Consider the following 112,356-nt stretch of genomic DNA (forward strand, 5'->3'; position numbering starts at 1 on the left):
CGAGGTCGACTCCGCCCACCTCGGGGGAGGGGCCACCTTGCGAGGTCGGTCGACGCTCGGCGCTGCGCAACGGTGCCACCGGAGAGGGGCGCTCGGTCGCGGCCTCCACCTTCGGGGTGGGTACGACGTCGGCCACGTCCTCGGCTTCGGTCTCGGCCCGGTCCTGGGCTCCGGCTCCGGCCTCGGCTTCGGCTTCGGCTTCGGCTTCGGGAGCATGCTCGCGTGTGGGCTCGAACCCGGGCCCTCCAGATCGAGCACCGGAGCCGGCCGCGACGTCGCGAGACAGCCGCTGGGTGAAGTCCACCCGGCCCAGCCGCGTGTCCGGCGTGGCGGAGAGGATGTCGTCGAGCGACGGCGGCGGCGCGATGTCAGAGGGTCGTCGGTCCATCACTGCCCCACCAGTTCATCGGCTGTGGTCGGGTCGACGTCCAACGTCGCGGATCCCCGGGTGTACCCGTCGGGCACCTGGACCAGGACGTACCGCGAGGTCGTCTTGACCGGCACGAGAATCGGGTCTTCGCCGTCGGCGGCCGCGGCATACAGCTGGCTGAGCAGGTCCTGGTCGCTGTTGGTGGCGATCAACATGAAGTCGACACAGCCGTCCGGCTTCTCTGCACAGTCCAGCCACGGTCCGTCCGACCGGTCCACCCGGTCGAAGAAAAGAGCAGGGTTGCCGCTGAACAGCATCGGTCCGTAGGTCTGGGCGTCGTCGGTGAGGATCGAATTCTCGTCGCTGATGTTCGCTCGGATCCAGTCGCCCATCTCCTTCTCGGAGTCGTAGCCGATCACCGAGCCGTCCCTGGTCAGGGCACCCTCTTGGGAGTTGCCGGTGGAGACGGCGTTCGCGAAGGAGGCCTCGAGGTTCTGGTGCGGGAACGTCTTCATCGCCTGGAAGGTGAACGGGATGCTGATCAAAAGACCCACGACGGTCAGGCCAGCCACGAGAGTGGCGTCGGTGCCAGCCGATCGAGCCAACCACAGGGCGCCCACCACGGCGAGCATCAGGATCGGCAACGCGTTGCGCATCAGCATCGGCGAGTCCGTCAGGTTCAGCAGCACCGAGACGCCCGGCGTCAGGATGGCCACTGAGAGGAGTAGCCCCAACCAGAGCGCGAATCCGTTGCGGCGTACGACCCCGGCGAACAAGAGGGCCGGCAGAATCACGATTGCCAAAGGGGCGCCGTACAGCACGAGCTGTCCGGTGGCGGTGGCCAGATCGGCGAAGGAGAAGACCTCGACGTCACCTGTTCCTGCCCGGTCGCTCGCGGCGGTGAACCAGTTGAACGGGCGTAGCACCAGAATCAGGTTGAGCGCCGTCCACAGGGCCACGACGTAGATCGTCGGGGCGGCGAACCCCACCGTGGTCCCTTCGATCTCCTCGCCGTCCGCGCCGAGGCGGGCCAAGATGGCGCCGATCATGACGGCGCTGACCAGGAACCACAGCAGGCTGTTGTAACCGGCCAGGGCCGCCACCGCGTAGGCGAGGCCCGCGACCATCACGAACCGGATGTCGGCGGTGACGTACCAGGCGAAGAGTGCGCCGATGGCGGCGATGGCGAAGGAAAGCCAGATGAAGTGACGCGAACCGGTCGTGGCGTACAGCACCACGAGCGGGTTGAACCCCAGAGCAAGAAGCATCACGATCCGCATCGGGGGGATCAACTGCGCCCGACGCATCATCGTGTTGATGGTCATCATGGTCAGACCCGCGAAGATCGCCGAGCCCAGGGGGATAATCCACAGATTGCGGGCCAGCCCGGAGATGACGGTCAACGGGGAGATCAGCAAGACCGCCAGCGGCGGATAGTCGAAGCCGACCGCGGCGAGTTTGGTCGGATCGTTGTGCCAGATCATCAGCGCTCGGTTGAACCGGTCGAGAGTCTCGAAGCCGACCACGTGCAGCGTGTTGATCAGGTAGTACCCGATCCACGCGTAGGCCACGGTGAAGCCACCGAAGACCAGCGCGCTCTCCCACCGGCGTCGCTCGATGTCCACGGGTCGCCGGTCGACGGTCTGGACGACTCGGGAGAGACGCTCGCGGGTGGAGACGGTCTGGGTGTCAGTCATCCGACTCAGACCTCGTCCAGACCGTGCTCGGTCTTCTCCCAGTAGAAGGGGTTGGTGAAGAGCTGGATGAAGCCCTTCCACGCCGCCCAACTCATCAGGCCCCAGTACAGCGGCGACAGCAGAGCGGTTCGCGTGATGCCGAACTCACCGCGCTGCAGACTGCCCGCCACGTTGAGGTAGACGAAGACGAAGTTGCCGATGAACAGCAAGGCGCTCGCGGCGTAGAAGACCACTCCGGGGAACAGGTCGGTGATGAAACCCCACTGGGTCAGAATGTAGAGCGTGGTCAGGCCCCAGAAGATCGGGTTCATCAGCAGGACGAACGCGGTGCCCATGGTCAGGTTGAAACTGACGAAGCCGCGCAGCCCGGTCTGGGCGAGCAACTTCAACGGGTGACGCATGTGCACGAGCCAGGTCTGGAAGTAGCCCTTGTTCCACCGCGAACGCTGGCGGATCCAGTTGCGGACGTTGGAGTTGGCCTCCTCCAGCGTGGTGGAGTCGATCATCGCGGTGCGGTAGCCCTCACGGTGCAGACGGATACCGAGGTCAGCGTCCTCGGTCACATTGAACGGGTCCCAAGCACCGAGTTCACGCAGCGTCGAGGTGATGAAGTGGTTGGAGGTTCCGCCCAAGGGGATCGGAGCCTCGGCGGCGCCCATCGCGGGGAGGACCAGTTCGAACTGCATGGAGTACTCGTTGGAGAACCACGCCGTGAGGATGTTCTGGTTCTGGTTGTAGTGGTTCAACTTGGCCTGGATGCACACCACGTTGCCGGGCACCTGCTGGAAGGCCAGGACAGCCTTCTTCAACTGGTCCGGATCCGGCCGGTCCTCGGCGTCGTAGATGACGGAGTACTTGCCGATGGCGAGTTGCAGTCCGTAGTTGCACGCCTTGGGCTTCGTCTTGGGCTGGCTGTCGGGAACGACGACGGTATGGAAGTGCGGCGGCAGGGCCAGCTCGCGGATCTTGGCGATCGTCTCATCGTCGTCCTCCTCACACAGGAGCTTCACGTCAAGACGTGTCTTGGGGTAGTCCAAGGCGTTGATGTCGCGCACCAGACGCTGAACGATCCCGGCCTCCCGGTAGAGGGGCACGAGGATGGTGTAGATGGGCAGCGTCCGCTCGTCGAGAGCGGCGATCGCCTCGTCGGACACGTCCTGCTCCAGGTGCGTACCCAGCGAGTGCAGGGTCAACCGGAAACGGTAGATCGAGACGACGAGGTAGATGAAGCTGATCACCCCCACCAGTCCGATGAGCGTTCCGATCGGCCAGATCACTCCACCGATCACGATGGTGACCAGCGAGATGGCACCCACGGCCTTCTGAGCCGGGGAGACCACCACGTGGGCCGACGACTCCGGGTGCTCCTCCATCAGCGACCGGGTCGCCTGTTCGGCGTAGTGGTCCTGGTGGGTGCGCTGGATCAACTGGTCCAGGTCGGCGCGGTTGGCCAGCAACTGGCGAAACGGGGTCCCGAGGGCGTCCTCGATGTCGGCGGCGTCCTCCGAGGAGAGCGGACGGGCGACCGCCACCAACATGGCTTCCTCCGTCTCGGCGACCGGGATCGCCTGCAGACGTCGGGCCAGGCTCTGCGGTAGCCGTTGGGCGACCCCTGCATCGGGAACGAAGTCAGCCAGGCCGACGCGTTGCATCTGGTACATCTCGGAGAGGGCCGCCACCAGGACGTCCTCCGAGATGGATCCGTGGGCCACCAGGATGTCGCCGAGCGGGTCGCCGGTGCGGGAGTACTCCAACATGGCGCGCTGCAGCTCTTCGTTGGTGACCAGGCCACTGCGGGTGAGCATCTGGGCCATCTGCATGCGGGACCTGCGCGCCTCAGAGGATTCGACCTCGGCCTCGACCGGCGGATAGGTGTCGTCGATGGCCGCGACGATCTCGTTCACGGTATGCCGCACGAGTAGGACGGGCCGCTCGATGCGCTCGGAGACCACGTGCTCGGTGATGGCGTCAGCTGCGTCGGCGGCGGCGACCAACACCCGACCCTCGTGGAGGGCGTACGGCATGACCCGGAAGGTGCGGCAGATGCCTTCCGGGATGAGGTGACGCAGTTCGCCGTCGACCCCGTCGCCGAGGCGCGCGTCGTTCGGTTTGGTGGTCGTCGTCACTGAGTGCCAGCTCCGAACCCATAGGCAACTCGGCCCGGCGTGGTGGTGGTTCCGGACTGCTCAGACTTGTCCTGGCGCGGACGCAGCATGGCGAACACGAGGAACGCGGCGGTCAGAACGAGCAACGGCGCGATGACGAAACTCAGAAAGATCGTCACGAAGCCAACGAGCGTCACCACAACACCCACGGCGCCGGCTCCCGCCGACTTCACCGCTGGTCGCGACGCAGTTGTCTGCACCGACATGTCTACATCCCCCCTGATGTCTCCGGGGTCGCGCTCACTTTGGCGGTCCCCTGAGTTGTCGAACCTCATGGTAGTCATGGCGGGACCGCCTTCTACAACAACGCTGGGGTAACACTTCCTGTTAATCGGATGTGGCGCGGAACCTCGTCCCCGCAGGGGCTCTGGGCTGCTTCCAGGCCGTTTTCGAGCCCTTGGGAGGTGCGCTTCCCGCCGCCGGAGAATGAAGCCGAAATCGGGCACCAGCCGGTCAGGCGCCGCTACCTGCGCGCTCGCCCGCGTCCGGCTATCGTGGGTGGGGTGCTGGAAACTGTCTTCACCTACGCGTCCCCGGCCCTGAAGTTCGGGCCCCAGGCTTCTGCCGAGATTGGCCACGAGTTATCCACATGGGGGGTACGCCGTGTGCTCTTGATCACCGACCCGGGGGTGGCGGCCACCGGTGGGCCGGCTCGGATCGGTGAACAACTGACGGCGAGCGGCCTCGAGGTGACCACCTATGACCAGGCGCGTGTGGAGCCCACCGACGAGTCGATGCGTCACGCCATCGACTTCGGCCGGGACCAGGGCCCCTTCGACGCCATCGTGGCCGTCGGTGGCGGATCGGCCATCGACACCGCCAAGGCGGTGAACCTGCTGACCACCAACCCCGGCGACCTGATGGACTACATCAACGCCCCCGTCGGCAAGGGTCAGGCGCCCCAGAAGCCCCTGCTGCCGCTCGTGGCGGTCCCCACCACCACCGGTACCGGCAGCGAGAGCACCACCATCTGTGTCCTCGACGTCCTGTCACTGAAGGTGAAGACGGGGATCAGCCACCCGGCTCTGCGGCCCCGACTCGCCGTGGTCGATCCCACCCTGACCGCCACGCAGCCCCCCATGGTCACCGCAGCCTCGGGAATGGACATCCTGTGCCACGCCCTGGAGAGCTACACAGCCCGACCGTTCGACCGTTTCGAGGCCAAACGTCCCGAGCAGCGGGTGCCCTACTGCGGCGCCAACCCGATCGCGGACATGTGGTCGACCAAGGCACTGGAGATGCTGGCCGGCTCCTTCCGCCGGGTGGTGGGAGCGGCCGGCGACGGCCCCGCCGGAGCCGATGATGCGCAGGTGCTGGTGGACCGGGAACAGATGGCCCTGGCGGCCACCTTCGCGGGCCTGGGCTTCGGCAACGCCGGTGTCCACATCCCGCACGCCAACGCCTACCCGGTGGCGGGCCGGGTCCGCGGATTCCGCCCGAAGGGCTACCCCGAGAGCAGTGGTGCGATGGTGCCGCACGGGATGGCGGTCTCGTTGACGGCTCCGGCGGCCTTCCGCTTCACCTTCGATGCCGCCCCTGAGCGGCACCTGCACGCTGCCCGGCTGCTCGACCCCACCGGCGAGGCCGCCGGCTCGAGCCAGGGGGCCGACGTACTCCCGGCGGTTCTGACGCGTCTGATGCAGGACATCGGGCTCCCCAACGGGCTGGCCGAGATCGGCTACGGCGACGCCGACGTCGACGATCTGGTGGGCGGGGCCCTGCAGCAGCAGCGACTGCTGGCCACCGCGCCCAAGGACGTAGTCGCCGAGGACCTCGCCGGGGTGTTCCGCGCCTCCATGGACCATTGGTGACGGATCCGTGGTGACGGATCCGTGGTGACCGATCAGTGGTGACCCCTGAACCTCCGGGCCCACCGTCGACCGGTCGGATGGCGTTCGCGGGATCGGTGGTCGTCTTCGGGGTCTGCCTGGTCGTGGCTTACTTGACGCTGCCGGAACGCGTCCCGGTGCACTTCGAGACCTCCGGTGACCCCGATCGGGTCGTCGGGCGCACCGAGGCGTTGGTGACCACCGCGATCCTCGGCGCGGCGATGGCGCTGTTCTTGGGTTCGCTCGCGGCGTACTCCCACAGGATCCCGTTCACGTGGATCAACATCCCCCACAAGGAGTGGTGGCAGGCCTCCCCGGTGCGCGAGCGTCGGTTGCGGACGATGCTCGGGGCCGATCTCTACTGGATGGCCGCCGCCACGATGTTGCTGATCGCCGGCATCCTGCTGCTGATGATCTCTGCCTCCCGCGCGGAGGTGCCGAGGTTGAGCCCGTGGTCCTGGGTGCTGATCGGGGGCTACACAGCGGTGGTGCTCGGGTACGCCGGCTACGCCACGACGGTCCGCTACCGGCCCACCGAGGGCACTGAGGACTGAATCACGTTCGCCCGGATTGTCCGAACGTTGCGATACCTCGGATACTTGTAGTCCGTCCGGTACCGACCTGAAGCGGGAGCAGATGACGCAGTTGAGCGAGCGCGATCAGGCGGGGCAGGCCATCGCCCCGGGGGACCTCGTGGCCGCGCTGCGGCGACGTGGCGTCAGCGACGTGGACGACTCCACGCTGGCCCGGGCCCTCTACTCCTCGGACTCCTCGCTCTACCGAGTCGTTCCCCAGGCCGTGGCGCGGCCCCAACACGTCGACGAACTCGACGCGATCCTCGACGTCGCCCGCGAGGCCGGCGTACCGGTCACCATGCGGGGCGCCGGTACGTCGATCGCGGGCAACGCGGTCGGCCCCGGCATCGTCGTGGACACCCTGCGCCACCTCCACCGGATCGGCCCGATCGATGCGGAGGCGGGCACCGTCGAGGTCGAACCCGGAGTCGTGCACGCGAATCTCCAACGGGCGGCCGCCCCGCTGGGTTGGCGCTACGGACCCGACCCCTCGACCCACACCCGGTGCACGATCGGCGGGATGATCGGCAACAACGCCTGCGGCTCACGGGCCCTGGGCTACGGCCGCACCGCCGACACGATCGTCGACCTCGACGTGCTCCACCCCGGGTCGGGAGTGAACCATCGACTGGCGGCACTGGCCGAGGAGCACCTCGGTCACATCCGCACCTCGTTCGGGACATTCTCCCGTCAGGTCAGCGGCTACTCCCTCGAGCACCTTCTCCCCGAACGACGCTCCATCCCGCGCTTCCTCGCCGGGTCGGAGGGGACCCTCGGCATCGTTCGTCGGGCCACGGTGTCCCTCGTGCGTGAAGAACCCCGCGACCTGCTGGTGCTGGGCTACCCGACGATGCCCGAGGCCGCCGACGCGGTTGCGCCCTTGCTGGCGATGGCCGCGGCTTGGCCCGACGCGCGGATGATCGCCTGCGAGGGACTGGACTCACGGATCGTGGAACTCGTGCGAGGGCGCGGCACCCCGGTGCCCGATCTCCCGTCCGGGGCGGGGTGGCTGTTCGTAGAAACCGCAGGGGACGACCGTCAGGGACTCTCGGCGGCCCTGGCCGCCGGTGCCGCCTCGCTGGGTTGGCGTCAGGTCACCTCGGCCACGGAAGCGGCCGCGCTCTGGCGGATCCGTGAGGACGGCGCCGGTCTGGCCGCCCGGTCGCTGGCGACGCCGGCGTACTCCGGGTGGGAGGACGCCGCCGTACCCCCTGAGAAGCTCGGTCTCTGGCTGCGCGACTTCGACGACCTGCTGCGTGAGCACGGACTAGACGGCGTCCCCTACGGCCACTTCGGCGACGGTTGTGTGCACGTCCGGATCGACTTCGACTTCTCCGATGGCGGAGCCCGGTTCCGCTCCTTCCTCGAGGAGGGAGCTGACCGGTTGGCCGCCTACGGCGGATCGTTGTCCGGTGAGCACGGTGACGGGCGCGCCCGATCGGAACTGCTGCCCAAGATGTACGACGCGGAGTCGATGGCGCTGTTCGGCCGGGTCAAGCAGATCTGCGACCCCGAGAACCTGCTCAACCCCGGCGTCCTGGTCGACCCCGCCCCGTTGGACGCTGACCTGCGCCCCGCCCGACCGAGGGCCTCGATCGACCGGGCGAACGCCGGGTTGCGTCTGCTCCACGACAACGGTTCGCTCGCCGACGCGGTGCATCGCTGCACCGGGGTGGGCAAGTGCGTCGCGCCGACGACGACCGGGGTGATGTGCCCCAGCTTCATCGCCACCCGCGAGGAGAAGGACTCCACCCGGGGTCGTGCGCGGGTCCTGCAGGAGGCGATGGACGGCGAACTGGTCGGCGGGTTGGCCGATCCGGCCGTGCACGAGGCTCTCGACCTCTGCCTGTCCTGCAAGGGCTGCTCGTCCAACTGCCCCACGGGCGTGGACATCGGGTCCTACAAGGCCGAGGTGCTGCACCAGACCTACCGTGGCAAGCGGCGTCCCCGTAGCCACTACACGCTCGGCCGGCTGCCTCGCCTTGCGCGGATGGCCGCACCGATGGCCCCGCTGGTCGACAAGATGATGGCGCTTTCGCCGATGGCGACCCTGGCCAAGTCGGTAGCCGGCATCGACCAACGCCGCTCCCTGCCCGGCTTCGCCGCCAAGACCCTGCGCCGCTCGGTGCGGGGTGAGTCTGACGCTGGATCGACCGACGCACCCGACGTGTGGATCTGGGCTGACTCGTTCACCGATCACTTCGCCCCGCACACCGCCCACGCGGCGATCAAGGTGCTCGCCGCCGCGGGGCTGCGCGCCCGGGTGATCGACGAGTCCGCCTGTTGCGGACTGACCTGGATCACCACCGGACAACTGGACGCCGCCCGCAAGATCGTGGGCCGTTCGGTGGCCACCCTGGCGCCGTACGTCGCCTCGGGGGTGCCCGTGATCGGTCTGGAACCGTCGTGTCTGGCTGCGCTGCGTTCCGACGCCGTGGAGTTGACCGACGACCCCCGCGCGGTCGAGGTCGCCGCCGGGGTCCTGACCTTCGCCGAGTTGCTCAGCGACCTGCCCCGGGGCAAGACCTGGACCCCGCCGGACCTCACGGGCACCAGCGTCGTCGCGCAACCCCACTGCCACCACTCCTCGGTGATGGGGTGGGAGGCCGACGAGCGGCTGCTGCGCGACGCCGGGGCCGAGGTCGTCAAGGTCGCCGGATGCTGCGGCCTCGCCGGCAACTTCGGGATGGAGAAGGGCCACTACGAGACCTCCGTGGCCATCGCGGAGTCCTACCTCCTGCCGGCCGTGCGCGCCGCGGACCAGGACGTGGTGGTCCTGGCCGACGGCATGTCGTGCCGGGTCCAGCTCGACGATCTCGCCGACGTCCACGGCATCCACCTCGCCGAACTCTTCGCGAGTCGACTGTGAACCCGCGACATCGACGGATGATCATCTCCGCAGCGTTCTTCGGTCTGCTGCTGCTGGTCATCGTGTCGGCACTACTGAAATGAGCTGCGAATGAGTGAACCACTGCTGCGCGTGCTGACGCAGATGCGCGCACACCTGCTCGACCCGGAGGTGCTGGTCAAGGCCGTCGCCTCGGGGCGCCAGCGCGGCCAGCAGCCGAAGTTCCGACGCGTCGAGGCGCGGTACGTCGACCTCAAGGCCGGACCGCACCTGCAGATCACCTCCTACGACGACACCCAGGCCCACACCGCCAACCACGCGGCCGGTGACGCCGCCCGCGACGCGGTCGACGAGTTGCTCGACGAGCCGTTCGGCAACTGGCACATCGACACCACCACCCAGTCCCACCAGGTCCGGGTGACCAAGAAGCTCGAAGCGTTGCTGCACACCACCGATCGCGAGGAGGAGGTCGAGGTCGACCGCGGACACGACCGCGACAAGACCCGCCTCCTGGCCGCCGACGACCCCGTCTTCGCCGCCCTCGGCCTAGCCGACGAGCAGGGACGGCTCAAGGACAGTCGCCAGGCGAAGTATCGCCAGGTCGAGGAGTTCCTGCGGCATCTGGACGCCACGATCACCGACGCGATGTCTCGCGGCCGTCTGCGCCGTCCGACCGTCGAGGACCCGCTGCGGATCGCGGACCTCGGCTGCGGCAACGCCTACCTCACCTTCGCGGCACAACGCTTCCTCAGCAGTGTGCGTAACCTCCCGGTGCGCGTGGTCGGGGTCGATGTGAAGGAGCAGTCCCGCGAGCACAACTCGGAGGTGGCGCAGCGGTTGGAGATGGACGCCCACTTCGTTGTCGGCTCCATCTCGGGGGTCGAACTCGACGAGGCCCCCGACGTCGTCCTTGCCCTGCACGCCTGCGACACCGCCACCGACGAGGCCCTGGCGAGAGCGGTGAGTTGGGGTGCGGCGGTCGTGCTGGCCGCCCCGTGCTGCCACCACGACATCGCCGCGCAACTGCGCCGCGTGCCCACGCCAGCGCCGTACGCCGCCCTGACCCGGCACGGCATCCTGCGCGAGCGGTTCGCCGACACCCTGACCGACGGGCTGCGGGCGTCATTGATGCGACTGTCGGGCTACAAGGTCGAGGTGACCGAGTTCGTCGAGAGCCAACACACGCCGCGCAACACCCTGCTGCGGGCGGTCCGGTCGGGCTCGCCGGTCAAGGGCGGAGGTGTCCGCAAGGAGTACGACGACCTCGTCGGCACCTGGGGCATCACCCCGCGTCTGGCCGTTCTGCTCGAGGACCTCGAGGGCTGAGTCGTGGGCCGGCTGGCGACTCCCTGGCTGATCCTGGCGGTGCTGCTGCCCTTCGCGTTCGGGCTCAGCGTCGCGCTGGCCGATGACGAGGGTCCCGACCGGACGGTGCTGACCTTCGCCGACCCCGAGATCGTGGAGTCGAGCGGGCTGGTGGTTCGCGACGGTCTCGTGGCGACGGTCAACGACTCTGGTGACGTGGGCCGGACCTTCGTGGTGGATCTGGCCACGGGGGAGACCGTCGGTGGGGTGACCTGGGGTGAGGCGACCGACGTCGAGGCGCTGGCACCCACGCCCGACGGTGGGCTGCTGGTCGGCGACATCGGCGACAACAGCCGGTCGCGTGACTCCGTGGAACTGGTGCGGGTCGGGTTCGCCCGGGGAGAGGCGACGGGGGAGGAGGCGCGCTACCGGCTGACTTATCCCGACGGGTCGAACGACGCCGAGGCGCTGCTGGTGCACCCGGTGACCGGGGAGGTCCTCGTGGCGACGAAGGGCATCTTCTCCGGCGAGCTGTACGCCGCCCCCAAGTCGCTCGACGAGCTCCCCGAGGGTGATGCCGGGGTGTTGACTCCGGTGGCTCAGGTGGGCTCGGTGATCACCGACGGGGCGTTCTTCCCCGACGGGGAGCACCTGATCCTGCGCGACTACTCCTCCGCGACGGTCTACACCTACCCGGGACTGGCGAAGGTGGGCACCTTCGACCTCCCCGAGCAGGAGCAGGGCGAGGGGATCGCCGTCAATCCCGAGGGCGGCGTGTTCGTCAGCACCGAGGGGCAGTTCACCTCGATGCTGCGGGTGCCGCTCCCGGCCGAGGTACGCCGGGCGTTGGCGCCTGTGTACGCGTCGCCGTCGCCGTTGGTCTCGGCCGATCCGAGTGCCAGCGCGTCTGCGGAGGTTTCGCCGGGTTCGACAGCGGAACCTCTGGGCGGGACCGTCGAGCCGGAACCCGCGGTGGAGCAACCGTTATGGCTGTGGCTCGGCGGGGTACTGATCGCAGGGGTGGCACTCGTCGTACTCGTGCGGTCGCTGCGTCCCCGCTGATCTGCCCTTGACGTGTCACCGAACCCGCCCGTGAGAGGACCCGCGATGCCTCGACTGCGCCGCACATCACCGGAACAACCCGGGTGGACCCGTCGCCGCGCGGGTAGCGGCTTCGTCTACCTCGACCAGGGCGGGGAGCGCTTGCCCGCGGAAGACGCCGACCGGGTGCGGGCGTTGGTGATCCCACCCGCCTGGCGCGACGTGTGGATCACGCCGTACGCCAACGGGCATCTCCAGGCCGTGGGGACCGATGAGGCCGGACGACGGCAGTACCTCTACCACCCCGAGTGGCGCCTGCGCCGCGACGCGGAGAAGTTCGACCGGATGCTGCTGTTCGGCAAGGGTCTGGTGGCGGCCCGGGAGCGTGTCCTGATGGACCTCGGGAGGGAGGGGATGCCGCAGGAGCGTGCGTGTGCGGCCGCGGTCCGGCTGTTGGACCTGGGGTACTTCCGGATCGGCAACGACGTGTACGCCGACACCAACGGCAGCTTCGGGTTGACCACCCTGGAGCGGCGCCATGTGCGCCGCCGGCAGAACCGGCTGGTCTTCTCCTTCGTGGGCAAGTCCGGGGTCGAGCACGAGGTGGAGATCGACGACGCGACGGTCATCGAGGCGGTCGACATCATGCGCCGGCGTCGCAGCAAGCTGGACCCGCGGCTGCTGGCCTTCAAGGACGCCCGGTCCTGGCGGACGATGGTGCCGGACCTGGTCAACAGCTACGTCCGGGAGGTGACGGGCCTGGAGGCCACGGCCAAGGACTTCCGCACCTGGCACGCCACGGTGCTGGCCGCGGCTGCGTTGGCCGAGACCCCGGAGGCGGGGGAGACCAAGGCCTCCCGCAAGCGCGCGGTGGCCGGGGCGATGCGGGAGGTGTCGGAGTTCCTGGGCAACACCCCGGCCCTCGCCCGGTCGTCGTACGTCGATCCTCGGGTCATCGAGGCCTACGACCGGGGGCTGACCATCCACGGCACCACGCGGCGTACCCACGCCACCCCCGACGAACGCCAGGCCGCCCTCGAACGCGCCACCCTCAAACTCATCAAACAGGTCGCCTGAGAGATAGTCCCTGACGCTTATGCGACGACACGCCGACGAAAGTCGCACAAACGTCAGGGACTACCCCGGCGGTGTGAGGGTCAGGAGTGCTCGACGACGTAGTCGATGCAGGCGGTGAGGGCCTCGACGTCGGCGGGATCGACGGCGGGGTACATCCCGATCCGCAGTTGGTTGCGACCCAGCTTGCGGTAGGGCTCGGTGTCGACGATGCCGTTGGCTCGCAGGGTGGCCGCGATCGCGGCGGCGTCGATGGCCTCGTCGAAGTCGATGGTGCCGATCACCAGCGAGCGGTGGCTCGGGTCCGTGACGTACGGCGTGGTGTACGACGTCCGGTCGGCCCAGCCGTACAGCGCGTCGGACGACGCGGTGGTCCGCTCGACCATGCCGTCGATCCCGCCCAGGCTGTTCATCCAGTCGAGTTGCTCGGCCATCAGGAACAGGGTCGCGACCGACGGGGTGTTGTAGGTCTGGTTCTTGGCGGAGTTGTCGATCGCCGTCGGCAGGTCGAAGAACGCCGGGATGTGCCGGTCGCTGGCTCCGATCCGGGCCGCGCGGTCGAGAGCGGCGGGCGACATGATCGCGATCCACAGCCCGCCGTCGGAGGCGAAGCACTTCTGAGGGGCGAAGTAGTAGGTGTCGACCTCGGTGAGGTCGACCGGCAACCCGCCGGCCCCCGAGGTGGCGTCGATGAGGACCAGCGACTCCTCGGCGGACGTGCCGGCCGGGCGTGCGATCGGCGCCATCACCGCGGTGGAGGTCTCGTTCTGCGCCCAGGCGTAGACGTCGACGCCCTCCTCGGCGCTGGCCTCCGGGCGGGTGCCGGGGTCGGTCTTGATGATCGACGGGGCATCGAGCCACGGCGCATCGGCCGCGGCCTTGGCGAACTTCGCGGAGAACTCCCCGAACGACAGGTGCTGGCTCTTCTTCTCGATCAGACCGAAGGTGGCGACGTCCCAGAACGCGGTCGCGCCACCGTTGCCGAGCACGACCTCGTGACCCTCCGGCATACCGAACAGCGCGGCGAGGCCCTCGCGGACCCGCCCGACGGTCTGCTTGACCGGGGCCTGGCGGTGGGAGGTCCCCATCAGGGTCGAACCGGTGGCGGCCAGGGCCTCGAGGTGGCCGTTCTGGATCTTCGACGGTCCGGCGCCGAAGCGTCCGTCCGCGGGCAGGAGTTCGGCGGGGATACTCAGCAAAGTCACGCCTCCTATTCTGGCAGGCGGGCGAGGGGACGACGGATCGGAGGCCGCTGGATGGGCAGCATGCACGTGGAGCGCGTGGGCTACGGGCACCCCGACGCCGTACGCCTCATCGAACAGGTGCAGCAGGAGTACGTCGAGCGCTACGGCAGCCCGGACGAGGGGCCGATCGACCCGCTCATGTTCGACCCGCCCCACGGCAGCTTCTTCGTCGGCTACCTGGGTGGCGAGGCGGTCGCCACAGGGGCCTGGCGTCGGTCGTCGGTGGCGGCCTTCGGGCGGGCCGAGAGTGCCGAGATCAAGCGGATGTACGTCGTCGCCTCGGCTCGGGGGATCGGGGCCGCTCGCACGATGTTGGCCCGCCTCGAGGACTCGGCATGGGAGGCGGGCCTGAGGGTCGCCGTACTGGAAACCGGAACGGCCCAACCGGAGGCGATCGGTCTCTACGAGTCGGTCGGCTACACCCCGATTCCGGGCTTCGGGCACTACCGGGACTCACCCCTGTCGCGCTGCTTCGGACGAACGCTGTCGAGATAGCCGGTGGCGATGTGTGGCCCCCGTGGCAGCCGCGTCGGTTGGGCCCGATGGGGCAGATGAGGCAGATGAAGTGGGGTGTCGGGTCGGCTGGGTCGCTGATTTCTGGCACTCTTCGACCATGCTCTCGAACAACCATGGGGTGGTTTCGGAGACGCTGACTCGACTGGAGGAGCGTCTGCGCGCGCGCGACGTCGAAGGCGCTGTCGCGTGCTTCATGCCCAACGGCGCCATCTACGGCAAGGACGTCGGCGAGCAGGCCCACGGGGCCGCCGAGCTCCGGGCCCTCTTCGGCGGCCTCGTGGCCTGCGAGGAGACGATCGGCTGGGACCTCGCTGAGACCCATGTGCGGAGCAGCGCCGGTTCGGTGTGGTTCGTGGCCGACGCGTCCCTGGTCGTCCGGGGGCCCAACGGCGTCGAGCCGCAGCAGCACCCGTTCTGGATGTCGGGGATCCTGCGCGGCCATCACGGTTTCTGGCGCTTCGAACTGTTCAACGGCACGATGCCCCTGATCGGTTCCCGCCCCGAATCATCGCCATCGCCATCGCCATCGCCGGCTCCGGCTCCGGTTCTGCGCCTGGTCACGAGCGAGAACATCGAGTCAGGCGCCCGCGTTTCCTGACGCGTTCTCGAGACGGACCGCCCCGTCCCGGGTGAGACTTCTGGGGTGTTTCTCCCCGCCTCCCCCCACCGCGGGCGACCCGCGCGCCGCCGCTTCGGCCTGTCGCTGATCGTCCTGTCCCTGCTCGCCTCCACCTTACTGGGCGTCCCCATCGTCGGCGCCAGCGCCGCCGCCGCACCCGAGCCCATCGAGGACTACGCCTCGTGGCAGCCGGTCAAGCGGTGCACGCCGAAGGCGAAGCCCGGCACGGTGACCCTGAGCCGCTGGATCGTGAAGAAGTACGGCGGCGGGAAGGGCTACATCTCGCGGTCGTGCGGCTCGACCTCGGAGCACACCGAGGGTCGGGCCTTCGACTGGCCGCTGAACGCCGATCGGCGGGCGGACCGACAACGGGCGAACAAGTTCCTTCGCCGGATCCTGCGCACCGACAACCGGGGCAACGAGCACGCCTGGGCGCGCCGGATGGGCGTGATGTACGTGATCTGGAAGGACCGGATCTACTCGGCCTGGAACGAGTTCGAGCCCGAGCCCTACCTCTCGTCCTCCTGCAAGAAGCGCAGTCGTTGCTCCAAGACCCTGCGACACCGCGATCACGTCCACATCTCGCTGACCCGACGCGGCGGCAAGGGCAAGACCAGCTGGTACGCCCACCGCTGGCGGTGAGTCGGCGCTTCTTGACGCCGCGAATGCCGCGAGTCGGCGCTACTTCGAAAAGTAGCGCCGACTCGGCGGTTCAGATGAAGGTGCGGTGGGTCAGTTGCCCCACTCGGGCTTCCAGCCCTCGACGGAGTCCGCGCCGCGGGAGGCGGGGCCGGTGTAGATGGCCGAGGGGCGGATCAGGCGACCGGTGCGCTTCTGCTCCAGGATGTGGGCCGACCAGCCGCCGGTGCGGGCGCAGGTGAACATCGAGGTGAACATCGGCGCCGGGACCTCGGCGAAGTCGAGCACGATCGCGGCCCAGAACTCGACGTTGGTCTCCAGGACGCGGTCGGGACGACGCTCCTTGAGCTCCTTCAGTGCCGCCTTCTCCAGGGCCTCGGCGACCTCGTAGCGAGGGGCGTCGAGCTCACGGGCGGTACGACGCAGCACCCGCGCGCGGGGGTCCTCGGCACGGTAGACGCGGTGGCCGAAGCCCATCAGGCGCTCGCCGCGGTCGAGGAGGTCCTTGACGTACTTCTCGGCGTCGCCGGACTCCTCGACGTCGGAGATCATCCCGAGCACCCGGCTCGGGGCGCCGCCGTGCAGCGGGCCGCTCATGGCGCCGATGGCGCCGGAGAACGCGGCGGCCACGTCGGCACCGGTGGAGGTGATCACCCGAGCGGTGAAGGTCGAGGCGTTCATGCCGTGCTCGGCCGCGGAGGACCAGTAGGCGTCGATGGCCTTGACGTGCTTGGGGTCGGCCTCGCCCTTCCAGCGGATCAGGAACTTCTCGGCCAGGGTGCCGCCCTCGTCGACGACCTTCTGGGAGACGACCGGCTTGTTCAGTCCGCGAGCCGACTGTGCGGCGTACGACAGGACCATGACGGCGACCCGGCTGAGGTCCTCACGGGCCTGCTCGTCGGAGATGTCGTAGGTCTGGCCGAAGCCGAAGGCCGGTGCGAGCATCGCGACGGCGGCCTGGACGTCGACGCGGACGTCGCCGGTGTGGACGGCGAGGTTGAACGGTTCGGCGGGCGGGAGGCCGGGGGAGTAGCTGCCGTCGATGAGCAGCCCCCACACGTTCTCGAACGGGACGCGCCCGACGATGTCTTCGATGTCGACGCCGCGGTACCGCAGTGCGGAACCCTCTTTGTCGGGTTCGGCGATCTCGGTCTCGAACGCTACGACGCCCTCGAGTCCGTGGTGTACCTCGGTCATGGGTGGTGACTCCTTCGTCCGGGACCCGGTGTCGGGCGTGCCGTGGGGCATTCTGCCCCACGGCCTGATCGGCCCGACCAGTTCCCCTTCGGTGGAGGTCTTGGGCGTGAACGCGGCCCGCTAGATTCGAGCGATGACTACCCCCGAATCGGCCCGGCCCGACCTCGCTTCGCTGCGCCAGGAGTACGCCGCTGGCGGGCTGGTCGAGTCGGAGTTGGCGTCAGATCCGATGACGATGTTCGACCGGTGGTTCACCGCGGTGCGCGACGGCGGCCTGCACGAACCGAACGCGATGGTGCTCTCGACCGTTTCCTCCGCAGGCGTCCCCTCGTCGCGGACCGTCCTGCTGAAGGGGCTCGAGTCGGACGGGTTCCGGTTCTTCACCAACCTCGACTCCCACAAGGGGCGGGACCTCGCGGCGAACCCGGCCTGCTCCCTGCTGTTCCCCTGGCACGCCCTGGAGCGACAGGTCAGAATCGTTGGCCAGGCGAGCCTGCTGTCGAGGGGCGACGTGGCGGCGTACTTCTCCTCACGTCCGCGGGGGTCCCAGCTCGGGGCCTGGGCCTCGGCGCAGTCGAGCGTGGTCGAGGGGCGCGAGGCGTTGGAGGCGGCGTACGACGAGGCGACTCGGCGGTTCGGCGACGGTGAGGTTCCTGTTCCTGATCACTGGGGCGGGTACGCCGTACGCCCCGAGGTCGTGGAGTTCTGGCACGGCCGCCCCAGCCGCCTGCACGACCGGCTGGTCTACCGCCGCGACGACTCTTCCCCTTCCTCTTCCTCTTCTTGGGTGGTCGAGCGACTGGCCCCCTGACCGGGGTAGTCCCTGACGTTTATGCGACGACACGCCGTGAAAGTTCGCACAAGCGTCAGGGACTACCCCGGCGGAGGGGACAGCACGACCGGTGGCGACTGCGGCCGATCAGGACGCGCGGTACCGCAAGAGACGCAGTCGCTCATCGCGACTCAGGGCACGGCGCGCTGCGACGGTGTGGGTGGGCACCCATCCGGGAGGGGGTTCGATCGTCCACGCCCGGTCACGGCCCTCGGCCTGCCTCGCACGGGAGTACGCCGCGGTCAGCCGCTCGAGGAACCGCCACCGTGGCTCGAAGGCCTCCGCGACCCGGGTGACAGATTCCAGGCCCAGGGATCGCCACAGTTCTTCTCGCCCCAGATCCCGCGCACGTTGCTTCCCGTGCAGATGGTGGCTTCCGTCGTACTCGCCCACGACCCCCGCTTCGGGGTCGAGGAGATCGGGCGTGCCGAGATGTCTGCCGCGCAGATCGAAGATCGGGGTGTTGCTCAGCAATCGTGCGCCCGAGATGTGTTCGCACCAGAGATGGCGAGTGATGGTCTCTTGAGGTGACCATGAGTTCTCGTCGGTGTGGGGGATCGCTTCGCGAGCCAGCGGGATGCCTGTCCATCCGTTCTGGTTGGCGAAGAACTCCGCTTGCTCCTCCGTCGTGACGAGGTCAGAGAAGGCGGCGCGATCGAACACTCCCACTGCGCTACCCAGGCTGCCGGCGTACCGCATCTCGAAGGAGACGGAGTAGGTCGGCAGCGTGAGCGTGAGTCCTTGCGCGGTAATGACGTGTCGAGCGCCCAGACCCTCGGCGCTGATGAGGATTCCCGGTTGCCGGCGGATGTCGTGGGTGCCCACCACGATCGTCACCGGGAGTGGGTCCCCAGCTGCGTCGAGGCCGTCGAACCACCGAGCTCCCAACCACCGAAGCGCCGCCCAGCCGGTGATTGCGCCCTGCTGGGGAACCACCGCTGCTGCCTCCCGGATCCGTTGCTCGACGACGTCACTGTCGACCCAGGAAGGGACGTAAAGACCTCGGGCGGTACGACGCCACGCATTGGTGCGGACGTCGTACGGGCTCGGACTTCCGCCGGTGCGGTTGATCCGCATCGGGGCTACGGAGTGTTTACGACGACGGAGCCGCTCGGCGTCCCCGGGACCGGCCATCCGGTTGGTGACGCGAAGGGTCCAATCGGGTGGAGTGACGTCCCGCTCAGACATGACTGGAACTCTGCCCGTGGTTGTCGATTCCCGCGACCGGCTATCCACAGGCCCGCCATGACCGAGGTAGTCCCTGACGTTTGTGCGACGACACGCCGTGAAAGTTCGCACAAACGTCAGGGACTACCCCAGCGGATGACTTGTGAGTGAGCGCTCACTCACATACAGTGACGGAGTGACGACGACGCGGGAACGAGCCCGGCCCCTGAGCCCGGAGGAACGACGTACGACGATCCTCGAGTCGGCCCTGCCGCTGGTGCTCGAGCACGGGCGGGCCACGACGACCAAGCAGATCGCCGCGGCGGCGGGGGTGGCCGAGGGCACGCTCTTCCGGGTCTTCGACTCCAAGGACGAGATCTTCGCCGCGGTCCTGGCCGCGGCCTTCGAGCCTGGCCCCTACCTCGCCGAGCTCGACGCCATCGACCTCACCCTCCCGGTCGAGGCGAAGCTGCTGGCCCTGACCGCCTCCATGCAACGCCGGTTCGTGACCATCTTCCGACTGATGATCGCTTTGGCGGTCGACAAGCCACCTCCGCCCCCGACCGGGCCCGGATCGCCGGACCACCAGCACGACGAGCACGAGGAGTGGCGACGCGAGGTGACCGCCCGGATGGTCGCCATCCTGGAACCCGACCAGAGCGACTTCCGCCTGCCGCTCGAGGACGTCGTACGGATGTTGCGCCTGCTGACCTTCTCCGGCAGCCACCCCCACGTCTCCGAGCAACAACCCCTCACCCCCGAGCAGATCGTGGACGTCGTCCTCCACGGCACGAAGAAGAAGGACGCCTGATGCTGCTTCGGATCCTGCGCTCCCACCTCGCGCCGTACCGGCGTTGGTTGACGATCATCGTCGTCCTGCAACTGACGGCCACGGTCGCGATGCTCTTCCTCCCGAGCCTCAACGCCGACATCATCGACCAGGGCATCGCCGTCGGTGACAACGACTTCATCCTGCGCACCGGCGCGATCATGCTCGCGGTCTCCCTGCTGCAGATCTCCTGCTCCGTCGGGGCTGTGTGGTTCGCCGCTCGCACCGCCATGGCCTTCGGGCGGGACCTGCGCGCCGACGTCTTCGGCCGCGTCGGCACCTTCTCCGGTCGCGAGGTCGGCCGCTTCGGGGCCCCGTCCCTGATCACCCGCACCACCAACGACGTCCAGCAGGTACAGATGCTGACCCTGATGGCCTGCACCATGGCCGTGACCGTGCCGATCATGATGGTCGGCGGCATCGCGATGGCCATGCGAGAGGACCTCGGGCTGTCCTGGTTGCTCGCGGTCGTGGTCCCCGCACTCTTCATCTCGGTCGGGTTCGTCGTGTCGAAGATGGTCCCCAACTTCCGCCTCGTCCAGAGCCGCATCGACGAGGTCAACCGGGTCCTTCGAGAGCAGATCACCGGCATCCGCGTGGTCCGAGCCTTCGTCCGCGAACCGCAGGAGACGGCGCGGTTCAAGCGCGCCAACGACGACCTCACCGACGTCTCGGTCCGAGCCGGTCGCTGGATGGCGACGATGTTCCCGCTGGTGATGCTGGTGGTCAACGTCGGCAGCGTCGCGGTCATCTGGTTCGGCGGCCAACGGGTCGACGCCGGTCAGATGGAGGTCGGGGCGCTGACCGCGTTCCTGCAGTACCTCATGCAGATTCTGATGTCGGTGATGATGGGCACCTTCATGCTCATGATGATCCCGCGGTCCGCGGTCTGCGCCGATCGGATCGCAGAGGTCCTCGACACCGACAGCACCGTGGTACCCCCCGAGGTCGGCATCACCGAACTGCAGACCCGCGGCCGACTCGAACTCGACTCGGTCGGGTTCACCTACCCCGGCGCCGATCGTCCCGTCCTCAGCGACATCTCGTTCACGGGCCGGGCAGGTCAGACCATCGCCGTGATCGGTTCCACCGGCTCCGGCAAGAGCACGCTGGTCAACCTGGTGCCGCGCCTGTTCGATGCCACCGCCGGCACGGTCCGGGTCGACGGGGTCGACGTACGCGACATCGATCCCGAGCACCTCTGGGCGCGGATGGGCCTGGTCCCGCAGAAGGCCTTCCTGTTCACCGGCACGGTCGCGACGAACCTGCGCCACGGCCGACCCGACGCCACCGACGCCGAACTGTGGCACGCCCTCGAGGTCGCCCAGGCCCGCGACTTCGTGGAGGACATGACTGAAGGTCTGGACTCACCGATCAGCCAGGGCGGCACCAACGTCTCCGGCGGCCAGCGCCAACGTCTGGCCATCGCCCGCGCGCTCGTACGCCGCCCCGAGATCTACCTGTTCGATGACGCGTTCTCCGCGCTCGACCTGGCCACCGACGCCCGGCTGCGCGCAGCGCTCAGGCCCGAGACCCGCGACGCGATGGTCCTGCTGGTCGCCCAACGCGTCTCGAGCATCCGCGACGCCGACCTCATCCTCGTCCTCGAGGACGGCCAGTTGGTCGGCAGCGGCACCCACGACGAACTCCTGGCCGACAACCCGACGTACCAAGAGATCGTCGATTCCCAACTCACCGTCGAGGCGGCGTCATGAGCGACATGAACGGACGCAGCGGCGACCTGAAGGAGACCGAGCGGATCGAGGCCCCGGCGGGCGGTCCCGGTCGCGGCCCCATGGGCGGCGGCCAGGTCGGCCAGAAGGCGATGACCTTCGTCCCGTCGGCGAAACGGATGGTCGCCCGGATGGCGCCCGAGCGAGGTCGCGCGGTCAGCGTGATCGCGCTGGCCGTGATCAGCACCTTCATGATGGCCTTCGGGCCGCGCCTGCTGGGGCGGGCGACCGACCTGGTGTTCGCCGGCTTCATCGGCCGCCAGTTCGCTCCCGGCGCCGACCCCGCCGAGCTCCCCGACGCGGTGCAGACTCTCGACGTGGTGCCCGGCCAGGGCATCGACTTCGACGCGGTCCGCAACGTGCTGCTCATCGTGCTGGCCGTGTACGCCGTTGCGTCGGTCCTCAGTTGGCTGCAGGGCTACATCCTCAACGACGTCGTGCAGAACACCGTGCGCCGGATGCGCGCCGAGGTCGAGGACAAGGTCAACAAGCTGCCTTTGGAGTACTTCGACCGGCAGTCACGCGGTGAACTGCTCAGCCGGGTCACCAACGACATCGACAACGTCAGCCAGACGCTGCAGCAGACGATGAGCCAGCTGCTGACCTCGCTGCTGACGGTGGTCGCGGTGCTGTCCATGATGTTCTGGATCAGTCCGACGCTCGCGCTCATCGCGCTGATCGCCGTACCCGCCTCCATCCTGTTGACCACCCGGATCATGAAGCACTCGCAGGGTCAGTTCATCGCGCAGTGGCGCCAGACCGGCAAGCTCAACGCCCACATCGAGGAGACCTTCTCCGGTCACGCCCTGGTCACTGTCTTCGGGCGTCGCACCGAGGTCGAGGAGACCTTCGCCGAGCAGAACGAGAAGTTGTACGACGCCTCCTTCCGCGCCCAGTTCATCAGCGGGCTGATCATGCCGATGATGATGTTCATCGGGAACCTGAACTACGTCATCATCGCCGTCGTCGGTGGGCTGCGGGTCGCCAGCGGGACCCTGACGCTGGGCGAGGTCCAGGCCTTCGTGCAGTACGCCCGCCAGTTCACGCAGCCGTTGACCACGGTGGCGTCGATGACCAACCTGTTGCAGTCCGGGGTCGCGTCGGCCGAGCGGGTCTTCGAGCTGCTCGACGCCGAGGAGCAGCGCCCCGACGCGGTCGGTCGCGACTCCGTGGACACCCGTCCCGAGTCGCCCCAGGGTGCCGGGGAGGTGCGCTTCGAGGACGTCTCGTTCGCCTACGACCCCGAGCGTCCGCTGATTGCGGACCTGTCGCTGGTGGCGCGTCCGGGTCAGACCGTGGCGATCGTGGGGCCGACCGGCGCCGGCAAGACGACGCTGGTCAACCTGGTGATGCGGTTCTATGAGTTGCACGGTGGCCGGATCACGCTGGACGGCGTCGACATCACCGCGATGCCACGGGCGCAGCTGCGTGGTCGGATCGGGATGGTCCTTCAGGACACCTGGCTGTTCGGCGGCACGATCCGGGAGAACATCGCCTACGGGCGCCCGGACGCGACCGAGGAGGAGCTGCTCGAGGCGGCGCGCGCGACCTTCGTGGACCGGTTCGTCCACTCGCTGCCCGACGGGTACGACACCGTGGTGGAGGAGGACGGCGGGAACCTGTCCGCGGGGGAGCGTCAGCTGCTCACCATCGCTCGCGCGTTCCTGGCGAACCCGGCGCTGCTGATCCTCGACGAGGCGACCTCTTCGGTGGACACCCGCACCGAGGTCCTGCTGCAGCACGCGATGTCCGCTCTGCGCAGCGACCGCACCTCGTTCGTGATCGCCCACCGGCTCTCCACGATCCGCGACGCCGACCTGATCCTGGTCATGGAGGAGGGACGGATCGTCGAGCAGGGCACCCACGAGGAGCTGCTCGCGGCCCAGGGGGCGTACGACGCGCTCTACCGCTCCCAGTTCGCGGCGGCGCTGGCCTAGCGAACCTGCGGCGTACCCGAAAAAACCTCTTGAACGTGGGTCGTGCGCGATCTATCGTCGAAGGACACGGGAAAGGAGGTGGTCCAGAGAATGCATTCTTCTAGGACGCGTGAGGTGGCTGCCCGCTAGCAGCCCAGCACCATGCGGACATCACGCTCCGCTTGGCTGTTGGCGAATCCCCAGCAGCCACCCGACCCGCAGGCGATCCGGGCAATCACGTCCCCCGGAGTGGACTCCCCGGAGTCCGCGCCTGCGGGTTGTCCCATTTCCGGTCCCTCTCACCGGGGTAGTCCCTGACGTTTGTGCGAGTTCGCTCGGCGTGTCGTCGCATAAGCGTCAGGGACTACCCCGGTGGAGTGCCCTCCCTCACAACAAGTTGCCGAATACAACTAACTGACTTAAGGTTGACGACGGCAACTAACGAAAGGGGAGTGAGGACGGGTATGACGAACACGTTGGAGCCGGAACTGGCAGAGACTCCGGAGGTCTCAGGGGCTCGGACCACCACGCCCCCCACGGGTACGACGCCCACCGGCGGACCCGACGTACCGGTCGCCATGACCCACCCCGAGGTCCTCAAGGCCCTCAGCGGACTCCTCCTCGCCATGTTCGTGGCCATGCTCTCGAGCACCGTGGTCACCAACGCCCTGCCCAGCATCGTCAGTGACCTGAACGGCAGCCAGACCGGCTACACCTGGGTCGTCGTGGCGACCCTGCTGACCATGACCGCCACCACCCCGATCTGGGGCAAGCTGGCCGACCTGTTCAGCAAGAAGATGCTCGTCCAGTCGGCGTTGATCATCTACTCACTCGGCTCCCTGATCGCCGCCTTCGCACCGTCCATGGGCGTTCTGATCGGCGCCCGCGCCATCCAGGGCCTCGGCGTCGGCGGTCTGACCGCCCTGGTGCAGGTCGTCATCGCCAGCATGGTCAGCCCCCGCGAACGCGGCCGCTACTCCGGCTACATCGGCGCCGTGTTCGCCCTCGCCACGATCAGCGGACCCCTCATCGGCGGAGTGATCGTGGACAGCCCGTTCGGCTGGCGCGGCTGCTTCTTCGTCGGACTTCCCTTCGCCGCTGCGGCCTTCGTCGTCCTCCAGCGCACCCTGCACCTGCCGGTGATCCGCCGCGACGTCCAGATCGACTACCTCGGCGCCACCCTGATCGTGGCCGGGTTCAGCATCCTGCTGGTCTGGGTGTCCCTGGCCGGCCAGTCCTTCGCCTGGGGCTCGGTCACCTCCCTCGCCCTGGTCATCGGCGGGGTCCTGACCGTCGCCGCCGCGCTGTACGTCGAGGCGCGGGTCGCCGTCGACCCCGTCATCCCGCTGCGCCTGTTCGCCGATCGCACCACCGCGCTGGCCACTGCCGCCTCACTGTTGGTCGGCCTGGCCATGTTCACCTCCACGGTCTACCTCAGCCAGTACTTCCAACTCGCCCGCGGGATGAGCCCCACCGAGGCCGGTCTGATGTCGATCCCGCAGGTCGGTGGGTTACTCGTGGCCAGCATCGGCAGTGGCCGGATCATCAGCGCGACCGGTTTCTGGAAGCGCTGGTTGGTCGGCGGTCTCAGCCTCCTGGTCGTCGGCTTCGTGCTCCTCGGACGCATCGACGAGAGCACCGGACTCTGGGAGATCGGCGCCTTCATGGTGCTGGTCGGCCTGGGTCTCGGCGCCACCATGCAGAACCTCGTCCTGGCGGTGCAGAACAACGCGGCCGCCTCCGACATCGGGGCCGCATCGTCCTTGGTTGCGTTCTCACGGTCGATGGGCGGCTCGATCGGCGTCTCGGCGATGGGGGCCGTCTTGGCCGCCCGGGTCGCCGCCAGCATGAGCGCCGGGCTGGACCGGTTGGGCGTCGCGGCCGGCCACCAGAGCCACTCGATCCCCACGTTGAGCGAACTGCCGCCGCCGATCCGCGCGCTTTATGAGGCGTCATTCGGCCAGGCCGTGGGACACATCTTCTGGATCTGCGTTCCGTTTGCGATCCTTGCCCTCATGTGTGTGATCTTCATCCGCGAGGTGCCCCTGCGCACCACCCTCGACGACCCCCGATGAGCGGCTCGTCGCGCGCGGAGTCCATCCGCAGCCTGGAGCACCAGGTCGGGGTCCTGATCCGTCGGATCAAGCGGGTGATCGGCGAACGCGCCGCCGCGGTCGACGCCTCGCTGCAGCCCTCGGCGTACCTGATCCTGGCCTACCTGGTCGAGCACGGCGCCGTGCGCGCCTCGGCGATGGTGGAGCTCTTCACCATCGACAAGGGCGCGGTCAGCCGACAGATCAGCCACCTCGAGGAACTCGGGCTCGTCGTACGCCGCCCCGACCCGGACGACGGTCGGGCCACGCTCCTCGACGCCACCGACGAGGCGGTCACCCGGATGCAGGCGGTTGCGGCGAATCGCAGGGAGTGGATGGACGAGCGCCTCGGTGACTGGTCCGACGAGCGGTTGGCGACCTTCGCCTCCGAGCTCAGCACCTACAACACGGCCCTGAACCGCCCGCCCGACTGACGGGTCAGAGAGCGTCAGGCGAAGGTGGCCGGGTCCACCGTGATCCAGATGTGGGACGCGGCGGCGACCAGCGCGGGCTGACCGTCCGCGTCGAGGTCGGTGGGGTCGTAGAGCGACACCCCGGTGCTGACCTTCCGACCCTCCTGACCGCGGGCCTCGCCGACCAGGATGTGCTGGACCCCGATCCGCGGGCGGCGTACGACGTGGGCGGTCATCGAGCCGAGCACCATCAGGCGTTCGGTCAGGTCGCCGGCCCAACCGCCGATGCAGTCCAGGGCAGCCCAGGTCGAGGGCAGGTTCGCCGAACCGGCCGCCGCAGCGTCCTCATACTCGGCCGCCGGGGTCCAGGTCGTGGCAATCCGGGTCCGGCCCGCCGGGGTGTCATCGACCTGCCCGGGGAAGATCCGCAGACCGTCGCCCTCGGCCCGGTCGGTCCCGCAGACGAAGCAGGTCGGGAACGGGTGGAAGGTGTGCCCGGGGTACCCGGCACTCGCCGCGCGGGCCACGTCGAGGCCGACCGCGGGGACGGCCTCCGGCGCAGCAGCATCGGCGCCGAGGTCGGTCGCCTCGGCCACGCGCTGATCCATCCCGTCGAGAGCGATCACCCGGCCCTCGTCGCTGGTCACCGAGATGGGCGCGTCGATCGGCGGCGGCAGCATGAGTCGTACTGCGACCGTGGACCGGTCGGAGTCGTCGACCAGAGCGGCCAGGGCCCCGGCGGCCCAGCCACCGTTGGCCGATCCGGGTGGGCCGGAGAATCGGGCGGGGATGAACAGGTCGGTCGTGACGGTCACAGGGGTGCTCACTTTCGGATCTCTTCCCACCGGGCGAGCGCTTCCTTGCGCTCGTCGGAGTGGTCGACGATGGGGTCGGGGTAGCCGGCGGCCGTGCGGTCCTCCGGGCTCGGGTCGTGCGGGTCGGCGCCGTCGGGGAGGTCGGCGAGTTCGGGCACCCACCGCCGCACGTAGGCGGCCTTCGGGTCGAACTTCTTGCCCTGGGTGGTCGGGTTGAAGACGCGGAAGAACGGCGAGGCATCGGTTCCGGAGCCGGCTACCCACTGCCACCCGTGCTGGTTCGAGGCGAGATCGCCGTCGACGAGCCACCGCATGAAGTGGGCGGCGCCGTGCTGCCACTCGATGTGCAGATCCTTGACGAGGAAGCTGGCCACGATCATCCGGACCCTGTTGTGCATCCAGCCCGTGGCGCGTAGTTGACGCATTCCGGCGTCCACGATGGGGTAACCGGTCCGCCCGTGCTGCCAAGCGGCGAGCGGTCCCTCCTCACCTGAGGCGCCCTCGGGGTCGTCGTACCGCATCCCGGCGTACTCAGGGCGGAGGTACTCCCGCGCCGTCTCTGGGCGGGCGAAGAGGACATCGGCGTAGAACTCGCGCCAGGCCAGTTCCTTGCGGTAGGTCTTGGCGCCCGCCGAGCGCAGCGGTGCGAGGTCGGCCAGCAGGGTGCGGGGGTGCACCTCGCCCCACTTGAGGTGCGGCGACATCCGGGAGGTGCCGTCGATGCCGGGGGAGTCGCGGTCGTCGTCGTAGTCTTCGACGCGGTCCAGGAAGTCCTTCCAGCGCTTGCGCGCGGCGGCCTCACCGGCTTCGGGGATGTCCATGCCGTCGGGGAGTTCCGCCTCAGGGATCTCGACGGTCTCCTTGAGGGAGAGCCAGGACGGGTTCGAGGGCGCGTCGACGGGGTCGCGCCAGCCGTGGTCGGCCCATGCCCTGGAGAAGGGTGTGTAGACCTTGTAGGGATCGCCGCTTCCCGAGGTCACCCGGCCGGGGGCGACGGCGTACGGCGAACCGGTGCGCTCCATCGCGATCCCGTGCTCGGACAGGGCCTCCTCGACCTCGGCGTCGCGGCGGTGACCGTAGGGGCCGTAGTCGGCGGCCAGGTGCACGGTCTCGGCGCCGACCTCGCGGGCCGCGAGCACCACCTGGCGCACGGGGTTGCCTCGGACGATCTGCAGCGGGATGCGTGCCGCGAGATCGCGCAGGGTGGCGGCGAGATAGGCCTGTCGTACGTCGCCGGCCGAGCCCCAGAGGGCAGGGTCCAGGACGAACAGCGGGAGGACGTCCCCGTCCTCGCAGGCGCGGAGCAGGGCGGGGTTGTCGGCCAGTCGCAGGTCGCGACGGAACCACATCACGGTGGGCATCACCCACCACTCTGCCATGCACCGTCGATGCGTAAGAATAGGCTGGTGAGCGACCTGATCGACACCACCGAGATGTACCTCCGCACGATCTTCGAACTCGTCGAGGAGGACATCGTCCCTTTGCGCGCCCGGATCGCCGAGCGGCTGCATCAGAGCGGCCCGACCGTCTCGCAGACCGTGGCCCGGATGGAGCGCGACGGCCTGCTCACCGTCGAGGGCGACCGCCACCTCGAGCTGACAGAGGAGGGCGACCGCCTGGCCACCCGGGTGATGCGCAAGCACCGGTTGGCGGAGCGGTTGCTGACCGACGTCATCGGGCTGGAGTGGGAGCTGGTCCACGACGAGGCCTGCCGCTGGGAGCACGTGATCTCCGAGTCGGTCGAGCGCCGCCTGATGGTGCTGCTCGACAACCCGACCGAGTCGCCGTACGGCAATCCGATCCCGGGCCTGGCCGAGCTCGGTCAGACCGAAGGGGCCGAGGAGTTCATGACCGGCCTCGTCTCGCTCTCCGATGCCGCGGGGGCCGAGGAGGCCCGCGTGCAGGTGCGTCGCATCTCCGAGGAGATGCAGAAGGACGAGCACCTGATGAGCGCCCTGCGCCGCGTCGGGGCCATGCCGGACAGGACCATCACCGTGGTCACCACCGACGCTGGCGTCCTGGTCGGCTCGGGCGGCGAGACCGCCGAGATCGTTCCCGAGGCTGCCGACCACATCTTCGTACGCCGCCTGTGACGCGCTGGTTGAGGTGTGAAGGCCGCTAGGCCTGAGCCTCGAAACCAAGCAACCGATCCCGGGAAACTAGCCGTGCGCGGAACCAGGTTTCGAGGCTCCTCGCTGCGCTCGTCACACCTCAACCAGCGGTGGCCAAGCGGGTCAGGAACTCCGAGACGCCCAGCTCGAGCTTGTACGCCGCCAAGTCGTCTCCACGTGTGACGCCACGGTTGACGATCACCACCAGCACCCCCGCCTTCGCGGCGCGGCGGACGAAGCGGAAACCGCTCATCACGGTCAGGCTCGAACCCGCGACCAGGAGGGCGCCGGGGCGACCGGGGTCGGCCAACCGGTCGACGGCGGCATAGGCCCGCTCGACCCGGGGCGGCGGCACGTTCTCGCCGAAGAACACCACGTCGGGTTTGAGGACACCGCCGCAGATCTCGCAATCGGGGACCACGAACGACTCGGTCTCCTCCAACGCGACGTCACCGTCGGGGCGGACCTCGACGGCGGCGTACTGCTCGTCGAAGCCCGGGTTGAGCTCCCGCATCCGCTCCTGCAGTTCCGACCTCGCCGAGGTCATCCGACAGTCCAGACAGATCACGTCCGCGATCCGACCGTGCAGCGCGACCATCGATCGGGTCCCCGCGGACTCGTGCAGGCCGTCGACGTTCTGGGTGATCAGCAGCGTCGGGTCCAGGGCCGCGACGGCCCGGTGCCCAGCGTTGGGCTCGGCGCCGCGCATCCGGCTCCAGCCGATGTGGGAGCGGGCCCAGTACCGCTGCCGCGCGGTCGGCCCGGAGATGAACTGTTGGTAGGTCATCACCCCGGGAGGGGTCACTCCGCGGGAGACATCGGCGTACCTCGACTGAGGTCCGCGGTAGTCCGGGATCCCCGAGTCGGTGGACAGCCCGGCCCCGGTGAGTACGACGAGGGGTCGGTCGCGCAGGAGGTCGAGAGTGGTGTCGAGGAGGTCGACGGCCGGGGCCCGCACCTGCGTCACGCGCCGTACCTCGCCTGGGCTCGAACCTTCGCCTTCTCGGCCTCGACCGCCCGGTCCTTGGGCGGGGCCGAGGTGACCAGGCCGTCGAGCAGATCCTGGGTCAGCCGGGCGATCTCGGCCACCGCCTGATCGAACACGTCCTGGTTGGCCGCCGACGGTTTGGCGGCGCCGCTGACCTTGCGGACGTACTGCAGGGCGGCGGCGCTCACCTCCTGCGAGGTCGCGGGCGGCTCGAAGTTGTTCAGGGGGCGGATGCTGCGGCACATGTGCCCCAGTTTACGTCGGTGGTGCGTGGGTTCGAGGCTCAACCAGCGGGGTGGTTGAGGTGTGAGGGCCGCTAGGCCCGAGCCTCGAAACCAAGCGCCCGATCTGCCCGACGTTGCCGTTGACGGGACGGGGTTTCGAGGCTCCTCGCTGGCGCTCGGCGCACCTCAACCAGCGTCAGTCGAGGTCGAAGAACTCCACCCCGGCGCCCGTCACCAGGACCACCCGGTCATCGGGCAGGGGCAGGGTGCGCAGCTTCTCGACGCGGCCAGCCGGGGCCTCGACCATCCGGTTGGTCATCTTCCCGTCGGCCAACCTCAGCACCGAGATGTAGCCGGTGTTGGCGCGGTAGTCGGCGATCACGGTCAGCACGGTTCGCTTGCCCGGCAGCCAGGTGAACTGGCGGGGGTCCTCACCGGCGCGAGCGAAGGTGCTGCGGCCGTACTCGATGACCTGCTTCTGGCGCGGATCGGTGAGGTTCTGGACGCTGAAGAGCCCGGCCTGGGCGCCGTTGCCCTTCGCGCCCATCCCCAGGATCTGGTTGGCCCCCAGCGGGTGCAGGTAGGAGGAGAACCCGGGGATCTTCAGCTCGCCGAGCATCGTCGGGGCCTTCGGGTCGGTCAGATCAATCGTGTAGAACGGATCGATCCGCCGGAAGGTCACCACGATGGCCAGCCCGTCGAACCAACGCACCGACTGGATGTCCTCGTTCTTCCCGATGCCGTCGAGTCGGCCGATCTCCTCGAGCTCCTGACCGCGACGCTCGAAGGTGACCACGGAGTTCTCGTTCTCGGTCTGGCCGGTGGGGGAGACCGCCAGCCGCAGTACGCCGTCCGCCTCGTCCATCGCCCACCGGTCCCGGATCGATCCCTTGACCTCCCCGGAGCCGACGTACGTCGTACCGCGGTCGGTCAGCTCGAAGTCGAAGACCGAGGTGATCCCCTGATCCTTGATCGCCCGATCGTCGAAGCCGCCCCGAGGGAAGAACCCGCAGTCGAAACACCCACCGAAGAACCCCGAGGGTGCCGAGGCGAGGTAGAGGTGATCGGCCGAGGCGTACGTCGTGGACGCGTCGGCCGCCACCGTGGTGACGTCCCAGTCGGTGGGAGCGTCGGCGTCGAAGCCGACCACGGTCACGGTGTCGAGGCCGAGCTCGGAGTCGGGCAGAGCCACGGACCCACAGTCGGCCAACTGCTCCGCGGAACCGTCGCCCACGGTCGCGGTGGGCAGCCAGTCGGCCAGCGTGGTCTCGCGGACCAGGGCCCGGTTGAACTGCGTCGCCTGCTCTTGGCTCTCGTCACCTCCACGTCCGCCGGGTCCGAGGAAGTCCAGGTCGGGCAGTCCGTTGGAGGTGATCAGCCGGATCGTGTCGCCGTGCTGGCGGGCAGTGACCAACGCCGCCGAGATCGTGGCCTCGTCGGTCACCTCCGGCGCATCTGGGTCGGAGACGTCGATCCGGGCAACGGCGGTGAAGGTGCGGCCGCCACCCTCGGGTCCGGTCGAGTCCCGGTCGGCGCCGCCGGACCCGATCGCAATCACGGTCTGGCCCGACAGCAGGATCTGCGCGTCGTACAACTCGGGCAGCTTCACCTCGCCGAGTTCCTCGACGGTCTCGCCGCGGACGTCGTAGGTCGTCAGCACGTTGTCGTCGACCCGGTAAACGTATTCGCCGTCGGTCTTGACCACGTCCGGTTCGTCGACCGATGCCTCCTGCACATTCGTGCCGGTGCCGCTGGACTCGGCGCGTTGGGAGAGCGGAGCGGGGGGCGCGGCCTTGCTCGAGAAGGACTGGTCCGCGACGACGCCGTCGGCGGCCCCGGTATTCAGCGGCACTGGCCTGCGCATGTCGGCGTCGGGTATGAAACCGTTGTTGAAATCGACGGTCACATTCCCGCCGTACCCCCACCCGTACGGCCCGACCAGATCGAGCCCACGCTCGATGTAGTAGTCCAGCAGTTCCTCGCAGGACCCGGCCGCGCGCAGTTCTCCGTGGTACGCCGCGAGGATCTGATCACCCGTCCCGCCACCCCCTGAACCATCCACGAGCGGGCTGCCCGGGCCGGAGACCGACGTACCGAGGAAGAACGCGCCACCCAAGGCCCCGACCGCAGCCAGCGCAGTGACCGGGCGGAACCACGGACGACGAGACGAACGCGCGGCCGCACGGCCTTCCCGAAGGATCGCGGAGACCGGCGCCGGCCCGACGGGTACGTCGTCCCAGAGGTTCTCGAGGTCGCTCATCGTGGGTCCTTCGCGTCGGTGAGGTGGGCGGGGATGTCGGTGAGGTGCCGGTTCTCGGCGAGTTGGGCCAGGGCCCGGGACAGCCGGCTCTTGACGGTGCCGGGGGCGATCCCCAGCGCGGTGGCGGTCTGCCGCTCCGAGAGCTGCGTGAAGTAGCGCAGCACCACCACGTCTCGGTTGACCTTGCTCAGGCAGGCCATCGCCCGGTGGACGCTGTCGACGGTGTCGACCTCCCCGGTCAGGTCGGCGACCCCCGCGTCGGGCAGCACGTCGCTGGGCCGCTCGCGCCACCGCTGCTTGCGGTGGGTGTCGCGTAGACAGTTGATCAGGATCCGGTAGACGTAGGCGTCGCGGTTGTCGGCTGCCGCCACCTTCGCCCACGCGGTGTAGCAGCGCACCAGGGTCGTTTGTGCCAGGTCCTCCGCGTCGGGCAGCGAGCACCCCAGGAACACCGCGGACCGCACGAGACCGCGCCAGGACGCGTCGGCGTACTCGGCGTACTCGGTCTCGTCGCGGTGGTCCATCGGATCCTCTGCTGGCGGGTGGTGCTCGTGCCTGCTGTCAGTTGTATGACGCCGACTGACCCCCCATCGGTTCCCTTCGCGGCCTTGTTACTGACCGTTGTTACTACTAGGTGACAGTTACAACGGTCCGGAACTAGTCACGACGGTCAGTAACAAGCGACATGAACCGGAGTGGGAGGATGGGGCCATGGCCGACCCCAAGACTCCCGCGAAGAAGACCGCCCCGAAGCACGCCGCGACCTCCAAGCAGTCCCGCGAGTTCGATCTCGTGATCTTCGGCGCCACCGGTTTCACCGGCGCGCTGACGGCGGAGTATCTCGCCGAGCACGGCCCGAAGGGCCTCAAGTGGGCGCTGGTGGGCCGCAACCAGGAGAAGTTGGAAGGGGTCCGGGCCCGCCTCGCGAAGATCAACGGCGCCCTGTCCGACCTACCGCTGATCATCGCCGACGCCACCGACTCCGCCTCGCTGGCCGACGTCGCGGCCCGCACCAAGGTCGTCATCACCACGGTCGGCCCTTACATGCACCACGGCGAGCCGCTGGTCGCCGCCTGCTCGGAGGCCGGCACCGACTACGTCGACCTGACCGGTGAGCCCGAGTTCGTCGACGCGATGTACGTCGCCCACCACGCCACCGCGGAGCGCACAGGTGCCCGCATCGTGCACGCCTGCGGCTTCGACTCCATCCCTCACGACCTCGGCGCGATGTACACGATCCAGCAGCTCGCGGCCGACGGGCCGGTCACCATGCGGGGCGCCGTACGCGCCTCGGGGATGTTCTCCGGCGGCACGTTCCACTCCGCGATGAACGCGATGTCTCGGCCCAAGCAGGCCAAGGAAGCGCTCAAGGCCCGCCGCCGCGTCGAGGGCAAGCCCGCCGACGGCCGCAAGTCCAAGGCGATTGCCGGCAAGCCGCACCGCGACAAGGTGCTGGGCTGGTGGTTGATCCCGATGCCGACCATCGACCCGTTCGTGATCATGCGCAGCGGGGCCGCGCTCCCGGCGTACGGCCCGGACTTCCGCTACTCGCACTTCGCCGGCGTCAAGACCCTGCGGTACGCCGCGGGTGGGGCCGCCGGGATCGGCAGCCTGGTCGTCGCCGCCCAGGTCAAGCCCCTGCGCAACCTGATCCTCGGTCGGATCAAGCAAGGCGACGGCCCCGACAAGGCCAAGCGTGAGAAGTCCTGGTTCACCGTCGACTTCGTCGCCGAGAGCAACGGCCAGACCATTCACACCCGCGTCGCCGGCGGCGACCCGGGCTACGGCGAGACCGCGAAGATGCTCGCCGAGTCCGCACTGTGCCTGGTCTTCGACGACAACCCGACCACCGCCGGCAGCGTCACCACGGCGCAGGCCATGGGCGACAACCTGCTCGCCCGTCTGCACGCCGCCGGGATCACCTTCTCGGTGGTCTGAGTCGAGCGCGGGCCCCTACTTGCGGTGGGGGTCCCGCAGCACGCGTACGCCGGCCCACGCGGCCAACGGGATGCCGACGAGGACGATGAAGAGCAGCAGCCACTGAGCGGTCGTCATGACGTCACAGTACGTCGGGCTCGATCAGTTCTCGTGACCGCACCACTGGTCGTTGGGGACCTGAGCCTTGACCTCGGCGATGTGTTCGCCGCAGCCCTCCCAGGTCGTCTTGCCACAGGTCTTGCACGGAACGGGCTTGCACACGATGTGCTCCTCAGGGGTAGTCGGTCGGATCGGGGAACTTTAGCCGGAAGGTCGTGACCGCGCTCAGCGGCCGAACAAGCGGCTCCAGAAGCCCCCGGTCGAGGGCTCCTTGGCGTGCCCGCCGCACCACTGTCCCTTGGGCACCGAGGCCTTGACGCTGGCCACGTGCTGGCCGCAGCCGGCCCAGGTGGTCTTGCCGCAGGTCTTACAGGTCACCGCTCTGCACATGTCTGCTCCTCGTCACGTTGTGTGAATGTCCGAATGTCCGTACATTAGCCGACAGTACCCAAGACAACGAACCGGAGGGCTGATGCGCACCACGATCATCGCGGTGGATCGAGAGAGCCCACTGCCGCTGTGGAACCAGGTCCAACGCGACGTCGAGCGACGCCTGCGCAACGGCGAGTTCGTCGACTCCTTTCCCGGTGAACTGGCCCTGGTCACGCAGTACTCCGTGAGTCGCCACACCGTCCGCGAGGCGCTGCGTCGCCTGCGCGAGTCAGGTCTCGTCGAGGCGGGCCGGGGCCGGTCCCCCAAGGTGGTGGACAGCGAGATCAGCCAGCCGCAGGGTGCGCTCTACAGCCTCTTCGCCTCGGTGCAGGCCTCCGGCCACCGGCAACGCAGCATCGTTCGCGCGCTGGACGCTCGCGCCGACGGCACCGTCGCCGCGCGCCTGGGGCTCGAGGAGTCGACCCCGCTGATCTACCTCGAACGGATCCGGTTCAGCGACGACGAACCGATCGCCATGGACCGGGTGTGGCTGCCGGCCCGGATCGCCGCCCCCCTGCTCGACGCCGACTTCTCCAGCACCTCGCTCTACGGCGAACTGGCCGAGCGGTGCGGGGTTCGGCTGACCGGGGGGCGCGAGCACGTGCGGGCCGTCGTACCCACCTCCGCGGAGCGTCTCCTGCTGGCCATCCCCGACAACGTCGCCGCGTTGGCCATCGACCGCACCGGTGAGGTGCGCGGCCAACCCGTCGAATGGCGCCAGACCGTCGTCCGCGGCGACCGGTTCAGCCTGGTCACCGACCTCGGCCACGCCGACCACCCCTCGATCACGGTCTCCGACCGATCCACCCCCGGGAAGGGCTCATGACACTCGTCGTACTCCTGCTGCTCGGTCTGCTGATCGGCGCCGTCCTCGGCGGACTCGGCGGCGGCGGGGCCATCCTCACCGTCCCGGCCCTGGTGTACGTCGTGGGTCAGTCGGCCTCCGATGCGACGACCAGCAGCCTGGTCATCGTCGGTGCCACCGCCGGCTTCGGCGTGCTGCCCTATCTGAAGTCCCGACGTGTCCGCTGGGGGACCGGTCTCACCTTCGGCATCGTCGGACTACCTGCCGCATGGCTGGGCACCCTGCTGAACCGGCGGGTCGACGAGAACGTGCTGCTCCTGGCCTTCTCGGTGCTGATGGTCGTCGCCGCCCTGGCCATGATCGGGGTCATCACGCCCGGTAGTGACGACGACGAAGACGACGCAGACAGCAGCGACAGCGACGATCAGGCGGGAGCACGAAAGCCCTCCCGGCTGGCCATCGCCGCGACCGCCCTGGCCGTCGGTCTGCTGACCGGGTTCTTCGGGGTCGGCGGTGGCTTCGTGGTGGTCCCCGCCCTGGTGCTCGTCCTGCGCCTGCCGATCCAACTCGCGGTCGGGACCTCGCTGGTGATCGTGGCCCTGAACTCGGCGACCTCCCTGGCTGCCCGGATCGGCGCCGCCAACTTCGACTGGGGCGTCATCGTGCCCTTCACCCTGGCGGCCATGGTTGCGACGTTCCTCGGCAAGCGGGTGGCCGACCGGCTCCCCGCAACACAGCTGAAGCAGGGCTTCGCGTTCCTGCTGATCCTGGTCGCCGCCTACACCGCCTGGCAGAGCGCGACGGGCTTGCTTTGAGCGCGGCCATCGGTACGCCACTCGATCAGGGGAGATAAATCCGCACCAGGTGCCGATTAATCTCCCCTCATCGGACTCGCCGCGTGGAACTGAGGCCGGCTGAGGGTGGCGCGTGGAGGGTCGCGCGGTCGGCGCCCCAGCCTCGTGCAGACGGCATCGGTGTCCATTGACCAGCTGACCCCCTTGAGCCAAGAACCCAGCACGGTGGGAACCTACGTGGCTGGGCCAGCCCTTGGCCCAGCGATGTCTGCAGTCATCAGGGCACGTCGACGGTGACCGTCTCTCCGCCGTACCCGTTCTCCAGATCGCGGCCCTCGATGATGACCTGGTCGACTCCGTCGGGGATCTCCAGTCCGCTCTGGCTGCGGGTAAAGGGCTGTTCAGAGGCGTGATCGTGTCCCAGTTCGTTGGTGCCGAGCTCGTTGCCGTCGGCGTCCAGGACCCGCCAGCCATCGGCGTACCGCTCGGGAGTGTCGTACTCCGAGCTCATCGTGACGCTCAGCGAGTAGCCGTCTTCGCTGTCACCGCTGAGCTCGGCCCTGAGGACGTTCGGGTACTCAGCGTCCGCGGTGGACTCGCCGCCGGCCGAGGAGGAACCGCTGGAGCTCTGGCCGCCGCCGTCCCCGGAGTCACCGGACGCCGAGTCGTCGTCTCCACAGGCGGTGAGCGCGAGGAGTGGGACGGCGAGGGCGGCGACAGCGGTACGTCGAACAGTCAGGTTCAGTTTCACAAGATGCCTTTCGTCGAAAGGGTGGGTTGGCCCTGCAATCGAGCCTAGGCATGCCCACGGTCAGGGGGTACAAGACGGTTACCGATTCTCAGGATCGGTAGGCGGCTTTCGCAGGGCTTTACTTCGTACCAAATGGTGCAAACTGACACAGGCTGTGATGGTTCAGTAGGTCGCCAAGATTCGTCGTGGCCTGCGTGAACAGCGAAAACGCCAGGTCAAACGGTCGGTGCCCCAGGCAAGAGTCGAACTTGCGACCTTTCGCTTAGGAGGCGGCTGCTCTATCCACTGAGCTACTGGGGCAGGTCGGGCTCCATCCTGCCATGTGACCTCGCTCGCCCTCGCCCCGTGTGGGCGACCGGGTGCCTTCGCTTTGCCAACGGGCCTGCACAAGGTCACAATTTGGTCTCTGCCGTAGTTTGAGGCGGTCAGAGCCTTCCACCGAAGCCCGCGAAAGTTGCCGATGCCCGACGCCGTGCCGTCCGAAACCCCGGACCAGGTTCCTGATCCGGCGCGCCCCGGACGCCGCCGAGCGCCCACCAAGGTGAAGCACACGGTGGCCAAGGTGTTGGGCTCCACCCTCTTGGCCCTGGGAATGATCGCCGGGCTCTCCTCGGTCTACCTCGCCCGGCACTTCAGCGACAACCTCACCGTCCTGGACCTCGCCGAGCAACTGAGCAACCGGCCGGAGAAGGAACTCAGCCCGCTGCCCAAGGAGCCCCTGAACATCCTCGTGATGGGGTCGGACGCCCGAGACGGCGAAGGAAACAACATCGACGGACTCACCGGTGACGGTGCCCGTTCGGACACCACGATCCTGTTCCACCTCAGCGCCGACCGGGAGAACGCCTACGGCATCTCGATCCCCCGCGACACCCTGGTCGACCGCCCTGAATGCACCACCGACGACGGGGAGACGATCCCCGGGGCCGAGGACACGATCTGGAACGGCGCGTTCGCCGAGGGCGGCCCCGCCTGCACGATCCAGCAGTTCGAGCAGACCACCGGGGTCTTCGTCGACCACTTCGTCGTCGTCGACTTCTCCGGCTTCCGGGACATGGTCGACGCCATCGACGGGGTGCAGGTCTGCGTGCCCGAGGAGATCGACGACCCCGAGCACGGCATCAACATCCCCGCCGGCACCCGCGAGATCCGGGGCAACGAGGCGCTGAACTACGTCCGCGCCCGCTACACCCTCGGCGACGGATCCGACATCGGCCGGGTCAAGCGTCAGCAGGCCTTCATCGCCGCCATGGCCGCCAAGGTCATCTCCGGAGGCACCATCGCCCGGTTCGACCGACTGGTGGGCTTCCTCGACGCCGCGACGAAGTCGCTGACCGTCGACGAGGGCCTCGGCAACGTCTTCCGCATCGGCCGCCTCGGCCTCGGCTTCAAGAACATCGGGCTCGACAACATCAAGTTCATCACCGTGCCGTTCGAGTACTCATCAGCCCAGCCCGGCCGGATCGAATGGCTCCCCGAGGCAGACGGCATCTGGGAGAAGATCGCCGCCGATGAACCCCTGAGCCAGAGTCAGCAGGACGGCGTGATCACCGCTGGCGACGACGTCAGCGGCGGTACGCCGAGCGCCTCGCCCACCGAGGAGCCGTCGGCCTCGCCCAGCGACGATCCGTCGGCCTCGCCCAGCGAGGACGCCGCGCAGTCCGACGCCGATCGTGTGGCGGCCCGGGAAGCCGCGGGTCTCTGTGCCTGAGTCACGCCCGGACCTGACCGACTGGGAGCGCAAGCGGCGCATCGCCGCGGTGTTCGGGGACGTCCTGCCCGAGACCACGAGCGACGAGCGCGAAGAGGCACAGAACGATCGGGGTGACGCGGGCGATCGAGGCGATTCCGCCACCGACCGCTGGCTCAAGGCACAGGTCCCGCCCCACCACGGCTGAGGCCACATGACGACTGCCGCCCACCCCGAGGGGATGGACGGCAGCGGCCTGAAGCTGACGGAGAACTTGCGCAACTGATGGTGCAGGGATCAGCGGGCGACCAGCGCGTCCCGGATCTCCTTCAGCAGCGTGAGCTCTTCGGGAGTGCCGGGGGCCGGGGAGGGGTAGTACTTCTCCTTGGCCTTGGTGTACGGCGTCACTACCGCGAAGTAGACGACGGCGGCGAGCACGAGGAACGCGATGACGGCGTTCATAAAGGCTCCGAAGGAGTTCTCCGTGTTCGTGAAGACATCGTCGAGGCCCGAGGGCATCTGTGCCGTCAGCCAGTTCGTGAACGTCGTGACGACGGCGCCGAACGAGGTGGCGATGATGACGGCGACCGCGAGGTCGACCAGGTTTCCGCGAAGAACGAAGTTCTTGAACCCGCTCATGGGTTTCTCCTTGTGGTGTTTCTGTGGTGGATGGGACTACTTGAGTGGGGGATCGTTGGTGAAACTAGCGGTCTGTCCAGGTGTATGTCACATAGGACGTCACCACGGCCCCGGTGATATCCGCGATCTCCACCGGCTGCGCGCCCAGGACGACTAGACGTCCAGACAGGCCGGCGGTGCCTCCCGCGAACTCCGCCTCGTCGGCTGCGGGCAGCGCCAACACCTCGACCGCGCGGGCCACCACCCGGGCCTCACCCTGCTGCGGATCGGCTGCGACCAGATCGATCAGATCGCCCACCTCGAGCAGTTCAATCGCTCCGGAGTCGGGTAGCCGCACGGGCAGCGCGACCAGACCCACACGGCCTGCGGTCAGGTCGGGTCCGATCAGTCGGACGTCGGTCAACGGCTCCCCGCGGCGTACCGACGAGGCGAGCGTCGCTCCGACCGGGTCAGCGGCCAGACCGCTGGGCGACAGCCCGTCGGGATAGGCGGACCGGGTCAAGTCTGCTGCGGTGACGACCGTGCCCGCGGGGAGATCCCGAGCGGCCACGAGAACGGAATCGGTCGGCGTGGGGGAGGGGCTCGCCGCCTGCAGTCCGGCCGCCACGGCCAGGGCGGCACACAACGCCGCCAGTGGTCGCCGTCGCCGCAGCACCGCGCGGCGGGTCCGGCGTACGACGAACGCGGCGCGCGCGGTCAGAGCAAGGGGCTGCTCAGCGGAAGAAGGCACGCCTCGACGGTAGGTGAAGCGGGCGCGCAGGAAGCCGGGCTCTCCACAGGCCTGTGGAGAAGCAGTCCGCCGCTACTTGGCGGCTACTTCGAGCCGGAGGCCGCGGGCGCCGAAGGGCTCGTGGACTTCGAGGGTGCCGCAGGCTCCGACTTCTTCGCCGGGGTCGAGCCGCTGCCGGACTCCGACGACGACCCGGACGACGCGCCCGAGGAGGAGTCCGAGGTGCTGGAGTCCGACTTCGAGGGGGCGGCGGGGTCCGACGTACTGGACGCGGAGCGGCTGTCGTTGCGGTAGAAACCGGATCCCTTGAAGACCACGCCGACGGCGTTGAAGATCTTGCGCAGGCGGCCCGTGCACTCTGGGCATTCGGTCAGGGTGTCATCGGTGAAGCTCTGCACCTGGTCGAAGGCGTGACTGCACTCGGTGCAGGCGTACTGATAGGTAGGCATGGAGCACTCCGGGATGGGGGTGAGTGACTGGCACTCTAGGCTGACGACTGCTAATCCTAGTGCACGGCACAATGTCCTTCGACATGACTTCCGACACCACATCAGACGCGGGCCCCGACGCCGCATCCGCGCCCACCGCAGCCCAACGCTTCCGCGCCCTGTCCCTGCCTGCTCGAGTGGCGACGTACGTCGGGGTCGTGGTGCTCTCGATGGTGCTGGTCTCGCTGACCACGGCGTACGTCGTGGTGCATCGGCCGCTGCCGCAGACCTCGGGGAGCCTTGACCTCGAGGGGCTCGAGTCGACGGTGCGAGTGGTCCGCGATGACGCGGGCATCCCGCAGATCTACGCCGACACCGCCGACGACCTGATGCTGGCCCAGGGCTTCGTGCACGCCCAGGACCGCTTCTTCGAGATGGACGTACGCCGCCACGCCACGGCCGGCCGCTTGGCCGAGATCTTCGGCGCCGATGCCGTGGAGAGCGACTCCTACGTGCGGACGATGGGGTGGCGACGGGTCGCCGAACGGGAGTTGCCGTTGCTGGATCCCGAGACCCGGGCTGCGCTGGACGCCTACTCGGCGGGCGTGAACGCCTATCTTGCGGACCGCAGTGCCGGCGAGATCTCGTTGGAGTACACGCTGCTGAACGTCGGTGGCCTCGACTACCTCCCCGAGCTCTGGACGCCGGTCGATTCGCTGGCCTGGCTCAAGGCGATGGCCTGGGACCTGCGCGGCAACATGGGCGACGAGATCGACCGTGCCCTGACCCTCGCGGCGGTGGGGGATACACGCACCGACGTGCTCTACCCCGGTTACGACTACGACCTCAACCGCACGATCGTCGACCAGGGGGTCGTGGTCGACGGAGTCTTCGAGCAGGACGCCACCACCGGCGGCACCCGCAACCCGCAGCGACCGCCGTTCGGGATCGACTCCTCGAAGCCGGTCGAGGCCCTGACCCGGGTCCGCGCCGGACTCGATCGCCTGCCCGCCTGGTTGGGCCGCGGAGAGGGCCTCGGCTCGAACTCCTGGGTCATCGACGGGGAGCGCTCGGCCACCGGCGAGCCGATCCTGGCCAACGATCCCCACCTCGGGATCGGGCTGCCAGGCGTGTGGACCCAGGTGGGCCTGCACTGCACCGAGGTGACCACGCAGTGCCCGTACGACGTCGCGGGGTTCAGTTTCTCCGGTGTGCCCGGGGTGATCATCGGGCACAACGCCGACATCGCCTGGGGCTTCACGAACCTCGGCCCGGACGTCACCGATCTCTACGTGGAGCAGGTCTCGGGTGACTCCGCGCTTTACGACGGCCGCGACGTGCCCCTGCGAACCCGTACCGAGACGATCGAGGTCGCAGGCGGGGACGATGTCGAGCTCACCGTCCGCTCGACCCGCCACGGACCTCTCATCTCCGACGTCAACGACCTGACCAGCGAGATCGCCGAGATCTCGCCCCAGGTCCTGGCCCAGACCGACCCGAGGGCCGACCTGACGTCGGACGCCTCGACGGAGTACGCCATCGCCCTGGAGTGGACGGCGCTCCAGCCGGGCACCACCGCCGACGCGATCCTGGCGCTGAACCGGGCCTCGGACTGGGATGAGTTCCGGGCCGCGGCCGCCGACTTCGCCGTACCGGCTCAGAACCTCGTCTACGCCGACAAGGAAGGCCACATCGGCTACCAGGCGCCGGGGCAGATCCCGATCCGCCAGTCCGGCAACGACGGACGTCTGCCCTCGCCCGGTTGGCTGCCGGAGAACGACTGGACCGGCGAGTTCGTGCCGTACGACGCCCTGCCCAGCGTGCTCGACCCCGACGAGGGGTTCGTGGTGACCGCAAACCAGGCGGTCATCGGCCGGGACTACGACTACTTCCTCACCGACGACTGGGACCGCGGCTACCGCGCCCAGCGGATCCGGGATCTGCTCGTCGACCAGGACACGCTGTCGGTCGCTGACCTGGCTGATCTCCAACTCGACGATCTGAACCCGCTGGCGCCGACGCTGACGCCGTACCTCCGGGATCAGGACCTGCCGCGCGGCTACGCCTCGGCGGGACAGAAACTGTTGGCCGACTGGGACTACACCCAGCCCGCGGAGGGTCCCAACAGTGCCGCAGCGGCGTACTTCAACGTCGTGTGGAGTGAGATCCTGGCCCGGACCTTCCACGACGAGCTGCCCGAGGAGGTCTGGCCCACCGGCGGCTCGCGGTGGTTCGCCGTCATCGCTGATCTGCTGCGCGACCCGGACGCGGACTGGTGGGACGACCTGTCCACCGAGTCCGTCACCGAGGACCGCGACGACATCCTGACCGCGGCCCTGATCGCCGCGCGTGACGAGCTCACGGTGCAGCAGTCCCCGACCGCGGACGAGTGGACCTGGGGCGGCCTGCACGAACTGGACCTGCGTTCGGCCACCCTGGGTGAGTCCGGGATCGGCATCATCGAGGGCCTGTTCAACCGGGGCCCCTGGGACATCGCCGGCAGCAGCTCGACGGTGAACGCGACGGGTTGGGACGCCACCGAGGGGTACGCCGTCACCACCTCCCCCTCCATGCGGATGGTGGTCTCGATGGCCGACCTGGACGACTCCCGCTGGATCAACCTGACCGGGGTGTCGGGTCACGCCTTCAGCGACAACTACACCGACCAGACCGACCTGTGGGCCCGCGGCGAAACCTTGCCCTGGGCCTTCTCCTCCAACGCCGTCGACGCCGCAGGCGACGACACGCTGATGCTCAACCCCGCCGGCTCAACCTCCTAGGCGCACGACCCGCGTGGGCGTGATGGCAGCGAGAACAGGTCGGTCGTGCGCCTCGACGGGCACAGCGACGCCCACCTCGTCGTCGTAGAGCAGGCAGGCGGTGGGGGTGCCGACCGGCACCCGGCCCAGGGCCCGGTCGTAGGAGCCGCCGCCGCGGCCCATCCGCATCCCCGACGACGAGACGGCCAGGCCGGGCACGAGGACGACGTCGGCGGTGGCAATCGCCTCGACACCCAGTCGCGGGCCATCGGGTTCGAGCAGACCCATCCGCGCGGGGCGCAAGGCCGCGTCGCCGGCGTACACGCCCCAGTCGAGATCTCCATCGGGCAACAGCACGGGGAGCAGCACCCGCTTCCCTGCGGCAGCCAGTCCCGCCAACAGATGCGAGGTCCCCGGCTCGTGGCCCATGGAGACGTAACAGGCAACGGTGGCGGCGCGGCGTACCTCCGGAAGGCCCAGCACGAGCCCCGACAATTCGACCGCTGACTCACCCACCTCGAGCAGGGAACGACGCCGACGCGTGGTCAGAAGCTGGTCCCGCAGGGCTGTCTTGTCCGCTGCTCCATCGCGCGCTGATTTGTCTGGGGGCTGACTCGGTTGGCCGCGGCTCACCCGACGAGCCTACGATCAACAACATGGGTAGCGCAGCATTGCAAAAGGCTCTCGCCAAGATGAGAGACGCCAAGGTGGACGAGGTCGCGATCGAGACCTTCGCCCACTACTTCCGGCTTCTCGAGCACGGTGAGACCGGGATGATTCCCGAGGACGCCATCGAACCGGTCGACATCCCGAAACTCAGCGACGCCGAGGTGGACGACGAGGTGGCCCGCGAGGCCATCCAGCACACCGTGACGATCAAGCTCAACGGTGGGCTCGGCACCTCCATGGGCATGGACCGGGCCAAGTCTCTGCTGTGCGTGGGCCGGGGCCTGTCGTTCCTGGACATCATCAGCCGCCAGGTCCGCCACCTGCGCGAGGAGTACGACGCCACCCTCCCGCTGATCTTCATGAACTCCTTCCGCACGTCGGCCGACACCATGGACGCGGTCGCGCGCTACGAGGACCTGCAGGTCGAGGGGCTGCCCCTGGAGTTCCTGCAGAACAAGGAGCCCAAGCTCCTGGCCAAGAACCTCTCCCCGGTGTCCTACCCGAAGGACCCCGACCTCGAGTGGTGCCCGCCGGGTCACGGCGACGTCTACACGGCCCTGCGGGGCAGTGGTCTGTTGGACCTGCTCATCGAGCGGGGCTTCCGGCACGTGTTCGTGTCCAACTCCGACAACCTCGGCGCCGTCCCCGACCCGCGGGTCGCTGGCTGGTTCGCGGCCAGTGGCGCGCCGTTCGCGATCGAGGCCGTGCGGCGTACAGCCTCGGACCGCAAGGGCGGCCACTTCGCTCGCCGCAAGGCCAACGGACGCCTGGTCCTGCGGGAGACCGCGCAGACTCCGCCCGAGGACGTCGAGTCGCTGGGCGACCTGGACCGACACCGCTACTGCTCGACCAACAACTTGTGGTTCGACCTGGCCGCGATGAAGTCCGCGCTGGACCAGCGGCACGGCATCCTGGGTCTGCCGATGATCAAGAACGTGAAGAGCGTCGACCCGGCCGATCCCTCCTCGGCGCAGGTGATCCAGATCGAGACCGCCATGGGTGCCGCCATCGAGACCTTCGACGGTGCGGCCCTGATCGAGGTGGGTCGCGACCGGTTCGTGCCGGTGAAGACCACCAACGACCTGCTGGTCCTGCGCTCGGACGTCTACGACCTCGGCAAGGACTTCGTCCTGGACCAACGCCAGGCGGAGGTGCCGTTCGTCGACCTCGACCCGGAGTTCTACAAGCACGTCAGCGAGTTCGACAAGCGGTTCCCCCAAGGGGCGCCGTCCCTCCAGGGAGCTCAGTCGCTGAAGGTGCTGGGGGACTGGACCTTCGGTTCCGGGGTGAAGGTCACCGGGGAGGTCGACCTCGACGCCACCTCGGCTCAGCGGGTGGCGGCCGACACGGTTCTCACTGGCGACACCGAGTGATGGCTCGGCCTCGATGAGTCAGGCGCCCATCCCGGTCGAGGAGTACCGCGACAAGATCCTTGGCAGCATCGACCCGATGCCTGCGTTCAACCATCCGTTGATGGATGCCCTCGGGCTGGTCTGCGCCGAGGACGTCACCGCGAGCATCGAGCTGCCGCGCTTCGACAACTCCGCCATGGACGGGTACGCCGTCCGCCGCCACGACATCGCGTCCGCCACCGCCGAGGCACCCATCACCATGCGGGTCACCGGCGAGATCGGTGCCGGTCAGGCCAGCGAGGGCAGCGAGACCCTCGCGCCCGGCACGGTCGCCAAGATCATGACCGGGGCGCCGGTCCCCGCGGGCGCGGACGCCGTGGTGCCTTATGAATGGACCGATCGCGGTGCGGTCGACGTACGGATCGACCAGGTGCCCGAGATCGGTCAACACATTCGGCCGGCGGGTCAGGACGTCCGCGTGGGCGACGTACTCATCGAGCGTGGCACCGTCCTGGGGCCACGCCATCTGGGCCTACTGGCTTCGGTGGGGCAGGCCTCCGTGGCGGCCCACGCGCGCCCACGGGTCGTGATCATCTCGACCGGGGCCGAGTTACGGGACCCGGGTGAGCAGTTGGGTCGGGACTCGATCTACGACGGCAACTCCTACCTGCTGGCGGCCGCGGTCACCCGGGCCGGAGCAGTCGCGCACCGCGTCGGCATCGTGGGTGACGAACCCGCCGCGTTCCTCGAGGCGCTGCACGAGCAGGTGGTGCGCGCCGACGTCATCGTCACCTCCGGTGGGGTGTCCCAGGGGGACTACGACGTGGTCAAGGCCGCCCTGCTGCCGCTGGGCACCGTGTGGTTCGGGCCGGTGGCGATGCAGCCCGGCAAACCCCAGGGGGTGGGTCGCTTCGGCGACGTCCCCATCTTCACGCTGCCCGGAAACCCCGTGTCCTCTTACATCTCCTTCGAGGTGTTCGTCCGTCCCGCGCTGCGCAAGATGATGGGGCTGACGCCGTACTCGCAGAAGCCGACCTCGGCCCGGCTGGCCACGGCGGTCACCTCGCCTCTGGGGCGACGGCAGTACCTCCGCGGTCTGCTGACCGCCGACGGAGGGGTGAGCGTGGTGGCACCGGTCGGCGGCTCCGGGTCCCACCTGGTGGGTGACCTGGCTCGGGCGAACGCCCTGATCGTGGTGCCCGACAACGCGACCTCGGTCGACGCCGGGGCGATGGTGAACGTCCTGCGTCTGGATACGGAGTACTGATGAGTGAGCCACAAGACCAGCACCGTCTGACCCACGTCGACGAGACCGGCGCGGCCCGAATGGTCGACGTGTCGGCCAAGGACGTGACGTCCAGGCAGGCCAGTGCGTCCGGCCGGGTTCTGGTGTCGCCCAGGGTGCTCGAGTTGTTGCGCGGTGAGGGTGTGCCCAAGGGGGACGCGCTCGCGGTGGCGCGGATCGCCGGGATCATGGGGGCCAAGCAGACGCCTTCGCTGATCCCGTTGTGCCACCCGTTGGCTGTTTCCGGAGTGACCGTGGATCTGACCGTGGCCGATGACGCCGTCGAGATCCTCGCGACGGTCAAGACGACTGATCGCACCGGAGTCGAGATGGAGGCCCTGACCGCCGTGTCGGTGGCCGCGTTGACCGTGATCGACATGGTCAAGGCCGTCGACAAGGCTGCGACGATCACCGACGTCCGGGTCGAGACCAAGTCCGGTGGCAAGTCCGGGGACTGGGCTCGATGACGATGTACGCCGAGGTGGTGGTGGCCTCGAACCGCGCCGCCGCCGGGGTGTACGACGACACCACCGGCCCCCTGATCGTCGACTTCCTGCAGGACCTGGGGTTCACGGTGAGCAACCCCGTCGTGGTTCCCGACGGGGAACCCGTGCGGGTCGCGATCGCGGCGGCCGCCGAGGGTGGGGCCCGGTGCGTGCTGACCACCGGCGGGACCGGCCTGACCCCCACCGATCGCACCCCGGAGATGACTCGACGGGTGATCGACTTCGAGGTGCCGGGGATCGCTGAGGCGATCCGCGCCTTCGGGAGCGCCAAGGGCGTCCCGACCGCGGCGCTGTCCCGTGGTCTCGCCGGGGTGGTGGGTACGTGTCTGGTGGTGAACCTGCCGGGTTCTCGAGGCGGGGTGAAGGACGGCTTGGAGGTCCTGCGCCCACTGTTGGTCCACGCGGTCGAGCAGGTCGTGGGGAGCGACCATTGACCTCACGCACGTCATGGGGATGGCTTCGCGGACGACGGCTCGAGCCGCGGGCGCGAGGTGGCCTGCTCGGTGAACGGCCCTGGCCGGCCAAGATGACCTCGGGGACCGCGCCGCAGGTGACGGTGCGGCCGTTGACCTACAGCGACGAGGACGCCTGGCGCAGTGCCCGGCAACGCAACGCGGCGTGGTTGGTGCAGTGGGACGCCTCGGTGCCTCCCGGCGGGGATGACCGCCCGACCACCTTCCGTGCGCTGGTGCGCAAGTTGCACGTGAACGCGCGGCGCGGGTCGACGTACCCCTTCGCGGTGGACGTCGACGGGAAGTTCGCCGGCCAGATCACGGTCAACAACATCGTGCGGGGGTCGGCCCAGTTCGGCTCGGTGGGGTACTGGTTGGACCGCGACTTCGCCGGCCAGGCCGTCATCCCGCGTGCGGTCGCCATGGTGATCGACCACTGCTTCACGGCCGCGGGGTTGCACCGGATCGAGGTCTGCATCCGGCCCGAGAACTCCAACTCCCTACGGGTGGTGGAGAAACTGGGTCTGCGGGAGGTGGGCTACGCCCCCGGCTACCTCCACATCGACGGTGAGTGGCGCGACCACCGCATCTACGCCATCACCACCGAAGAGGTCCCGCACGGATTGCTGCGCCGCTACGAACAGAGCGCCGAGTAGGACGAAGTAGCCACGCCGCTGGCTGAGGAAGGACGAAGTCCTGCCTAGAAACCCACCCAACACTCAAACCCCACGCGACACACGGCCCAGCCTCCCCGGGCCGTACGCCGCGGAACTCTAACCTCATCGTGTGGACCTGAGTGCGTTGATCTTCGTGGCCCTGGCGGTGGCCTGGGGGGCTTATTTGATCCCCAAGGCGCTGAAGCACGCCGAAGACGTCGATCGCACCACCTCGATCGACCGGTTCTCTGCCTCGCTGCGGGTGCTGGCGCGCCGCGAACCGGTCCCCGACGACCACGGTCGACTGGTCACGAGGCCTGACGCACCGTCGACCGAGTCCCGGATCGTCATCCCGGCCTCCCGCCTGTCGCGCTCGCAGTTGCAGGGCCGCCGCGAGGCAGCAGCGCTCGCCGCGAAGCGTCGGATGCGGGTGTTCTCGTTCCTGATCGTCGCCAACCTCGTTGTCGGCGGACTGGCCGTCTACCAGGTCATCGCGTGGCCCTTCGTCGTCCTTCCGGTCGCGCTCACGATCGCCTGGCTGGTGGCGTGCCGCCTGATGGTGAAGTCGGAGCGTCGTACGGTCCTGGTCACGAGTCGACTCCCGGTCGAGGTTCCGCCGGAAACCGACGAAACCGGCACGACCGGAGATCCGATCACCGAGGAGATCCTCGCTGTGCAGGCCGGCCAGACGCCGGAAGCCGAGGATGAGGGGTCCGTCGAGATCGCCGAGGCCGAAGCCGAGCAGCGCGAGCCCGGCAGCTGGGACCCGATGCCCGAGCAGCTCCCGACGTACGTCTCCAAGAGCCAGGCCCCGCGTCGTACCGTCCGCACGATCGACCTGGAGTCCACCGGCGTGTGGACGTCGGGCAACACCGACTCCGCCTCGAAGCTGGCTCGCCAGGCCGAGGCGACCGAGCGCAGCGAGAAGGCCGAGCAGGCCAAGCGCGACGCTGCGGCGGAACGCCGCGCCAGCGGTTCCTGACGCTGGTTGAGGTGCGAAGGCCGCCAGGCGCTCTCGCTGGTTGAGGTGTGAGGGCCGCCAGGCCCGAGCCTCGAAACCTGGTTCCTGGCAGGGGCGGGTTCGCGTGTGGAGCCTTGGTTTCGAGGCTCCTCGTTGGCGCTCGTCGCACCTCAACCAGCGGGGTGGCACCACCGGGGCTACCCTCACCCCCATGGCCATCCACCTCGAAGCGTCCCGCCTCATTCCGCTGCCCCAGCAGGAGGCCTACGACCTGGTCCGGGCGCGCCCGCTCCCGGACATCTTCGCCGACCGCTACCTCGCGATCCCGCCGATCAAGGAGACCCGCGACGAGCCGGCGACCTGGGACACGGTGGGTCAGTCCCGCACCATCGTCCTGGCCGATGGAGGCACCCTGCGTGAGGAACTGACCAGCGTCGAGGACGGCAAGTCCTTCGGGTACGTCATCACCGAGGTCACCGGCCCCATGAAGGCACTGGTCGCCCAGGCCAACGGCCGGTGGACCTTCACCCCCGGTGGCCCCGGCACCAAGGTCACCTGGTCGTGGGAGGTCCAGCCCAACGGCCTCGTGGGCAAGGCGGCGATGCCGGTGTTCGCGAAGATGTGGAAGGGCTCGGCGAACAAGGCCTTGGCGCGCATCGAAGCCCTGGCGACTGCCTGATTACGCCGCTCAGTCAGGCGGTGCTAACGTTTCGCTCGCGTCTTCGGGCGTGATGGGGCTATGGCGCAGTTGGTAGCGCGTCTCGTTCGCAACGAGAAGGTCAGGGGTTCGAATCCCCTTAGCTCCACCATCCACCATCCATCATCGAGCCGTAGCGCCTGTGTTCGTCCTGTGAGCGACGGCACGAGGACTGCTACCGTGCCTCATGAGCCGCTCCAAAGTGCTGCTACCCGTCATCATCGTGTGCCTGTTCGCCCTGGCCGCCTGCGGAGGGGAGAGCGAACCGACGGCAGCGCTGTCTGATTCGCCACCAGTCGAGACTCCCGTCGAAGCAGAAGCCTCGGTCACCCCGGAGGCGACGGACGTCCCGGACTCTGGGAGCGTTGTGCCGTCCGCTGAGGGTGATTGCACCACTGTGGTGACCGCCGAGGAGATCACGACGATCCTCAGCACACCCGAGGTCGAGATCACGGGCGCCGGCGAACAGTGCCGCTACACCTTTGCGGCCGACTCGGTCGGGACGGTCGGCGTGTACTCGGGGGCGAAGGCCGACCAGGCCATGGATGAGCTGCTCGCGAAGTACGACCCCAACTTCGGGGGTGTGCTCCTCGACGACGGCCGGGGGCTGGTGCAAGCGGACTTGAACGGCCGGGTGCTGGTTCGTGGAGACAGCGGACGAGTGTTCGTGTTCGCCATTCCGGACAACATCGAGACCGAGAACCTTCAGGCATCGTTGGAGGAACTGGCGGCGCTGGTACTCACCCGCTGAGCGAACCGTCTTCCCACTGCTTGAGTACGTAGGCTCAAGCGTCGCGGCGGCACCTTGCCTAGCGTGAAGGCATGTTGCTCCGACACCGCCTCTTGCTGCCGTACGTCTCCTGTTTGCTGGGGGTGCTCAGCCTGCTGTCGGTGCTGTGTTTCCACTTCCCCGAGCTGCTCACCAGTCAAGAGTTCCGAGTGGTCTACACGGCCGACTTCGCCCGGGCGCTCCTGCTCTTCGGCCTCGTCGCCACCTTCGTCCTGGGCACCTTCGCGGTGCTGCGTGACCAGAACCGTCCTGTGGCTCTGGTGGGGGTGGCTGCGGCCACGCTGGCTGTCCTGCTCGGCGGGACCGACGTGCAGGTCGACGAGGTCGGACAGACGCCGTACTCCTTGGGGCTGGACTGGTTCATCCTCTCCCTCTTCTTCTCGGCGCTCGTGTTCATCCCGCTCGAGCAGTACCTCGCCCGACGACGGCTGCCGGTCCTCCGGGCGGGGTGGCGGACGGACGTTTCCTACTTCTTCATGAGTCACGTGCTGGTGCAGTTCATCTTGATCCTCGTGACCGTGTCGACGTCCACCGTCGCTGCCTCGTTTGCGATTCCGCAGGTGAAGGGTCTCGTGGGCCTGATGCCGGGCTGGGCACAGTTCCTGCTCGCCGTGTTCGTGGCCGACCTGGCGCAGGCGACCCTGCACCGGGCCTATCACCGGGTCTCGGTCCTGTGGCGGTTCCACGCGGTGCACCACTCCAGTCGGGACCTCGACTGGCTGGCTGGGTCGAGGGTCCACTTCGTCGAGACCGTCCTGACGCGCAGCATCGTGCTCCTTCCGCTGCTCGTGCTGGGCTTCTCCACGTCGGTGGTCAACGCCTACGTGATCCTCGTCGGTCTACAGGCGGTGGTGGCGCACGCCAACATCGGCGTCCGCTTCGGCTGGCTCGAGTACGTCGTGGTGCTGCCGCGCTACCACCACTGGCACCATGCGCGACACATCGACTACTGGGACCGGAACTACGCGATCCACCTGCCGTTCGTGGACATGCTGATGGGGAGTTTCAAGTTGCCACGCGATGGCAGTTGGCCCGAGGAGTATGGCGTGTTGAAGCTCGAGACCGTGCCGTCGGGCATCGTGGCCCAGCACGTGATGCCCTTCCGCAGCAAGCGTGAGTACGCCGACCACGTGGCGTAGGGCCGTAGCGGGAACTGCTTCCAGGGACCGGATCAATCCTCGCCCGCGTAACCGGGTGGAGGCGCAAAGCCGTTGCCCTGGCCGAACCAGTCGAGCATGACGTCGTCGTCGAGCGCTGCCCCCGCCTCGGCGTACGCCGCGGTCGTCGTGAAGCCAACAGCCGGGTCGGCGGCCAGAGCGACGAGTGCGTCTGCGAGGCCGGCCAGATCGCTGTCGGGGAGGTCCGAAGGCACCTCCTCGCCGTAGTACAGAACCGCGATGACCCGGTCGTCGCGGCGGACGGTGACCGAGATGTAACCGGGATCCTCCTCAGGGGCGAACGCCTCCCAGGCCAGCCGCTGCTCGTCTCCTTCGCCGGTCGTCGAGTCCTCGCAGCCGGTCATGCTCGAGCCCTCGTCGCTGTCGCAGGAAAAGTCGTCGAAGGACCCCATGTCACGGGAGACCACGAGCCGCACATGACTGTTGTCGCCCACCTCTTCGTCCAGGGACACCTCGAGGGCGAGGGTGCTGGGGTCCACCTGCTCCGGGTGGTAGTAGTCAAGGTCCTGCGAGAACAAGGGTGCAGCCTGCTTCACAGGCCGCTCGAGATTGGCTTCGACGGCTGCGACCAGAGCGCGCGGGGAGGACTGCTCGGTGAAATCGGTACTGCTCTCGGAAGAGGCCTCCCCGGTGCCGCAGCCGGCGAGCGCAGCGGACAGGCCGAGCACGAGCCCGACCATGCGACGGTTCCTTGAAAACATCGTCGTCTCCGATCAGTCGACACCCACACGATAGTCCTGGCGGTGTTCGAGCGTGGGAGCCGAAGGCCCTGGGAGCCAGGACCTTCGGTTCTGGCAGGCGCCCCGTGGGCAGGCCTACGGTCGAATGAAAGATCGTTTCGAGTTGATGCCCACAACACCGAGAGAAGGCGCCGCCATGTACGACGATGTGGTCACCGAGCTGACAGCGGACGAGTGCTGGGAGATGTTGCGCGGGGAGGAGTTCGGGCGGCTCGCCTATCGGCTGGTCGACGAAATCCACATCACGCCGATCAACTATGCGGTCGAGGGAGGTTCGTTGCTGTTCCGGACGGCTGAGGGAAACAAGCTGCTGGCCGTCGTGATGGGATCCGAGGTCGCCTTCGAGATCGATACCTACGGGGAGGACTCGGCCCGCAGCGTCGTGGTTCGAGGAACCGCACGCCTACTCCCCGAGGACGAAGCCCATCGCTCGGAGAAGGTGGCTCTTCGGCCCTGGGTGCCGACGCTGAAGTACAACGTCGTCGAGATCACGCCGAGGGTGGTCTCCGGTCGGGCCTTCGAACTGTCTCGCCCGTGGCTGCACCTCAAACTGCACGACTGAGGCGGCGACCCTCGGCGGCGCCTGGGTCCACCTGAGGCGAGCCTTACGCCATAAGGTCGTACGTCAGAGCAGACGGGTGATCCGAACGTATGACGTTGCGGGCGGCCCCCGACCCAGCAGGAGGATTCACCGATGGCTCTCGATGCCGCATTCATCCTCGGCGGCCTCGTGCTTCTCTTCTTCGGCGGCGATCTCTTGGTGCGCGGGAGCGTGCGGTTGGCCGAGCGGATGGGCGTCTCGCCCCTGTTCGTCGGGCTCGTGCTCGTCGGATTCGGTACGTCGGCCCCCGAGCTGTTCGCCTCCATCGAGGCGGTCCGGGTCGGGGCTCCCGCCATCGCCTGGGGAAACGTGGTCGGCTCGAATGTCGCCAACACCCTGCTGATCCTCGGGGTCGCGGCGGTCGTCGCGCCCTTCCCGACCTCGAGGGGCACCCTGTGGCGGGACGGTGGATTCGGTCTGGCGGCGGCCGCGCTGCTGTTGGTCTTCGCGCCGTCCGGCGTCTCCCGGCCGATGGGGTTGGTTCTGATCGCCATCCTGGTTGCCTACCTGACCTATGCCTATGTCTCAGAGAGGCGCCAGCCCGCGCCGGTGAACGCCGGGGGGCCGCCCTCACCGTCCGGAGGGGGAGTCGGGGTTGACCTCGGTACCACCCTCGGTGGCCTGGTCCTGATCATCATCGGGGGCAACATCCTGGTCGGCGGCGCACGAGACGTCGCAGCCTCGTTCGGCCTCTCTGACACTCTGATCGGGCTCACCATCGTGGCCATCGGTACGTCGGCCCCGGAGCTCGCGACCTCGGTCGTGGCGGCCCGCAAGGGTCAGGGCGGCATCGCCTTTGGCAACGTCCTCGGCTCCAACATCTACAACATCCTCGCCATCGGCGGGACCACCGCGGTCCTGGCGCCGAACAGCCTGCCCTCGGAGATGGTGACGGTGGAGCTCCCGCTGCTGGTCGTCGTCGCCGTCGGGCTCCTGGTCTTCGGCCGGACCGGCCATCGGTTCACCCGGTGGGAGGGCCTGGCGCTGGTGGCGGCGTACGCCGGCTATCTGACGTTCGCCGTCCTGCGCGCCATCGTTTGAGGACCCGATGACGCCGCCGGTCAGAGCCGGGCTCGGCCCTGCTGCACCGTGAGGGCGGCGCACACGACCGCCAGCGTGGCGAGCACCGCGGCGACCGGGACCACCTCGGAGGTCGTGGCGATCATCAACGGAAAGCCGAAGCCGATGTACGCGGTGGCGTAGAAGCCCGCTGAGACCGTGCCGAGCCGACCGGGGTTGGCCAGCGCAGGAAGCCGCGAGAGCCCGGCGGCCAGCGCGAGCCCACCGCCAGCGCCGAGGATCGCGGAGGCGGGTACGGCGAGCAGCAGCAGCGCGGGCACCGCGGCGGCCAGTGCGGTGGTCCCGAACCCGACCAACCCGCACGCCGCCGCGACCGGCGCCGTACGGGCACCCAGGCGAGCCTGGAACGGCGCGGCCACGGTGCCGGCCCCCAGCGCGAGCCCTGCCAACAGACCCGTCAGAGCCACCGGGGCGACGGGGAAACCGATCAGCACCGGGATCCCGGCCACCGCGCTGGCCGGGAACGCGTAGACGCACACCGCGAGGGGCGCCACCACCAACAACCCGGTACGCCGCGCCCCGGGGACGAACGCGCTGCGCGGTGCCACATCGACGGTCAACGGCGCGGGCACCAGCGACTCCATCACCCGCCAGGCGAAGACGAGCGCGGCCACGAGCAGCGCAATGTGGATGAGGTAGGGCAGGACCAAAGGCCACGGACCCCACTCACCGATCAACCCGGCGTACGCCGGACCCACCGCGAAGCCACCGGTCATGGCGACGGTCGCGGTGCGGGGACCAGACATGCTCCCGTGCCGGACCGCGGACTCCACCAGCCAGGCGCTGCCCACACTGAACACCGTCCCCGACGCGGCCCCCTGGAGGAACCGCACCAGGTAGAGCAGGGGTTCACTGCCTCCCGCGCCGGTGAACAACAGCGAGGCGACGGCGGCGACTATCGCCGCAGGCAGGACCACCGGGCGGCGCCCCCACCGGTCCGCGGCCCGACCCGCGAACGCGAGCGCGAGCATCAGACCGAGGGCGTAGACGCCGAAGATCGCGGTCACCGAGGCGTCGGTGAGGGCGAGCTCGCGGCGGTAGACCAGCAGCAGGGGGGTCGGCACGTTGGTGCCGGTCGCCACCGCCAACAGCAGTAGGCCAAGTCGACGCTCCGGGCTCCAGGTCACCGGTGCAGCCTCACACACGCCACAGGTGAAGGAACATCACGGCACGCCCCGGGGTTGGGTCTTCATGGACACCACAGCGACCATCGGCCTCACCGGACTCGCCGTCATGGGCAAGAACCTCGCCCGCAACATCGCGCGTCACGGTCACACCATCGCGGTGCACAACCGCACAACGCAGAAGATGACCGATCTGGTCGAGGAGTTCGGCGAGGAGGCGCAGGAGAACGGCGGTGGTTTCGTCGGCTCCGAGAGCCTCGAGGACTTCGTCGCTTCGATCGAACAACCCCGGGTCATCCTGGTGATGGTCAAGGCGGGGGAGGCCACGGACGCAGTCATCGATGAGCTCGTGCCTCTTCTCGACGAGGGCGACATCGTGGTCGACGCCGGCAACGCCCACTTCACCGACACGATCCGACGCACCGAGGCCCTGGATGAGAAGGGGCTTCACTTCGTCGGGATGGGCGTCTCCGGCGGCGAGGTGGGCGCCCTCGAGGGCCCCTCGATCATGGTCGGCGGCTCGGACGAGAGCTACGAGCGTCTCGGCCCGATCATGGAGGACATCGCCGTCGACGTCGACGGGACGCCGTGTTGCACCCATGTCGGGACCGGCGCGGCCGGCCACTTCGTGAAGATGGTCCACAACGGCATCGAGTACGCCGACATGCAACTGATCGCCGAGTCCTACGACCTCCTGCGCAGCACCGTCGGGCTCGAGCCGGCCGAGATCGCCGAGGTCTTCGCGGAGTGGAACACCGGCGACCTGGAGTCGTTCTTGATCGAGATGACCGCCGACGTTCTGCGGCACACCGACGCCGAGACCGGCAAGCCGTTCGTCGACGTCGTCATGGACGCCGCGGAGCAGAAGGGCACCGGGCGCTGGACCGTGCAGAGTGCCCTCGACCTCGGCGTACCGATCACCGGCATCGCCGAGGCGACCTTCGCCCGCAGCCTGTCGGGTCACACCAAGCAGCGGGAGGCCGCCCGTGAGGTCTTCTCCACGTCCTCGGAGTCGCACACGGTCGACATCGACAAGCAGGCCTTCGTCGATGAGATCCGCGCCGCGTTGTACGCCTCCAAGGTCGTCGCCTACGCCCAGGGCTTCGATCAGATCGCCGCCGGCGCCGAGCAGTACGGCTGGGACATCAACCTGGGCGACATCGCCACCATCTGGCGCGGCGGATGCATCATCCGGGCCAAGTTCCTGGATCGGATCAAGGAGGCGTACGCCGAGGAGCCCGACCTCACCACACTGCTGACCAACGACTTCTTCGCCCAGGCGGTCAAGGACGGGGTCGACGCGTGGCGCCATGTCGTGGCGACCTCGGCGCAGGCGGGAGTGCCGACGCCGGCGTTCTCCTCGTCTCTGGCCTACTTCGACGGACTACGCCGCGAGCGGTTGCCCGCCGCGCTCATCCAGGCGCTGCGCGACAACTTCGGGGCCCACACCTACCAGCGCACCGACCGGGAGGGGACCTTCCACACCGCGTGGGCCGGCGACCTCAGTCAGAGCGAGCAGGACTGACCGGTTGAGCACGACTGAATTCACCTACGACAACCGCACCGGACGCGGCCCCGGCCGTGTCGTCCGCACGCTCGGGGTGGCCCTGCCCGGGGTGCGCAAGGTGTGGTCCCAGGTCGAGCCGTACGCCGACGCCTGGCGCGCCCACAACCTCCGGGTGCTCGACCAGGCGGGCCCGCGTTGGATCGTGCTGGGGGACTCGATGTCCCAGGGCATCGGGGCCTCGGCGTACGACGAGGGATGGGTCGGGCAACTCGCCGATCAGATGCCCGTCCGCGATCTGCGGGTCGTGAACCTCTCGGCCACCGGTGCCCGGACCCGGGACCTGCTCGATCAGCAGCTGCCGGCGTACGACGCGCTGGGGCCACGCCCGTCGGACCTGGTGACGGTGCTCATCGGATCAAACGACCTGTTCGCAGGCCGGTCCCTGCGCGAGGGGCTGCCGGATGCCTTCGGTGAGTTGCTGGAGCGACTGCCCGTCGGCGCGGTGGTGGCGACCCTGCCGCAACCGAGGGCGGCTGCGAGCGGCGCGAACGCTCACATCGAACGGGCCGTGGCTCGGGACCAGGTGCGGGTGGTCGACCTGCGGAGCTCGGGTCCGACGTCCTGGCGCGGGAAACTCGCCGAGGACTTCTTCCACCCCAACGATGCGGGGTACGCCGCTATCGCGGGGGCCTTCGCGCCGGTCGTCGTGACGACGTAGTTCAATCACTGCGGCGATTCGCCAACCCTGCCCGGGCCACGCAAGGGGGTGCGGGCGACCGGACAGGGCTGACGAATACGCGTGTACCGCGTGGTTGAGACCGACATCCCCGGTGGGGGTATTTCGGTGACGTAGGCAACTCGTTACCCGCGGACATTCCCATTGTGGCACACATTTGCCAAGATGTGACAGAACATAGTCACACCGCTCATCCGGAGCGGCCTTGGGAAGGAAATTTCATGAACCGTGCACGCAAGCTCCTCGTCGGAACCGTCGCCACCCTCTCGCTGCTGGGAGGCCTCGGCGTCGCCCAGGCCGGCGCAGCCCAGGACGACGCGGTGGTCATGACCACCCGGTGGTGCTGCTGACGTCGCGAAGCGTCACTTCTTCGTAGGAGTCCGCTGCCGTGAGGTCGGAGTAGTCAGTCCGGTCGCCGCGGCAGCTCGACGGTAGGCGTCGAGAGCGCCGATCGAATCGCCCACGCTCTCGAGAAGTCCAGCGAGTTCGAACCACAGTTGAGCGGCCGCCCTGTCGGCGCCCGCGCCACTGAGGTGCAGCACGGCTTGCTGGAATTGGTCCCGAGCTTGGTCTGCTGCGCCCTCATGGAGGCAGATCTGGCCCAGCAGCGAGCTGGCATCCGCGGCGAGCAACGGCATCGACTCGCGGATAGAACCCGCTGCTTCGACGGCTCCTTTCCGAGCGCCCTCCACATCTCCGAGCAGGAAGCGGGCTCGAGCTTGGGCCAGCAGGTTGTCGGCGAGGTCGGAGAACCCGGCTCCGGTCGTCGACAGCTCACGGGCGGCGACAGTCAGGGTGTCGAGTGACTCTTGGGCCTGCGGTGGGTCGACCTGTAGTTGCAGGATGCCCAGTTGCGTCCGCAGTCGAGCCACGTTGCGGGCGTCATCCGCGGCCTCGATGATGGCCAAGGCTCGGCGGGCCAGGGGCAGGGCGGCGGCGGTGTCGCCGCGCATCGATTCGATGGCGGAGCTGTTCCAGTAAGCCATCGCCTTGGCGACCGGCGACGCGAGCGCGTCGGCCCGGTCGACCGCGCGCCGGCACAGACGAGCGGCGTAGTCCACGTCGCCCTGTTCGTGGTACGCCGCAGCCACCGACAGGCTGAGCCGAATCGCCTCGTCGACCCCGTCGAGCCCGATCTCCTCGACGCGGCGGATCGCCTGGCCGCCGACCTCGATGGCCCGACCGAGTTCCCCGGAGTCGCGGTAGCACCGGCACAGCGCGCTGAGGCCGTCGATCCACCGCAGGTCGTGCGGTGAGGTCTCGGCGAGGTCCTCGAGGGTGATGATGGCCGACTGCAGGTCGCCGGTGGCCTCGAGGGCTCCAGCCCGGACGTAGCCGGCGCTTCGTCGTAGTTCGTCGAGCCCGGCGACCGCAGGATCGTCCAGGACCCCGTTGACCACCTCCAGTGCTAGGGCGCAGGCGCCGGTGGCCAGGTGGAGCTCCGCGTGGTCGAGCATCACTTGCAGTTCGGCCAGGCGGTCGGGGGTGATGCCGTTGATCAGCTCCTCCACGCTCACCGAGAGCCGCTCAGCGATCCCGCTCAGCAAAGCGATATCGGGTCGTCGCTGGCCGTTCTCGATGCGGGAGATGTAGCCCACGGAGACCTGTCCGCCCGCGACCTGGGTCTGGGTCAACCCGGCCCTGAGTCGTTGAGTTTTGATCCGTTCACCCAGGGTCGCAGCATCAACGGTGTGGAGAAGGTCAACCAGTTCGGCGCGCATACGAGCCATTGTGACTGATTTTGACCGATGTGTGTCAGATTGTCCGACCTCGTGTGGCGTGGCTTCAACCGCCCGCCCCCCGAGAGAGAGTGGGCTAGACCGACTGTGGGCGGTCAGATGCGTGCAGCAGCGGACCTCAGCGGGTCCGTACGGTGCCCTTCTTGCGGGTCACGACCTTATTGGCCCGATGGGTCACGGTGACGCGGTGCGAGCCCGGTCGGACGCGGAGGAACCCCACACGCACCCGCCCGTTTTTGAGTCGCTTGACCCGTCGCCGGGAGCCCAACTTCACGGTCACCTTGCCCCGAGCGGGTGAACCGTCAGGGGAGACGAGGTTGGCCTTGACCACCGCACGTCCCGTGTAGCCCACGGTGCGCAGATCGACGGTCACGGTCTTTGGTGCGGGCGTTCCGGCCTCCTTGACGATCGCGGAGGCTCGGCGGCGGATCCCGGGCAGCGCGTTGTACAAGAAGATGCCCGGGCACGCGGTGTCGTTGGTGTCGCGATGGCCGTCGATGGCGGGCAGCGTGGCCCGACGACCGCGGCTGTACTTGTCACTGCCCTCGGAGGTGACAGTGGTCTTGCCGACGGGCTCGATGCCGTACGTCGAGAGTTTCCACGCCGCGACCTGGGCGATGGCCTCGCGCATGGCCGCAGTGGGCCGGGTGACCTCGAAGTTCCCGATCGCGGAGATGCCGGTCGAGGTGTCGTTGAAGCCGAGGGTGTGGGCGCCGCGGACGAGTCTCTCGACGCCGCCGGCGCGACCAGTCCAGACGCGTCCGAAACGGTCGACCAGGAAGTTGTAGCCGATGTCCGACCAACCCAGGTTCTGCACGTGGTAGCGGTACATCCCCCGGATCAGCCCGGCCACGTCGTTGCGGCTGTAGTCGTTGCTGCTGACCGTGTGGTGGACGTGGACCTGCTTCAGGGTGGAGTTGTAGCGGGGTCCGGGGTCGCGCATCTTCTCGTCGGCACCCCAGTCGCGCCGGGTCAGAATGGCCGGTGTGGGGGCGACGATCCTCGCGCTGCGGTACGACGCTCCGTCCGGTTCGGAGGGGGTCGCTGCCTCGGCGTTGAGGTCGGTGTCGAGGCGCCCGGGGTTGAGCAGCACCAGGGTCAGATCGGGGGGTCGCGCTCCGTCGAGGCGGATCTGGATGCCGTCGGACTTGCCGATCCAGACCAGGTCGGTTCCCACGGTGGTGCCGCCCTCGCCGGACGCAGCGTCCGGGGCGTCGTGGAGTGTGGACAGCCGGGTCCAGGGACCCCAGGCGCCGCTGGCGCGGGACTTGATCTCGATGACGGGTTCGGGGGCGCCGGCCCGCCAGGTCAGCGCGACCATCGAGTGGGTCGAGGTCGGCAACTGGGCCGAGCGCCACTGACCCTGGCCGGAGCCGGGCAGCAGATCGTCGCCGAGGCGGACATCGAGCGAGCTCACCGCCGAGGAGGAATCACCACTCAGGCTCAGGGCTGGCCGAGGCCGATCCGGGTCCGAGGAGTCGGTGACCCGGGCGGCTACAGCGATGCCTCCGAGCGCGACACTGCCTGCGGCGAAGGCCTTCAGCAGGGGTCGCCGAGGCGTTCCTTCGGTCGGCATGGTCTAGACGGTATGTCACGTGAGCAACAGGAGCCACTTTGGTTGCTCGGGCGTGGCGAGTCGGGTGTCAGATGACGCCCTGGGCGATCATCGCGTCGGCGACCTGGGTGAAGCCGGCGATGTTGGCCCCGGCCGCGTAGTTCCCGGGAGACCCGTACTCGTCGGCCGTGGCCAGGCACCGCTCGTGGATACCGCACATGATCTCGGCGAGACGGTCCTCGGTGTGTTTGAAGGTCCAGGAGTCCCGCGAGGCGTTCTGTTGCATCTCGAGCGCGCTGGTCGCGACCCCACCGGCGTTGGCGGCCTTACCGGGGGCGAAGGCGATGCCGGCCTCCTCGAAGAACTGGACCGCCTCGGGGGTGCAGGGCATGTTGGCGCCCTCGGCGACGATGGTGCAGCCGTTCGAGATGAGCAGGCCCGCGTCGGCTCCGTTGAGTTCGTTCTGGGTGGCGCAGGGGAGGGCGATGTCGCACTCCACGTTCCAGACCGAGGTGCCCTCGACGTACTTCGCGTGCGGGTGGCGATCGACGTAGGTCGATATGCGGCCGCGCTCGACCTCTTTGATCTCCTTGACGGTGGCGAGATCGATGCCCTTCTCGTCGACGACGAAGCCGCCGGAGTCCGAGCAGGCCACGACCGTGCCGCCGAGCTGCTGGATCTTGGCGATCGCGTAGATCGCGACGTTCCCGGAGCCGGAGACCACGACCCGTTTGCCGTCGAGGGAGTCCTGACGGGCCTTGAGGATCTCGTCGACGAAGAAGACCGTGCCGAAGCCGGTGGCCTCGGTGCGAACCCGGGACCCACCCCAGGCCAACCCCTTGCCGGTCAGAACGCCGGACTCGTAGCGGTTGGTGATCTTTTTGTACTGACCGAAGAGGTAGCCGATCTCGCGGCCACCGACGCCGATGTCGCCCGCCGGCACGTCGGTGTACTCGCCGATGTGGCGGTAGAGCTCGGTCATGAAGGCCTGGCAGAAGCGCATCACCTCGCCCTCGCTACGACCCTTGGGATCGAAGTCGGAGCCTCCTTTGCCGCCGCCGATCGGCATCCCGGTCAGCGAGTTCTTGAAGATCTGCTCGTAGCCGAGGAACTTCACGATCCCCAGGTAGACGCTGGGGTGGAACCGCAGCCCGCCCTTGTAGGGGCCCAGCGCGGAGTTGAACTCGACCCGGAAGCCGCGGTTCATCTGCACCTGCCCGTGGTCGTCGACCCACGGCACCCGGAAGATGATCTGACGCTCGGGCTCGCACAGGCGACGGATGACGCCGGCGTCCACGTAGTGGGGGTGCTTGGCCACCACGGGGCCGAGGCTGTCCAGAACTTCGTGCACGGCCTGGTGGAACTCGGTTTCACCGGGGTTGCGCTGCAGGACCTCTTCGTAGAGGACCGCCAACTTCTCGTCCACTGCGGCCACCGGGGGGCTCCTCGTTGTTGATCGATGGGGGGTCGAGCCAGACCCTAAGGGGCAGGCACCCACCAACGATCAGGCGGTGATGCGCGCACCCTCACGAACGTTCAGATCCGCCTGCTCGGTCACCGTCGCGACGGCGTCGACGAACAGAGGCACCCACCGCTTGGCGTCCAGGAACAGCGAGGTGTGTCCGCCCCGGCTGCTGCGGAGCGCGGCATGGGGAATGGCCTCGGCGAGTCGGAACTGTCGACGGGCGGGGATGGTCCTATCGCGCACCGTGACCACGACAGCGGTGGGGACGTCGACCTCACCGATCCACGCCGAGCTGTCGAAACGACCCAGCTCGCCGAGCACTTCGGGCAGCAACCACTTGCTGGTGCTACGCAGCTCGTTGCGGCCCCAGGCGCTGAACGAGGATAGGTCCGCGGCGGGGATCTCCGGCAACTGTCGGGCAACGCGCTCGACACGACTGAGCGAGTAGCCGGCCAGCGGATGAGAGGCAGCGCCGAGCACCGGGAAGAAAGCCTTCTCGCCGAGTTTCCCGCGGTAGTTGCGAGCGGTGGAGCAGAGCACCAGGGCAGCGACCCGTTCGGGGTGACGCCGCCAGACGAGCTGGGCGATCGCTCCACCCATCGAGTACCCCGCGATGACGGCCTGGTCGATGTCGAGGGCGTCCATCACCGCAACCGCGTCATCGGCGCAGTCGGCGAAGCGGAACCGGTCGGAGCGGATCCCGCGGCCGTGCCACCGCTGGTCGAAGGTGACCACGCGGTGGGTCTGAGACAGCTCGCTGATCGCCGCGAACCAGCTCAGATGGGCCGTCACTCCCAGGGCGTGGAGCAGCACCGCAACCGGTGCGTCGGGCGTCGGGCCGGGGACGTCGACGACGTACGTGCTGCCGCGGCCCTCCAACGTCATCATCCGACCTCGATGGGTGGCCTGAACCTCGGGCAGCGGCACCATCCGGCGGGCGGCGGCTCCGGCGCCGGCGCCGGCCAGGCGCACTCCTTGGCGGGTCCCGATACGGATGGCTCGGACGCTGAGGTCGGTCACGGTGTGGAAGGTCATCACGTCGTCCTACTTCTCGGAGGTGTGGTCGGGGGCGTCGAGCGCGCTCAACTCGTCGAGCGCTGGGCGCAGGTAGGCGACCAGTGCGGGAAGGTCGGGCACCAGTTCGGGGCAGGAGAGGACCGAGAAGTTGAGGCGGTCGACGTACGACCAGGCCGTCATGTTGAGGCCGATGCCCTCGAGGACGGGGCCCACACTGAACAGGTCGCTCAGCCCGGCGCCGGAGATCGTGGCGTACTCCCGCGGCCCGGCGACGTTGGAGACGATCACGTTGAACGGCGCCGCGTGTCGAGCGGCCGTGCGCTTGCGCGAGTAGAGCCGGACGGCTGCGGCGAACGGCGCAGGAGGGGTGAACTGCACCCAGTCGGTGAGCATGTTCGCCCCCAATGCCTGCTGCATCTTCTTCGCCTCCGCCGTCACCCGTGAGATGGTCTGCAGTCGCTCGGCGGGGTCGTCGACGTCGGTCGCGAGGGTGGTGAAGAGGTTGGAGACCCGGTTCCCGGCCAGTCGCGGTGCCGCGTCCTTCGCATCGGTTCCGACCGGTACGCCGGCCACCAGCGGACCGCTCGGCCGCTCACCGCGGTCGTCCATCCAGTTGCGCAACGCGCCCGCGACCATGGCCAGCACCACGTCGTTGACGGTGACGCCGTGGGTGCGGCGTACCTCCTTGACCTGCTCGAGGGGCACCGAGCAGGTGGCGAACACCCGCCTGGTGGACAGCGGGCCGTTGAACGAGACGCGGGGAGCGTCCAGGACGGGGCGTGGGGTGGAGGTGGTCGCTCCGCGGCGGTGGCGGCCGAGTGCGAACAGTCCCCGGATGGTGCGCCAGACCAGGGCCGGCACGTCCCCGAGTTGGCGGATGGCGTCCAGTAGCGCCGAGGTGACCAGGGTGCGGCGGGTCGGGGTGGGCTCCAGGGTCCCGGGGAGGTCTTCGCTCTCCGGGAGGGGCGGAAGCGGGACGCCCTGGGTGTCCGCGACATTGGCGAGCAGGGCGTTGGCTGCCGCCCCGTCGGCCAGGGCGTGGTGCATCTTGCCGACCACGGCCACCCGGCCGTCGGCGAGGCCTTCGCACAGGTGCATCTCCCACAAGGGGTGGCGACGGTCCAGGCCGGTGCTGGCGATCTCGCCGATCAGGGTCTCGAGCTCGCGCATGCCGCCGGGGGCGGCGACATGGTGGTGGAACAGGTGGCGGTCGGGGTTCAGCGGACGGTCGGCGATCCAGACCGGGTGGTTGAGCCCGAACGGCACCGGCAGGACCCGACGGCGTAGCGGAGGCAGATCCTCGATCCGCGACATCATCGTGCGGCGGAAGCGATCGAAGGTGACACCCGGCTGGGGTTCGAGGATGGAGATCTTCAGCGTGTGCTGATGCATCGTCGGGGTCTCCATGTAGAGGAACCCGGCGTCGGCGCCGTCCATCCGCTCCACGGCTCAGCCCGCCGAGTTCTCGGGGAGCAGCCGCTTCATGACCTTGCCGGTGGCGTTGCGCGGCAACTCGTCGAGGACCGTCACCTCGCGGGGCACCTTGAACCCGGCGAGCTGCGCCTTCACGTGCGCCTTGAGGTCATCGACGCTGACCTCCGAGCGCAGCACCACGAAGGCGGCGAGGCGCTGGCCGAACTGGTCGTCGTCGACCCCGATCACGGCCGCTTCGTGGACGGCGGGGTGTGCGGCGAGGGTCTCCTCGACCTCGAGGGGGTAGACGTTCTCCCCTCCCGAGACGATCATCTCGTCGTCGCGACCCACGACGTAGAGCCGTCCCGCGTCGTCGAGGCGACCCACGTCTCCGGAGACCATGTAGGCCTCGTGGAAGGACTTGGTCTCACCCGAGGTGTAGCCCTCGAACTGGGAGCCGCTGGCCACCGTGATCCGGCCGACGCCGCCGACCGGGAGGTCCCGGTCATGGTCGTCGAGAATCCGCACCTCGGTGCCCACCACGGGTCGCCCGGCGGTGTCGGGGGCGACGCGCAGATCGGCGGGGACAGCGGTGCTGATCAGTCCGGCCTCGGTGGCGTTGTAGCTGTTGTAGATGCAGTCGCCGAAGCGATCCATGAAGGAGATCACTGCCTCACCCCGCATCCGCGATCCGCTGGCGGTGGCGAACCGCAGGGAGGGCGCGGGGTGCCGGTCGAGCACCTCGGTGGGCAGATCGATGATCCGCTCGAGCATGACGGGTACGACGGCCAGCCCGGTTGCGTCGTACTCCTCGACGAGCGCGAGCGTGGCCTCTGGATCGAAGCGTCGACGCATCACGACGGTGCAGGTCATCGTGGCGGCGATGGCGAGTTGGCCGAAGCCCCAGGCGTGGAACATCGGGGCCGCGACGATGACGGTCTCTTCGGCCTTCCACGGGATCCGGTCGAGCATCGCCGCGAGCGCACCCGCGCCGCCACCGCCGCCACGGCGGGCGCCCTTGGGGGTGCCGGTGGTGCCGGAGGTGAGCAGGACGACGCGGCCGGACTGCGGCGCCTTGGGCGGTCGCACGCCGCGGTGGGTGGCGATCAACTGGTCGATGGTCGGGGTGCCCTCCGACGTGCTGTCGGTCCAGCCGTGGACCTCGATCAGGGAGGCGAGGCCGTCACGGCCGGTCCTCGCGGTGGCCACGATCTCGGCGAACTCGTCGTCGAAGATCATCACGTCGGCGCCCTCGCGTTCGAGGACGTCGCCGAGTTGGGGGCCGGAGAAGGAGGTGTTGAGCAGTAGTACGTCGGCACCGAGTTTGGCGCCCGCGGCCAGCGCCTCGACGAAGCCTCGGTGGTTGCGGCAGAGCACCCCGAGGGTGCGGACCTGACCACTGGTGGTGAGCCCGGTGAGACCGACGGCCAGGGCGTCCGAGCGGTGCTCGAGTTCGCGCCAGGTCAGCGAGCCACGCTCGTCGATCAGGGCCGTTCCGTGGGGTCGGCGGGCGGCGGCGAGGGACATGCCGGTGGTGGGGGTCACGCCCTGGCGGCGTACGACCAAGCCCATCCGGAGGTACTTGTCGGGGCGCAGTGGAGCGATCATCCCGCTGCGGACGAGCATGGCGAAGACCCACAGTCCGTGGCGGAGGGTCCGCAGCGCGCCCATCAGCCCAGCACCGGGAAGCGCCGCTGGCGGACCAGTTCGTCGACCGCGGCCTGCATCCGGGCGCGGACCTCGCGGTCGACCTCGTCGATGTCGGGGTCGTCGCCGAACTCGGCGCGGATGTCGATCGGCGCCAGCACCTCGGTGCGGATTTTGGTGGGGAGGGGCAGGTTCGGGGTGAGGGCCAGCGAGAGCCCGAAGGGGAAGCCGAATCCGATGGGCATGTATTTGGTCCGGATCAGCTTGTCCAGGCGGAGCAGTTTGGCCAGTCCCTCGCCGCGGGAGAGGAAGATCTGGGTCTCCTGACCACCGACGCTCACCGTGGGCACGATGGGCACATCGCAGGCCAGGGCGGTGCGGACGTAGCCGGTGCGCCCGTCGAAGTCGATGACGTTGGCCTTGCTGGAGGGCCGGAAGGTGTCGTAGTCCCCGCCGGGGAAGACGAACGTGACCCCGCCCGAGCGCAGCGCGGCCTCAGCGTTGGCGCGGGTGGCGGGCAGGAAGCCGGCCCGTCGGAAGAAGGGTCCGCCGCTCGCGGTGAAGAGAAGATCGTGGGCCAGGACGTAGAACGGTCGGTCGGTGCCGAAGTGTTCGGTGAAGGCGACCGCGAGGATCGGGACGTCCATCGCCAGTAGGCCGCCGGAGTGGTTGGACACCAGCAGCGCCCCGCCGTCCGGGACGTGCTCCATGCCGGTGACCTCGGAGCGGAAGTAGCCCTTCATGGCCAACCGGAGCAGGGGGATCAGTCGTTTGACGTGTTCACCGTCGCGCTGGCTGAGGTCTTCGGCGTCGGTGGACGAGGCGGGTTCGGTCACCAGTGTCATCCTGCCGCCCCGAGCATGCGGGCGCGCGGCTTTCGGCCCATTACCCGGGCCTGTAGGCAGGTGGTCCAGTCGAACCGACGCCAGTCGTCGGGGTCCTGAGCGAGACGGTCGGCCAGCGCGGCCAGGCTCAGGGGGTTGGAGACCAGTCCGACGTGGCTGCTGGGGACGTGGATGTTCTCGGCGACCGCAGCCTGGTTGAGGGCGGTGGCTTCGGCGGGGTCGAGGTCGTCGACGCGGCAACCGCGCCAGTGGGCGATGCCGTCGGTGCGCGACCAGATCGCCGTCAGGGGAACCGGGACAGGGCCGCGCAACTCGGCCACGATCTCCTCCGCGCGCTCGGTGATCCCGAACTTCACCCGGGCGCGTTCGAACATGCCGGTGGCGCGCGTGCGTTCGCCCTCGGCCCGCCAGGGGGAGCCGAGGCACACGACCTGGCGTACGGCGTCGGGTCGTTGGTGGGCCAGCCATCGGGCGAGGAGTCCACCGAAACTCCAGCCGACGAGGCTGACGGGGGTATCGCCGTCGTAAACCTCGTCGAGGCGGGTCAGCAGGCCGTCGACGATGTGGTCGGTGAGCCCGACGTTGCGGCCCAACCCCCACGGGTGCGGGTCGTAGCCGAGGCCTGCGAGGTGTCCGCGGAGTCGCGCGGTGAGGCCGTCGGTGGCGTAGAAGCCGGGCAGCACCAGCACCGGGCGGCCGTCGCCCTCGTTGCGGCGGGGGGTGATCAGATCCAGGACGGATGAGGAGGCGAACTCGACGCCCACACGGGGAAGTTCGGCCGCGGTGAGCAGGGGATGGGGTGCGCCGTAGGAGTCGTCGAGCGCCTCGTCGGCGCTCTGACCTGCGGTGATGGCGCGGTCGACGGTATGGAAGTCGTACATGGGAGCCTTTCCACCCGACGGGACCGCCGAGGTTCCCGCAGTGTCACCCATACCGTCGGTATGGCACAAGGGTGTGCGTCACGTCACTCACGAGGTGAGATCAGCGCGGTGTGGGCCCCTGTAGCTCGGTGATCTCGAGTTCGCCGTCGGCGTACTGCGCCCGGATGACCTTCTTGTCGAACTTGCCGACGCTGGTCTTGGGGACCTCGGAGATGAAGGCCCATCGCTCGGGGAGCTGCCACTTGGCGAACTTGTCCTCGAGTGCAGCTCTCAGGGTCTCGGCGTCGGTGGTCTCGCCCTCACGCAGGACGACGGCGACCAGGGGGCGTTCGTCCCAAGCCGGATCGGGGACGCCGATGACCGCGGCCTCGGCGACCTGGGGCAGGGCCATGACGGCGTTCTCGAGGTCGACTGAGGAGATCCATTCGCCGCCGGACTTGATGACGTCCTTGGACCGGTCGACCAGGGTGAGGTATCCGTTGGGCGTCACCTTGCCGATGTCGCCGGTGCGCAGCCAGCCGTCGTGGAACTTCTCGGGATCCAGGACGCTGCCGTCGGGGGAGTAGTAGGAGCCGGTGATCCAGGGGCCCTTGACCTCGAGCTCGCCCAGGCTCTCGCCGTCGTGGGCGACGATGCCGCCGTCGTCGTCGATGAGTCGTGCTTGGACGGCGGGCGCGAACTGGCCCTGGCTGATCCGGTAGTCCCAGGCCTCCTCCGCGGTCGCCCGGGCTGGAGGGTGCGCGATGCTGCCCAGCGGGGAGGTCTCGGTCATCCCCCAGGCGTGCAGGATGCGGACGCCGTGCTCCTGCTCGAAGGCCTTCATCATCGACGGCGGCACCGCGGATCCGCCGACGACCACGTCGCGCAGGTGGGTGATGTCCTGGGGGTGGGTGGCGAGTTGGGCCAGGACCCCTGTCCAGATGGTGGGTACGGCGGCCGCGAAGGTCGGCTTCTGCGTCGCCATCATCTCGAGGATCGGTTCGGGCTGGAGGAAGCGGTCGGGCATCAGGAGGTTGGCGCCGGAGAGGAGGGCGGCGTACGGCAGGCCCCAGGCGTTGGCGTGGAACATCGGCACGATCGCGAGCACGTTGTCGTGGCCGGACAGCGCCATGCCGTCGGCGCTGCACACATGCATCGAGTGCAGGACGTTGGAGCGATGGGAGTAGACGACACCCTTGGGGTCGCCGGTCGTCCCGGAGGTGTAGCACATGGCCGCGGCGTACCGCTCGTCCACGATCGGGTAGTCGTACTCCTCCGGTTGGCCGTCGAGGAGTTGCTCGTAGGAGTGGACGTTGACCCCGGCCGGGGCGTCGAGTGAGGCAGCGTCCCCGCCGATGACGATCACGTGTTGCACGGTCGTCATGCCGGGCAGGACCCCGGCGAGCAGCGGCACCAGGGTGGCGTCGACGAGAATGACCTTGTCCTCGGCGTGGTTGGCCACGAAGGTCAGCTGCTCGGGGAAGAGCCGGATGTTCAGGGCGTGCAGTACCGCACCCATCGCCGGGATGGCGCTGTAGGCGACCAGGTGCTCGTTGTTGTTCCACATGAACGTCGCGACGCGCTCGGTGCGCTCGACCCCCAGCCCGGCCAGGGCGTTGGCCAGTTTCGCCGCCTCGACACCGAGTTGGGCGTAGGTCAGCGTGCGTACGCCGGACCCGGTCCAGGTCGTCACCTCGGAGTCGGCCTTCGCGGTGCTGGCGTAGCGCAGCAATGTGGCGAGGGAGAGTGGTTCGTCCTGCATGGTGCTCAACATGGGGTTCTCCTCGACCGAGGCGGGTGAGCGATCGCGCGTTCACCCGCAGCTTGTTGGTGTTCCAGGAACGTACACGGTGGCAGGCGGCCGCGGGGGTCGCTCGGAGGACTGTCTGCGTCGCGTTATCCACAGATTTGAGCCAGTTGGTCGATGCCTCTTGACTATGAACTGGTGTTCTATTAGCGTTTGTTCATGGACTCGGACGACACGGAAAACACGCCACCTCAGGAGCCGTCCGACTCCGCCCCCACGCCGACCGACCTGATCGTGGAGGTCCGTCGCCAGCGTCGGGTGGCCGCGAAAGCTGAGGCCCAGATCCTGCGGTTGGCTGTGGAGTGGGCGCACTCCCATCCCGAGCTCGATGGTGACGAGGTGGTGTGGTGGCGGCCGGGCAAGAAGGGCCAGGCCTACGCCGAGTCGGTTGGTGCGGCGATGGACGAGGACGGGTCTCCGGATCCGACCACGGTGGCGGACTTCGAGGAGTTGGAGTGGTTCGCGATCCCACAAATCCGGTGGGACGCCGCGGCCCCGTTCGCGGCCGCGAACGCGATGTCCACGACCGCTGGTCGGGTGCTGTTGCGCGATGCGTTGGTGTTGTTCCACCGCCTGCCGAAGCTGTATCGCCGGGTGGTGCACGGGATGGTGCCGTTGTGGAAGGCCCGCAAGGTCGCCGTCGCCGTCCTGGGTCGACCCGATGACGTGGTGGCCTACGTCGATGAGAAGTACGCACCCCTCGCTGCGTCCTCAGGTCTGGGCAAGCTCGAGGAGTTCTTGGACGAGGCGATGCTGCGGTTGTATCCCGAGCAGCACGAACACGACCGCCTCGATGCGTTAGGCAAACGTCACGCCACCCTCGAAGAGGGAGACTTGTCGTTGACCAACGGGTTGGCCTACTTCCAGGTCTGTGGTGACTGGTTGGACCTCAAGGAGTTCGACCTCACCGTCTCTGCGGTTGCTGAGGCGTTGAAGCACACCGAGGCCGGGGAGCACGAGTCACTCGACACCCGCCGCTCCATGGCCGTGGGGGTGTTGGCGGACCCCGAGGCCGCCGCTCAGTTACTCAAGGATCATGAGGCGGCCGGTGGGAAACCCCGCCGCCGTTTGGAGTTGGTGTTGCACCTGACCCCCGAGACGTTGGCCGGCCGCGATGTCGTGGTCACCGACGATGGGGGTCGGGTCTGGTTCGCCGACCAAGTCGCGGAGTGGGCTTCCCGCCCCGACACCTCGGTCAGTGTCCGGGGGCTGATCGACCTGACCGACCTCGGTGACCACGACGATCACGACGGCGAGGATGCCTACGTCGCGTCCACGACGTTGCGTGAGTCGGTGATCCTGCGCGACACCACCTGCGTGTTCCCCTTCTGCCGCCGGACCGCCCGGGCCTGCGACCTGGACCACATCTGCCCCTTCCGCGAATCGGGGGTCACATGTGAATGCAATCTGGCTCCGTTGTGTCGACATCACCACCAGTTGAAAACCCATGCGGGGTGGCGATACCGAGTGGTCGAACCCGGGATCTATCGGTGGACCGATCCCCATCGCCAGCATTTCCTGAGAACCCGCGACGGCACCATCGACATGACGGTCATCCCAGGCGAAGACAGACCCGAAGGATCATCCACTGCCGCCTGACAGTCCGTGTACGGCAGGATCAGCGCATGGTAAATCTGCGATGGCGCCCGTGATGGATGCGATCAGTACTGACGATGTGGATTTGATCCTGGTCACCTGCGTAAAGACCAAGCGATCAACGCCGGCGGCGGCGAAGGATCTCTACATCTCGGATCTCTTCAAGAAGCAGCGACGCTATGCCGAAGGGCGGGCGCTTCCATGGTTCATCCTTTCGGCTGAGCATGGTCTGGTGCAGCCTGAAGATTGGCTCTCCCCGTACGAGCGCTACTTGCCGGACATGAGTTCGGCGTACCGGACTGCGTGGGCCAGTTGGGTCGCCGCTCGATTGGACGTCGTTGCGGGTGCACTCGAAGGTGCGGTGGTCGAGGTCCACGCGAGTTCCACTTACGTGACTGCTCTGCGCCCACACTTAGAGAGCCTGGGCGCCAAAGTGATCACTCCGCTGGCGGGTTTGGGTCAAGGGCAGCGCTTAGCCTGGTACCTGGGCAGGGCCTCCGCAGGCGACGCTGAGTCCGGAGGGGCCGAGTTCGTCCAAGACGATTTTAACGACGAGGTCGCCCGATTCGTGACCGATCTTCGCGCGCACGAGTCGGCCATCACTCCACCGGACTTCGTGGCGGGCAACGTGTCCATCGACATCGACCAGGCTGGTCTCTACAGCTGGTGGGTGGATGAGCCCGGCGCTAATGAACTTGCTCGCGGGCTTGAGTTCCCGCTGACCGCAGGCATGATCTACGCCGGCCTGGCCGGGGCGACCAAGTGGCCCAGTGGAAAGAGATCGACCAACACGCTGCGCAAACGGGTTCGAGACATGCACCTAGGTGGTCGCCACGAGTTCTCCACGTTTCGCCGGACTTTGGGGGCGATCCTCGCGAACGCTCGAGAAGAGACCGAGATCGACGAGACCGCTCTTACCGAGTGGATGTACGCCCACCTCAAGGTGGTGGCGCTGGCTCATGACGATCCCGACACACTCGGCAAACTCGAGCGGCAGGTCCTCGCAGAACTGGACCCTCCGCTCAACCTCGCCAGTGTGGGTAAGTCGCCCTCGCGTACGCGATTGAGTGAACTACGGCGCAATCACCGATGACGGTCTAGTCTCACCCCCACCTTCGACGAACCAGGGGATCCGTGTCCGCGCAGTTGATGACCCACGCCATCTCGGCCGTCTGGCAGTCGGCGGACATCGACGACATCGCCCTCAACATCCCCGAGGGGTTGACCCTCGGCACCAAGATCCTGATCGCGGTCTTCCTCTTCGGTGTTGCCCTGAGCGTCAAGCTCTCCGACTTCCGCGACATCACCCGTCGCCCAGGGGTCTTCGCCGTCGCGCTGGCCACCCAGTTCGTCGTCATCCCCGCCGTCAGCCTCGGGCTGATTGCCCTGCTCGACGTCCAGGCGTCTGTCGCGCTCGGTCTCCTGCTCGTGGTGTGTCTGCCCGCCGGCAACCTGTCGAACCTGCTGACTTTCCGCGCCCGCGGTGACGTCGCGCTCTCGGTCTCCCTGACCACCCTGTCGAGCGCCGGTGCTGTCCTGATCACCCCGATCGCCCTGGCCTTCTGGGGCTCGCTCTCCCCGCAGGTCGCCGACACCCTCGAGGAGGTCGACCTCTCACCACTCGACGTGCTGATCGACGTCGGACTCCTCATCGGCTTGCCCTTCGCCGCCGGAGTCCTCGTCGCCCACAAGTTCCCCGAGTTCTCCGAGCGCACCAAGAAGTTCGTCGAACCCGCCGTCGTCACGCTGCTGACCCTGCTGATCGTGGGCGGACTGGCAGGGAACGCCTCCACCGCACTGGATTACATCAAGATCGTGGCCCTGGCCGTGATCGGCCAGAACCTCCTCTCCCTCGGCATCGGATACGCCGCAGCCTCGGCCTGCCGACTCCCCACCGCCGCCCGCCGCGCCATGACCCTCGAGATGGGCATCCGCAACACCGCGCTCGGACTCGTCCTTGCCCTGACCTTCTTCCCCGAGCAGGGTGGGGTCGCGGTCACCGTCGCGTTGTGGGGTCTGTGGGACCTGATCACCGGGTTCGGGTTGTCGACGTACTGGAAACGAACGGCCGACAACGATGCCCACCTGGCACCAACTCCGTGACAGTAGCCTAGAACACGTTCTAGTCTGCGGGCATGACTTCCCAGCCGGACCGCCAACTGCTCACGTCGTACGTCGCCGGCTCCGAACCCCGCTTCGTCGACTACACCCGAGCCCCCGAGGGTGCGCCAAACGTGGTGATGGTGGTCCTCGACGATGTCGGGTTCGCCCAACTCGGCTGTTTCGGCGCGACCATCGACACCCCCAACATCGACCGCCTCGCCGCCGGCGGCCTGCGCTACAACAGGTTCCACGTCACCTCGGTCTGCTCCTCCACCCGCGCGGCGCTCCACACCGGCCGCAACCACCACGCCGTCGGGATGGGCGTCACCGAGGAGGCCGCCCTCGGCTTCCCCGGCTACACCGGTCGGATCCCCAAGTCCGCCGCGTTCCTGGCCCGCGTCCTGCGCGACGGCGGCTACAACACGATGTCGGTCGGCAAGTGGCACATGACCCCCAAGACCGACTACTCCGCCGCCGGCCCCTACGACCAGTGGCCCCTGGGCGTCGGCTTCGAGCGCTTCTACGGTTTCCTCGGCGCTGAGACCAGCCAGTGGACCCCCGATCTGGTTCGCGACAACAGCCACATCGACCCCCCGAGGACCCCGCAGGAGGGCTACCACCTCACCGAGGACCTGGTCGATGAGTCGATCCGGATGATCCAGGACCAACAGCAGGCCGAGGCCCGCAAGCCGTTCTTCCTGCACCTCGCCACCGGTGCCGCCCACGCCCCCCACCAGGTCCCCGACGAATGGGTCGTTCCCTACGAGGGTGCCTTCGACGACGGCTGGGAGGCCTGGCGCGAACGGGTCTTCGAACGCCAGGTCGCGGCGGGCGTCGTACCCGCCGACACCGTGTTGACCCCTCGGCCCTCCTGGGTCCCCGAGTGGTCGACCCTGCCGCCCGAGCAGCGCCGCCTCTTCGCCCGCTACATGGAGGTCTTCGCCGGGTTCATGACCCACACCGACCACCACCTCGGCCGCCTGTTCGACTACCTCGACCAGCGTGGCATCGCCGACAACACCATGGTCATGGTGCTCTCCGACAACGGCGCCAGCGCCGAGGGCGGCGTCACCGGCACCCTCAACGAGGCCGCCGCCTGGCTCGGCCAGGGCGAGTCGGTCGAGGAGGCCGTCGAGAAGTCCGACGACATCGGCGGCCACGACGCCTACAACCACTACCCCTTCGGATGGGCGTGGGCCGGTAACACTCCGCTGCGCCTGTGGAAGCGCTACGCGTGGCTCGGCGGGGTCCGCACCCCGCTCGTCCTCACCTGGGGCGACCGTGTGCAGACCAAGGGCGCCATCCGCGACCAGTTCTGCCACGCGGTCGACGTCTACTCCACCGTCCTGGACGCCGCCGGCATCGCCGCGCCCACCGCCGTGGACGGCATCACCCAGCAACCCATCGACGGCGCCTCCCTGCTCCCCTCGATCGACGAGGCCGACGCCGCCGAGCACCGACGCCTCCAATATTTCGAGATGATGGGCTCCCGCGGGATCTATCACGACGGCTGGAAGGCGGTGACCGACTACGTCGCCAACCAGTTCGGCGAGCGTGAGGTCCTGCCCGGCAGCTACGACTTCAACACCGACCACTGGTCGCTGTTCCGCCTCACCGACGACTTCTCCGAGGCCAACGACGTCTCCGCCGACCACCCCGACGTCGTACGCCGCCTCGAGCAGCTCTGGTGGGCCGAGGCCGGCCGCAACCAGGTGCTCCCGCTCTTCGAGTTCCCCGAGTCCATGGCCCACATGCACCCTGGCGCCTACCCGCAACCCGACCGCGTCCACTTCACCCCCGGCGGCGGACCGGTCCAGGACTGCCAGTTGCCCGCCACCATCGGCGGCTTCGAACTACGCGCCCGGATCGTCGTCCCCGACGACGGGGCCGAAGGCGTCCTCACCGCGCTGGGCGACCGGCACGGCGGCTGGGGGTGGTACCTCCTCGACAGTCGTCCCGTCGCGACCTTCGCGATGTACGAAGGCCCCATCCGACTCGCCGGCGTCGACGCGCTGACGCCCGGCGCCCACGACCTCTCGTTGCGCTACGTCCCGGGCATGGAACCGATCGTCGCCCTGCTCGTCGACGGTGTCGAGGTCGACTCGGCCCCCATGCCGGGACTGTTCTTCTTCCCCAACCTCTCCACCGCAGCCAGCGGCATGCTGGTCGGTCGGGACCGTGGATTCCCGGTGAGCAGCGACTACGCCCCGCCGTTCCCCTTCACCGGTGAGCTGGTCGGGGTCGACCTCATCAGCGGCGCCCCCCAAGCCGTCCCGGACCCCGAGACCGCACTCAAGGCAGCCCTGGCCTCGGACTGAGACAGGACCACTAGCCTGAGTCGGTGCCGCCGAGATCCCCCCTTCCCCCGCGGCACGGGCTGAACGCTGCCTGGCTGCGTACGCCGGACCGATCGCCGGTCTCGCAATGGGCGACCATGGGGGAGTGGCTGCACCACCGGCTCCCCGAGCACGTCGAGGTCGACGAGATGCTCACCGGCGAACGCTTCGTCTACGACGACCTGCAACCCGTCCGCGAGGAAGACGCCTACGCGCCGCACACCTTCATGTGGTTCCACCGCGACCTGCGCGAGGAGGCGCCGGTCCCTGGGGAGCTGCGGATCCTGCACCACGACGATCGCCTGGTCGTGGTCGACAAGCCGGCCTTCCTGGCCACCATTCCCCGAGGCAAACACGTCCAGCAGAGTGTCGTCGTACGACTCAGGGCCGAGCTGGGATTGCCCGAGCTTTCCCCGATGCACCGCCTGGACCGGGTCACTTCCGGGGTGCTGATGCTGGCCACCGAACGCCGCTGGCGATCCCACTACCAACTGATGTTCGAGCACCGTCGCGTCACCAAGACCTACCTCGCCCTCGCGGGCTGGCGCGGAGACCTGACCCTCCCGCTCACGGTGCGCAACCACCTGCACAAGGAGCCGGGCGTTCACCAGGCCACCGTGATCCCGGACGCCCCGGCGAATGCCGAGACCCTCGTCGAGCTGGATCATCGGGTCGACGATCAAGCGGTCTATCGGCTGAGCCCGCGCACCGGCAAGACTCACCAACTCCGGTTGCACCTGAACGGGCTCGGGATCCCGATCGTCGACGACCCGCTCTACCCCTACGAATGGGGTCGCTCGGTCGACGACTTCAGCCGGCCGCTCCAACTGCTGGCCAGCGAGTTGGCCTTCATCGATCCGGTCGACGGAACCCAACGCAGGTTCGTCAGCGAGCGGACCCTGCCGCTGCCCTCTGCCACGGGGTGAGGGCGGTCGTCTGAGGCGCCCTCAGTTGTAGCGGTGGTTCTTCGCCGAGTGCCCCTGCTCCCGGGTGCACGTGCGGCCGTTCATCGACCGGTGTCCACACAGAGCCTCGGTCGGTTCCTCCGCGTCGGCGGGCGACTGCGTCGCAGCCGAGGGGGAAGCCTCCTTCGGTGCCACCGGCGCGGCCTTGGCGGGCTTGGCTGTGGCGGCGCCCGGCTTCTTCGCGGCTTTCTGGGCGGCCTCGTAGCGGGCTTCGCGCATCGCGCGGAGGTTGTCCATCTTGCTCATGACTGCATCACCCGGCGAACTGTAGTCCCGGGCATCGACACTCCCGTCGGGTGCTGGTCGACGACCAGGAACGCCAAGCCACAGCGCGGAGGCCATCTCTGGCCTACAGTCGAAACCACCCGTCGTTCGACCGCCCCCCGTATCAAGGAAATCACCCCATGCGCAGAGCACTTTTTGCCCTCCTCGCCTCACTACTCCTCGTCGGTGGCCTCCCGGCCACCATGCCTGTCGCCCAGGCGGGGCCGAGTCAGGAGCGGACCGAGAAGCGGATCATCAAGCTGCACAACAAGGCCCGGGCGGCCAAGGGCATCAAGCGGACGTTGAAGGCGAACAACTGCCTCGACCGGTTCGCCGAGAGGCAGGCCCGTCGACAGGCCCGCAAGACGAAGCTCTATCACCAGGACCTGTCGCCGGTCATCCGAGCGTGCGGGATGTCGATCGTCGGCGAGAACGTCGCCTACGGCTATCCCACCGCCTGGAAGGTGCACCGGGCGTGGATGTCCTCGAAGGGACACCGGGCCAACATCCTGAAGCGGAAGTTCAACAAGATCGGCGTCGGTATGGCGCTGTCGAAGAAGGGCGTGCCCTACTACGCCGCCGTGTTCGGCAGACGCTGACCCCGTGCTCTGATCCTGTGCTCTAGCCGCCTCAGCTCGGCAGCAGTTGCCGAGCCGTCACCTTGGTTGCCGCGACGTACATGTGTTGGATTCGGCTACCGGCGGGCCAGGCGGGCGCATCGACGGCTTCGGTCGGTGTCTCCATCCCGTCGGCGAGTTGAAGCACGCCACGGATCAGCACGCTCCACCCCGACCGGGTGAAAGCGTCGGTCTCGTCGGCCTCGAAGGCGACCTCCTGACCCACCACGTCGTGCAGCCAAGTCGAGTACGGCGCGGTGCGTAGCCACACCCGACCGTCCACCACCGTGAAGTTGAGGGGGATGATGCTCAGCCCCTCGGGCCCGTTCCAAGCGATTCGTCCGGTCTCGGTGCTGGCGAGGTAGGCCCAGGCCTCCTCCGTGGGGAGTTCGACCAGCCGCCCGCCGTACGTCATGACGCCCCGTCCGGGTCGGCCTCCGGGACCAGGGCCACCGTCGTCTCGGATCGTTCGAGGATCGCGATCGACAGGGAGCCGTAGACGATCCGGGACAACAGGCCGTACTGGTGCCGGCCGACCACGAGCAGGTCCACCTGATGGGCGATCTCGGCGAAGGTGTCGGTGACCAGGCCCGTGGCGAGTTCCAAGGTCACCACCACGTCGGGGAACTCCTCGCCCAGACCCGCCACCGACTCGCTGAGCATCAACTTCGCGTCCTCCGGATCGCGGGGCATCACCCCGTAGATAGCGCCCTGTACGTCCCACAGACAGTGCATGACGGTCAAGGGAAGCCCGCGCAGGGACGCTTGGCGGAAGGCGAACTCGACCACCGGCAGTGACGCAGCCGATCCGTCCGCACCCACGACCACGCCGCGGCTCGCGTTCTCCGGGTGGGGGCGGCAGACGACCACCGGGCACGCGGAGGATCGGGCGATCGCCGCACTGACCGAACCCATGAGGGTGCTGCGCAGGGGCCCGCGTCCCCGAGAACCAACGACGATCAACGAGGCCACCTCGGAGGCGTCGATCAGCGCGTTGCGTGGATCGGCGGAGATGATGCGCGACTCCACCGTGACCTTGGGGAAGTGTTCAGCCACGCGGGCAGTCGCCTCCTCGATGAGTTGACGGGAGGCCTCCTCGAGTTCGCGCCGCAACTCCGCGCTACTCATCGCGGCCTGCGCGATCCAGCCCTCGTACATCATGGAGACCTCGACCCCCGCGCACATCAGGGTCAGGGTCCGCCCCTCCAGGGAGGCTTGTTCGGCCGCCCAGTCCAAGGCGCGTTGGGCGTGTTCCGAGCCATCCAGACCCACCACGATCGAGCCGACGGTCACCGCATCATGTTGTTCGCTCATGCCTCACAGTCTGGACCCGCGACGCCGCTGTGGCACGGGTCCTTGGTCCCGGGAATGGGGAGCAACGGTCCCTCAGGTGCTCGCATTCGAGCGGCTCGCCGTGTCGTCGACCACATCGATCACGTTTCGCAGTGCTGTGATCAGTGCGCCGTACAGCGGCCAATAGAGCCCCGGAAGGTCCTCGACCGACAGATCCCTGGTCAGGGTGTCGATTCGGGTGCGGACCCCGGCGACCTCCTGGTCCGGCTCGGTGATGCGTCGCCCCAAGTCGTCGAGGAGACCCACCCAGGGGTCGCGGAACCGCTCGTCCCAGGAGTGGGCACTGCGGGTCGACTCATCCACGGTGCGGGCGATATTGCGTAGTTGGGCGACCCCGTCCTCGAGCCGACGCAGGACGTCCTCCAGGGTCGTGTCGTGTTCGGCCGCCGTCTTGCCCGTGAGACGGCGAGGATTCCACCAGCTGCTCTCTCTGGCGTGGCCGACCAGGGCCCAGGCGTCGTCGAGATGCCGATCCATGTCCCGGGTCGCCTCGATCCATTCGCCGGACAGTTCGGGACCGAAGTCCGAGCGCAGTTCCTGCGCCATCCTCCGCATCAGTCCGCCCATCTCGCGGTTCACCTGATCGACCTGCATCCGGGCGCTGCGATCGTTCAACGGTGGGAGGACCAGAAGGTTGACCAGGACCCCGATCGTGACCCCCAGTGCGACGTCGAGGAATCGCTCTCCTAGCTGCTGCGCCTGCTGTTCGTACCCGGTGGTGAGGACGAACAGGGCGGTGGTGGCCACGGCCACGCCCTCTTCCCGTAGGGGTTTGATCCGCGAGACCAGCAGACCGATCAGCAACGCCAGGGTCAAGGCGAGGACCCCGTTGCCGGTGACCGCCACGGCCAGCACCGACAATCCGATTCCCAGGACCGTCGCCGATACGGACTGAGCGCCCCGCCAGAAGGTCCGGTAGACGGTGGCGTGCACGGTGAGGAGCGCGGTCCAGGGGGCGAGGAACGGTTGGGCCAGGTCGAAGACCTCCACCGCAAGCAGCCAGGCCACGACCGCTGCCAGCACCGTCTTGGAGATCTGGATCAGGTCGGTCTGGTTCGCGGGGGAGCGGAGCCACCCCAGCGGAGACCCAAATCGGGAGGTGAGTCGCAGGCCCATGCGACCAGTCAATCTCACCTCCGCTCGGGTGCGCCACCGGCGTCTGGGCTCCGCGCGGCTGGGTCCTTCGGGGTCATTCCGGGGACACAGGCCGGTCCGGCGTCGCACAATCGGGGGACCCCCCAACGTCAGGAATCCCCATGTCACCCCTCCTGCGGCTTCTCCCGCTTGCGCTGCTGTGCAGTCTGCTGTTCGTCACCCCGGCCTCCGTCGGCGACACATCCGAGCCGGAGGCGGTCGGCGGGAACCCGCTCGCGGGACGGACGATGGGCGTCTACAAGGGGTATGCCGAGCAGACGTGGGCGCCGTACGTGAACGCCACCGGTCGCAAGAAGGACCTGCTCGGGAAAATCGCCCTTGCCCCGAAGGCCAAGTGGTTCGGGGACTGGATCTCCAACGCGAGCGTCAAGCGCAAGGTGCGCGACTACATCTCCAATGCGCAGGCTGGCGACCCCGAAGCGCTGGTGCAGATGGCCGTGTTCCGGATGGACCCCTGGGAGGGTGAGGCCTGCCGTCGACTTCCGACCAAGGCGGAGAAGAAGTCCTACCGGCAGTGGATCCGCCGATTCGCCCAAGCGACGGGCGACACCCACGCGGCGATCATCCTGCAGCCGGATGGGCCGTTCGCCCTGTGCGCGCCGGGTGGATCCAAGGTGCCGTCCCGTCTGGTCAAGTACGCCGCCAAGCGGTTCGCGGCGCTACCCAACACGAGCGTCTACATCGACGCCGGTGCCTGGGACTGGCCGCACCGCTCCCAAGGCGGAGTGGACGCGGTCCTGCGGTTCATCATTCCCGGGGGCATCCGGTTCATCCGCGGGATCGCCCTGAACAGCACCCATTACTCCGACACCGAGCTCGAGATCGAACGCGGCACCGCGATCGTCGAGGCGCTGGCCGCACGGGGGATCACCGACAAGCACATCGTCATCAACACCTCCTCGAGCGGCAACCCCTTCGAGTTCGGCAAGTACGACGGCAAGGACGACAACAACGCCCGGGTCTGCCGCCGGAAGACCGACCCGCGGATCTGCCTGAAGCTCGGCATCCCCCCGACCACCGACGTCACCAACTCGGCCTGGGGTCTCTCGGAAGTGGCTCGCGAGCGAGCTGCTCAGCACGTCGACGGCTACCTCTGGTTCGGGCGCCCGTGGCTCTACCGCCAGGCCGACCCCTTCGTGACGCAGCGAGCGTTGGCGCTGGCCCGCACGTCACCGTACTGACGCGCGGACCAGCCACCCCTTAGATGTGGGTCAGAACTCCTCGTCGAACCCGACGTCGCCGGTGACCCCCACCTGATAGGCGGAGACCTTCCGTTCGAAGAAGTTCGAGAGCTCCTGGACGTCCTGCAGCTCCATGAAGGCCAGCGGATTTTTCGACCCGTAGATCACCGGCAGGTCCAACCGCTCCATTCGGCGGTCCGCGACGTACTCCAGGTAGGACCTCATGTCGGCCGTCGACAACCCGGCGACCCCTCCCTCGAGGAGGTCCTCGGCGAACTGGGCCTCGGCCTCGACCCCGTCGATGAGCATCTGCCGGACCTGGGCGGCCATCACGTCGTCGAACAGGTCCGGCTCCTCCGCCCGCACCGTGTCGACCACGTCGAAGGCGAAGGCCATGTGCATCGACTCGTCCCGGAAGACCCAGTTCGTCCCCGACGCCAGCCCGTTGAGCAGGCCACGACTGCGTAGGAAGTAGACGTAGGCGAACGCGCCGTAGAAGAACAACCCCTCGATGACCGCGGCGAAGCAGATCACGTTCAGCAGGAACGCCCGCCGGTGCTCACGCGTCTCCAGCGCGTCCAGGTCGAAGACCGTGTCGATCCACCGGAAACAGAAGTCGGCCTTGGCCTTGATCGAGGGGATGTTGTCCACCGCGGCGAAGGCCTCGTGCCGCTCATCCTCGTCGGTCACGTAGGTGTCGAGCAGGGTCAGATAGAACTGAACGTGTACTGCCTCCTCGAAGAGCTGCCGGGAGAGGTAGAGCCGACCCTCGGGGGAGTTGATGTGCTGGTACAGGTTCAGCACCAGGTTGTTGGCCACGATGGTGTCCCCGGTGGCGAAGAAGGCCACCAGTCGGGAGACGAGGTGCTGTTCGGCTGGACTGAGCTTGGCGAGGTCCTTCAGATCGGAGTGGAGGTCGATCTCCTCCACAGTCCAGGTGTTTTTGATCGCGTCGCGATAGCGGTCGTAGAAGTGCGGGTAGCGCATCGGGCGCAGGGTCAGATTCATCCCGGGGTCGAGCAGCATCCGCTCGGTGGTGGTGGTGGGAGTCGTGGTCATTGGCAGGCCTCGCAGTTATCGGGGTTCTCCAGGGAGCAGGCGAGCGCTTCGGACGCCTGGGTCTCCGGATCGGGGACGGTCGCGGTCTCGCGAACCGATGTGGTGGTCTGTTGGATCCGGGTCGCAGGGCGGGACCGCAGGTAGTAGGTCGTTTTCAACCCGGACTTCCAGGCGTGCAGATACATCGAGGAGAGCTTCCCGATGGAGGGCCCGGCGATGAACAGGTTGAGGGACTGACTCTGATCGATGTACGCCGCGCGATCGGCGGCCATGTCGACCAGCGCCCGTTGCGGCAGCTCCCAGGCGGTGCGGAACAGGGCGCGGATGTCCTCGGGGATGGCCACGACGCCCTGCACCGACCCCTCGGCCCTCTTGATGGCCTCCCGGACCTCGGCGGTCCACAGCCCGCGAGCCTTGAGCTCACGGGTCAGAGCCGCGTTGACCTGCAGGAACTCACCGGACAGCGTCTCGCGTTTGAACAGGTTGGAGACCTGGGGCTCGATGCACTCGTAGCACCCGGCGATGGAGGCGATCGTGGCCGTCGGGGCGATGGCGATGAGCAGCGAGTTGCGTAACCCGTGCTCGGCGACCGCGGCGCGTACCGCTGTCCACCGCGCCTCCTGGTGGCCGGTGACCCCCCACAGGTCGGGTTGCAGGTCGCCCCCGGCCGCCCTGGTCTCGGCGTACGCCGGATGCGGCCCGTGCTTCCCGGCGAGGTCGCAGGACACCTCCAGGGCGGTCAGGTAGATCTCCTCCGAGATCCGGGTGGACAACTCCCGCGCCGCGGGGGAGTCGAAGGGCAGAGCGAGCGCGAAGAATGCGTCCTGAAGACCCATCAGGCCCAGCCCGATGGGTCGCCACCGAGGGTTGGAGGCGGCCGACTCGGCGCTGGGGTAGAAGTTGATGTCGATGACGCGATCCAGGAACGGCACCGCGGTCCGCACGGTTTCGCGGAGTTTGTCCCAATCGATGTCGTGGTGATCCCCGTCGCGGGTGAGGTGTTGGGCCAGGTTGATCGACCCCAGGTTGCACACGGCAGTCTCATCGTTGGAGGAGACCTCGACGATCTCGGTGCACAGGTTGGACAGGTGCACCACCGGGCCGCCGGGGGTGTCGCGGGTTTGGTTGCAGGTCCGGTTGGAGGCGTCCTTGAAGGTCATCCACCCGTTTCCGGTCTGGGCCAGGGTGCGCATCATCCTGCTGTAGAGATCGCGGGCCTGAACCTGACGGACGTAGCGCCCCTCCGCCTCGGCCCGTCGGTAGGCCTCGTCGAACGCGGCCCCCCACAGGTCGGGCAGCTCGGGGGCCTGATCGGGGTCGATGAGGGACCACACCTGGTCCGCCTCGACCCGACGCATGAACTCGTCGGGGATCCAGTGCGCCAGATTCAGGTTGTGGGTGCGGCGGGCGTCCTCACCGGTGTTGTCCCGCAACTCCAGGAACTCCTCGACATCCGGGTGCCACGGCTCGAGGTAGACACAGGCGGCACCCTTGCGCCGTCCGCCCTGGTTGACCGCGGCCACCGAGGCGTCCAGCGTGCGCAGGAACGGCACGATCCCGTTGGACTGACCGTTCGTGCCCCGGATCAACGCACCGCGGGAGCGCACCCGGGAGAACGCGATGCCGATGCCGCCGGCGAACTTCGACAGCTTCGCCACCTGGGTGTAGCGCGAATAGATCGACTCGAGGTCGTCCACCGGGGAGTCGATGAGGTAGCAGGAGGACATCTGGGTATGCCGGGTCCCGGAGTTGAACAACGTCGGGCTGCTGGGCAGATAGGCCAGGGACGACATCAGCCGGTAGAACTCGACCGCCTCCGACGGGCTCTGGGCCAAACCGGAGGCCACCCGGAGCAGGAAGTACTGCGGCGTCTCCACGACCAACCGGGAGGTCGGGTGCCGCAGGAGGTAACGGTCGTAGACGGTGCGCAAGCCGAAGTACTCGAAGCGATGGTCGGCCTCGTGGTCGATGGCGAAGTCGAGCTTGCGGGCGTTGTCCTTGACGAAGCGGGCGGTGTCGTCACCGATCAGACCCTCGGCGTGACCGAGGGCCACCGATTGGCTGAAGGACATCACCCCCTGGTTGCGGACCTCCTTCTCGATGTACCCGGCCAACAGGCGGGCCGCGAGGCGGGAGTACTGCGGCTCCTCGCCGATCATCTCTGCGGAGGTCTGGATGGAGAGCCGGTCCAGTTCGGCGGTGGTGGCGCCGTCGTAGAGGCCGCTGATGGTGCGGGTGGCGACGCGCATCGGGTCGACGTCGGCCAGGTCGCCGCTGACGCGGTCGACCGCCCGGACGATCTTGTTCACGTCGACTGATTCGGTGTCGCCGTTGCGTTTGCGGACGCCCATCGTGGTGCGTCGGGGATTCTCTGTGACCGTCATGTCTCTCCTCGCGAGTTCGGTCGTGGACCGGTCGGAGTGCCGCGAGGAGGGTGACGTCGAGGACGACGCTGACGGTTTCTCCGGCGCGCGTCGTACGAGGCGTCGGCCGTCCCACGAGGCCTTCGACCACCGCACCCGGGGTGGGTACGGTGCGCTGGCAGGTCTTCGGACTCGCGGGCCTGTCGTGGTCGGTCTCCCGACGCGGACTCCTACTGGCCGCCGCTTCCCAAGCGTTCCGGGGTTCTCCGGGAGTTGCTCAGTGCTGTTGACGACTGTCGTTCCCACTCACCGCTGCGGGGCAGTCCCGGTCTCTCACCGGGTTCCCTGTTGCCACGTGACGCCTGGGTTGACGCCACGAACCAGCTGCATTCAGCACCATATGTAGGGATCGAGGTGAAGTGTGGGACCACATCTAGTGGTGGCGTGTCGCTTGCCGAGAGTGGTGCAGTAGGTCGAATCGTGCTGCCCCCTTGTTGCCCGCCGCTGGTTCTGATCAAGTGAGCGCATGCATGAGGTGACGCAGGGCGAGGACATCGAGAACGCCTCGGTCGACGAACTCAGGACACTGCAGTGGCAGCGGCTCCAGTGGTCGGTTCGACACGCCTACGAGAACGTTCCCCACTACCGGGCGTCGTTCGACGCGGTCGGCGTGCATCCTGACGACCTGACCGATCTGTCGGACCTCGCACGACTCCCGTTCACCACGAAGGCGGATCTACGCGAGAACTATCCCTTCGGGATGTTCGCGGTGCCGCGGGAGGAGATCGCGCGGTTGCACTCCTCCTCCGGAACCACCGGGACCCCGACGGTGGTCGGCTACACCGCCGAGGACCTCGACGTCTGGGCCACCGTCATGGCCCGCAGCCTCCGCGCGGCCGGTGCCCGGCCCGGAGACCTGTTGCACAACGCCTACGGCTACGGGCTGTTCACCGGCGGTCTCGGTGTCCACGCCGGAGCTGAGCGACTCGGGTGCACCGTCGTCCCGGTCTCCGGTGGGATGACCGAGCGCCAGGTCCGCCTGATCATGGACTTCCGTCCCCGCGTCATCACGGTGACGCCCTCCTACCTGCTCGCGATAGTCGATGAGATGCGTCGCCAGGGGATCGACCCGCGCTCGACTTCGTTGGAGATAGGCGTCTTCGGTGCCGAGCCCTGGACCGATCAGATGCGCACCGAACTGGAGCAGACCCTCGGCATCGATGCCGTCGACATCTACGGACTCTCCGAGGTGATGGGGCCAGGAGTCGCCCAGGAGGTCGTGGAGACCAAGGACGGTCTGCACATCTGGGAGGACCACTTCTACCCCGAGATCATCGACCCGTTGAGCGGGGAGGTGCTGCCCGACGGGGAGGAGGGCGAGTTGGTGTTCACCTCCCTGACCAAGCAGGCGATGCCCGTGATCCGCTACCGCACCCGGGACCTGACCCGACTGCTTCCCGGCACCGCTCGGCCGATGCGCCGGATGGAGAAGGTCACCGGTCGCACCGACGACATGATCATCCTGCGGGGGGTCAATCTGTTCCCGACCCAGATCGAGGAGCTCCTGCTCGGCGTCCCCGCCCTGGCCCCGCACTTCCAGTGCGTCCTGGTCCGACCCGGGACGCTCGACGAGATGATCGTCCGGGTCGAGAGACGCGGCGACGCGGAGCCGGGCGCTACGGATCGGGCCGCGGCCGAGTTGCGACACCTGGTCAAGAGCACCATCGGGGTGAGCATCGGTGTCGAGGTCTTGGCGCCGGACGGGATCGAACGGTCGATGGGGAAGATGCGACGGATCGTCGACGAGCGACCCCTACGTTGAATCGCAGCAGGGCCCGCTCGAGGCGTTGACACGCATCGACCGGGCCCGGCTGGAGCAAGACATCCGCAATCCCCCCAGATTTGCGGCCAGTCCGACTCTGTCAGCGGCTATCCCCCAATCGCTGCTGACAAAGAGAACATTACGGACGGCGCCGCAACAGACGGCCCACATCTGGGGCACGAGCGGGGAAGCGTTCGGTAACACGTTCGCTCCTCGCTCAGCGGCTACGGGTGGCCTGCGGCAGATCTTGCGGATCTCTTGAGCGACCACCGGGGTCGAAACCTAGGCGGGTGAGCTCTACGCGCAGCGGAAGACCTCGCGGCCCGAGGCCGCGGCGGCGTCCTGGACCTTCAGGGTGTCGCGTACGACGCCGAAGATCTCCTCCAGGACCAACGGCGCGTCCGCGATTCGCATGTGGGGGTTCGTGATCGCGACAGGGTGCCACCAGGCGCCGTCCGCGGTGATCACCGGCTCGGGCTCGAGGTTGTCGATGGACACGTGGACCCCGCCTTCGGCGAAGCCCTCGTCGGCCACCGGACGGATCACCCGGTCCTCCTTGTCGATCCCGATGATGTCGAGACGCTCGTGCAGCGCGGCGACGCCGACGGGATCCTCGTCGAACATCGTCGCGGCCACGCGGACCTGGAAGCCCAGCGAACGGGCCAGGTCGATGCCGTCCATCGCACGGGCCCACGATCCGGCGCCACGCATCTTGTCGTGGGGGCCGGGCGCCGCAGAGTCCAGACTGACCTGCATCACCACCGAGCGGTCGATGTTCTCGAGCGTCTCTCGGCGTCGTCCCTTCCCGAAGACCATGGCGTTGGTCAGGATCGTGCGCGAGAGTCCTTCGCCGGCTTCGACCAACTGTCCCAACTCGGGATGCATGAAGGGCTCACCGCCGGTGAGGAAGAGTTCCTTGCCGCCCTGCTCCCGGAACTCGGCGAACAGATCGCGGCACACGTCGACATCGAGTCGACGGGCGTCGGCTTTGGGGGAGGACTCGGCACAGCAGTAGAGGCAGGCCAGGTTGCAGTCGAAGTTGGTATAGGCCCACAGTCGGCTCCCGACCGGCGTACGACCGCCGAGGCTGAACACCGTCGCGTCCTGGGCGGGAACCCCGGCCTTGGCGACCGAGAACCACCACGGACCCTGATCGGTCTCCGCGACCCGGGCGGCGATCTGGTGGCCCACCAGTTCGGCCCAGACAGGGAGGTCGATCTCCACACTGGGCTCAGCACTGCGGATGCCCAGGGTGTCACCGGGCTCGAGGCGACGCATCGCCCGGGTGATCAGCAGGAGCAACCCGCTGCCGCAGTCCATGTCACCGCCGTCGATCAGCGTCTTGACGTGTCCCGCCGGTGTGTCCTGGGGTCCCTGAGGAACGATCAGTGGCCGATCATCGTGTTTCATGGTTCGACTCTAAGGGTGGGGCGGGGACGTAGGGTCGCGTCATGACTGACGAGCCGCTTTACCGACCCACCGACGCCGAGTCCCGCAGCGAGTTCTGGGAGAACGTGCACGACGACAAGGACGTCGATGGGGTGTCGTGGTGGCAGTCGGTGCCGGGGTTGTCGTTGGGCCTGGTCGACGAGACCCAGATCGCTCTGGACCGCGGTGTCATCGATGTCGGCGCCGGCTGGTCGACCCTGATCGATCACCTCATCGAGCGGGGCTACGCGGACCTGACCGCCATCGACCTGTCGGCCACCGCGTTGCAGACCGTCCGCGACCGGATCCCGGCTGATCGAAGCGACGTGGTCCTCGACGTCGCCGACATCCTCGACTTCCGCCCGGGCCGGACCTACACGATCTGGCACGACCGCGCCGTCTTCCACTTCCTGACCGAACCCGAGGAACGCGACGAGTACCGCGAGTCGCTGATGCGGTGCCTCGAGCCGGGTGGGTACGTCGTGGTCGCCACCTTCGGCCCCGACGGCCCGCTGACCTGTAGCGGACTACCGATCGTGCGCTACACCCACGAGGAACTGGCCGCGGAGTTCCCCGACTTCGAACTGATCTCGACCAGCGGCGAGGAGCACGTGACCCCGTGGGGCACCAACCAGCAATTCACCGCGATCCTGCTCAAGCAGGCGACCGCTGCTTGAACGAGCTGTCAGCCTCGCGACACGTCCGTGGGTCGTGTGCCTGGCGCCGGTGTTTGGGTAGGTGTGGGGCACACGACCTGACTGGCCTACCTAGTGCCGTCGGGGCTAATCTGGGTTGTGTGTCTGAGGCCGGTGCTGCGGTAGGTCTGGGGCACACGACCCGTTCATCGCGAATCAGCTCGGCAAAGCCAACAACCCCAGGTCGAAGCGGGACCGGACTCGGGTGGAGGCGGCAGTAGCAGCGACGATCATCACCGCGTCAGACTCCTTGCCGGACGTGATCTCCACTGCGCCGGAGTCGGCGGACTCACGGTGCGCCATCACCCAGTCGAAGAGCAGCCAATCCACCGCTCCCGAGGCGGCCAACGGCTCGACGTCGGCTTCGGTGACCGACGAGGTGACTCGTTTCAGGGCTTCACGGTGCTCGGTCAGGGTCGCGTCCTTGTCGACGCCAGAGGAATCGAAGAGGAGCATCGAGAGCGTCGCCGGCAGCCGGCGGCCCTCGTCGCTGACGACCAGCCACCGAGCACCGGCCCATTCCTGGTCGTCGTCGACCCAGTGCAGGCCTGCGCGACCGCCGACCACACCCGGTCCCGGGACATCGAGCGCCCCGTCGAACGGCGCGGGCCCCATGAGCCCGATGGCCTGACGAGCACGGATGCTCATCAGGGCGGCGGTTCCGATGATCTGTCCGGCCCGTACGTCGTCGGGCAGGTCCGCGGCGACGGGAGCAAGTCGCGCCGTGTCGTACTCCTCGCACGCTCGGTCGATGGCCCGGTAGGACGCCGCCAGATCGTCCTGTTCATCCGGCCTCGGTCCGCGACCGCCGCCGAGAAGTTCGCCGAAGCGTCCGGCCACCTCGATGAGTACGTCGTCCAGTGCTTCGAGGTGGGTGGGCAGCCACCGGTCCGCTTCGGCCCCCGGGAGATCGACCACGTCGACCAGGCGTAGGGGGTCGCCCTCGGAGGAACTCCAATGGAATCCGATGATCGCTGGGTCAGTGTTGATCCGAGGCAGCATCAGGGGGTGCCCGTCAGCCGCTGGTGCCAGGCATCGAGCCCCTCTCCGGTGCGGGCGCTGACCTCGATCACGACCGCGGTGGGGTTGATCTGTCTGAGATTGGCGCGGAAGAGCGCGAGGTCGAAGTCCAGGTGGGGGAGAAGGTCCATCTTGTTAACCAGCACCACGCTCACGGAGCGGAACATCACCGGGTACTTCAGCGGCTTCTCTTCGCCCTCGGTGATCGCGTAGACCATCACCGACTCGTGCGCCCCCACGTCGAACTCGGCTGGGCACACCAGGTTGCCCACGTTCTCGACCAGCAGGAGGTCCAGGGTCTGGAGGTCCAGATTCCCCAAAGCCCGGGCGACCATCGGGGCGTCGAGGTGGCACTCACCGCCGAAGCCGTTGCCGGTGTTGAGCAGGGCGATCTGGGCCCCCAAGCCGGTCAGCCGGTCGGCGTCGATCGATGTTTCGATGTCGCCCTCCACGACCCCGGCCCTGATCCCGGCCTCCTGAAGGTGCCGCAGCGTATGAACCAGTAACGTCGTCTTGCCGGCTCCGGGTGACGACATCAGATTCACGCACCGGACCCCAGCGGCATCGAAAGCGGCGCGGTTGGCCTCCGCGGACTTGTCGTTCTCGCCGAAGATCCGTTCCAGCACGCTGACCCGTTCGGTCCCCGTGTCGTAGGCCGAGTGGTCCCCGTGCCCCGACTCGTGGTCGTGGTCGTGGGTGGTGCCTTCGTCGTGCCGGTGGAAACGTCCCATCAGGACTCCTTAGTGGGTGTGAGCGCGAGATCCAGCGAGGTCACCATGAACTCCTCGCCGCTGTGCAGGCTGATCACCCCGCTGCCGCACGCGGAACAGGTCAGAACCAACACGTGCTCAACGGTGGTGCGGGCCCCACAGTCGGTGCAGTCCAGGACCACCGGCACATGATCGATCTCCAATCGGGAGCCGTCCAGGGCGGTGGTCTCGGTGACCATCTCCCAGCAGTAGACGAGGGTGGCGGGTACGACCTGCCGCATCTGACCGACCTGGAGGTGCACCACCTGCACCTCACGCCCGTTCCGGGCGTCGTCGACGATGCCGTAGATGCCGCGGCACAGGGAGAGTTCATGCACTGCGGAACCCTCGCAGCGTGTGGGAGGGGGTCTCCCCGAATCGTTGGCGGTAGGCGCCGGAGAAGTTGCCCAGATGGGTGAACCCCCATCGGGTGGCGGTCTCGGTCACGGTCACCCCGGAGTGCGGGGCCGCCTCCAGCAGCGTGCGGCGTACGGCGTCGAGGCGTCGGTCGCGGACGAAGGTGATCGGGGTCGTGCCGAGGTCCTCGCGGAAACCGACCTGCACCGACCGGGGACTCATCCGGGCGTACGACGCGATGTCCTCCAGGCTGATCGGCTCGGCGAGGTGACGTTCGATGAACTCGATCGACCGGGTCACCGCCGCGCGGCCCGAGCGCCGGGGCCGGGAGCGCAGGGTCTCGCTGTAGTTGGACGGTTGCATGTACAGCAACGTCGAGACGATCAGCTCCTCCAGGGATCCGGCGCCGTACCCCTGGCGGACCAGCGATTGCTCCGAGAGCACCTCGCTGAAGAGGATCTGGAGCGCGCCGTGCCACCGAGCGGCCGTGTCGGTGGTCAGGTCCGCCACCGGTTCGAAAACCACCGGGCCCGTCAGTCGTCGGCCCAGCATCCGGGAGAGCTGCCGCTCGACCGCCTTCTGCTCGATCCGGATGATGGTCTGGGGCGAATCGTGGTCCAGATGAAGGTGGTAGTCCGTGTCCGGTGAGATCACCAGGGCGAAGTAGGGGGTCAGCTCGTGGGTGACACCCTTGATCCGGGCCTGCGCCTGCCCGGCGCTGGTCATGTGGACCGTGAAGCAGGTGGTGGCCTGGGGAACGTGCACCGTCGTGGCGACGGCGAAGTCGAGGTAGGCCATGGTGACGTCGAGAAGCTGTACGGCGTTGAGCCGACAGTGGAACCCCTCTCCCGGGCGGTCCGCAAAGGAATGCTCCGGTGTCACTTGGCAGTGTCCGAGGAATTGGGACGTCGCGTCGGTCGCCTCCACGAGGTCCTCGGTGTCGAGCACCGGGTGGTTGTGCAGAGCGGCCGGCACGCCTCGCGGCTGGATGCGTCGGTGCACGTCCAAGCGGGTCCGGTCCACATTCATGAACCGCAGTCGCGACAGGCCATCGACCACCCAGTCTCACCTCCGCCCTTCCGTTTTGATCAGTCCTTGTCGACCTGCGCGTGTGACCACTATCGACTTCTTGCGCCTTACGAGCAAGAAACCTGCGTAATTCGGATAGCGCTGTCGTTCGGGTGATAGTTCGTCCGATACGTGGCGTCCTACATTCCTGGCCTCGGCCCGGCACTCTTCGGGCCTGGTCAGGAGGACAGGATGACGCTCGCTCCCAGCCGCGAAGCCTCGGCTCAGGCCGCTCTGCAGGCACGCTTGGAGGATCCTCAGGTCGCCGCATCCCTGGCCACGCTGCTCGACCATGCCGACCTGTTGGCGGTCATGCTCGAGGGGCTCGACGGGTTTATCGCCCGCAGCGAGGTCATCGGGGCCAGCCTCGCCGACGGGGTCAGCGAACTGCGAGGTATCGCCGGCGGCTCAGCGTTCGCGGATCTTGCTGCGGAGGTCGACGTACCGGCGCTTCTCGCCGCCGCGACCAGCCTGGCCGAGGTGTTGCCCAAGGTGACGCCGCCACTCGTCGCCGCCTTCGAGGGCGGAGCCCCCGAAGAGCTGGCCAAGATCGGCGCCGGCGTGGCCCAGGGCAACGCCGACTACGCGGCCGGCCCGGTCGAGATCGGTGGGGCGTTCTCACTGCTCAAGCTGCTCAAGGACCCCGACATCAATCGGACGCTCAGTTACTTCGCGACCGTCGCCAAGGCAGTCGGCCGCGAACTCGGCACCACCAGCACCACCGCGAAGAACTCCGCTCCCTCCTAGTAGCAAAACATCTTCCAGAGTTAGGCAGGCAACCAGATGTCCTCAGTGCTGTGGTTCCAGGCAGGAGCTTGTTCGGGCAACACCATGTCCTTCCTCAATGCCGAGGAGCCCAATGTCGTGGATCTGATCCTCGACTTCGGGCTGGAGATTCTCTGGCATCCCTCGCTCGGCGTCGAGCTGGGCGATCAGGCGCAGAAGATCTTCCGGGACTGCGTCAGCGGGGACACCCAGTTGGACATCTTCGTCCTCGAGGGGACCGTCATCCAGGGTCCCGACGGATCGGGTCGGATGGACATGTTCGCCGATCGACCGATGATCGAGTGGATCACTGAGTTGTGCGATGCCGCCAGCATCGTCGTGGCGATCGGCGACTGTGCCTGCTGGGGTGGTATCCCGGCGATGGAACCGAACCCGAGCGACTCCACCGGTCTGCAGTTCCACAAGCGTGAACGCGGCGGCTTCCTCGGCCCGGACTGGCGATCGAAGTCCGGGTTGCCGATCATCAACATCCCCGGCTGCCCCGCGCACCCGGACTGGATCACGCAGATCCTGGTCGCCCTGGCCACCGGTCGGGCCGGTGACATCGCCCTTGATGATCTGCATCGTCCGCAGACTTTCTTCAAGACCTTCACCCAGACCGGATGCACCCGGGTGCAGTTCTTCGAATACAAGCAATCCACCACCAGCTTCGGTGAGGGCACCCGGACCGGCTGCCTCTTCTACGAGTTCGGCTGCCGCGGCCCGATGACGCACTCGCCGTGCAACCGGATCCTGTGGAACCGGCAGTCCTCCAAGACCCGATCCGGGATGCCGTGTCTGGGGTGCACCGAACCGGAGTTCCCGTTCTTCGACCTCGCGGCTGGCACCGTCTTCAAGACCCAGAAGGTCTCCGGGACGATCCCCAAGGAGGTGCCCGAAGGCGCCGACCATCTCACCTATATGGCCCATGCGGCGGCGGCGCGAATCGCCGCTCCGCAGTGGTCGAAAGAAGACATGTTCGTCGTGTGAGGTGAGTAGCCGATCACCTCACCGCAGGGAAGACGTAGGCCAGCACCGAGCTCATCCCGTAGACGCCGTCACGACGCCATGGGGATCAAGTCGAGAAGGAAGTACTCACCATGACCGCAACGCAATCCTCCAGCGAGGCCGTGGATCTCTTCGTGTCCCCTTTGGGACGAGTCGAAGGTGATCTCGACGTCCGGGTGACCATCGAGGGCGGTGTCGTCACCTCCGCCTGGACCGAAGCCGCAATGTTCCGTGGGTTCGAGATGATTCTGAAAGGCAAGGACCCGCAGGCGGGACTGATCGTGACGCCCCGGGTCTGCGGGATCTGCGGGGGCAGCCACCTCTACAAGGCCTGCTACGCCCTCGACACGGCCTGGAGCACTCACGTTCCGCAGAACGCCACACTGATCCGCAACATCGCCCAGGCCTGCGAGACGCTCCAGTCCATCCCGCGCTACTTCTATGCGCTCTTCGCGGTCGATCTGGTGAACAAGAACTACGCCGCGTCCCCGATGTACGACGAGGCGGTCCGCCGGTTCGCACCGTACGTCGGCACGTCGTACCAGAAGGGCGTGGTGCTCTCCGGGAAGCCCGTGGAGGTGTACGCGATCTTCGGTGGCCAATGGCCGCACTCCTCGTTCATGGTCCCGGGTGGGGTCATGTGTGCCCCCAACCTCTCCGACATCACCCGCGCCACCGCCATCCTTCAGCACTGGAAGGACAACTGGCTCGAGGGCATGTGGCTCGGGTGCTCGGTGGAGCGCTGGTTGGAGGTCAAGTCCTGGGAGGACATGTTGGCCTGGGTCGAGGAGAACGAGTCGCAGTACAACTCCGACTGCGGGTTCTTCATCCGCTACTGCCTCGACGTCGGCCTGGACAAGTACGGCGCGGGCTGCGGCAACTACTTCGCCACGGGGACCTACTTTGATCCGGCGTTGTATGAGAACCCGACCATCGACGGCCGCAACGACGCGCTCAAGGGCCGCTCTGGCATCTACGCGGACGGCAAGTGGTCGACCTTCGACCACATGCGCGTCACCGAGGACGTCAGCCACTCCTTCTACACCGGCGACCGCCCCCTGCACCCGTGGGAGGGGGAGACCAACCCGGTCGACCCGAAGGATGGGCGCGAGCAGGGCAAGTACTCCTGGGCCAAGTCTCCGCGGTACGACGTACCCGACCTCGGTCGGATGCCCCTCGAAGCCGGGCCGCTGGCCCGGCGAATGGCCGCCGGCGCACCCGGAGCGCTGCCCCACCAGGATGACGACCCGTTGTTCGTCGACATCCTGAACAACATCGGCCCGTCGGTGTTCTCCCGGCAGATGGCGCGGATGCACGAGGCGCCGAAGTACTTCGCATGGTGCATGGAGTGGCTGAGCCAGATCGATCTCCAGGGCTCCTTCTACACCAAACCCACCGAGCACGCGTCGGGCAAGGGATTCGGATCCACCGAGGCCGCTCGTGGGGCGCTGTCCGACTGGATCGTGTTAGAGGACGGAAAGATCAAGAACTATCAGATCGTCACGCCGACAGCCTGGAACATCGGACCCCGCGACTCCACGGGCACCCTCGGACCCATCGAGCAGGCGCTGCTCGGCACCCCGATCGTGGACATCGAGGACCCGGTGGAACTCGGCCACGTGGCTCGGTCCTTCGACTCCTGCCTGGTGTGCACGGTGCACGCCTACGACGGCAAGACCGGCAAGCAACTCAACGAGTTCGTCATCAACGGAATGGTGTGAGACGGGCCGAGGTGAGGCCGAGAATCGACATGGCGCCGGCCGTGCAGCAGCCCTACGAACTACTCGACGACGGATTCGCTCCGGAGCCGTGCGAGTTGCTGGTGATCGGCTGCGGGAACATCCTGCGGGGCGATGACGCGGTCGGCCCGATCCTGGTCCGCCACCTCCACGAGCGGGGTATCCCGGACGGTGTGCGTGTGGTGGACGGCGGTACGTCCGGGATGGATGTCGCCTTCGGCATGCGGGGAGCCGAGCGGGTCGTGATCGTCGATGCGGCCAGCACCGAGAACCCGGCTGGGACGGTCTACCGGGTCCCGGCTGAGCACCTGGCGGAACTGCCACCGATCGACGGCCTCCACACCCACAACTTCCGGTGGAACCACGCCATCTCGTTCAGTTCATGGTTGTTGGGGCCCTTGCGCCCCACCGACGTCACGGTCTTCCTCGTCGAGGCCGAACAGTTGGAGCCGGGGACGGAGTTGAGTACGCCGGTCGCGCAGGGCATGCAGCAGGTGCTGGAGCTGATCGTGAGCGAGTTCTTCCCCGCCGCCCCCACCGTGGAGATCACCGAAGACGGCTACCTGCACGTCCCGGCAGCCCTCGCCGCCCGCTGGTTTCCCCAGGATGTGTGCGTGGCCCGGATGGAGGGCCCCGACCTGGACCTGGTCCCGTTGGCCGGGTCCGGCTACGGCGGGTTGGTCCTCAAACAGTGCAACGCAGCCGGAGACCGGTCGCTCCTGGTGAGCGAGGTCTTCGCGTTCGCGCCCGCGATCGGGAGGTTTCCGGTGCGGTGGGACGAGGCCTCGGGGTCGTTGCGGGTGCTGGTCGGTGAACCAACGGGGGGAGCGCAGGCTGATGGAGTACGAGGTCCAGACCGAGGTCGTGCGGGAATCGGGCCAGTGGACGGTGTATCTGATCGTGCTCAGCCCCGAGGGGATCGATCGTCGACCGCTGCGCAACTTCCGGACCGAGCTGCGGGCCCACCAGGCCGCGGACGTGATTCGTCGTACCGCGGCGAGACGTAGAGGACCCCTTGGTCCACCAGACCGGTGAGCAGCCCCCGCGCCACGACGTCCGATCCGGGAGGAAACCCTGATGACTGACCCGATCACTGACCTGATCACTGACCCTCCCCAACCGCTGGGGGCCTTCGGGTTCCCTGCGGGCTTCCTGCTCATCGACGCGAGCTCCGAAGGATCCTCACCAGTCGCGGCAGCGCGCGCGGAACTTCTCGCAGGTCGACGACCGGTCACCTGGCCCGATGAGTTGCGGGCGCTCGAGTTGACCCACGCCGACGACCTCGATGGCGCCCTGGCCTACTACGCCGGGGTGACGGCCGCCGATCCGACGGGTTTCTTCAACCGCTGGGTAATCGATCCGCACAGTGCCTCGGTGGACGAGGTCCGCGCGGCCCTTCCGCCGGAACTGGCGCCGCTGGTCGACGTGGTCGGCTATACGACAGGCCACTCGGGACCGCCGAGCGCAGACGTGACCGGGGTGGCCGCCGAGGTCGCGGCGCTGGTGCTGGCTACCCGCGCCACCCTGCTGCTCGAGCAGGGGGACCGCATCGAAGCGGCGCGCGGCCTGGCCGCTGGATCGGACCTGGCAGGAGGCTCTTCGCCGGCACTAGCCGCCGTCCTGCTCGGGAACGCCGGAACCCTGCTCGCCGAAACCGGTGATCCCGCTCTCGCTGATCAGGCCGAGGAGTTCTTGGCCGCTGCCTGCGCTGCCCTGAGTGGAACCGACCTGGGTGACGTACACGCTGCACTGCTCTCCCAACGGGGAAGCCTGGCGCACGAGGCCGCGGCCTCGGGTCGGGGCGACGAGATCGATCTCCTCAAAGCCGCGATGCAGCACTACTACGACGCGCTCCACCTCGTCACCGAGACCAGCGACCCTCTGTTGTGGGCCGGGCTTCAGATGAATCTCGCGATCGCCCACCTGGCCTCGCCGATGACGATGGCCTCGGACCAACTGCGTCTGGGGATCGCCACACAGGCGTTGCGCGCCTGCCGGCGGGTGTACACCCCGCAGGAGCACCCCGGACCGTGGTCGACGGCCACCCTCAACCTGGCCAACGCCTTGATCTACACGCCCTCGACCCACCAGGGGGACAACCTGGTCGAGGCGGTCGAGTTGTACGAACTGGTCCTCGAGTCAGGTATCCGGGGCCAGGACCCCCTCGGGCGGGCCAGGCTCCTCTCCAACCAGGGCAATGCCCTGGCCCACCTCGGGATGTTCGACGTGGCCCGCGGCAAGTTGGTGGAGGCCAGGTACGTCTTCGAGGAGCAGATGGACCACGACTCGGCTGGCGCCGTGCGGTCCCTGCTCGATGAGTTGGCCAAGGCCGAGGCCGCCAACGCGGCCGAGCACCGAGCCGACCCGATGCAGGAGTTGGCCCGACAGGCCGAGCAGATGGGACGGATGCCCCAGACCGATGCGGCTTTCACCTCAGGGATCGGTCTTCAACCCAACGCGGACAGGGGAAGCCTCGCAGGCGATCAGGCTCAACCGCCTCGCAAGCCCACGGTGACCCGGCTGCCGGCCACCCCCGCAGGAAGTGACCCGCGATGACACAACTCTCCGAACGCCCGATCATCGACCTCGATGTACTCGCTGGCGACCTCGATGAGGCGATGGTCAGCGTTGCGGCTCTCGAGCCCGAGGCGCGCCAGAGCGTGACGGCGGCCGTCGATGCGCTCAACGCCCTGCACAAGGCGGCGTTGACGACCGTCGTACGACGGCTCAAGGACGACCCGGCGGGGAAGCCGATTCTCTTCGACCTCGTCGATGAACCCGACGTCCGGATGATCCTGTCCCTCCACGGCCTGATCCGGCCCGACCTCGGCACCCAGGTCCAGCAGGTGCTCACCGGGGTCCGGATCGCGCTTCAGTCCCATGGTGGGGACGTCGAGTTCGACAGCGTCCGGGACGGGATCGTCTACGTGCGCCTCGAGGGCGCCTGCAACGGCTGCTCGATGGCCTCGGTCACGATGCGCGACGGCGTCGAGAAGGCACTGGTCGAGGGAGTTCCGGGGATAACCGGTGTGGAGGTCCTCCCCAACGAGCCGACCCCCACGCTGATCCCGCTCTCCGAGATCGGGTTCGGTCCGCCGGGTGTGAGCGTTCACGGCGCCGGAGACTCCGAAGAGGACCTGGTGGGGGCCGGGTGGTGTCCGGCTTTCGCCGTGGACGAGATCGAACTCGGCCAGCTGCGGGCCATCACCCTGAAGCCGGAGGGACGGCCGACCGTGGAGGCGATCGTCGTCAACGCTTCGGGACAGCTCACCTCCTACCTCAACTCCTGCGCTCATCAGGGACTCCCGCTCGACGACGCCGAGGTCGACTCGGCCACCGGATCGATCACCTGTCCGTGGCACGGCTTCTGCTACGACGCGGGGACCGGTGAGTGCACGTCGATGCCAGGAGCACAGTTGGAGCAGTTGCCGCTGCGGATGGAAGAGGGTCGGATCTGGATCCGACCGGGCGGATGATCGCGCAGTGAGAGTCCAGATCCTCACCACCGGGTCCACCCATAGCGGCGTCGTGCCCGGCTTCGGCCGACCCGACACCGAGGAGTCTCCGCCTACGACGTACGGCGGGTGGCGGCCCCGCGCGGTGCTCGGGGCCGAGTCGCCCGGCGGGCTACTGCTGCCGCCGGCGATGCCGACCGCGGCCCACATGTATGCACCCCGAGCGGTGTGGACCGACGGTGAGCGAATCATCTGCGCCGACACCGGCAACCACCGCGTACTGATCTGGAACCAGGTGCCGACCACGAGCGGGGTGTCGGCCGACGTCGTCCTCGGTCAGACCGACTCCCACTCCGAGGGACCGGCCGCCGGCGGCGTCGGACCGGCCAACGGAATGAACCTGCCCACCGGGGTCCTCCTCCACGAAGGCCGCCTCCTCGTCGCCGACGCCTGGCACCACCGGATCCTGATCTGGGACACCCTGCCGTCGCAGACCGGCACCCCACCGGATCACGTGTTGGGTCAGCCGGATCTGGAGTCCACCGAACCCAACGCCGGTGGTGAACCGGATGCGACCACCTTCTACTGGCCGTTCGGCATCGCGATCATCGACGGACGCTTCCACGTCACCGACACCGGGAACCGGCGGGTGCTGATCTGGTTCTGCCCGATCCCGGAGCCCGGTCAGCCTGCGGACGTGGTCCTGGGACAACCCGACGAGCGTGGGCGCGAGGAGAACCGCGGCGTGGGGGTCGGCGCGGACTCGTTCCGGTGGCCCCACGCGGTCACCGCCACGGGTAGCGGAGGCCTGTGGGTGGCCGACGCAGGGAACCACCGTCTGCTGCGCTGGGATGTCGCACCTCTGGGCGATGGCCCGGCCGACGCAGTACTCGGGCAGGACGACTTCTCCGGGAGCATGGAATTCCCCTACATCTCACAGGCCGGTCGACTGCGCTTCCCCTACGCGGTGTGCTCGGTCCCCGGGAGCTTGGCCGTGGCGGACACGGCCAACAACCGGGTGCTGATCTACGAGGTCGGCGGGGACAACCTCGACGTCATCCACGACCGCACACCCGACGTGGTGCTGGGACAGCCCACGGCCGCAGCCAACGGTGAGAACCGGTGGGAGTCGGTGGCCGGCGACACGCTCTGCTGGCCCTACGGGTTGGCCTGGCACCAGGGCCAGGACAGCGAGATCATCGCGATTGCCGACTCCGGCAACAACCGCATCGTTCTGTGGGAGCGAGCGTGACGAGCCGGGTGGAGGCCAGTGTGTCGGGCGTGAGCGCGCGCAGGATCCTGGTGACCGGGGTCGTCCAGGGCGTCGGGTTCCGACCCCACGTGCTGAGCATCGCCCGGGCTCTCGGTCTGGCCGGCACCTGCCGCAATGACGCGACCAGCGTCATCATCGACATCGAGGGGGAGTCGGACCTCATGGACCGCTTCCGGGGTCTGCTGGTCGACCACGCCCCACCCCTGGCGCGCATCCTTAGCGTCGAGGAGGCCCCTGCGACACCGAGTGGCGCCACCGACTTCACCATCGTGGAGTCGACCGCAGCGACCGGAGCCCGCACGTTGGTGCCACCCGACACCGCCGTGTGTGCCGACTGCCTGACGGAGATGAACGACCCCGACGACCGACGCTTCCGGCACCCCTTCATCACCTGCACCCACTGCGGGCCGCGGTTCACCATCACCCTCGACCTGCCCTACGACCGGCCCGTCACCACGATGGCCGGCTTCGAGTTGTGCACCTCCTGCGCGCAGGAGTACGCCGACCCCGAAGACCGCCGTCACCACGCGCAACCGATCGCCTGCCACGACTGCGGTCCACGCCTGTCGCTGACCGCCGCGGACGGCACGGTGCTGGCCACCGGCGCCGAGGACTCGATCCGCGCCGCCGTGGCCGCCCTACGAGCCGGCGCGATTTTGGCCATCAAAGGCATCGGTGGCTACCACCTGGCGTGCGACGCCACCTCCTGCACGGCAGCCACGGTCCTGCGCTCCCGCAAGCAGCGCCCCGACCAGCCGTTCGCGGTGATGGTCCGCGACCTGGCCACCGCGGAGTCCCTGGTGGAGGTCGGCTCCGCTGCGCCGATCCTGACCGGACCCGAACGACCCATCGTCATCTTGCCGGCGAGGCCGAACGCGCCGGTCGCCGCGTGCGTCGCGCCGGGTCTGGACGAACTCGGTGTGCTGCTGGCGTACGCGCCGGTGCATCACCTGCTCTTCGCCGATCTGCCCGACGGATCCCCCGGTGCCCCCGAGGCCTTGGTGATGACCTCGGGCAACCTCTCCGGGGAACCGTTGTGCTTCCAGGACGCGGACGCGCTCGTCCGCCTGGGACGGATCGCCGATGTGTTCCTCGTCCACGACCGCGAGATCGCCGTACCGTGCGAAGACTCCGTGGTGGCCTGGGACGCCGGCGCATTGGAAGGCGATCCGATTCCGGTACGGCGTTCGCGGGGCTACGCGCCCCTCCCGGTCGGCCTCGGTGGAAGCGCCACTCAGACCGTCATGGCCGCAGGTGCAGAGGTGAAGAACACCTTCGCCCTGGCGCGGGACGGCCTGGCCTTCGTCTCCGCCCACCTCGGTGACCTGGGAACTTTGGAGAGCCGGATCTCCCACCAGCGCGCCACCGCCCAACTTCTCCGCTTCCACCGGTCCTCACCCGATCTCGTGGTCGCCGACCGGCACCCCGGCTATGCCTCGCGGGCCTGGGCGAAACAGTTCGCGCAGGACCTCGGGGTACCCCTGTTGGACGTGCAGCACCACCACGCCCACCTCGCGGCGCTGGCCGCCGAACACGGCCGGATGGACGAGCCGATCCTCGGGGTGGTCTTCGACGGCACCGGATACGGCTGCGACGCCTCGATCTGGGGTGGTGAGTTCCTCCTCCTCGGCTCCGGGGGTACGACGGCCACCCGGGTCGGACACCTCGGCCCGGTCCGACTACCCGGCGGAGACGAGGGCGTGCGCAACCCGGTGCGTACCGCAGCGCTGGCAATGCTGTCGGCGGGCGCGGAACTCGCCGGGACCCCGGTGGACGCCTGCCTCAGTGACCTCGAGCGGAGCATGCTCCCCGGGCTCCTGCGGACCGGCGTCGGGGTGGAGACCACCAGCAGCGTGGGCCGGCTCTTCGACGTCGTCTCCGCGATGCTCGGGGTGCGGGCTCGCACGACGTACGAGGCCCAGGCCGCCATCGAACTGGAGGCGGCGGCCCGGCGCTGGCGAACCGCGCACCCGCACGCCAGTGTTCCTGACCTGCCGCTCCCACAAACGACTGCCACGACCGGCCTTCCGAGTCTCGATCCCGACCCGTTGGTCCGGGAGTTGGCGCTGCGTCAACGTGCCGGGGCCGAGGCGGGTGAGTTGGCCTACGCCTTCCACGTGGCGCTCGCTGCTGCCGCCACCGAGTTGGCGGTCGACCTGGCCCGAGGCGCGGGCGCCTCGGTGATCGGACTGACGGGCGGCGTGTTCGGCAATCGCTTGTTACTCGGTGTGATGAGGGCCATGATCGGTGAAGCGGGCCTCGAGCCGCTGCTCCACCGGGTGGTTCCGGCCAACGACGGAGGCCTGTCGCTGGGCCAAGTCGCCATCGGCGTCCGCACGCTGGGGAACGGGGGGAACTGACCATGTGTCTGGGAGTTCCGGGGCTGATCACCAGAACGTGGCTGGCCGCGGACGGTCAGGTGCTGGCCGACGCCGACTTCGACGGCGAGGTGCGCGTGATCCGTCTGAACTACCTGCCCGATCTCGCGGTCGGCGACTACACGATCGTGCACGCCGGGTTTGCGTTGAACCGCCTTGACCCGGATGAGGCCCACCGCACGCTGAACCTGATGCGGGAGGTCGGTCTCCTCGACACCGTCTCGGATCCCCGGGTCCCACCGGAACCCAGTCTTGCTCTCGATCCCGCAACCGCCACCGCCGAACAGAGGAGAACCTGATGTGCCTAGCAGTCCCCGGACGCGTCTTGTCGGTCCACACCAAAGACGACACGACGATGGCCCAGGTCGATTTCGGCGGCCTCCAGAAGGAGGTGTGTCTGGAGTACATCCCTGACATCGAAGTGGGGGAGTACGTCGTGGTCCACGTCGGATTCGCCATCCAGCGACTCGACGAGGCCTCGGCCATCGAAACCCTGGCGAACTTCGAGAAACTCGGGATCCTCGAGCAGGAGTTCGGCGACGGCTGGGAGCAGGCCCGAGCCTCTTTGGAGCACGTGGGAAGTGGGATTACATGAAGTATCTCGACGAGTTCAGCAACCCCGACCTGGCCAAGAAGTTGGTCGACCAGATCCACGCCGCCACCACCCGGCCCTGGGCGATGATGGAGGTCTGCGGCGGGCAGACCCACTCGATCATCCGCCACGGCATCGATCAGTTGCTGCCCGAGGGCGTGGAGATGATCCACGGGCCCGGCTGCCCGGTGTGCGTCACGCCCTTGGAGTTGATCGACCGTGCCCTGGCGATCGCTGAGCAACCGGGCGTCATCTTCTGCTCCTTCGGCGACATGCTCCGGGTCCCGGGGAGCGATAAAGACCTCTTCCGCATCAAGTCCGCCGGCGGCGACGTACGCGTCGTCTACTCGCCGATGGACGCGCTCAAACTGGCGCAGGAGAACCCGGACAAGCAGGTGGTGTTCTTCGGGATCGGCTTCGAGACCACGGCGCCCGCGAACGCGATGACGGTCTTCCAGGCGAAGAAGCGTGGCATCACCAACTTCTCCCTGCTCGTCTCCCACGTCCTGGTGCCACCGGCCATCGCGGCGATCATGGAGTCGCCGGATTGCCGGGTGCAGGGCTTCCTCGCCGCTGGGCACGTGTGCAGCGTGATGGGAACCTCGGAGTACCCCGCGCTTGCGGAGAAGTACCAGGTGCCGATCGTGGTCACCGGTTTCGAACCCCTCGACATCTTGGAGGGGATCCGTCGCACCATCGTTCAGTTGGAGGAGGGACGCCACGAGGTCGAGAACGCCTACGCCAGAGCCGTCACCGACGCCGGAAATCTCCCGGCCATGGAGATGCTGCGCGACGTATTCACCGTCAAGGACCGCACCTGGCGGGGGATCGGCAACATCCCCCAATCCGGGTGGGGTCTGTCGGAGAAGTACGCCGACTTCGACGCCGAGACCCGGTTCTCGGTGACCGACATCCACACCGAGGAGTCGGCGTTGTGTCGCTCCGGTGAGGTGCTGCAGGGGTTGATCAAGCCGCACGAGTGCGCGGCGTTCGGCAAGGAGTGCACCCCACGTAACCCCCTGGGAGCGACGATGGTTTCCTCCGAGGGAGCCTGCGCGGCGTACTTCACGTATCGACGCCTGGAGTTGGTGGAGTCCTGATGGCTGATCGCGAAGCGAAGAACGACCTCGACTTCGACGGCTGGACCTGTCCGCTTCCGCTGCGGGACACCCCGACGATCGTGATGGGGCACGGCGGTGGCGGGGCGATGTCGGGCGAACTCATCGAGAATCTCTTCCTACCCGCCTACGGGGGAGCTGCGCGCGCGGAGTTGGGCGACTCTGCCGTGCTCGAGATGCCGCCCGGCCGGTTGGCCTTCTCAACCGATTCGTTCGTCGTCAAGCCGATGTTCTTCCCCGGCGGCTGCATCGGTGACCTTGCTGTGAATGGAACGGTGAACGATCTGGCCATGTCTGGGGCGGTCCCGCTCTACCTCTCCACCGCGTTCATCTTGGCCGAGGGCACCGCGATGTCGACGATCGGTCGGGTGGCCACTGCGATCGGCAAGGCCGCCGAGGTCGCCGGGGTCCAACTGGTCACCGGGGACACCAAGGTCGTCGATGCGGGTTCGGGGGACGGCATCTACATCAACACGTCCGGGATCGGCGTGATCCCCGATGGGGTTCACATCGGCCCGGAGCGCGCCCAGGTGGGTGACGCGGTCCTGGTCAGCGGCGATCTCGGCGTGCACGGCATGGCGGTGATGAGTGTGCGGGAGGGCCTCGGTTTCGGGACGACCATCGAGTCCGACTGTGCGCCGCTGCACCTGCTCGTGGCGGACATGCTGGCCACGGGGGTCGACGTACGCGTCCTGCGAGATCCGACCCGTGGCGGGGTGTCGGCCACCCTCAACGAGATCGCGTCGGCCTCGGGCGTGGGAATCGAACTGGTCGAGAGCGACCTCCCGATCCCACCGGAGGTCAAGGACGCCTGCGGGCTGTTGGGCCTGGACCCACTGCAGGTCGCCAACGAGGGCAAACTGTTGGCCATCGTGCCGGCCGCGCAGGCCGACGAGGTGTTGGCGGCGATGCGGGCCAATGCGGTGGGCGCGAACGCCTGCCGGATCGGAACCGTGGTCGCCGAGCATCCTCGGATGGTCGTGGCCCGGACTGGGTTGGGCGGCACGCGCGTCATCGACCTCCCGATCGGCGAGCAACTGCCCCGGATCTGCTGAGCGGCGGTGTCGGCACTAGGGGCCCTGCGGTTCGCGCGGTACGCGTTCCCGCCCAACGAGTTGGGGTACTGCGGACCCGCCGGGGCTCGGGAGATGCTGGTCCCCGGAGCGATCCGCGAGATCGAGGCGCGGGCCCGCCGGTTCGAAGGTGCCTGGGTCTACCTGGAGTTCTTGGCCGAAGCGTTCGGTGACGACGACCCGTTGTCCGAAGCGGTCGTCGAGGCCTACTGGATCGGGACCGACGCCCTGGAAGACGTGGCATCCGACGTGCTGGTCGAACGGTTGCGCGAGCGGTTCGTGGGGCAGTACGGCGGCACCTGGCAGGACGCGTCATCGCGGGCACTGGCTCATCACAGCTTCCAGGTCTTCGAGGTCTACCCCTGGGCGGGGATGCTGGTCGCGGGACTACCGCCCGGTCCCGCCGTCTCGGTGTTGGACCGGTGCCGGGTGCGGACCGGGACCGTGACCGCGGTCGAGGGGGAGTGGATCACCGCGACGACACGCCTCCTGGAGTGGTCGGGTTCGGCGCTGGCCCCTGCTCCGCTGGGGGTGGAGCGGGCCCGGTGGGCGGTAGACGGCTTGGGGCTGATGGACGCTCCGACTGTGGGTGACGTGGTCGCCCTGCACTGGGATTGGGTGTGCGACGTACTCACGGTCGAGCAGGCGACCCGGATCGAGCGGCTGGAGGAGCGGGCGCGAGAGGTGGTGGCATTATCGGCGCCGTGACTCACTTCGGCGACCATCAGTCCCTGATCTACCTCAACGGCATGTTCGCGGGACAGGTCCCCGAGATCACCACCAACCTCGCGGAGTTGGAGAGCCACGCTGCTGCGGTCCTCGCGCCCGAGGCGATGGGGTACGTCGTACCCAGCGCCGGAGGTGGTTCGACGGCGCGGGCCAACGTCGCCGCCTTCGAGCGGTGGCGGATCGTGCCCCGCATGCTGCGCGACCACGCGGTGCGGGATCTCTCGACCACGGTGCTGGGGACCGACCTGGCCGCTCCGGTGATGCTGGGGCCAGTCGGCGTACAGACCCTGGCGCACCCGGACGGCGAGTTGGCGTCGGCTCGAGCGTCGACCGAGATGGGCCTGGCCTACGTCCACTCCACCCAGGCGAGTCACTCGATCGAGCAGGCGGCGGAGGCGTGTGGGGACGGGGCGCGGTGGTATCAGCTCTACTGGCCCAGCGACCCCGACCTCTGCCTGAGTTTCCTGAATCGGGCCAAGGCCGCTGGCTACACCCACCTCGTGCTGACCGTGGACACCACCCTGCTCGGCTGGCGGCCCGCCGACCTCGACCGCGGGTTCCTCCCGTTCCTGGCCAACCAGGGGATCGCCAACTACACCACCGACCCGGTCTTCAACGCCCGTCTGGAGCAGCCCGCCGAGGAGGACCCGGGCGCTGCGGGGGCTGCGTTCGCCGCCGTCTTCCCCAACCCCGGTCTCAGCTGGGACCAGCTGGGGTTCCTGCGCGAGCACTGGGACGGCCCGATCCTGCTCAAGGGGATCCAGCACGTCGACGACGCGATGCTGGCCCGCCAACACGGGGTCGACGGGATCGTGGTGTCCAACCACGGCGGTCGCCAGGTCGACGGGGCGCTGGCCTCCCTCGACGCGCTGCCCGCGATCGCCGAGGCGGTCGGGGACGACCTGACCATCCTGTTCGACTCCGGCATCCGTACCGGAGCCGACATGTTCAAGGCCCTGGCGCTGGGCGCCGACGCGATCTTCCTCGGCCGCCCGTACCTCTACGGCCTCGCCCTGGGTGGCCAGGCCGGCGTCGAACACGTGCTGCGTTGCCTACTGGCCGAGCTGGACCTCACCCTCGCCGGTGCCGGGTACTCCAGCCACCACGAGCTGACCCCCGACTCCCTGGTCGTCCGCCCGGGTTGATGGTCGGCCTGGGTTGATCGGTGAGTCGGCGCTAATTGTCGAACTAGCGCCGACTCGGGCCGTTTCCGGCGTCAAGTTGCGCCGACTCGGCGATTACCAGGTGTCGACGGGACGCCGACTGCCGACGAGCTGACCCTGGGAGGCGGCCGCGCCCAGCACCGAGGCGAGGATGTCCCGGGTCTCGGCAGGGTCGATGACGTCGTCGATCTCGAAATGACGGGCCACGTTGAGGGCGGTCGAGTGCGCCTGGGCGTACGCCGTGAGCTCACGGACCTGCTGCTCACGCTCGTCGTCGTCCTCGATCGCCGCCAACTCCTTGCGCATCGAGAGCCGAACGGCACCCTCGAGACCCATCGCCCCGAGGTGGGCACCGGGCCAGGCGAGAGTCATCAGGGGTTCGTGGGTGCTGCCACCCAGCATCGCCTGCGCCCCGAGGCCGTAGCCGCGGCGGAGAACCACCCCGACCATCGGCACCGTGAGGTGAGCCCCGGCGACGAGCAGGCGTGAGGTGTGGCGCACCAGTCCGGTCCGCTCCGCGTCGGCGCCGACCATCATCCCGGGGGTATCGACCAGCGAGATCACGGCGAACCCCCAGGAGTCGCACAACTGCAGGAAGCGGGCCGCCTTGTCGGCGGCGTCGGCAGTGATCGCACCGGCCATCGACAGAGTCTGGCTGGCCACGAACCCCACCGGTCGACCCTCGATGCGTCCGAGCGCCGTGACGATCTCGGGCGCGAAGGACTCGCGCAACACCGTGACCGAGTCGTCGTCGGCGAGGGTCTCGATGATCGGCACCACGTCGTACGACGTCCGCTCGCCCTCGGGGATCGCCTCCCGCAGCCAGGTCTGATCCGGGGCGGTCCACGTGGCCTGCCGCCCCTGGAAGTAGCCCAGCAGGCGTCGGGTCACCTCGATCGCCTCGTCGTCGTCGGCCACAGCGACATCGACCACCCCGTTGGCCGTCATCACGTCCAGCGGCCCGACCTCGCGGGCGTCGATCTCGCCGAGGCCCCCACCGGCGATCATCGCGGGTCCGCCCATCCCCAGGGAGGCGCGCGGGGTGGCCACGATCAGGTCCGAGCAACCGGCGATGACGGCGTTGCCCGCGAAGCAGTTGTCGTCGACGACTGCGATCCGCGGCGACCTGCCGGACAACCGTGCCCACGCTGCGAACGTGGTGACGTCCAGGGCGGAGACCAACGGCAGATCCGTGTCCCCGGGGCGTCCGCCACCGCCGGCCGCGAAGAAGACCGTGGGCAGGGCCAGTCGTTCGATGATGTCGAAGAGGCGGTCGGTCTTACGGTGACCACGCATCCCCTGGGTCCCGGCCATCACCAGGTAGTCGTAGGAGAGCACCGCGCAGGCCGACTGCTCGCCGTACTGCGCCTCCCCGATCTTGGCGAGGCCGCCCACGATCCCGTCCGCGACGGTCCGGTCGAGCAGATCGTCGAGGTCGCGGCGCTGCTCCTGCCCGGCGGTGACGTAGCGGCCGTACTCGACGAAGGTGCCGGGGTCGACGAGGTCTGCGATGTGCCGGCGGGCGCTGCGTCCACCGGCCGCCGCACGCTTCGCGACCGCCTCGGGTCGGGCCGCGTCCTCGGTCAGTGCGCGACGGGCCAGGAGGTCCAGGAGTTCGGGGCGGATCGACATGGACTGACCCTAATGGCCGGGTCGCGACCCCGATTCGCTGCGCAAGGATGTGCGGATCATCGCTCGACTTGGCATACTCCGGGGGGTTGCAACGCGTTGATAACGAAACCTGGGGGTGGACACATGATGCGACGGATTGTCTCGCTGATCGCTGTGGCCATCAGCACGCTCCTCCTGTCCTCGATCCTGGTCGGCTTCGCAACTGCCGAGACCGGTGAACTCGAGGCCAAGCAGGTCACCACCGTTCTGAACGGTCAAGAGGCGTTGCTGACCCTGCCCGCAGGCGACGGCACCCCCAAAGGCCTCGTCCTGTTCTTCCACGGCCAGGGCGGCACCGCGAGCAACAAGATCGAGGAGCCCTGGCTGGAGTCGCTGAGCCGCAACGGGTTCGCGATCGCCTCCGGCGACCTCCACGTCACCTCCTGGGGCAACGCGGCCTCGACCGAGGACGTGCGCAACCTGATCGACTGGGCCGAGGCCGAATCCGGCCTCCCGGTCAGCGTGTGGGTCTCCGGATCCATGGGCGGCGCGGTCTCGTTGAACGCGATGAACTTCGGCATCGAGGCCCCCACGTGCTGGTACGGCGTGAAGCCGGCCATCTCCCTGACCCAGATGGACAAGGTTCCCGGCGGCCCGGGCTACATCAAGAACGCCTACGCCGGTCGCGTCCCGCGCGAGCGTGACCCCATCCGCAACCTCGAGTCGCTGTCCATCGCGACCCGCTACCGCGTTGTGGCCTCCCCCGACGACCACTGGGTGCTCTACGACCAGAACGCCGGCCCGCTCATCCGGACCCTGCGCGAGAACGGCGCCGCGGTGTCGCTGCTCGAGGCCGAGGGCCTGCACATGGACCCCTCGCACTTCAACAACTTCGACGTCGTCGACTTCGCCAACTCGTGCGTCGACGCCGGCTTCGGCACCGCGTCCGCCTCGGTGCGCTAGACCTCTAGCAGGCTCTTCGACGCCAGGAACCGGTCGATCTCGATCCGGATGGCGACGCGTGCCGGGTTCTCCCGCGGCACGCGGTAGCGCGCGGCGTACCGCTCGCAGGCTCGCGCCACCGACGCCGCGTCGCTGACCACGACCCCCGTGCCCTCGACGGTGGACCACCGGGGGCCGTCGACCTGACAGGCCGCGACCGGACCCGGCTCAGCCAGATGACGTGCCTTGACCGAGGCCTGCGACGTGATGACCCACGCGCAGCGCTCCTCGTGATCCAGCGCCACCCCGACGGGTACGACGTGAGGTCGGCCGTCGGCCCGCACCGTGGTCAGGGTGCACAGGTGGCGCACGGTCCAGAAGTCCAACAGAGTTGGAGGGAAGTCATCCCAGCCGGGGCGCCACGAGGTCATGGGTCGCAGATTACGGCGCCTCAGATCCAGCGCTCGAACCAGACCCGGTCCAGCCACTCCGACTTGGTGAGCAGTTCGTTGGTCCAGATCGGCCAGAACCACGCGAAGTTGATCAACGCCAGAACGAAGAAGGACCCCGCGACGATCACCCCGATCGTCCGCCTCCGGGACGGCGACCGGGAGGGTCCGATGATCCGGCCCAGCGTCAGGGTCAGAGCGATGATCAGGAACGGCAGGATCGCGATGGCGTAGAAGAGGAAGATCGGCCGGTCGTCGTACTGCAACCACGGCAGCCACGTCGACCCCGTGCCGACGACCGCCAGGCCGAACCGCCAGTCGCGGGCGCCGAGCCACCGGGTGACCGAGTAGAGCAGGGCGAGCACGCCGCCCCACCAGATCATCGGGTTGCCGATCAGCAGCACCTGACGGATGCAGTCGCTGCCCTCGGGGGCGTCACAGCCGCGGGTGCCGGGCTCGATCCCGGTGTCCGCCGCGACCCCGACCGGGCGGTTCAGCAGCAGCCACCCCAGGGGGTCGGACTGGTAGTTGTGGGTCGAGCAGTTCAAGAAGTGGGCGTGGAAGTTGTAGAGGTCCTGGTGGTAATACGCCAGCGACCGCAGGGACTGGGTGACCTCGCCCAGACCGCTCGCGTCCGGCTCGCTGGCCGTGGACCACTCCTTGTCGTTCAACTCGTTGTCGGGTTCACCGTCCTCGGTGCAGCCGACCTCGCTGGCGAAGCGGGTGTACTGCGTGGAGGAGAGGTTCTCCTCGTACTCCCCGGCGTGGACCAGCCACCCGGTCCAGGTGGCGACGTACACCATGAAGCCGACGACCACGAGGTAGCCGAAGGCGGGCAGTCCGTCGGTGACCGCGGACCGGACCACGGCGTACCGCACCCCCACGGCGCGCCGGGCGCCGGCGCTCCACAGCCAGGTCAGGAGCCCGAAGGCGGCCAGCGGGAAGATCGCGGTCCACTTCGTGCCGAGGGCCAGCCCGAAGCTGATCCCACCCAGCAGGAGCCACGGCCGCCACAGCAGCCCGCGGACGGGCCCCCACGACCGAGCGGAGCGTACGACGCCGTCGACCGGCTCGAGCAGCCGCTTCAGCCGGGCTCGCATCCAGTAGCGGTCGTTGACCACACAGGTGACCCCGCAGAGCATGAAGAAGGCCAGGAAGATGTCGAGCAGGGCCAGCCGGGACAGCACGAAGTGGAGGCCGTCCAGGCTCAGCAGCAGACCGGCGACCAGCGAGAGCGTCAGCGACCCGGTCAGCCGCAACGCCAGCCGACACATCACCAACACCATCAACGACCCGACGACGGCCGCGGCGATCCGCCAGCCGAACGGATCCATCCCGAAGGCCTTCTCGCCCAAGCCGATCAGCCACTTGCCGACCTCCGGATGCACGATCAGCGACGGGTCGTCGGCCCAGATCCCGCTGGTCCGCCCAGCGAGGATCGCGTCGTTGATGTCCTGCTTGCCCATGCCTTGGTTGGCCAAGGTCTCGGGGTAGTTCAGGACGTACCCGTGGTTGACCAGCGACCACCCGTCCTTGGCGTAGTACGTCTCGTCGAAGGCGAACCGGGCCGGGGACCCGAGGTGGTAGAGCCGCAACAGGAAAGCGAGCACGGCGACCCCGATGGCGGCGGCCCAGGCGAACCACCGGCGCTCGGTGATCCGGGTCCGCACGTCCGAGGTCACC

The 112,356-nt window shown here is 68.2% G+C and carries 105 protein-coding genes, 2 tRNA genes and 1 riboswitch (1 of these 108 running past the window's edge); of the genes, 61 read left to right on the plus strand and 46 right to left on the minus strand.

Annotated elements, in window-relative coordinates; all coding sequences use genetic code 11:
• The 4 genes in view from ACYVLV_RS13650 to ACYVLV_RS13665 are tightly spaced (at most 5 nt apart) and all read right to left on the minus strand, a layout consistent with a single transcriptional unit that may run on beyond the window.
• A protein-coding gene (locus ACYVLV_RS13650; RefSeq protein WP_460810715.1) for a hypothetical protein crosses the window boundary here: on the minus strand, positions 1 to 388 show its 5' portion. Its footprint begins 353 nt before the window's first position; only the first 388 of its 741 coding nucleotides appear in the window; it begins with the start codon at positions 386 to 388; its stop codon lies off the left edge, out of view.
• Complete coding sequence (locus ACYVLV_RS13655; protein ID WP_460810717.1) at positions 388 to 2,067, minus strand: hypothetical protein; 1,680 nt, start codon at positions 2,065 to 2,067, stop codon at positions 388 to 390. The genes ACYVLV_RS13650 and ACYVLV_RS13655 overlap by 1 nt, the downstream gene beginning before the upstream one ends.
• 5 nt (positions 2,068 to 2,072) lie before the next feature.
• Positions 2,073 to 4,193, minus strand: coding sequence for a glycosyltransferase family 2 protein (locus ACYVLV_RS13660; protein ID WP_460810718.1), 2,121 nt, complete (start codon positions 4,191 to 4,193; stop codon positions 2,073 to 2,075).
• A complete protein-coding gene (locus tag ACYVLV_RS13665; RefSeq protein ID WP_460810719.1) occupies positions 4,190 to 4,438 on the minus strand; it encodes a hypothetical protein in 249 nt (82 codons plus the stop codon). Before ACYVLV_RS13665 ends, ACYVLV_RS13660 begins: the two co-directional genes overlap by 4 nt.
• 297 nt (positions 4,439 to 4,735) lie before the next feature.
• Between ACYVLV_RS13665 and ACYVLV_RS13670 the strand changes: the two genes are divergently transcribed.
• The 6 genes from ACYVLV_RS13670 to ACYVLV_RS13695 all read left to right on the plus strand — a co-directional run bounded on the left by ACYVLV_RS13670 (position 4,736) and on the right by ACYVLV_RS13695 (position 12,907).
• Positions 4,736 to 6,043 carry a hydroxyacid-oxoacid transhydrogenase gene (locus ACYVLV_RS13670; protein WP_460810720.1) on the plus strand — a complete coding sequence of 436 codons (1,308 nt, stop codon included), beginning with the start codon at positions 4,736 to 4,738 and terminating at the stop codon, positions 6,041 to 6,043.
• A 38-nt stretch (positions 6,044 to 6,081) separates the two neighbouring features.
• On the plus strand, positions 6,082 to 6,615 hold the full coding sequence (locus ACYVLV_RS13675) for a DUF1648 domain-containing protein (RefSeq protein WP_460810722.1): 534 nt from the start codon (positions 6,082 to 6,084) through the stop codon (positions 6,613 to 6,615).
• An 82-nt stretch (positions 6,616 to 6,697) separates the two neighbouring features.
• A complete protein-coding gene (locus ACYVLV_RS13680) occupies positions 6,698 to 9,505 on the plus strand; it encodes an FAD-binding and (Fe-S)-binding domain-containing protein (protein ID WP_460810723.1) in 2,808 nt (935 codons plus the stop codon).
• Positions 9,506 to 9,595: 90 nt separating this feature from the next.
• Positions 9,596 to 10,810: a class I SAM-dependent methyltransferase gene (locus ACYVLV_RS13685; RefSeq protein WP_460810724.1), complete on the plus strand. Its 1,215-nt coding sequence runs from the start codon at positions 9,596 to 9,598 to the stop codon at positions 10,808 to 10,810.
• A 3-nt stretch (positions 10,811 to 10,813) separates the two neighbouring features.
• Positions 10,814 to 11,851, plus strand: a complete 1,038-nt coding sequence (locus tag ACYVLV_RS13690) for a hypothetical protein (protein ID WP_460810725.1) — start codon at positions 10,814 to 10,816, stop codon at positions 11,849 to 11,851.
• 45 nt (positions 11,852 to 11,896) lie between these two features.
• A complete protein-coding gene (locus ACYVLV_RS13695; RefSeq protein WP_460810726.1) occupies positions 11,897 to 12,907 on the plus strand; it encodes a DNA topoisomerase IB in 1,011 nt (336 codons plus the stop codon).
• Positions 12,908 to 12,987: 80 nt separating this feature from the next.
• On the opposite strand, the gene serC is transcribed toward ACYVLV_RS13695, so the two are convergent.
• Positions 12,988 to 14,109 carry a phosphoserine transaminase gene (gene serC / locus ACYVLV_RS13700; RefSeq protein WP_460810727.1) on the minus strand — a complete coding sequence of 374 codons (1,122 nt, stop codon included), beginning with the start codon at positions 14,107 to 14,109 and terminating at the stop codon, positions 12,988 to 12,990.
• Between the two features lie 51 nt (positions 14,110 to 14,160).
• On the opposite strand from serC, the gene ACYVLV_RS13705 reads away from it, so the two are divergent.
• The 3 genes from ACYVLV_RS13705 to ACYVLV_RS13715 all read left to right on the plus strand — a co-directional run bounded on the left by ACYVLV_RS13705 (position 14,161) and on the right by ACYVLV_RS13715 (position 15,925).
• A complete protein-coding gene (locus ACYVLV_RS13705; protein WP_460810729.1) occupies positions 14,161 to 14,643 on the plus strand; it encodes a GNAT family N-acetyltransferase in 483 nt (160 codons plus the stop codon).
• A gap of 118 nt (positions 14,644 to 14,761) precedes the next feature.
• Positions 14,762 to 15,262, plus strand: a complete 501-nt coding sequence (locus ACYVLV_RS13710; RefSeq protein WP_460810732.1) for a nuclear transport factor 2 family protein — start codon at positions 14,762 to 14,764, stop codon at positions 15,260 to 15,262.
• Between the two features lie 45 nt (positions 15,263 to 15,307).
• On the plus strand, positions 15,308 to 15,925 hold the full coding sequence (locus ACYVLV_RS13715; protein WP_460810733.1) for a hypothetical protein: 618 nt from the start codon (positions 15,308 to 15,310) through the stop codon (positions 15,923 to 15,925).
• Between the two features lie 90 nt (positions 15,926 to 16,015).
• On the opposite strand, the gene ACYVLV_RS13720 is transcribed toward ACYVLV_RS13715, so the two are convergent.
• Positions 16,016 to 17,119: a citrate synthase 2 gene (locus ACYVLV_RS13720; protein WP_460810734.1), complete on the minus strand. Its 1,104-nt coding sequence runs from the start codon at positions 17,117 to 17,119 to the stop codon at positions 16,016 to 16,018.
• A gap of 133 nt (positions 17,120 to 17,252) precedes the next feature.
• On the opposite strand from ACYVLV_RS13720, the gene pdxH reads away from it, so the two are divergent.
• Entirely contained in the window at positions 17,253 to 17,930 is a 678-nt protein-coding gene (pdxH, locus tag ACYVLV_RS13725; protein WP_460810735.1) for a pyridoxamine 5'-phosphate oxidase, read from the plus strand.
• Positions 17,931 to 18,038: 108 nt separating this feature from the next.
• On the opposite strand, the gene ACYVLV_RS13730 is transcribed toward pdxH, so the two are convergent.
• Complete coding sequence (locus tag ACYVLV_RS13730; protein ID WP_460810738.1) at positions 18,039 to 19,139, minus strand: hypothetical protein; 1,101 nt, start codon at positions 19,137 to 19,139, stop codon at positions 18,039 to 18,041.
• 175 nt (positions 19,140 to 19,314) lie between these two features.
• On the opposite strand from ACYVLV_RS13730, the gene ACYVLV_RS13735 reads away from it, so the two are divergent.
• The 3 genes from ACYVLV_RS13735 to ACYVLV_RS13745 are packed head-to-tail and all read left to right on the plus strand — an operon-like array spanning position 19,315 to position 23,617.
• Positions 19,315 to 19,929, plus strand: coding sequence for a TetR/AcrR family transcriptional regulator (locus tag ACYVLV_RS13735; RefSeq protein ID WP_460810740.1), 615 nt, complete (start codon positions 19,315 to 19,317; stop codon positions 19,927 to 19,929).
• Entirely contained in the window at positions 19,929 to 21,662 is a 1,734-nt protein-coding gene (locus tag ACYVLV_RS13740) for an ABC transporter ATP-binding protein (RefSeq protein WP_460810744.1), read from the plus strand. The genes ACYVLV_RS13735 and ACYVLV_RS13740 overlap by 1 nt, the downstream gene beginning before the upstream one ends.
• On the plus strand, positions 21,659 to 23,617 hold the full coding sequence (locus ACYVLV_RS13745; RefSeq protein ID WP_460810745.1) for an ABC transporter ATP-binding protein: 1,959 nt from the start codon (positions 21,659 to 21,661) through the stop codon (positions 23,615 to 23,617). The genes ACYVLV_RS13740 and ACYVLV_RS13745 overlap by 4 nt, the downstream gene beginning before the upstream one ends.
• A gap of 125 nt (positions 23,618 to 23,742) precedes the next feature.
• Here the strand turns inward: ACYVLV_RS13745 and ACYVLV_RS13750 are convergent, their stop codons facing one another.
• Entirely contained in the window at positions 23,743 to 23,883 is a 141-nt protein-coding gene (locus tag ACYVLV_RS13750; protein WP_460810747.1) for a hypothetical protein, read from the minus strand.
• Positions 23,884 to 24,060: 177 nt separating this feature from the next.
• Here ACYVLV_RS13750 and ACYVLV_RS13755 point away from each other — a divergent pair, with 177 nt between their 5' ends.
• Both ACYVLV_RS13755 and ACYVLV_RS13760 read left to right on the plus strand, forming a co-directional pair.
• Positions 24,061 to 25,671 (plus strand): MDR family MFS transporter, encoded by a 1,611-nt coding sequence (locus tag ACYVLV_RS13755; protein WP_460810748.1) that lies wholly within the window; start codon positions 24,061 to 24,063, stop codon positions 25,669 to 25,671.
• Positions 25,668 to 26,123 carry a MarR family winged helix-turn-helix transcriptional regulator gene (locus ACYVLV_RS13760; RefSeq protein ID WP_460810750.1) on the plus strand — a complete coding sequence of 152 codons (456 nt, stop codon included), beginning with the start codon at positions 25,668 to 25,670 and terminating at the stop codon, positions 26,121 to 26,123. The genes ACYVLV_RS13755 and ACYVLV_RS13760 overlap by 4 nt, the downstream gene beginning before the upstream one ends.
• Before the next feature lie 14 nt (positions 26,124 to 26,137).
• On the opposite strand, the gene ACYVLV_RS13765 is transcribed toward ACYVLV_RS13760, so the two are convergent.
• Entirely contained in the window at positions 26,138 to 26,929 is a 792-nt protein-coding gene (locus ACYVLV_RS13765; protein WP_460810752.1) for a hypothetical protein, read from the minus strand.
• Positions 26,926 to 28,278, minus strand: coding sequence for a cryptochrome/photolyase family protein (locus tag ACYVLV_RS13770; RefSeq protein WP_460810753.1), 1,353 nt, complete (start codon positions 28,276 to 28,278; stop codon positions 26,926 to 26,928). The genes ACYVLV_RS13765 and ACYVLV_RS13770 overlap by 4 nt, the downstream gene beginning before the upstream one ends.
• 45 nt (positions 28,279 to 28,323) lie before the next feature.
• Here ACYVLV_RS13770 and ACYVLV_RS13775 point away from each other — a divergent pair, with 45 nt between their 5' ends.
• Positions 28,324 to 29,010 (plus strand): metal-dependent transcriptional regulator, encoded by a 687-nt coding sequence (locus ACYVLV_RS13775; RefSeq protein ID WP_460810756.1) that lies wholly within the window; start codon positions 28,324 to 28,326, stop codon positions 29,008 to 29,010.
• A 118-nt stretch (positions 29,011 to 29,128) separates the two neighbouring features.
• Here ACYVLV_RS13775 and ACYVLV_RS13780 read toward each other — a convergent pair whose 3' ends face one another.
• The 4 genes from ACYVLV_RS13780 to ACYVLV_RS13795 all read right to left on the minus strand — a co-directional run bounded on the left by ACYVLV_RS13780 (position 29,129) and on the right by ACYVLV_RS13795 (position 33,024).
• Complete coding sequence (locus tag ACYVLV_RS13780; protein WP_460810758.1) at positions 29,129 to 29,995, minus strand: Sir2 family NAD-dependent protein deacetylase; 867 nt, start codon at positions 29,993 to 29,995, stop codon at positions 29,129 to 29,131.
• Positions 29,992 to 30,261, minus strand: coding sequence for a DUF2277 domain-containing protein (locus tag ACYVLV_RS13785; RefSeq protein WP_460810759.1), 270 nt, complete (start codon positions 30,259 to 30,261; stop codon positions 29,992 to 29,994). Before ACYVLV_RS13785 ends, ACYVLV_RS13780 begins: the two co-directional genes overlap by 4 nt.
• Positions 30,262 to 30,436: 175 nt before the next feature.
• Positions 30,437 to 32,500, minus strand: coding sequence for a beta-propeller domain-containing protein (locus ACYVLV_RS13790; RefSeq protein WP_460810762.1), 2,064 nt, complete (start codon positions 32,498 to 32,500; stop codon positions 30,437 to 30,439).
• Positions 32,497 to 33,024, minus strand: a complete 528-nt coding sequence (locus ACYVLV_RS13795; RefSeq protein WP_460810764.1) for a SigE family RNA polymerase sigma factor — start codon at positions 33,022 to 33,024, stop codon at positions 32,497 to 32,499. The genes ACYVLV_RS13790 and ACYVLV_RS13795 overlap by 4 nt, the downstream gene beginning before the upstream one ends.
• Before the next feature lie 187 nt (positions 33,025 to 33,211).
• Between ACYVLV_RS13795 and ACYVLV_RS13800 the strand changes: the two genes are divergently transcribed.
• The gene (locus ACYVLV_RS13800; protein WP_460810767.1) at positions 33,212 to 34,438 is read left to right on the plus strand and encodes a saccharopine dehydrogenase family protein; all 1,227 of its coding nucleotides are present in this window, start codon (positions 33,212 to 33,214) and stop codon (positions 34,436 to 34,438) included.
• A gap of 324 nt (positions 34,439 to 34,762) precedes the next feature.
• On the opposite strand, the gene ACYVLV_RS13805 is transcribed toward ACYVLV_RS13800, so the two are convergent.
• Positions 34,763 to 34,927 carry a hypothetical protein gene (locus ACYVLV_RS13805; RefSeq protein WP_460810769.1) on the minus strand — a complete coding sequence of 55 codons (165 nt, stop codon included), beginning with the start codon at positions 34,925 to 34,927 and terminating at the stop codon, positions 34,763 to 34,765.
• 82 nt (positions 34,928 to 35,009) lie between these two features.
• Between ACYVLV_RS13805 and ACYVLV_RS13810 the strand changes: the two genes are divergently transcribed.
• Together ACYVLV_RS13810 and ACYVLV_RS13815 are read left to right on the plus strand one after the other, a co-directional pair.
• Complete coding sequence (locus ACYVLV_RS13810; RefSeq protein ID WP_460810770.1) at positions 35,010 to 35,795, plus strand: GntR family transcriptional regulator; 786 nt, start codon at positions 35,010 to 35,012, stop codon at positions 35,793 to 35,795.
• Positions 35,792 to 36,589: a sulfite exporter TauE/SafE family protein gene (locus ACYVLV_RS13815; protein WP_460810771.1), complete on the plus strand. Its 798-nt coding sequence runs from the start codon at positions 35,792 to 35,794 to the stop codon at positions 36,587 to 36,589. The genes ACYVLV_RS13810 and ACYVLV_RS13815 overlap by 4 nt, the downstream gene beginning before the upstream one ends.
• Positions 36,590 to 36,845: 256 nt before the next feature.
• Here ACYVLV_RS13815 and ACYVLV_RS13820 read toward each other — a convergent pair whose 3' ends face one another.
• Entirely contained in the window at positions 36,846 to 37,319 is a 474-nt protein-coding gene (locus ACYVLV_RS13820; protein ID WP_460810772.1) for a hypothetical protein, read from the minus strand.
• Between the two features lie 227 nt (positions 37,320 to 37,546).
• Positions 37,547 to 37,619, minus strand: a tRNA-Arg gene (locus ACYVLV_RS13825).
• A gap of 160 nt (positions 37,620 to 37,779) precedes the next feature.
• On the opposite strand from ACYVLV_RS13825, the gene ACYVLV_RS13830 reads away from it, so the two are divergent.
• Both ACYVLV_RS13830 and ACYVLV_RS13835 read left to right on the plus strand, forming a co-directional pair.
• Complete coding sequence (locus ACYVLV_RS13830; RefSeq protein WP_460810773.1) at positions 37,780 to 39,030, plus strand: LCP family protein; 1,251 nt, start codon at positions 37,780 to 37,782, stop codon at positions 39,028 to 39,030.
• Complete coding sequence (locus ACYVLV_RS13835; protein WP_460810775.1) at positions 39,023 to 39,217, plus strand: hypothetical protein; 195 nt, start codon at positions 39,023 to 39,025, stop codon at positions 39,215 to 39,217. The genes ACYVLV_RS13830 and ACYVLV_RS13835 overlap by 8 nt, the downstream gene beginning before the upstream one ends.
• Positions 39,218 to 39,306: 89 nt before the next feature.
• Here ACYVLV_RS13835 and ACYVLV_RS13840 read toward each other — a convergent pair whose 3' ends face one another.
• From ACYVLV_RS13840 to ACYVLV_RS13850, 3 genes are all read right to left on the minus strand, one after another.
• Positions 39,307 to 39,648 (minus strand): large conductance mechanosensitive channel protein MscL, encoded by a 342-nt coding sequence (locus tag ACYVLV_RS13840; RefSeq protein WP_460810777.1) that lies wholly within the window; start codon positions 39,646 to 39,648, stop codon positions 39,307 to 39,309.
• A gap of 64 nt (positions 39,649 to 39,712) precedes the next feature.
• Positions 39,713 to 40,378 carry an SAF domain-containing protein gene (locus ACYVLV_RS13845; protein WP_460810779.1) on the minus strand — a complete coding sequence of 222 codons (666 nt, stop codon included), beginning with the start codon at positions 40,376 to 40,378 and terminating at the stop codon, positions 39,713 to 39,715.
• An 83-nt stretch (positions 40,379 to 40,461) separates the two neighbouring features.
• Positions 40,462 to 40,827: an FmdB family zinc ribbon protein gene (locus tag ACYVLV_RS13850; RefSeq protein ID WP_460810781.1), complete on the minus strand. Its 366-nt coding sequence runs from the start codon at positions 40,825 to 40,827 to the stop codon at positions 40,462 to 40,464.
• Between the two features lie 83 nt (positions 40,828 to 40,910).
• On the opposite strand from ACYVLV_RS13850, the gene ACYVLV_RS13855 reads away from it, so the two are divergent.
• Positions 40,911 to 43,586, plus strand: coding sequence for a penicillin acylase family protein (locus tag ACYVLV_RS13855; protein ID WP_460810782.1), 2,676 nt, complete (start codon positions 40,911 to 40,913; stop codon positions 43,584 to 43,586).
• Here the strand turns inward: ACYVLV_RS13855 and ACYVLV_RS13860 are convergent.
• On the minus strand, positions 43,575 to 44,198 hold the full coding sequence (locus tag ACYVLV_RS13860; RefSeq protein ID WP_460810785.1) for a 5-formyltetrahydrofolate cyclo-ligase: 624 nt from the start codon (positions 44,196 to 44,198) through the stop codon (positions 43,575 to 43,577). The two genes, ACYVLV_RS13855 and ACYVLV_RS13860, sit on opposite strands and share 12 nt — an antisense overlap.
• A gap of 23 nt (positions 44,199 to 44,221) precedes the next feature.
• Between ACYVLV_RS13860 and ACYVLV_RS13865 the strand changes: the two genes are divergently transcribed.
• The 10 genes from ACYVLV_RS13865 to ACYVLV_RS13910 all read left to right on the plus strand — a co-directional run bounded on the left by ACYVLV_RS13865 (position 44,222) and on the right by ACYVLV_RS13910 (position 52,072).
• Entirely contained in the window at positions 44,222 to 45,607 is a 1,386-nt protein-coding gene (locus ACYVLV_RS13865) for a UTP--glucose-1-phosphate uridylyltransferase (RefSeq protein ID WP_460810787.1), read from the plus strand.
• A 13-nt stretch (positions 45,608 to 45,620) separates the two neighbouring features.
• Positions 45,621 to 46,853 (plus strand): molybdotransferase-like divisome protein Glp, encoded by a 1,233-nt coding sequence (glp, locus tag ACYVLV_RS13870; protein ID WP_460810789.1) that lies wholly within the window; start codon positions 45,621 to 45,623, stop codon positions 46,851 to 46,853.
• Positions 46,853 to 47,338 (plus strand): cyclic pyranopterin monophosphate synthase MoaC, encoded by a 486-nt coding sequence (gene moaC, locus ACYVLV_RS13875; RefSeq protein WP_460810790.1) that lies wholly within the window; start codon positions 46,853 to 46,855, stop codon positions 47,336 to 47,338. Before glp ends, moaC begins: the two co-directional genes overlap by 1 nt.
• Positions 47,335 to 47,811, plus strand: coding sequence for a MogA/MoaB family molybdenum cofactor biosynthesis protein (locus tag ACYVLV_RS13880; RefSeq protein ID WP_460810793.1), 477 nt, complete (start codon positions 47,335 to 47,337; stop codon positions 47,809 to 47,811). The genes moaC and ACYVLV_RS13880 overlap by 4 nt, the downstream gene beginning before the upstream one ends.
• The gene (locus ACYVLV_RS13885) at positions 47,808 to 48,485 is read left to right on the plus strand and encodes a GNAT family N-acetyltransferase (RefSeq protein WP_460810795.1); all 678 of its coding nucleotides are present in this window, start codon (positions 47,808 to 47,810) and stop codon (positions 48,483 to 48,485) included. Before ACYVLV_RS13880 ends, ACYVLV_RS13885 begins: the two co-directional genes overlap by 4 nt.
• Before the next feature lie 130 nt (positions 48,486 to 48,615).
• Positions 48,616 to 49,467: a divisome protein SepX/GlpR gene (gene sepX, locus ACYVLV_RS13890; RefSeq protein ID WP_460810798.1), complete on the plus strand. Its 852-nt coding sequence runs from the start codon at positions 48,616 to 48,618 to the stop codon at positions 49,465 to 49,467.
• Between the two features lie 190 nt (positions 49,468 to 49,657).
• Entirely contained in the window at positions 49,658 to 50,125 is a 468-nt protein-coding gene (locus ACYVLV_RS13895) for an SRPBCC family protein (RefSeq protein WP_460810799.1), read from the plus strand.
• Between the two features lie 54 nt (positions 50,126 to 50,179).
• Positions 50,180 to 50,255, plus strand: a tRNA-Ala gene (locus tag ACYVLV_RS13900).
• A gap of 75 nt (positions 50,256 to 50,330) precedes the next feature.
• Positions 50,331 to 50,894 carry a hypothetical protein gene (locus tag ACYVLV_RS13905; protein WP_460810801.1) on the plus strand — a complete coding sequence of 188 codons (564 nt, stop codon included), beginning with the start codon at positions 50,331 to 50,333 and terminating at the stop codon, positions 50,892 to 50,894.
• Positions 50,895 to 50,965: 71 nt separating this feature from the next.
• Positions 50,966 to 52,072 (plus strand): sterol desaturase family protein, encoded by a 1,107-nt coding sequence (locus ACYVLV_RS13910; protein ID WP_460810805.1) that lies wholly within the window; start codon positions 50,966 to 50,968, stop codon positions 52,070 to 52,072.
• A gap of 32 nt (positions 52,073 to 52,104) precedes the next feature.
• Here the strand turns inward: ACYVLV_RS13910 and ACYVLV_RS13915 are convergent, their stop codons facing one another.
• Positions 52,105 to 52,791 carry a hypothetical protein gene (locus tag ACYVLV_RS13915; protein ID WP_460810806.1) on the minus strand — a complete coding sequence of 229 codons (687 nt, stop codon included), beginning with the start codon at positions 52,789 to 52,791 and terminating at the stop codon, positions 52,105 to 52,107.
• A 196-nt stretch (positions 52,792 to 52,987) separates the two neighbouring features.
• On the opposite strand from ACYVLV_RS13915, the gene ACYVLV_RS13920 reads away from it, so the two are divergent.
• The gene (locus ACYVLV_RS13920; RefSeq protein ID WP_460810808.1) at positions 52,988 to 53,413 is read left to right on the plus strand and encodes a pyridoxamine 5'-phosphate oxidase family protein; all 426 of its coding nucleotides are present in this window, start codon (positions 52,988 to 52,990) and stop codon (positions 53,411 to 53,413) included.
• Between the two features lie 132 nt (positions 53,414 to 53,545).
• Positions 53,546 to 54,493, plus strand: coding sequence for a calcium/sodium antiporter (locus ACYVLV_RS13925; protein ID WP_460810812.1), 948 nt, complete (start codon positions 53,546 to 53,548; stop codon positions 54,491 to 54,493).
• A gap of 20 nt (positions 54,494 to 54,513) precedes the next feature.
• Here ACYVLV_RS13925 and ACYVLV_RS13930 read toward each other — a convergent pair whose 3' ends face one another.
• Complete coding sequence (locus ACYVLV_RS13930; RefSeq protein WP_460810814.1) at positions 54,514 to 55,659, minus strand: MFS transporter; 1,146 nt, start codon at positions 55,657 to 55,659, stop codon at positions 54,514 to 54,516.
• 64 nt (positions 55,660 to 55,723) lie between these two features.
• Here ACYVLV_RS13930 and gndA point away from each other — a divergent pair, with 64 nt between their 5' ends.
• The 3 genes from gndA (at position 55,724) to ACYVLV_RS13945 (ending at position 58,249) form a co-directional block, all read left to right on the plus strand.
• Entirely contained in the window at positions 55,724 to 57,181 is a 1,458-nt protein-coding gene (gene gndA, locus ACYVLV_RS13935) for an NADP-dependent phosphogluconate dehydrogenase (RefSeq protein WP_460810815.1), read from the plus strand.
• A gap of 4 nt (positions 57,182 to 57,185) precedes the next feature.
• Positions 57,186 to 57,881, plus strand: coding sequence for an SGNH/GDSL hydrolase family protein (locus ACYVLV_RS13940; RefSeq protein ID WP_460810816.1), 696 nt, complete (start codon positions 57,186 to 57,188; stop codon positions 57,879 to 57,881).
• Positions 57,882 to 58,120: 239 nt separating this feature from the next.
• Positions 58,121 to 58,249 carry a hypothetical protein gene (locus ACYVLV_RS13945; protein WP_460810818.1) on the plus strand — a complete coding sequence of 43 codons (129 nt, stop codon included), beginning with the start codon at positions 58,121 to 58,123 and terminating at the stop codon, positions 58,247 to 58,249.
• A 12-nt stretch (positions 58,250 to 58,261) separates the two neighbouring features.
• Here the strand turns inward: ACYVLV_RS13945 and ACYVLV_RS13950 are convergent, their stop codons facing one another.
• From ACYVLV_RS13950 to ACYVLV_RS13990, 9 genes are all read right to left on the minus strand, one after another.
• A complete protein-coding gene (locus ACYVLV_RS13950; RefSeq protein ID WP_460810820.1) occupies positions 58,262 to 59,620 on the minus strand; it encodes a helix-turn-helix domain-containing protein in 1,359 nt (452 codons plus the stop codon).
• 136 nt (positions 59,621 to 59,756) lie between these two features.
• On the minus strand, positions 59,757 to 61,214 hold the full coding sequence (locus tag ACYVLV_RS13955; RefSeq protein ID WP_460810822.1) for a peptidoglycan recognition protein family protein: 1,458 nt from the start codon (positions 61,212 to 61,214) through the stop codon (positions 59,757 to 59,759).
• Positions 61,215 to 61,281: 67 nt separating this feature from the next.
• Entirely contained in the window at positions 61,282 to 62,619 is a 1,338-nt protein-coding gene (gene gdhA / locus ACYVLV_RS13960) for an NADP-specific glutamate dehydrogenase (protein WP_460811013.1), read from the minus strand.
• A gap of 78 nt (positions 62,620 to 62,697) precedes the next feature.
• A complete protein-coding gene (locus ACYVLV_RS13965; RefSeq protein WP_460810823.1) occupies positions 62,698 to 63,693 on the minus strand; it encodes an alpha/beta fold hydrolase in 996 nt (331 codons plus the stop codon).
• Positions 63,694 to 63,702: 9 nt separating this feature from the next.
• Positions 63,703 to 65,112, minus strand: a complete 1,410-nt coding sequence (locus ACYVLV_RS13970) for a WS/DGAT/MGAT family O-acyltransferase (RefSeq protein ID WP_460810824.1) — start codon at positions 65,110 to 65,112, stop codon at positions 63,703 to 63,705.
• Between the two features lie 12 nt (positions 65,113 to 65,124).
• Positions 65,125 to 66,759, minus strand: coding sequence for an AMP-binding protein (locus tag ACYVLV_RS13975; RefSeq protein WP_460810827.1), 1,635 nt, complete (start codon positions 66,757 to 66,759; stop codon positions 65,125 to 65,127).
• Positions 66,759 to 67,571 (minus strand): lysophospholipid acyltransferase family protein, encoded by an 813-nt coding sequence (locus ACYVLV_RS13980; RefSeq protein ID WP_460810829.1) that lies wholly within the window; start codon positions 67,569 to 67,571, stop codon positions 66,759 to 66,761. The genes ACYVLV_RS13975 and ACYVLV_RS13980 overlap by 1 nt, the downstream gene beginning before the upstream one ends.
• Before the next feature lie 5 nt (positions 67,572 to 67,576).
• Positions 67,577 to 68,512, minus strand: a complete 936-nt coding sequence (locus tag ACYVLV_RS13985) for an alpha/beta fold hydrolase (protein ID WP_460810832.1) — start codon at positions 68,510 to 68,512, stop codon at positions 67,577 to 67,579.
• A 49-nt stretch (positions 68,513 to 68,561) separates the two neighbouring features.
• The gene (locus ACYVLV_RS13990) at positions 68,562 to 70,214 is read right to left on the minus strand and encodes a long-chain fatty acid--CoA ligase (protein WP_460810834.1); all 1,653 of its coding nucleotides are present in this window, start codon (positions 70,212 to 70,214) and stop codon (positions 68,562 to 68,564) included.
• A 192-nt stretch (positions 70,215 to 70,406) separates the two neighbouring features.
• Here ACYVLV_RS13990 and ACYVLV_RS13995 point away from each other — a divergent pair, with 192 nt between their 5' ends.
• The 5 genes from ACYVLV_RS13995 to ACYVLV_RS14015 all read left to right on the plus strand — a co-directional run bounded on the left by ACYVLV_RS13995 (position 70,407) and on the right by ACYVLV_RS14015 (position 77,208).
• The gene (locus ACYVLV_RS13995; RefSeq protein WP_460810835.1) at positions 70,407 to 71,846 is read left to right on the plus strand and encodes an HNH endonuclease signature motif containing protein; all 1,440 of its coding nucleotides are present in this window, start codon (positions 70,407 to 70,409) and stop codon (positions 71,844 to 71,846) included.
• A 52-nt stretch (positions 71,847 to 71,898) separates the two neighbouring features.
• Entirely contained in the window at positions 71,899 to 72,936 is a 1,038-nt protein-coding gene (locus tag ACYVLV_RS14000) for a DUF6884 domain-containing protein (protein WP_460811014.1), read from the plus strand.
• Between the two features lie 41 nt (positions 72,937 to 72,977).
• Positions 72,978 to 73,946, plus strand: a complete 969-nt coding sequence (locus ACYVLV_RS14005) for a bile acid:sodium symporter family protein (RefSeq protein ID WP_460810836.1) — start codon at positions 72,978 to 72,980, stop codon at positions 73,944 to 73,946.
• Between the two features lie 32 nt (positions 73,947 to 73,978).
• Positions 73,979 to 76,264: an arylsulfatase gene (locus tag ACYVLV_RS14010; RefSeq protein ID WP_460810837.1), complete on the plus strand. Its 2,286-nt coding sequence runs from the start codon at positions 73,979 to 73,981 to the stop codon at positions 76,262 to 76,264.
• A gap of 116 nt (positions 76,265 to 76,380) precedes the next feature.
• Positions 76,381 to 77,208: a pseudouridine synthase gene (locus ACYVLV_RS14015; RefSeq protein ID WP_460811016.1), complete on the plus strand. Its 828-nt coding sequence runs from the start codon at positions 76,381 to 76,383 to the stop codon at positions 77,206 to 77,208.
• Between the two features lie 21 nt (positions 77,209 to 77,229).
• On the opposite strand, the gene ACYVLV_RS14020 is transcribed toward ACYVLV_RS14015, so the two are convergent.
• Entirely contained in the window at positions 77,230 to 77,493 is a 264-nt protein-coding gene (locus ACYVLV_RS14020) for a hypothetical protein (protein WP_460810839.1), read from the minus strand.
• 158 nt (positions 77,494 to 77,651) lie between these two features.
• Here ACYVLV_RS14020 and ACYVLV_RS14025 point away from each other — a divergent pair, with 158 nt between their 5' ends.
• Positions 77,652 to 78,110: a CAP domain-containing protein gene (locus tag ACYVLV_RS14025; RefSeq protein WP_460810840.1), complete on the plus strand. Its 459-nt coding sequence runs from the start codon at positions 77,652 to 77,654 to the stop codon at positions 78,108 to 78,110.
• A 31-nt stretch (positions 78,111 to 78,141) separates the two neighbouring features.
• On the opposite strand, the gene ACYVLV_RS14030 is transcribed toward ACYVLV_RS14025, so the two are convergent.
• From ACYVLV_RS14030 to ACYVLV_RS14040, 3 genes are all read right to left on the minus strand, one after another.
• A complete protein-coding gene (locus tag ACYVLV_RS14030) occupies positions 78,142 to 78,543 on the minus strand; it encodes a pyridoxamine 5'-phosphate oxidase family protein (RefSeq protein ID WP_460810841.1) in 402 nt (133 codons plus the stop codon).
• Positions 78,540 to 79,442 carry a universal stress protein gene (locus ACYVLV_RS14035; RefSeq protein ID WP_460810843.1) on the minus strand — a complete coding sequence of 301 codons (903 nt, stop codon included), beginning with the start codon at positions 79,440 to 79,442 and terminating at the stop codon, positions 78,540 to 78,542. The genes ACYVLV_RS14030 and ACYVLV_RS14035 overlap by 4 nt, the downstream gene beginning before the upstream one ends.
• A 72-nt stretch (positions 79,443 to 79,514) precedes the next feature.
• Entirely contained in the window at positions 79,515 to 80,597 is a 1,083-nt protein-coding gene (locus ACYVLV_RS14040; protein WP_460810846.1) for an FUSC family protein, read from the minus strand.
• Between the two features lie 140 nt (positions 80,598 to 80,737).
• Here ACYVLV_RS14040 and ACYVLV_RS14045 point away from each other — a divergent pair, with 140 nt between their 5' ends.
• Positions 80,738 to 81,817 carry a glycoside hydrolase family 6 protein gene (locus ACYVLV_RS14045; protein WP_460810847.1) on the plus strand — a complete coding sequence of 360 codons (1,080 nt, stop codon included), beginning with the start codon at positions 80,738 to 80,740 and terminating at the stop codon, positions 81,815 to 81,817.
• Between the two features lie 30 nt (positions 81,818 to 81,847).
• Here ACYVLV_RS14045 and ACYVLV_RS14050 read toward each other — a convergent pair whose 3' ends face one another.
• Together ACYVLV_RS14050 and ACYVLV_RS14055 are read right to left on the minus strand one after the other, a co-directional pair.
• On the minus strand, positions 81,848 to 82,876 hold the full coding sequence (locus tag ACYVLV_RS14050; RefSeq protein ID WP_460810848.1) for a ribonucleotide-diphosphate reductase subunit beta: 1,029 nt from the start codon (positions 82,874 to 82,876) through the stop codon (positions 81,848 to 81,850).
• The gene (locus ACYVLV_RS14055; RefSeq protein ID WP_460810849.1) at positions 82,873 to 85,260 is read right to left on the minus strand and encodes a ribonucleoside-diphosphate reductase subunit alpha; all 2,388 of its coding nucleotides are present in this window, start codon (positions 85,258 to 85,260) and stop codon (positions 82,873 to 82,875) included. The genes ACYVLV_RS14050 and ACYVLV_RS14055 overlap by 4 nt, the downstream gene beginning before the upstream one ends.
• Positions 85,261 to 85,399: 139 nt before the next feature.
• Positions 85,400 to 85,639, minus strand: a riboswitch (cobalamin riboswitch).
• 126 nt (positions 85,640 to 85,765) lie between these two features.
• On the opposite strand from ACYVLV_RS14055, the gene paaK reads away from it, so the two are divergent.
• Positions 85,766 to 87,061, plus strand: coding sequence for a phenylacetate--CoA ligase PaaK (gene paaK / locus ACYVLV_RS14060; RefSeq protein WP_460810851.1), 1,296 nt, complete (start codon positions 85,766 to 85,768; stop codon positions 87,059 to 87,061).
• Between the two features lie 297 nt (positions 87,062 to 87,358).
• On the opposite strand, the gene ACYVLV_RS14065 is transcribed toward paaK, so the two are convergent.
• The gene (locus ACYVLV_RS14065; protein WP_460810852.1) at positions 87,359 to 88,471 is read right to left on the minus strand and encodes a radical SAM protein; all 1,113 of its coding nucleotides are present in this window, start codon (positions 88,469 to 88,471) and stop codon (positions 87,359 to 87,361) included.
• Between the two features lie 41 nt (positions 88,472 to 88,512).
• Between ACYVLV_RS14065 and ACYVLV_RS14070 the strand changes: the two genes are divergently transcribed.
• Entirely contained in the window at positions 88,513 to 89,166 is a 654-nt protein-coding gene (locus ACYVLV_RS14070; RefSeq protein ID WP_460810855.1) for a class I SAM-dependent methyltransferase, read from the plus strand.
• Positions 89,167 to 89,340: 174 nt separating this feature from the next.
• Here the strand turns inward: ACYVLV_RS14070 and ACYVLV_RS14075 are convergent, their stop codons facing one another.
• Genes ACYVLV_RS14075 through ACYVLV_RS14090 form a run of 4 tightly spaced genes read right to left on the minus strand, consistent with a single transcriptional unit; the run spans position 89,341 to position 92,369 of the window.
• Complete coding sequence (locus ACYVLV_RS14075; RefSeq protein ID WP_460810857.1) at positions 89,341 to 90,186, minus strand: hypothetical protein; 846 nt, start codon at positions 90,184 to 90,186, stop codon at positions 89,341 to 89,343.
• Positions 90,186 to 90,935 (minus strand): hydrogenase nickel incorporation protein HypB, encoded by a 750-nt coding sequence (gene hypB, locus ACYVLV_RS14080; RefSeq protein ID WP_460810859.1) that lies wholly within the window; start codon positions 90,933 to 90,935, stop codon positions 90,186 to 90,188. The genes ACYVLV_RS14075 and hypB overlap by 1 nt, the downstream gene beginning before the upstream one ends.
• A complete protein-coding gene (locus ACYVLV_RS14085) occupies positions 90,935 to 91,291 on the minus strand; it encodes a hydrogenase maturation nickel metallochaperone HypA (RefSeq protein WP_460810861.1) in 357 nt (118 codons plus the stop codon). Before ACYVLV_RS14085 ends, hypB begins: the two co-directional genes overlap by 1 nt.
• The gene (locus ACYVLV_RS14090) at positions 91,284 to 92,369 is read right to left on the minus strand and encodes an AraC family transcriptional regulator (RefSeq protein ID WP_460810862.1); all 1,086 of its coding nucleotides are present in this window, start codon (positions 92,367 to 92,369) and stop codon (positions 91,284 to 91,286) included. The genes ACYVLV_RS14085 and ACYVLV_RS14090 overlap by 8 nt, the downstream gene beginning before the upstream one ends.
• Before the next feature lie 201 nt (positions 92,370 to 92,570).
• Between ACYVLV_RS14090 and ACYVLV_RS14095 the strand changes: the two genes are divergently transcribed.
• The 14 genes from ACYVLV_RS14095 (at position 92,571) to ACYVLV_RS14160 (ending at position 107,653) form a co-directional block, all read left to right on the plus strand.
• Entirely contained in the window at positions 92,571 to 93,125 is a 555-nt protein-coding gene (locus tag ACYVLV_RS14095) for a DUF1641 domain-containing protein (protein ID WP_460810863.1), read from the plus strand.
• Between the two features lie 36 nt (positions 93,126 to 93,161).
• Complete coding sequence (locus ACYVLV_RS14100; protein WP_460810865.1) at positions 93,162 to 94,133, plus strand: NADH-quinone oxidoreductase subunit B family protein; 972 nt, start codon at positions 93,162 to 93,164, stop codon at positions 94,131 to 94,133.
• Positions 94,134 to 94,243: 110 nt separating this feature from the next.
• Positions 94,244 to 95,872: a nickel-dependent hydrogenase large subunit gene (locus tag ACYVLV_RS14105; protein ID WP_460810866.1), complete on the plus strand. Its 1,629-nt coding sequence runs from the start codon at positions 94,244 to 94,246 to the stop codon at positions 95,870 to 95,872.
• Between the two features lie 29 nt (positions 95,873 to 95,901).
• Entirely contained in the window at positions 95,902 to 96,897 is a 996-nt protein-coding gene (locus tag ACYVLV_RS14110) for a hydrogenase maturation protease (protein ID WP_460810867.1), read from the plus strand.
• Positions 96,898 to 96,967: 70 nt separating this feature from the next.
• Positions 96,968 to 98,446 carry a hypothetical protein gene (locus ACYVLV_RS14115; protein ID WP_460810869.1) on the plus strand — a complete coding sequence of 493 codons (1,479 nt, stop codon included), beginning with the start codon at positions 96,968 to 96,970 and terminating at the stop codon, positions 98,444 to 98,446.
• On the plus strand, positions 98,443 to 99,366 hold the full coding sequence (locus ACYVLV_RS14120; RefSeq protein WP_460810870.1) for a NifU family protein: 924 nt from the start codon (positions 98,443 to 98,445) through the stop codon (positions 99,364 to 99,366). The genes ACYVLV_RS14115 and ACYVLV_RS14120 overlap by 4 nt, the downstream gene beginning before the upstream one ends.
• Before the next feature lie 7 nt (positions 99,367 to 99,373).
• The gene (locus ACYVLV_RS14125) at positions 99,374 to 100,597 is read left to right on the plus strand and encodes an NHL repeat-containing protein (RefSeq protein WP_460810873.1); all 1,224 of its coding nucleotides are present in this window, start codon (positions 99,374 to 99,376) and stop codon (positions 100,595 to 100,597) included.
• Between the two features lie 29 nt (positions 100,598 to 100,626).
• Positions 100,627 to 102,978 carry a carbamoyltransferase HypF gene (gene hypF / locus ACYVLV_RS14130; protein WP_460810874.1) on the plus strand — a complete coding sequence of 784 codons (2,352 nt, stop codon included), beginning with the start codon at positions 100,627 to 100,629 and terminating at the stop codon, positions 102,976 to 102,978.
• A 2-nt stretch (positions 102,979 to 102,980) separates the two neighbouring features.
• Positions 102,981 to 103,295 carry a HypC/HybG/HupF family hydrogenase formation chaperone gene (locus ACYVLV_RS14135; protein ID WP_460810876.1) on the plus strand — a complete coding sequence of 105 codons (315 nt, stop codon included), beginning with the start codon at positions 102,981 to 102,983 and terminating at the stop codon, positions 103,293 to 103,295.
• A complete protein-coding gene (locus ACYVLV_RS14140; protein WP_460810877.1) occupies positions 103,295 to 103,591 on the plus strand; it encodes a HypC/HybG/HupF family hydrogenase formation chaperone in 297 nt (98 codons plus the stop codon). The genes ACYVLV_RS14135 and ACYVLV_RS14140 overlap by 1 nt, the downstream gene beginning before the upstream one ends.
• Positions 103,588 to 104,688, plus strand: coding sequence for a hydrogenase formation protein HypD (gene hypD / locus ACYVLV_RS14145; RefSeq protein WP_460810878.1), 1,101 nt, complete (start codon positions 103,588 to 103,590; stop codon positions 104,686 to 104,688). Before ACYVLV_RS14140 ends, hypD begins: the two co-directional genes overlap by 4 nt.
• Complete coding sequence (gene hypE / locus ACYVLV_RS14150) at positions 104,688 to 105,761, plus strand: hydrogenase expression/formation protein HypE (RefSeq protein ID WP_460810879.1); 1,074 nt, start codon at positions 104,688 to 104,690, stop codon at positions 105,759 to 105,761. Before hypD ends, hypE begins: the two co-directional genes overlap by 1 nt.
• Positions 105,762 to 105,767: 6 nt before the next feature.
• Positions 105,768 to 106,487, plus strand: coding sequence for a DUF6390 family protein (locus ACYVLV_RS14155; protein ID WP_460810880.1), 720 nt, complete (start codon positions 105,768 to 105,770; stop codon positions 106,485 to 106,487).
• A complete protein-coding gene (locus tag ACYVLV_RS14160; protein WP_460810881.1) occupies positions 106,484 to 107,653 on the plus strand; it encodes a lactate 2-monooxygenase in 1,170 nt (389 codons plus the stop codon). Before ACYVLV_RS14155 ends, ACYVLV_RS14160 begins: the two co-directional genes overlap by 4 nt.
• A gap of 93 nt (positions 107,654 to 107,746) precedes the next feature.
• Here the strand turns inward: ACYVLV_RS14160 and ACYVLV_RS14165 are convergent, their stop codons facing one another.
• The gene (locus ACYVLV_RS14165; RefSeq protein ID WP_460810883.1) at positions 107,747 to 109,303 is read right to left on the minus strand and encodes an acyl-CoA carboxylase subunit beta; all 1,557 of its coding nucleotides are present in this window, start codon (positions 109,301 to 109,303) and stop codon (positions 107,747 to 107,749) included.
• Between the two features lie 123 nt (positions 109,304 to 109,426).
• Here ACYVLV_RS14165 and ACYVLV_RS14170 point away from each other — a divergent pair, with 123 nt between their 5' ends.
• Positions 109,427 to 110,245: an alpha/beta hydrolase family protein gene (locus tag ACYVLV_RS14170; protein ID WP_460810884.1), complete on the plus strand. Its 819-nt coding sequence runs from the start codon at positions 109,427 to 109,429 to the stop codon at positions 110,243 to 110,245.
• On the opposite strand, the gene ACYVLV_RS14175 is transcribed toward ACYVLV_RS14170, so the two are convergent.
• Together ACYVLV_RS14175 and ACYVLV_RS14180 are read right to left on the minus strand one after the other, a co-directional pair.
• Positions 110,242 to 110,655, minus strand: a complete 414-nt coding sequence (locus tag ACYVLV_RS14175; RefSeq protein ID WP_460810886.1) for a pyridoxamine 5'-phosphate oxidase family protein — start codon at positions 110,653 to 110,655, stop codon at positions 110,242 to 110,244. The two genes, ACYVLV_RS14170 and ACYVLV_RS14175, sit on opposite strands and share 4 nt — an antisense overlap.
• A 20-nt stretch (positions 110,656 to 110,675) precedes the next feature.
• Positions 110,676 to 112,355, minus strand: a complete 1,680-nt coding sequence (locus ACYVLV_RS14180) for a dolichyl-phosphate-mannose--protein mannosyltransferase (protein ID WP_460810888.1) — start codon at positions 112,353 to 112,355, stop codon at positions 110,676 to 110,678.
• Position 112,356: the final 1 nt, after the last annotated feature.

The organism is Nocardioides salsibiostraticola (assembly GCF_054783655.1).

What these genes read in the sequence shown, in the direction of transcription:
- ACYVLV_RS13720 (WP_460810734.1), bottom strand. Translation starts at nt 17,119, where the DNA reads ATGACCGAGGTACACCACGGACTCGAGGGCGTCGTAGCGTTCGAGACC.
- ACYVLV_RS14055 (WP_460810849.1), bottom strand. Translation starts at nt 85,260, where the DNA reads ATGACGGTCACAGAGAATCCCCGACGCACCACGATGGGCGTCCGCAAA.
- ACYVLV_RS14170 (WP_460810884.1), top strand. Translation starts at nt 109,427, where the DNA reads ATGATGCGACGGATTGTCTCGCTGATCGCTGTGGCCATCAGCACGCTC.
- ACYVLV_RS14040 (WP_460810846.1), bottom strand. Translation starts at nt 80,597, where the DNA reads ATGGGCCTGCGACTCACCTCCCGATTTGGGTCTCCGCTGGGGTGGCTC.
- ACYVLV_RS14120 (WP_460810870.1), top strand. Translation starts at nt 98,443, where the DNA reads ATGACACAACTCTCCGAACGCCCGATCATCGACCTCGATGTACTCGCT.
- ACYVLV_RS13950 (WP_460810820.1), bottom strand. Translation starts at nt 59,620, where the DNA reads ATGCGCGCCGAACTGGTTGACCTTCTCCACACCGTTGATGCTGCGACC.
- ACYVLV_RS13955 (WP_460810822.1), bottom strand. Translation starts at nt 61,214, where the DNA reads ATGCCGACCGAAGGAACGCCTCGGCGACCCCTGCTGAAGGCCTTCGCC.
- ACYVLV_RS14100 (WP_460810865.1), top strand. Translation starts at nt 93,162, where the DNA reads ATGTCCTCAGTGCTGTGGTTCCAGGCAGGAGCTTGTTCGGGCAACACC.
- ACYVLV_RS14095 (WP_460810863.1), top strand. Translation starts at nt 92,571, where the DNA reads ATGACGCTCGCTCCCAGCCGCGAAGCCTCGGCTCAGGCCGCTCTGCAG.
- ACYVLV_RS13810 (WP_460810770.1), top strand. Translation starts at nt 35,010, where the DNA reads ATGCGCACCACGATCATCGCGGTGGATCGAGAGAGCCCACTGCCGCTG.
- ACYVLV_RS13710 (WP_460810732.1), top strand. Translation starts at nt 14,762, where the DNA reads ATGCTCTCGAACAACCATGGGGTGGTTTCGGAGACGCTGACTCGACTG.
- ACYVLV_RS13750 (WP_460810747.1), bottom strand. Translation starts at nt 23,883, where the DNA reads ATGGGACAACCCGCAGGCGCGGACTCCGGGGAGTCCACTCCGGGGGAC.
- ACYVLV_RS13815 (WP_460810771.1), top strand. Translation starts at nt 35,792, where the DNA reads ATGACACTCGTCGTACTCCTGCTGCTCGGTCTGCTGATCGGCGCCGTC.
- pdxH (WP_460810735.1), top strand. Translation starts at nt 17,253, where the DNA reads ATGACTACCCCCGAATCGGCCCGGCCCGACCTCGCTTCGCTGCGCCAG.
- ACYVLV_RS13755 (WP_460810748.1), top strand. Translation starts at nt 24,061, where the DNA reads ATGACGAACACGTTGGAGCCGGAACTGGCAGAGACTCCGGAGGTCTCA.
- ACYVLV_RS14015 (WP_460811016.1), top strand. Translation starts at nt 76,381, where the DNA reads ATGGGGGAGTGGCTGCACCACCGGCTCCCCGAGCACGTCGAGGTCGAC.
- ACYVLV_RS13990 (WP_460810834.1), bottom strand. Translation starts at nt 70,214, where the DNA reads ATGTTGAGCACCATGCAGGACGAACCACTCTCCCTCGCCACATTGCTG.
- hypE (WP_460810879.1), top strand. Translation starts at nt 104,688, where the DNA reads ATGGCTGATCGCGAAGCGAAGAACGACCTCGACTTCGACGGCTGGACC.
- ACYVLV_RS13745 (WP_460810745.1), top strand. Translation starts at nt 21,659, where the DNA reads ATGAGCGACATGAACGGACGCAGCGGCGACCTGAAGGAGACCGAGCGG.
- ACYVLV_RS14025 (WP_460810840.1), top strand. Translation starts at nt 77,652, where the DNA reads ATGCGCAGAGCACTTTTTGCCCTCCTCGCCTCACTACTCCTCGTCGGT.
- ACYVLV_RS13855 (WP_460810782.1), top strand. Translation starts at nt 40,911, where the DNA reads ATGACTTCCGACACCACATCAGACGCGGGCCCCGACGCCGCATCCGCG.
- ACYVLV_RS13695 (WP_460810726.1), top strand. Translation starts at nt 11,897, where the DNA reads ATGCCTCGACTGCGCCGCACATCACCGGAACAACCCGGGTGGACCCGT.
- ACYVLV_RS13965 (WP_460810823.1), bottom strand. Translation starts at nt 63,693, where the DNA reads ATGACCTTCCACACCGTGACCGACCTCAGCGTCCGAGCCATCCGTATC.
- ACYVLV_RS13975 (WP_460810827.1), bottom strand. Translation starts at nt 66,759, where the DNA reads ATGGGCGCGCTGCGGACCCTCCGCCACGGACTGTGGGTCTTCGCCATG.
- ACYVLV_RS14030 (WP_460810841.1), bottom strand. Translation starts at nt 78,543, where the DNA reads ATGACGTACGGCGGGCGGCTGGTCGAACTCCCCACGGAGGAGGCCTGG.
- ACYVLV_RS14075 (WP_460810857.1), bottom strand. Translation starts at nt 90,186, where the DNA reads ATGCTGCCTCGGATCAACACTGACCCAGCGATCATCGGATTCCATTGG.
- ACYVLV_RS13925 (WP_460810812.1), top strand. Translation starts at nt 53,546, where the DNA reads ATGGCTCTCGATGCCGCATTCATCCTCGGCGGCCTCGTGCTTCTCTTC.
- ACYVLV_RS13655 (WP_460810717.1), bottom strand. Translation starts at nt 2,067, where the DNA reads ATGACTGACACCCAGACCGTCTCCACCCGCGAGCGTCTCTCCCGAGTC.
- paaK (WP_460810851.1), top strand. Translation starts at nt 85,766, where the DNA reads ATGCATGAGGTGACGCAGGGCGAGGACATCGAGAACGCCTCGGTCGAC.
- ACYVLV_RS13665 (WP_460810719.1), bottom strand. Translation starts at nt 4,438, where the DNA reads ATGTCGGTGCAGACAACTGCGTCGCGACCAGCGGTGAAGTCGGCGGGA.
- ACYVLV_RS14045 (WP_460810847.1), top strand. Translation starts at nt 80,738, where the DNA reads ATGTCACCCCTCCTGCGGCTTCTCCCGCTTGCGCTGCTGTGCAGTCTG.
- ACYVLV_RS13730 (WP_460810738.1), bottom strand. Translation starts at nt 19,139, where the DNA reads ATGTCTGAGCGGGACGTCACTCCACCCGATTGGACCCTTCGCGTCACC.
- ACYVLV_RS13830 (WP_460810773.1), top strand. Translation starts at nt 37,780, where the DNA reads ATGCCCGACGCCGTGCCGTCCGAAACCCCGGACCAGGTTCCTGATCCG.
- ACYVLV_RS14000 (WP_460811014.1), top strand. Translation starts at nt 71,899, where the DNA reads ATGGATGCGATCAGTACTGACGATGTGGATTTGATCCTGGTCACCTGC.
- ACYVLV_RS13770 (WP_460810753.1), bottom strand. Translation starts at nt 28,278, where the DNA reads ATGCCCACCGTGATGTGGTTCCGTCGCGACCTGCGACTGGCCGACAAC.
- ACYVLV_RS13915 (WP_460810806.1), bottom strand. Translation starts at nt 52,791, where the DNA reads ATGGTCGGGCTCGTGCTCGGCCTGTCCGCTGCGCTCGCCGGCTGCGGC.
- ACYVLV_RS13865 (WP_460810787.1), top strand. Translation starts at nt 44,222, where the DNA reads ATGGGTAGCGCAGCATTGCAAAAGGCTCTCGCCAAGATGAGAGACGCC.
- ACYVLV_RS13895 (WP_460810799.1), top strand. Translation starts at nt 49,658, where the DNA reads ATGGCCATCCACCTCGAAGCGTCCCGCCTCATTCCGCTGCCCCAGCAG.
- hypB (WP_460810859.1), bottom strand. Translation starts at nt 90,935, where the DNA reads ATGGGACGTTTCCACCGGCACGACGAAGGCACCACCCACGACCACGAC.
- ACYVLV_RS14010 (WP_460810837.1), top strand. Translation starts at nt 73,979, where the DNA reads ATGACTTCCCAGCCGGACCGCCAACTGCTCACGTCGTACGTCGCCGGC.
- moaC (WP_460810790.1), top strand. Translation starts at nt 46,853, where the DNA reads ATGAGTGAGCCACAAGACCAGCACCGTCTGACCCACGTCGACGAGACC.
- hypD (WP_460810878.1), top strand. Translation starts at nt 103,588, where the DNA reads ATGAAGTATCTCGACGAGTTCAGCAACCCCGACCTGGCCAAGAAGTTG.
- ACYVLV_RS14140 (WP_460810877.1), top strand. Translation starts at nt 103,295, where the DNA reads ATGTGCCTAGCAGTCCCCGGACGCGTCTTGTCGGTCCACACCAAAGAC.
- ACYVLV_RS13685 (WP_460810724.1), top strand. Translation starts at nt 9,596, where the DNA reads ATGAGTGAACCACTGCTGCGCGTGCTGACGCAGATGCGCGCACACCTG.
- ACYVLV_RS14105 (WP_460810866.1), top strand. Translation starts at nt 94,244, where the DNA reads ATGACCGCAACGCAATCCTCCAGCGAGGCCGTGGATCTCTTCGTGTCC.
- gndA (WP_460810815.1), top strand. Translation starts at nt 55,724, where the DNA reads ATGGACACCACAGCGACCATCGGCCTCACCGGACTCGCCGTCATGGGC.
- ACYVLV_RS13970 (WP_460810824.1), bottom strand. Translation starts at nt 65,112, where the DNA reads ATGGACGGCGCCGACGCCGGGTTCCTCTACATGGAGACCCCGACGATG.
- ACYVLV_RS14175 (WP_460810886.1), bottom strand. Translation starts at nt 110,655, where the DNA reads ATGACCTCGTGGCGCCCCGGCTGGGATGACTTCCCTCCAACTCTGTTG.
- ACYVLV_RS13740 (WP_460810744.1), top strand. Translation starts at nt 19,929, where the DNA reads ATGCTGCTTCGGATCCTGCGCTCCCACCTCGCGCCGTACCGGCGTTGG.
- ACYVLV_RS13705 (WP_460810729.1), top strand. Translation starts at nt 14,161, where the DNA reads ATGGGCAGCATGCACGTGGAGCGCGTGGGCTACGGGCACCCCGACGCC.
- ACYVLV_RS13910 (WP_460810805.1), top strand. Translation starts at nt 50,966, where the DNA reads ATGTTGCTCCGACACCGCCTCTTGCTGCCGTACGTCTCCTGTTTGCTG.
- ACYVLV_RS13785 (WP_460810759.1), bottom strand. Translation starts at nt 30,261, where the DNA reads ATGTGCCGCAGCATCCGCCCCCTGAACAACTTCGAGCCGCCCGCGACC.
- ACYVLV_RS13880 (WP_460810793.1), top strand. Translation starts at nt 47,335, where the DNA reads ATGACGATGTACGCCGAGGTGGTGGTGGCCTCGAACCGCGCCGCCGCC.
- ACYVLV_RS14050 (WP_460810848.1), bottom strand. Translation starts at nt 82,876, where the DNA reads ATGACCACGACTCCCACCACCACCACCGAGCGGATGCTGCTCGACCCC.
- ACYVLV_RS13995 (WP_460810835.1), top strand. Translation starts at nt 70,407, where the DNA reads ATGGACTCGGACGACACGGAAAACACGCCACCTCAGGAGCCGTCCGAC.
- ACYVLV_RS14020 (WP_460810839.1), bottom strand. Translation starts at nt 77,493, where the DNA reads ATGAGCAAGATGGACAACCTCCGCGCGATGCGCGAAGCCCGCTACGAG.
- ACYVLV_RS14065 (WP_460810852.1), bottom strand. Translation starts at nt 88,471, where the DNA reads ATGAAACACGATGATCGGCCACTGATCGTTCCTCAGGGACCCCAGGAC.
- ACYVLV_RS13800 (WP_460810767.1), top strand. Translation starts at nt 33,212, where the DNA reads ATGGCCGACCCCAAGACTCCCGCGAAGAAGACCGCCCCGAAGCACGCC.
- ACYVLV_RS13905 (WP_460810801.1), top strand. Translation starts at nt 50,331, where the DNA reads ATGAGCCGCTCCAAAGTGCTGCTACCCGTCATCATCGTGTGCCTGTTC.
- ACYVLV_RS14115 (WP_460810869.1), top strand. Translation starts at nt 96,968, where the DNA reads ATGACTGACCCGATCACTGACCTGATCACTGACCCTCCCCAACCGCTG.
- ACYVLV_RS14070 (WP_460810855.1), top strand. Translation starts at nt 88,513, where the DNA reads ATGACTGACGAGCCGCTTTACCGACCCACCGACGCCGAGTCCCGCAGC.
- ACYVLV_RS13850 (WP_460810781.1), bottom strand. Translation starts at nt 40,827, where the DNA reads ATGCCTACCTATCAGTACGCCTGCACCGAGTGCAGTCACGCCTTCGAC.
- ACYVLV_RS14165 (WP_460810883.1), bottom strand. Translation starts at nt 109,303, where the DNA reads ATGTCGATCCGCCCCGAACTCCTGGACCTCCTGGCCCGTCGCGCACTG.
- ACYVLV_RS13840 (WP_460810777.1), bottom strand. Translation starts at nt 39,648, where the DNA reads ATGAGCGGGTTCAAGAACTTCGTTCTTCGCGGAAACCTGGTCGACCTC.
- ACYVLV_RS14110 (WP_460810867.1), top strand. Translation starts at nt 95,902, where the DNA reads ATGGCGCCGGCCGTGCAGCAGCCCTACGAACTACTCGACGACGGATTC.
- ACYVLV_RS13680 (WP_460810723.1), top strand. Translation starts at nt 6,698, where the DNA reads ATGACGCAGTTGAGCGAGCGCGATCAGGCGGGGCAGGCCATCGCCCCG.
- ACYVLV_RS14135 (WP_460810876.1), top strand. Translation starts at nt 102,981, where the DNA reads ATGTGTCTGGGAGTTCCGGGGCTGATCACCAGAACGTGGCTGGCCGCG.
- ACYVLV_RS13760 (WP_460810750.1), top strand. Translation starts at nt 25,668, where the DNA reads ATGAGCGGCTCGTCGCGCGCGGAGTCCATCCGCAGCCTGGAGCACCAG.
- ACYVLV_RS13795 (WP_460810764.1), bottom strand. Translation starts at nt 33,024, where the DNA reads ATGGACCACCGCGACGAGACCGAGTACGCCGAGTACGCCGACGCGTCC.
- ACYVLV_RS13985 (WP_460810832.1), bottom strand. Translation starts at nt 68,512, where the DNA reads ATGGGTGACACTGCGGGAACCTCGGCGGTCCCGTCGGGTGGAAAGGCT.
- ACYVLV_RS13790 (WP_460810762.1), bottom strand. Translation starts at nt 32,500, where the DNA reads ATGAGCGACCTCGAGAACCTCTGGGACGACGTACCCGTCGGGCCGGCG.
- ACYVLV_RS13920 (WP_460810808.1), top strand. Translation starts at nt 52,988, where the DNA reads ATGTACGACGATGTGGTCACCGAGCTGACAGCGGACGAGTGCTGGGAG.
- ACYVLV_RS13945 (WP_460810818.1), top strand. Translation starts at nt 58,121, where the DNA reads ATGAACCGTGCACGCAAGCTCCTCGTCGGAACCGTCGCCACCCTCTCG.
- ACYVLV_RS14035 (WP_460810843.1), bottom strand. Translation starts at nt 79,442, where the DNA reads ATGAGCGAACAACATGATGCGGTGACCGTCGGCTCGATCGTGGTGGGT.
- ACYVLV_RS13805 (WP_460810769.1), bottom strand. Translation starts at nt 34,927, where the DNA reads ATGTGCAGAGCGGTGACCTGTAAGACCTGCGGCAAGACCACCTGGGCC.
- glp (WP_460810789.1), top strand. Translation starts at nt 45,621, where the DNA reads ATGAGTCAGGCGCCCATCCCGGTCGAGGAGTACCGCGACAAGATCCTT.